Consider the following 82,800-nt stretch of genomic DNA (forward strand, 5'->3'; position numbering starts at 1 on the left):
GTTTCCCCCACGGATGTGGGGGGCCTGTCTCGCCACAGAGGGCCGCTGCCGGTTACACTTCGCAGCAATGAATTGTTGTCCCGAGGAGACTACATGACCGCAACGCCAAACCCCACGCCCCACCGCGGCGAGACCGTGTTCATCGTCGACGACGATGAAGCCATGCGCGACTCGCTGACCTGGCTGCTGGAGGGCAATGGCTACCAGGTGCGCAGCTTCACCAGCGCCGAGCAGTTCCTCGCCGCCTACGATGCCAGCCAGGTGTCGTGCCTGATCCTTGACGTGCGCATGCCCGGCATGAGCGGCCCGGAACTGCAGGAGCGCATGCTGGCCGAGCAGATCGACATTCCCATCGTCTTTATCACCGGCCACGGCGACGTGCCGATGGCGGTATCGACGATGAAGCGCGGCGCCATCGACTTCATCGAAAAGCCCTTCGATGAGTCCGAGCTGCGCGCACTGGTCGAGCGCATGCTGACCAAGGCCCGCACCGACCATTCCGCCGCACGCGAGCAGCGCGCCGCCAAGGACCTGCTGGGCAAGCTGACCACGCGCGAGCAGCAGGTGCTCGAGCGCATCGTTGCCGGCCGCCTGAACAAGCAGATCGCCGACGACCTGGGCATTTCCATCAAGACCGTGGAGGCGCACCGCGCCAACATCATGGAAAAGCTCAACGTCAACACCGTCGCCGACCTGCTGCGCCTGGCGCTGTCACGCAACAGCTGAGCGGCTGGCGCCTGCCTCTGCCTGACCCGGTGCGGCCCGCGGCCGCATCGGCTGCCCTCTCCGCGCGCCGTCCGGCGCCGCCCCTGCCCCCTCAGTCCCGTCAGCGGTCCAGGTATTCCTCGTCCCGGAACGTGACCACCCATTGTGGCCGATAGACCACAAAAATCGCCACCAGCATGCCGGTCAGGAAGGCCTCGCCAAAGGCCAGGATGACGGCTGCCGTCAGGGTATCGGCAATGCTCCATGGCAGGCCCGGCGCTGTCAGGTGGCGCCAGCCGGCCTCGGCCGCGCGGGCGCCCAGCGCGGCCAGCCCGGCCGTGAAATAGCCGTGCCCGAGGATAAAGACGAACGGATGCCGCGGCAGCAGACGCCGCATCATCGCCTGCAACGCTGCGGAGATCAGCGCCGGCAGCAGCGCCAGCCAGACGTAGCGCACCCACAGCGAGGGCCAGTCGAACTGTGCCCAGCCATGCCCGGCCAGGTATTCGAGCCCGAACAGCGACACCACGTCCACCACGAACAGCGACAGCAGCGCCAGCGGCAGCCCGAACAGCGTCACCATCAGCGTGGCGCCGAGCAACTGGATCACCAGCCCGCCGACCAGGGTGGCGCGCAACGTCCACAGCAGCGCCACCAGCACCATCGCACCCAGCCAGGCGTTCTGCAGCGCATTGCGCCGCAACAGCTGCCAGGGCCGGCGCGTCAGCGCCCACAGCAGTGCCGCCAGGGACAGCAACAGCAGCAAGGGATGGGACAGCAGGGATGGAAGCGCGGTGTGCATTCGGCCGATGCTACCAGCGCTGCCCCCGCCCGGCCTTGCACCCGCTCAAGCTCCGTGCGGCAAGCCCCACGCAACCTTTATAATTCCGCCTTTAGCCCAACCCGCGCTCCGGCGCGCGGCGGCACCTCCACCTCCCGGCCACAAACCCGCCCTGCCTCCATGCCTGCCCAACTGATCGACGGCAATGCCCTTGCCAAACAAATCCGCTCCGAAGCCGCCCTGCGCGCCGCCCGCCTGACCGAGCGTGGCCACCGGCCCGGCCTGGCCGTGATCCTGGTCGGCGAGGACCCGGCCAGCCAGGTCTACGTCCGCAACAAGGTCAAGGCCTGCCAGGACAACGGCTTTCATTCCTCGCTCGACCGCTACCCGGCCGACCTGTCGGAGGCGGAACTGCTGGCCCGCATCGAGGCCCTGAACCAGGACCCCAACATCCACGGCATCCTGGTGCAGCTGCCCCTGCCCAAGCATATCGACAGCCACAAGGTGCTTGAAGCCATCGCCCCGGAAAAGGATGTCGACGGCTTCCATGTGGCCAATGCCGGCGCGCTGATGACCGGCGCCCCGCTGTTCCGCCCGTGCACGCCCTACGGCTGCATGAAGATGCTGGAATCGGTCCAGTTCCCGCTGCGCGGCGCCCGCGCCGTGGTGGTGGGCGCCTCCAATATCGTCGGCAAGCCGATGGCGATGCTGCTGCTGCAGGCCGGCGCCACCGTCACCATCTGCAACAGCAAGACGCGCGACATCGGCGCCCATACCCGCGACGCGGATGTGGTGGTGGCCGCGGTCGGCAAACGCAACCTGATCACCGCCGACATGGTCAAACCGGGCGCGGTGGTGATCGACGTGGGCATGAACCGCGACGACAACGGCAAGCTGTGCGGCGACGTCGACTTTGCCGGCGTGCGTGAAGTCGCCGGCTACATCACGCCGGTGCCGGGCGGCGTCGGCCCGATGACCATCACCATGCTGCTGGTCAATACGCTGGAAGCCGCCGAGCGCGCCGCCGGCTGAGGCCGCGCGTACGATACGCCACCCGGGGCCCTGGAAAATCCGGCGCCCCGGCCCCATCTGCGGGATTATTGCCCGATCGAGGCCAGCCAACCGAGAACACGCCATGGACCAAGCCGCCAACGCTACCAATCCTCTGCTGGACTTTTCCGACCTGCCCCGCTTTGCCGAGATCCGGCCCGAGCACATCAGCCCGGCGCTGGACGTGCTGCTGGAACGCGCGCAGCAGGCCGTCGCCCGCGCCGAAGATCCGGCCACGCCCGCCGACTGGAGCAACGCCGTGCAGGCGCTGGAAGCGGCCACCGAGCCGCTGGGCCGCGCCTGGGGCGTGGTCAGCCACCTGAGCGCCGTGGCCGATACGCCCGAACTGCGCAAGGCTCACGCCGAGAACCTGCCGCGCATGACCGAGTTCTGGTCCTCGCTCGGCCAGAGCCTGGCGCTGTATGAGAAGTACAAGGCGCTGGCTGCCAGCCCGGAGTTCGCCGGCATGAGCGCGGCGCGCCACCAGCTGATCGAGAACGAACTGCGCGGCTTCCGCCTGGGCGGTGCCGAACTGCCTGAAGGCAAGAAGCCGCGCTTCGCCGAGATCCAGGAGCAGCAGGCCCAGCTGTCCAAGGCCTTTTCCGACCACGTGCTGGATGCCACCAACGCCTACGCGCTGCATGTCGAGGACGAGGGCCGCCTGTCCGGCCTGCCCGATGACGCCAGGGAAGCCGCCCGCCATGCCGCAGAGAAGGATGGCAAGGCCGGCTGGAAATTCACGCTGCACTTCCCGTCCTACTTCCCGGTGCTGCAGTACGCGGACGACCGCGCGCTGCGCCAGACCCTGTATGTAGCCAATGTAACGCGCGCCTCGGAACTGGGCCCGCAGCATGGTCAGGGCCAGGCCGACTGGGACAATACCGCCAATATGCGCGAGCAGCTGGCCCTGCGCCGCGAGGAGGCGCAGATGCTGGGCTACCAGTGCTACGGCGAAGTCTCGCTGGTGCCGAAGATGGCCGAATCGCCGGCCGAGGTGCTGAAGTTCCTCGACGAGCTCGCCGTCAAGGCGCGCCCCTACGCCGAGAAGGACTGGGCCGAAATGAAGGCCTTTGCCGCCGCAGAGCTGGGGCTGCCTGAGCTGGCGCCATGGGATGTCGCCTATGCCTCGGAGAAGCTGCGCCAGCAGCGCTATGCGTTCTCCGAGCAAGAGGTCAAGCAGTACTTCCCGGAAGCGAAGGTGCTCGAGGGCCTGTTCGGCGTGGTGCAGAAGCTGTTCTCGGTGCGCATCGAGCCCGAGCAGGCGCAGACCTGGCACAAGGACGCGCGCTTCTTCCGCGTCACCACCGCCGACGGCACACTGCTGGCCCAGTTCTACATCGACCTGTACGCGCGCGAAGGCAAGCGCGGCGGCGCCTGGATGGACGACGCGCGCGGCCGCAAGGTGCTGGAGCAAGGCGGCGTGCAGACGCCGGTGGCCTACCTGACCTGCAACTTCTCCGCGCCGGTGGGCGACAAGCCCGCGCTGTTCACGCACGATGAAGTGATCACCCTGTTCCATGAGTTCGGCCACGGCCTGCACCACATGCTGACGCAGGTGGGCGAGCTCGGCGTGTCGGGCATCAACGGCGTGGAATGGGATGCGGTGGAGCTGCCGTCGCAGTTCATGGAGAACTTCTGCTGGGAGTACGAGGTGCTGACCGGCATGACGCAGCACATCGACACCGGCGAGCCGCTGCCACGCGCGCTGTTCGACCGCATGCTGGCCGCCAAGAACTTCCAGAACGGCATGATGACGCTGCGCCAGATCGTGTTCTCGTCGTTCGACATGCACCTGCACACCGACTTCGATCCGGCCGGCGCCACCTCGGTGCTGGACCTGTCGCGCCAGATCAACGACCGCGTGCACGTGGTGCCACAGCATCCGCTGTCGCGCTGGCCGAACACCTTCAGCCATATCTTCGCCGGCGGCTATGCGGCGGGCTACTACAGCTACAAGTGGGCCGAGGTGCTGTCGGCCGACGTGTACGCGGCGTTCGAGGAAGCCGCTCAGCTGTCGGGCAGCGTGCTCGACAGCGAGACTGGCGCGCGCTACCAGCGCGAGATCCTGTCGGTGGGCGGCAGCCGTCCGGCGATGGACTCGTTTGTCGCGTTCCGCGGCCGCGCGCCGCAGATCGACGCGCTGCTGCGCCACGGCGGGATGGCAGCATGAGCGCGGCCGCCCTGCCCGCCAGCGGCCCGCTTCGCATTGCCAGCTGGAACGTCAACTCGCTCAAGGTGCGCCTGCCGCAGGTGCTGCAATGGCTGGCCGAGCAGGACCAGGCCGGCGCGCCGATCGACGCGCTGTGCCTGCAGGAACTGAAGCTGCCGGACGACAAGTACCCGCTGGCCGAACTGGAGAACGCGGGCTTCCACAGCATCTACACCGGGCAGAAGACATACAACGGCGTGGCCATCCTCGCACGCGACGCCAGCATGCCCGGCCCCGCCGACGTGGTGCGCAACATCCCCGGCTTCGAAGACGCGCAGCAGCGCGTGATCGCTGCCACTTATGGCGACCTGCGGCTGGTCTGCGCCTACTTCCCCAACGGGCAGGCGCCGGACTCGGACAAGTTCGTCTACAAGCTCAAGTGGCTGGACGCGATGACGGCGTGGCTGCGCGAAGAAATGAAGCGCTACCCGAAGCTGGCGCTGCTGGGCGACTTCAATATCGCGCCGGAAGACCGCGACGTGCACGACCCCAAGAAATGGGAAGGCCAGAACCTGGTCTCGCCGCAGGAGCGCGCCGCCTTTGCCGCACTGGTGGAGCTCGGCCTGGCGGATGCGTTCCGCCAGTTCGAGCAGCCGGAGAAGGCCTTCTCGTGGTGGGACTACCGCATGATGGCGTTCCGCCGCAATGCGGGCCTGCGCATCGACCACATCCTGCTGTCGCCGGCATTGACCAGCGGCTGCAGCGCCTGCGTGATCGACCGCGTGCCGCGCACGTGGGAGCAGCCGTCGGACCACACGCCGGTGGTCGCCACGCTCAGTTGCAACTGAACGCGCCGCTGGCGCCGCGCGCGGGTTCAGGCAAGTCCGCACAAGCCCCGCTCGCCGCGCGGCGCCGCGCCCGCTACACTGCGGGCATGAGCCACACCCGCCAGGCCATGTTCCGCCACCGCAACCTTCCTCACCTGCTGCTGCAAGCGCGCGAGACATTGCTGGCTGGCTTTCGCCCGATCCTGCGGCAGTTCGGCATCACCGAGCAGCAATGGCGCGTGATGCGCACGCTCAACGAGCGCGAGCCGATGGAGCCGAACCAGCTGGCCGATGCCTGCCTGATCCTGAGCCCCAGCCTGACCCGCATGCTGTGCGGCATGGAAGACGCAGGGCTGGTCGAACGGACCCGCTCCGCCACCGACCAGCGCCGCCAGCTGGTCAGCCTGACGCCGTCGGCGCGCGCCATCATCGTGCAAATGGAGCCGCTGGTCGATGCACGCTACCAGGAGCTGGCGCAGCGGCTCGGCCCGGAGCGCCTGACCGAGGTCTACCGCGCGCTCGACGCCATGCTGGCCGGCCTGGCGCCGCAGCCGAACCTGCCCGAATCCACCCCGCCCGAATCCGTTGCCTCGCCACCGCCTGGGCGCGGCGGCGAGGCCGGCTGAGCCTGCCCCTTCATTGCCGATGCCCGCGTCCCATCCCGGATCACTTCTGCCGCGCCTGTTCCCATGGAGCCAGCGCGTCGACAAGAACACGCTGCGCGCCGACCTGGTGGCCGGCCTGCTCGGCGCCGTGCTGGTGCTGCCGCAGGGCGTGGCCTTCGCCACGCTGGCGGGCCTGCCGCCGCAATATGGCATCTACAGCGCGGTGGTGCCGTGCATCGTGGCGGCGCTGTTCGGTTCGAGCTGGCACGTGATGTCGGGGCCGACCAACGCCAATTCGCTGGCATTGTTCGCGATGCTGAGCCCGCTTGCGTTTGCCGGCAGCCCGGCCTATATCGGGCTGGCGCTGGCGGTCACCATCGTGGTGGGCGTGATGCAGCTCGCCGTGGGCACGTTGCGGCTGGGCACGCTGGCCAATTTTATTTCGCCGTCGGTGCTGCTCGGTTTCACCTGCGGCGCCGCGACGCTGATCGGCCTGTATGCGCTCAAGGACCTGTTCGGGCTGGCGGTGCCGACCGGCACCAGTGCATTCGGCGTGCTGCGCCACCTGTTCGAGAACATCGACGCCATCAACTGGGGCGCGGCCGCCGTAGGCACGGTCACGCTGGTGGTGACGCTGCTGTGCAAGCGGCTGTGGCGGCGGCTGCCGTTCATGCTGCTGGGGCTGCTGGCCGGCTACGGCGTGGCGCTGCTGCTGAACCAGTCCGGCGCGGGCGGCGCCCACCATGTCAACGTGGTCGGGCCGATCCCGTCGGCGCTGCCGCGCTTCCACCTTCCCGATGTGGACTGGCGCAAGCTGCCAGACCTGCTGGGCATCGCCTCGGCGCTGACCATCGTCGCGCTGGGCCAGTCGATCTCGATCGCCAAGGCGGTGGCGCTGCGCTCGGGCCAGCATATCGACGCCAACCGCGAGTTCATCGGCCAGGGCCTGTCCAATATCGCGGGCGGCTTCTTCTCGGGCTATATCTCGTGCGGCTCGCTCAACCGCTCGGTGCCCAATTTCGAAGCCGGCGCGCGCACGCCGCTGGCCAGCGTGTTCTCGGCGCTGTGGCTGGTGGCGCTGGTGGCCGTCAGCGCCCCGCTGCTGGCACAGATCCCGATGGCGGCGATCGCCGCGATGTTGCTGCTGGTGGCGTGGGGCCTGCTCGACACCGCGCGGCTGCGCCGCATCTTCACGCTCAGCCGCACGGAATTTGCCATCGCCATCGGCACCTTCGCCGCCACGCTGGTAATCCGGCTGGAGATGGCGGTGCTGCTCGGCACCGTGCTGTCGCTGGTGGCCTACCTGTACCGCACCTCGCGGCCGGCCGTGCGCAGCCTGGTGCCCGATGCCGACGATCCCGGCCGGCGCTTCACGCCGCTGGACGAGCTGCGCCGCCCGCAGCCGGAATGCCCGCAACTGAAGCTGCTGCGCATGGAAGGCGCGATCTACTTCGGCGCGGTGCAGTACGTGACGGATCGCCTGCACTGGCTGCGCACGGTCAACGCCGGCCAGACGCACCTGCTGGCAATGACCAAGAGCATGAACTTCATCGACCTGGCCGGTGCCGAGATGTGGGAAAACGAGCTCGCCGAACGGCGCGCGCTGGGCGGCGATCTGTACTTCCACCGCCCGCGCACGCAGGTCTTGCAGACCTGGGCGCAGACCGGCTTTACCGACAAGCTCGGAGCCGACCATATCTTCCCGACGAAGCGGCAGGCGCTGCACACGATCGTCGGCCAGCTCTCGCCGGAAATCTGCGCGCAATGCACCGTGCGGATCTTTGAAGAATGCGCATCACGACCAGGCGCCGCGACCCCGGCAGCACAATGAACTGAAGCGCCGGCGCGTCGGCATGAGCGGCGGCCGCGCACCAGCGTTCAGCAACAGTACGGCTGCAGGAAAAACCTGGAAACTGAAACGGGAAAAGCGGGGATCTGCCTGTGCCGGCGTTGCCGGCTTGGCACGCAAGGCCGGACGGCCCTACGTCTGGGAACCTGATAACAGATAGGCGCCCGCGGCATGCCGGGGCCTGGCCGGGGCATCCATCCGCATCAGATCGGCGCCACGTGGGCGCGCTTGACGACGATTGGCTGGGGCGCGCCCTGCTCGATCAGCACCACGGCGGCGCGTTCGATGGTTTCGCGGCCGGCACGGAATGCCTCTTCCAGCGACAGTACCTGGTCGGCACTGAAGCCTTCCCACAGTGCTTCGCGTGTCACCACGCAAGTCACCTTCTCGCCATTGACAAGTGCCTGGAACAACAAGCCTTCATTATTGATGTCGTAGCGCTCTTGCTCTTGGAATTTGATTTCCATCGGTGCAGCCCTCCATATGCAAGTGGAGAAACATCCTAACATGGCTCCGGCAAAATCGTATGGATAGAGCCCATGCGAATGCGCTCATTGCGAAGACCATCACGGCCGCCTTCGAGTTCCATCCGCGCGTATGTGTGGCTCCCGGTCACAATGACGGGGTTGTTCCGGCAAGTGCGTCAAACATTTGACAGCGCCGAAAATCATGCTAGAATCTCGTTCTTCGTTGGGGCGTTAGCTCAGTTGGTAGAGCAGCGGACTCTTAATCCGTAGGTCGAGTGTTCGAGTCACTCACGCCCCACCACCGAATACAGAAAGGCCGGAAGCAGCAATGCTTCCGGCCTTTTGCTTTGTGCGCGTGCCTGATTGGCTAATCCGCCGCGGCGCAGGCACGTGCCCACGCCACAGCGGCCCGTGCATCAGGCGCCCTGGCTGGCGCGCTCGAACAGCGTGCGCGCCAGCGCGCGATGGCGCAGCAGCACGTTGGGCAGGTCGGCCGTCAGCAGTGCACCGTCGCGCACCACTTCCCTGCCGTTGATCACGCTCGCCGCGACATTGGCCGGCGTGCAGAACACCAGCGCCGCCACCGGGTCATGGCCGGCGCCGGCAAAGCCGACCTGCGACATGTCGAAGGCGACAAAATCCGCCGACATGCCCGGCGCCAGCGCACCGATATCGTCGCGGTTGAGCACGCGCGCGCCACCCAGCGTGGCAATCTCCAGCGCCTCGCGCGCGCTCATGGCGGCCGGCCCGTAGCCAACGCGCTGCAGCAGCATGGCCTGGCGCGCCTCGCCCAGCATATGCGCGCCGTCGTTCGACGCGCTGCCGTCCACGCCCAGGCCCACCGGCACGCCGGCATCGCGCATGGCGCGCACCGGTGCAATGCCGGATGCCAGCCGCATGTTCGAGCACGGGCAATGCGCCACGCCGGTCCCGGTGCGGGCAAACAGTGCGATGCCCTCGTCGTCCAGCTTGACGCAGTGCGCATGCCACACATCGTGTCCGACCCAGCCCAGGTCCTCGGCATACTGGGCCGGCGTCAGGCCGAATTTCTCACGCGAGTAGGCAATGTCGTTGTCGTTCTCGGCCAGGTGCGTGTGCAGCGACACGCCATAGTGCCGCGCCATATTGGCCGACTCGCGCATCAGGTCGCGTGACACCGAAAACGGCGAGCACGGCGCCAGCACCACGCGCAGCATCGCGTGGCGCGCACTGTCGTGGTACTGCTCCACCAGCCGCTGGCTGTCGCGCAGGATGGCGGCCTCCTCTTCCACCACCACGTCCGGCGGCAGGCCGCCCTTGCTGCGGCCCACGCTCATCGAGCCGCGCGCGGCGTGGAAGCGCATGCCCATCTCCTGCGCCGCGGCAATCGAGTCATCCAGGCGCGAGCCGTTCGGGAACAAATAGAGGTGGTCGCTGGTGGTGGTGCAGCCCGACAGCATCAGCTCGGCCATCGCGGTCTTGGTCGACACCGCGATCATTTCCGGCGTCAGGTGCGACCACAGCATGTACAGGTTGGTCAGCCACGAGAACAGCTCGGCGTCCTGCGCGGCTGGCACCGCGCGCGTCAGGCTCTGGTACATGTGGTGGTGGGTGTTGACCAGACCGGGCGTGACCACGCGACCGCGCATGTCGAGCACCTGCGCGCTGCCGTCGTCGACCATGCGCCGGTACTGCGGCGGCAGTTCCGAGGTCGGACCGACCCACTGCACGGCGGGGCCTTCGGCAACCAGGGCGCCATCGCGGATCTCGCGGCGCCGCGCATCCATGGTGACCAGCACGTCGGCGCTCAGGGCAATCAGGGTCATGGCGGAATTCCTTCTGCAAAACGAATTGGGGGACTGGATGGCAGCCAGTCTACGGCGGCGAAGTGCAATCCCCCAAGCGCAGAATTCCGATCATCCTGTCCACAAAAAGTGGACACCTGCGACACCCTGTTGCTCAGCGCGCCTGCGCGAACAAGACCGCCAGCGCGTCGCCGATGCGCTCGGCCATCAGCTCGGCAGCGGCGCTGAGCGGGCCGCGAGCGCGCGCCACCAGCGTCAGCGTCTGGCCCTGCAGGTGGCGGTCGCGCAGTGGCACGTAGACCAGCGCCTGGCGGGCGCGCTCTTCCATCACATCGAGCGGGTTCAGCAGCGCGATGCCGGTGCCCAGCATCACCAGTTGCCGGATCAGCGCGGTCGAGGTGGACTCCGCCACCGGCGAGACCTCGATCGCATTGCGGGCAAAGGCCGCATCCAGGATGGCGCGGATCGACAGCGAGGGCGCCGGCAGGATCAGCGGATAGCCGACGCATTCGCTCAGCAGCGCCGATTGCCGGGCCGCCAGCGCATGGCCCGGCGGCACCACCGCGCCGATCTGCCAGTCGCTGGTGGCCAGCGCGCGGAAGGCGGGCAGCTCAGGCAGGTCATAGCCAAGGCCCAGGTCGGCGTCGCCCTGCCCCACCGCCGTGGTGATATCGGCCACCGGCAGGTCGGCGACGCGCACCACGATGCCCGGGTAGCGCTGGCGGAAGTCATGCACCAGCGACGGCATCAGCGAGCCCGCCAGGCCGGCCGTGACCGCCACGGTGACCTCGCCGCGGCGCGCGCCCTTGAAGTCCTCGATGCGCTCGCGCAGCGCGTCGTGCTCGCGCAGCGTCTGGCGCACGTGGGCCAGCACCATCTCGCCCAGCGGCGTCAGCCGCAGCCGCTTGCTGATGCGCTCGAACAGCGGCGCGCCCAGTTCCGCCTCCAGGTCCAGGATCTGGCGGTTGACCGCGGTCGGCGCCACATGCAGGTGCTCGGCCGCCTTGCGGATCGAACCGCGGCGGACGACCTCGTCGAGATAGCGCAGGACTCTGGCGTGCATGGACTGGGCAAGCAGTTGGATAGTAACCACCGCGCGGGACGCGCGCGGTGGCTGGCATTGTAGCGGCCAGTGCAGCCTGGCTCGCAAAAATTGCGCGAAGGCTATTGCGTCTTATCAGATACCTTGCTAAAATCTTTTTCTTCGTTGGGGCGTTAGCTCAGTTGGTAGAGCAGCGGACTCTTAATCCGTAGGTCGAGTGTTCGAGTCACTCACGCCCCACCAGCGAATTCAGGAAAAGCCGGAAGCCTTGCTTCCGGCTTTTTTCATTTCCGCCGCGCTGCTTTGCGCGCGCGGTCGGCATGGCTGCCGGTTTCTTGATACGCGGGTTCTCACCAATTCCCCTGCGCCCGCTTTCCCGGTTGAATCGCATCCGCGCACATTGTGGAACATGGTTCCGTATCGCGGAACTATCGCAAGGTGCCGGCCGTCGCCGCATCCCGGCACGGCCCGGTCATGCCAGCGCGGGGAACCGTGACAGCGCGGGGCGCAGACGAAAGGTCTGGGTCCGAAGAAACGCCTGCAGCCCGCCTGGCGAATCAGTGAAAGAAGAACGGAGGCACTCCTTGAAAGCAGTTATCAGCGCCGGCGCAGCCGCCTGCATCGCGGCCCTTGGCCTGGCCCACGGCCTGGCCCAAGCCCAGTCCTACCCCAACAAGCCGATCCGCCTGATCGTTCCGTTCGCGGCCGGCGGCACCACCGACATCGTTGCGCGCGCGGTCTCCGACGGCCTTGGCCGCGAGCTGGGCCAGCCGGTGGTGGTGGAAAACCGCGGCGGCGGCGGCGGCGCGATCGGCGCCGACGCGCTCGCCAAGTCCGCCCCGGACGGCTACACGCTGGGCATCGCCACCGTCAGCACGATGGCGACCAACCCCGCCACCAACCCCAAGAACCCGTACGACCCGCTCAAGGACTTCGCGCCGATCACCAACCTGGTCAACGTGCCGAACGTGCTGACGGTCAACCCGAAGGTGCCGGCCAAGACCCTTAAGGAGTTCGTCGCGATGCTGCAGGCCAGCCCCGGCAAGTACAGCTACGCCTCGGCCGGCAAGGGCAGCATCTCGCACCTGGACGGCGAGCTGTTCAAGGACATCACCAAGACCGACATGGTCCATATCCCCTACCGCGGATCGGGCCCTGCGCTGAACGACACGCTGGCCGGCCAGGTCAACGCGCAGTTCGACAACCTGCCGTCGTCGATGCCGCATATCCAGGCCGGCAAGCTGCGCGCGCTGGCAGTGGCGGCGCCCAAGCGGGTCGAGGGCCTGCCAGACGTGCCGACCTTTGCCGAAGCCGGCATGAAGGACATGAACAACATGGCCTGGTACGGCCTGGTGGCCCCGGCCGGCACGCCGGCGGCAATCATCACGCGCGTGCATGATGCCGCGGTCAAGGCGCTGCAGGACCCCAACGTCAAGCGCCGCCTGGCCGACAGCGGTGCCTACACCGACGGCAACACCCCGGCGCAGTACGCCGCCCAGATCAAGCGCGAGCTGGACCTGCGCAAGAAGATCGCACGCGATCAGAACATCACACTGGAATAACCGGACGGCGAAACCGTCCCGCGAGGGGTCATGACCGGCTGCCACCTGGCAGCCGGTTTTTTTATGGCTGCCAGTTGAAAATGTGCCATCAGTCACCCACATCTGCCCCAGAATCGTTGCATTTGATCCGGCGCAGTACGCAGGCAACGCCATCGGTATTCAATACTTGTAGAAGAAACTTTCACTTTGCGGACAAGCGCTGACTCGGTACATTAACCGGGTGTTCCGCCACATGTGCCCAGCCGCCACCGGCCAGGCTCGGCCCCAAAACCGGATTCGCGCAGGCGCTGCGCGACCGTCAATCGCGAGGATAAGCAAGATGCTGAAGAAGACCGTTTCGACCCTGATCGTTGCAGCACTGGCCGCGCTGGGCGCGACGCAGGTCTATGCGCAGAAGAACTACACCGAAGGCGGCGATCTCTACGGTGGCAGCCACACCAAGAAGGCCAGCCCGAACCAGAACCCCGCCAAATCCGGCAAGTTCGACCCGTACACCGATGGCGCCAAGCAATCGACCAAGTCGGACCTGACCAACTCGGGCAAGAAGTTCGACCCGAACACGGATGGCGCCAAGGCCGGCAAGTTCGATCCGTACACCGACGGCGCCAAGGCCGGCAAGGCTGATCCGTACACCGACGGCGCCAAGGCGCCTGCCAGCCAGGGCGGCAAGGCGCAGTAAGCCTGCCCCGCCGCCAACCGGCGGCACCAAGGCAAACAGCCCGCTTGCGCGGGCTGTTTTGCTTTCTGGCGGAAGCCGCGCTCAGGCTGCCATCGCCTGGGCCGGCTGCGCGGGCAGCATGGTGCCGCGGTCGCGGAAGCCGACATGCCAGGACAGCGCCTCTTCCAGCAGGTGCGGGGTCTGGCCGCCATGGGTGCTGGCGCGCCGGAAGTAGTCGCCCAGCAGCTCGCGGTATTGCGGGTCGGCACAGTTGTCGATGACCGTGCGCGCGCGTTCGCGCGGCGCCAGGCCGCGCAGGTCGGCCAGGCCGTGCTCGGTGACGATGATGTCGACGTCGTGCTCGGTATGGTCCACGTGCGCCACCATCGGCACGATGCTGGAGGCATCGCCGTCCTTGGCCACCGACTTGGTCACGAATACCGACAGGTGCGCATTGCGCGCAAAATCGCCGGAGCCACCGATGCCGTTCATCATGTGCGTGCCCCCCACATGCGTGGAGTTGACGTTGCCGTAAATGTCGCACTCGAGCGCCGTGTTGATGGTAATCAGCCCGAGCCGGCGCAGGATCTCAGGATGGTTGCTGATCTCCTGCGGACGCAGCAGCAGGCGCGAGCGATAGCGGTCCAGGTTGGACAGGAAGCGCTGGTACACCTCGCGCGTCAGCGTCACCGAAGAGGCCGAGGCAAACGCCAGGCGCCCCGCATCCAGAAGTTCGATGGTGCTGTCCTGCAGCACCTCGGAATACATCTGCAAGTCGCGGAACGGTGAATCGACCATGCCGTGCAACACCGCGTTGGCAATGGTGCCAATGCCCGCCTGCAGCGGCTGCAGCGAGGGCGAGAGCCTGCCGGCGCGGACTTCGCGCAGCAGGAAATCGTTGAGATGGCCGGCGATATTGCGGGTATCGGCATCCGGCGGCAGCGCGTTGGACGGGCTATCGTCCTTGGCGGTGATGACGATGGCCGCGATCTTCTCGGGATCGATGGGGATATACGGCAGGCCAATGCGCTGCTCGGGCGCAATCAGCGGGATCGGCTGGCGGTACGGGCGCCGCACCGGGAAGTAGATGTCGTGCAGCCCTTCCAGCTCCAGCGGCATGTTCAGGTTGATCTCGACGATCACCTTGCGCGCCAGTATGGCGAAGCTGGCCGAGTTGCCGACCGAGGTGCTGGGGATGATGCCGCCCTGCTCGGTGATCGCCACCGCTTCCACCACGGCAACGTCCACCGGTGCGATCTGGCCGGAACGCAGTTGCTCCACGGTCTCGGACAGGTGCTGGTCGATGAACATCACTTCGCCTGCGTTGATCTTGCGGCGCAGCGTCGCGTCGGACTGGAACGGCAGGCGGCGCGCAATCACGTCCGCCTCGGCCAGTACCCGATCGATGTCGTTTCCCAGCGACGCGCCGGTCATCAGGGTGATGCGCAGCGGCTCGGTGGCCGCGCGCCGCGCCAGCGCAAACGGGACTTCCTTGCAGTCGCCCGCGCGCGTGAAACCGCTCATGCCTACCGTCATGCCATCGCGGATCAGCGCGGCGGCTTCGTCGGCCGAGACTACCTTGTCGTGCAGCCTGGCCAGGCGAATGCGTTCCTTGTACATCCTTATCTCCGGTCTGGCGGCCGGGCCCGTGCCCGCGCCGCGCGCCCCCTGCTGGCCTGAAGGCTCGTTGGCGGGGTCTCCGGCAGGCAGTGTAGCCAGCCGCATACATTCTGGCTGTGATTTAAAGTCATGGCTCCCAGTCGCTTTATTCATAGCTCAAGCCATGCCAGGGGTCGTGCGGGATACTATGTCCCTGTGGTGCCACAGGGCATTCCCGACCTGTCACAATTCCGGCAAAAGATTCTGGTAGTGTCTGGCCCATCGGTCGACCGTGCCCCGCCAGAGAGGCTGCGGCGCCCGTGCCGCCCGGGCCGGCCATGCTCCGGCCCCTGGTACCCGCGCGACGGATGCCAGCGCATCGCAGTGGCGGCAAACCAAAACAGGAGACGCCATTCATGCAGCCAAGACCCCTCGAACCCAGCGAGCCGGTTGTCCTTGCCCTGGTTGATGCCGTAACCGCCTGGCAAGGTGCGTTGGAACAGACGCTATGCGCCTCTGGCCTGAACTACTCCCAGTGGCTGCTGCTGCGGGCCATCCGCCAGGATGCCTTCGTGCGCGGCTCGCCATTGACGGGCCCGATGCCGATCGATGTCGAGCGTTCCGAGACGATGCTGGATGAACTGCGGCGCGACGGCTGGATCGAGTACGCTGGCACTCAGGCGCCCCGCATTGCAGAAAGCGCAGCAAACCGGCTGCAGCGCACCGCGCAGGCCCTCAGCGCGCTGCACAGCGTGTCAGTGGCGGCGTTCAGTTCGCAAGAGCGCGCTGCGCTGGGCACCCTGCTGGAGCGGATGAAGACCACGCTGAGCGACCACACCACTCGCCAGGTTCGCGCGGGCACCGAAGCCGCCCGGCAGGAAAAAGCTGTCGCGCCCTCGCATTGCCCCGGCCTGCCGCCGGTCGCACACCGCCCCACCTCTTGCCCCACCCTCGCCGCCACGCGCCTCTGAGCGCCGCGCAAGCCGTCCCGCGGGCAGCAGCGGGAGGCCGCCCACCTTTTCTTCGCGCGCCATCGTCATACCCGCCACTTTTCTTGCGCCGGGCATGCGGATTTTTCCTAAAGTATGAGCATGCCCCGGCACATGCCGCGGGCCGCCCGTCGACACCGCGAGGAGGGATCATGCCGCAGGAGAACGAAGACAAGGTCGCGCACCTGCTGGACGAACTGGCCAGCTTCGCGCGCGAGCGGCTGCCGGCGGCGATGTTCGCCGTGGTCGAGCCCTTCCTGCTGCACTACTACGACCAGGCCGACGCCGAGGACTTGCTCCAGCGCGACGTCGACGATCTCTACGGCGCCGTGATGGCGCACTGGCAGACCGCACAGAAATTCACCCCCGGCAATGCGCGCATCCGCGTCTACAATCCCAACCTGGAAGAGCACGGCTGGCACTCGGACCACACCGTGGTCGAGATCGTCAATGACGACATGCCCTTCCTGGTCGACTCGGTGACGATGGAGATCAACCGGCAGGGACTGGCGCTGCACTCGGCCATCCATCCCGTGTTCCGGGTCTGGCGCGACGCGCGCGGCGGCATCGAGCGGATCGCCCCGGGCGGCGCCGGCGAGGCCGGGGACAGCTCGCGCCTGGAATCCTTTATCCATTTCGAGATCGACCGCAGCGGCGAGGCCGCGCGGCTGGAGGCGCTGCGCAGCGGCATTGCGCAGGTGCTGGTCGACGTGCGCGCGGCGGTGGAAGACTGGTCGAAGATGTGCGGCATCACCCAGGCCACCATCGCCGCCATGGCGCAGGCGCCCGACGCGGCCGCGCCGGAGAGCGTCGAGGCGCGCGCCTTCCTGGACTGGATGATGGATGACCACTTCTCCTTCCTCGGCCAGCGTGACTACCAGCTGGTGTCGCAGGACGGCCGCTACTTCCTGCGCGGCGTGCCGGGCTCGGGCGCGGGCATCCTGCGCGAAAGCCTGCGCGAGCCTGATGCCGAAGACCTCACGCTGCTGCCCGCCGCGGCCACCGCGATCATCGAAGGGGCCTCGCCGATCTTCCTGACCAAGGCCAATTCGCGCGCCACCGTGCACCGGCCGGGCTATCTCGACTATGTCGGCGTCAAGCTGCTCGATGAAAAGGGGCAGCTGTTCGGCGAGCGGCGCTTTGTCGGCCTGTACACCTCGACTGCCTATACGGCGCCGATTGCGGAAATTCCGCTGGTGCGGCTCAAGTGCGCCAATATCCTGGCGCGCGCGGGCTTCCTGGCCAAGGGGCACCTGTACAAGTCGCTGGTGACCATCCTTGAGCAATATCCGCGCGATGAACTGTTCCAGGCCACCGAGGATGAACTGTTCGACATCACCACCGGCATCCTGCGGCTGCAGGAACACCAGCGCACCCGGCTCTTTGTACGGCGCGACCGCTTCGACCGCTTTGTCTCGTGCCTGGTGTTCGTGCCGCGCGACAAGTACAACACCGACCTGCGCCAGAAGATCCAGAGGCTGCTGACCGCGGCCTTCCACGGCACCAGCTGCGAGTTCACGCCGCTGCTGTCCGAGTCGCCGCTGGCGCGCATCCAGCTGACCGTGCGCGGCGAGCCCGGCACCATGCCGCATGTTGATACGCGTGAGCTGGAGGCGCGCATCGTGCACGCCAGCCGCCGCTGGCAGGACGATCTCGCCGAAGCCCTGCATGAAAGCCACGGCGAAGAGCAAGGCAACCGGCTGCTGCAGCGCTACGGCGGCTCGTTCCCCGCCGGCTACCGTGAGGACTACCCGGCCCGCACCGCGGTGCGCGATATCGAGCTGATGGAGCACGCGCTGCGCGGCAACGGCATGGCGATGAACCTGTACCGGCCGATCGAGGCCGCGCCGGGGGTGTTCCGCTTCAAGGTGTACCGTGCCGGCGAGCCGATCGCGCTGTCGCACAGCCTGCCCATGCTGGAACACCTGGGCGTGCGCGTGGATGAAGAGCGCCCCTACCTGATCGAACCCGACAGCGGCGCGCCGGTATGGGTGCACGACTTCGGGCTGGAGATTGCCGACAGCGGCGGCGCGGCGGAATTCGACATCGCGCGCGTCAAGGCCTTGTTCGAGGATGCGTTCGCGCGCGCCTGGCACGGCGAGATCGAGAACGACGACTTCAACCGCCTGGTGCTGCGCGCCGAGCTGGCCGCACGCGACGTCACCATCCTGCGCGCCTATGCCCGCTACCTGCGCCAGGTAGGCTCGACCTTCAGCGACGCCTATATCGAGCGCGCGCTGACCGGCAACGCGGCCATTGCCGCCATGCTGGTCGGCCTGTTCGTGGCGCGCTTCGACACCTTCAGCGAGGTCGCCACCGACACCGCCCGCCAGGCGCGCTGCGACAAGCTGCTGGCCGATATCGGCGCGGCGCTGGACAAGGTGCCCAACCTGGACGAGGACCGCATCCTGCGGCTTTTCCTGGGCGTGATCAACGCCACCGTGCGCACCAACTATTTCCACCGCGGCGAGGAAGGCCAGCCGCGCCCATATGTGTCGTTCAAGTTCAATCCCGCGCTGGTCCCCGGCCTGCCCGAGCCGCGCCCGATGTTCGAGATCTGGGTCTACTCGCCGCGCGTTGAGGGCGTGCACCTGCGCGGCGGGCGCGTGGCCCGCGGCGGACTGCGCTGGTCAGACCGGCGCGAGGACTTCCGCACTGAAGTGCTGGGCCTGATGAAGGCGCAGATGGTCAAAAACACGGTGATCGTGCCGGTGGGCTCCAAGGGCGGCTTCGTGGTCAAGCGCCCGCCCCCGCCCACCGACCGCGATGCGTTCCTGCAGGAGGGCATCGCCTGCTACCAGACCTTCCTGCGCGGGCTGCTGGACCTCACCGACAACCTCGTCGGCGGCCAGCTGGTGCCGCCACCCGAGGTGGTGCGCCACGACGACAACGACCCCTACCTGGTGGTCGCCGCCGACAAGGGCACCGCGACGTTCTCCGACTTCGCCAACGCGATCTCGGCCGAATACGGCTTCTGGCTGGGCGATGCCTTTGCGTCCGGGGGCTCGGTCGGCTATGACCACAAGAAGATGGGCATTACCGCGCGCGGTGCGTGGGAATCGGTCAAGCGGCATTTCCGCGAGATGGGTGTCGATATCCAGACCACGGACTTCACCGTGGCCGGCATCGGCGACATGTCGGGCGATGTGTTCGGCAACGGCATGCTGCTGTCGCCGCATATCCGGCTGGTGGCGGCTTTCGACCACCGGCATATCTTCCTCGATCCCGACCCGGACACGACAAGGAGCCTGCAGGAACGCACGCGGCTGTTCGGCCTGCCCCGCTCAAGCTGGGCCGACTACGACGCCACGCTGATTTCCGCCGGCGGCGGCATCTATCCGCGCAGCGCCAAGACCATCGCGCTGTCGCCGCAGGTGCAGGCGGTGCTGGGGGTCACGGCAGCCACGCTGTCGCCGGCCGAGCTGATCCACGCCATCCTGATGGCGCCGGTCGACCTGCTCTACAACGGCGGCATCGGCACCTACGTCAAGTCCAGCCAGGAAACCCACCTGCAGGCCGGCGACCGCACCAACGACGCGGTGCGTGTCAACGGCAATGACCTGCGCTGCAAGGTGGTCGGCGAAGGCGGCAACCTCGGCTTCACCCAGCTGGGCCGCATCGAGTTCGCGCGCAAGGGCGGGCGCATCAACACCGACGCCATCGACAACTCGGCCGGGGTGGACTGCTCGGACCACGAGGTCAATATCAAGATCCTGCTCGGGCTGGTGGTTGCCGACGGCGAAATGACCGAGAAGCAGCGCAACAAGCTGCTGGCCGAGATGACCGACGAGGTCGGCCTGCTGGTGCTGCAGGACAACTACTACCAGACCCAGGCACTGTCCGTGGCCGGGCGCAGCAGCCCCGCGCTGCTCGACGGCGAGGCGCGCCTGGTGCGCTGGCTGGAGCGCGCCGGACGGCTCAACCGGCCGCTGGAGTTCCTGCCTTCGGAGGAAGAAATCGCCGAGCGCAAGCTGGCCGATGAAGGCCTGGCATCGCCCGAGCGTGCCGTGCTGCTTGCCTACAGCAAGATGTGGCTGTACGACGAACTGCTGGCCTCCGACGTGCCGGAAGACACGCTGGTCGCCGGACTGCTGTCGGACTATTTCCCGGTGCCGCTGCGCCAGCGTTACGCCGACGCGATGCAGCGCCACCCGCTGCGGCGCGAGATCCTGTCGACACACCTGACCAATATGCTGGTCAACCGTATCGGCGCCACCTTCGTGCACCGGATCATGGAAGAGACCGACGCACGCCCGGCCGATATCGTGCGCGCCTGCCTGATCGCACGCGATGTCTTCGGCCTGACCACCCTGTGGCAGGAGATCGATGCGCTGGACAACCGTGTGGCCGATGCCGAGCAGGCGCGCATGTTCGGGGCCGTGGCGCTGCTGCTGGAGCGCGCGTGCCTGTGGTTCATCCGCTATCTGCGCAGCGGCAGCAAGGCCGCCGAGGACCTGGCGCGCTTTGCCCAGGCCGCGCAATGGCTGGCCCCGCAACTGCCGCGGCTGCTGCCGCCGGCCGATGCGACGGCACTGTCAGAGCGCACCCGGGCCTTGACGGATGCAGGGGTCGACGAAGCGCTGGCTGTGCGCGTGGCCGGCAGCGAGATCTCCGCCGCCGCGCTCGATATCGCCGAAGTGGCCACGGCGTGCAAACGCAGCCTGGACCTGGTGGCGGGGGTTTATTTCGCGCTGGACAGCCACCTGAGCTTCAGCTGGCTGCGCGAGCGCGCGCTGGCGCTGCCATCGGACACGCACTGGGACCTGCTGGCACGCACCACCACGCTGGAAGACCTGGGGCGGCTCAAGCGCGCACTGACCGTCAGCGTGCTGTCACAGGAGGATGAACTGGATACGCCCGACGCCATGATCGATGCCTGGCGCTCCAGCCGTCATGGCGCGCTGGAACGCTTTACGCGCATGCTGGCCGACCAGCGCGCCTCGGGGGCTGCGGGGCTGTCGATGCTGTCGGTCGCGGTGCGCGAGATCGGTATGCTGGAACGCGCATAGCGCTGGCCAGCCCGGGCTTATTCGTCTGCTTCCGCGCCCGTGTCGAGGTCCGCATCGTCGCCGATGCCGGCGCCTGCGCCACGCGGGCGCAGTTCCAGCCCGAGCAGGACCAGCAGGTCGAAGGCATCGGAAAGCAGGTGTTTCTGCCTGGGCAGCAGGCTGGCGTACGGCATGTCGTAGATCGACTGGTGCGCGGCACGCTCGCCCTTGAGGCCGCGGTCGCGCGCGATATCCGACAGCAGCGCGGCAAACCCTGAGAGGTCCTGCGCTGCCAGTGCTGAATTCAATACCTTGGCGATCACTTCCGGCGAAGCGTTCGCCCAGCCCATGCGTTCAGCATTGGAGGCAGAGTCTTGAGGAAGGTCGGCAAAGTCCATGATTGTGTATAACGGTCCCGCCTGAGCAAGCTTAAGGCGGCAACCATGTGAATTTGACCCCACATGCGTGGGGTGACATGGCTTGCCGCCCGACGATCCGGGCTAGCGCGGTACCGGCTTCGCCGCCACCTGGCGGTAGACCGTGCTGCCGTCGCGCGCGGTGCGTGCCTGGACGTGATTGCGTGCGCCGCATTGCGGGCAGCGGAACACGGGACCCTGCCCTTCATTGCGGATCTGCACCTCATTCGGCTCCCAGCGCGCACCGCAAGCCTGGTTCCCACAAACAAACATGAAATCTCCTTGAAACAGACGCCCGAGAGCCTGAGCCGGGCGCGATACGGGGCATGGCCGCACTGCCCGGTGGCGGCGCGGCCATGCCTGCTCAGCCGTCATTATCAGGCCAGTCGACCGGGCGCGGGCCCATTCGCCACATATTCGGCGGCTCACCCAATGCCGTGCTCTGGTACATCCAGGCGCCGCAGCCCGTGCAGCGCCAGCGGCTGTCGACCTTGCACCGGTTGCTCATGGCCGCAATGCCAGAGGCAGCCAGGTGCTCGTGTGGCGGCACGCTGGACGGTTCGCCCACCAGCTGATGACACAGGTCACAGGCGTGCATGGCATCTCCTGTCACGGCGATGATTGCGCGGCGGCGCCCTCAGCCATTGTGCTGCACCCATTGCCGCGCCCACGAAATCGCCGCGGCCCGCGCATCTTCGGGCGTGGCGTGCGTGGCCGGCGGCGCGCCGCCCTCCAGCACCACGGCGCCCGACTCCCAGATATCGCACAGGGCCTTGAACCGCCCCATGCCCAGCGCGTGGCAATACACGTGGATCACGAAGCCGCCGTACTCCACCACGTCAGTGGCAGTATCGGTCAGCGCCTGATCCGCGGTGGGATCGGACGGCACCAGCGGCACATCGGGCTGGCGCAGCACCCGCCGCTCCGCGGCCGTGCGCACCAGCATGGCGCAGGCACCGCCCATCGCCGCGCCCAGCACCACGCCCAAACCAAACCAGCAAGCCCTGCTCCCGCACCTCGCCATGGCATCCCCCGCAGCGACCCTGCCGGTCCTGGCACGACCATGCTGTGCGACCGGCATCGCTTTCAGGTTATACCAATCCAGGCCGACACCGCCTGCCACCAACTTCGACGCGGCAATGGCACAGCGCCGCAGGGTGTGGCGGCGCACGAAAATGAGAATCGTCGGGGATGACCGAAGCGCTGGCCAGAGCTATACTGTACATCCATACAGTATCCGGATACTGCCCATGCCCTTGTACCAGTCCGATTCCATCCTGCTCGAGGCCTACTACTTCGGCGACGACTGCGAATCCCTGCGCCTGCCTTGCGGCAGTGTCTGCGTGGACGCCGGCGCCATCCTCGTCGACGGCATCGAGCCACTCCAGTTGCAGGCCCTGCGCTGGACGCCGGATTTCCTGTCCTTCGACGCCCAGGGCACCCGTCACCGCTACCCGGTCAGCCGCCCCGCCCTCGTCGGCCCCGGCCAGGCACGCTTCGCACTGCTTTAAGCTACGGCTTCCGCATCGCCGATGCGCCACGCCGCTTGCCCACATGCCAGACCTCAGCCCGACCGCCAGCCAACTGATCCGCTCGCTCGACCTGCAGCCGCATCCGGAAGGCGGCTACTACCGCGAAACCTATCGCGGCGAAGAGCAGGTCGTCTGCCAGGACGGTCGCACACGCGCAGCCTGCACCGCGATCCACTACATGCTGTGCGGCAACGACTATTCCGCGTGGCATCGCATCCGGTCCGACGAACTCTGGCACTACCACGCAGGCTCCCCCGTGGACGTGCACCGGATCGTGGACGGCACCATCGTCACGCAGCGCCTGGGCGACCCGCTGCGGCATCCCGGCGCGGCCTTCCAGGCAATGGTGCCCGCCGGCCAATGGTTTGCCGCCGAACGCGTGGATATGGCCGATGGCGTGGACTTCGCCCTGGTCGGCTGCACCGTGGCACCAGCCTTCCAGTTCAGCGAATTCGAACTGGCCGACGCAACGGCGCTTGCCGGCCTGGCAAGCGGACATGACGCGCTGTTGCGCAGGCTGACGCGCTAGTCTCCACCCAAGAAACAGCCCGCCGCGGTGGGGTGCGGGCGGGCTGGTGAGTACAGCGGGACCAGTCTAAGCCAGGGTGCCGGCGGGCCATGACGGGAGAACCTGGGTATCTCGCCGCCTTTGCTGGCAACGACCGAGCAGCGCGTATAGCCCAACAGGCACTCAGGATGCGGATTCATATCCTGCAGCACAGATAATCTTGGGCTCACCCATTTATTTGCAGCTACAATTATTCTGCATGGACATCACCTTCGACCCCGTCAAGGATGTCAGCAACCAGTCCAAGCACGGTGTTTCGCTCGCGCTGGCAGCAAGGTTCCACTGGCCGAGCCTGTTGGCAGGGGTAGATGACAGGGCCGACTACAGAGAACTCCGCGAGATCGGCTTCGGCGTCATTGATGAGCGCCTCTATTGCGTGGTGTTCACCCAGGGCGGGAATGCAATGCATATCATCAGCCTGCGCAAGGCCAACAAACGCGAGGCAAGGAACTATGTCGACCAAGCCTAAGATCGTCGTGCCGACCGACGAAGAGGACGCGGCCATCAACCGCGGCATCGCTGCGGATCCGGACACGTACGAGGTCTCGGCGAAAGAGATGCAGGCCATGAAGCCGCTCGGCAAACGCGGCCGCGGTCGACCCAGGCTCGCCAGCACCAAGGAACTGGTGAGCATTCGCTATGACGCGGACATACTGGATGCATTCCGCGCCAGCGGGGAAGGTTGGCAGACGCTGATGAACGCAACGCTGAACGTTGCGCTTCAACAGGCCATGGACATTACCTACGTTGGGGGCCCACTGCATGGAACCACGGTCCGTGACAACCCCAACACCTTGTCATCCGTTCTCACCTATCGCCCGGTAACAGCCTTCGCGAACGACCCTGCGCATCAGGCAACGTATCGTCGAGTAACCCTCGAACGTACCATTGGAAACAACGTCGAACGCCGCGAGTTCTTTGTGAGTGACAGTCTCACCGACAGCGAAGCCGATTCCCTGGTCCAGCGAGAAGACCTTTGGCCTATGTCAGAGCCACACCATGCCTGAGTATTGGATGCGGTCCAATAGGGCAGCTTGGCGGGCTAGCCGGAGTCAGCCAGCACCGGCCGCGTCAACCAAGCTCGCTGATGCAATCGGCGACCTGCCCTTCCCGGGCGTCCGAGTGCTTGCGTGCGTTGCGCATATATGGCGCAAGCTCCACAAGAAAAGTAAGAACGACAGCAGCGATCGCTATCGTTGCAACAGGTTAGGTAGAAAGCGGGCCTGCTTTTCGCAGTAACAGCCAGCGCCGCGCGTGGCGGGCCGAAAGGTCATGCACTTATCCACGCTTGCATTCGACCTTCTCTTCATATTCACCGTCGTCCTTCCATTCGCGCTCGATCAGGCAAGGGCCGTCGCGGTACTTCTGCTTCCGCTCATAGCCACGCGGACCGCCCTTGCATTTGCGCTCTTCCTTGTATTCGCCATCGCGCTTCTGTTCGCGTTCGATTTCACAAGGGCCGCTACGGAATTTCTCTTTGTACTCACCGCCACGATATGCGCTCGGGTAGCCGCGGTCGTCGGCGCGTGCGGCAGCCGCGGCCGTCAGCCAGAGGAGCGCAAGGGTAGCCACACAGAGCTTTCGGAACATAAGTGGGGAATCGGTCGGGAGGATGGCAGAGCATAGCAACGGGCATCGGCGACGGCTGTATCAAAGCGTTACCGCACCGGCCGGCCATTTCCACGCAGAAAATAAAAAACCCGCTTGGCTATTCACCAAGCGGGTTTTGTCTGGTCGGGGCGAGAGGATTTGAACCTCCGACCACCTGCACCCCATGCAGGTACGCTACCAGGCTGCGCTACGCCCCGAAGCAAAAGATTATAACAGAAGCATTCCCCGTATGACTAGCTCCCGACGTCGAAATTATCCGTGCTTCGCGATCTCCCGCAGTTGCGCGAGCAGGTGCTGCACTTCGACCAGTTCATTGCGCAGGCCGCCGATGTCGACCGACAATGCCGCCGCATTTTCTTCACCAACTTCTGCGGCCTCAGGCGCTGCCGCTGCCCCACTGTGATGACGGCCTTCATCGAGGCGATTGCGCGCGCCGTTGATGGTGAAGCCCTGTTCGTAGAGCAGTTCGCGGATGCGGCGGATCAGCAGGACTTCATGGTGCTGGTAGTAGCGGCGATTGCCGCGGCGCTTGACGGGCTTGAGTTGCGTGAACTCCTGTTCCCAATAGCGCAGGACGTGCGGCTTGACGGCGCAAAGCTCGCTCACCTCACCGATGGTGAAGTAGCGCTTGGCCGGAATCGGCGGCAACGCGATGCGATCGCTGGATTTGTCCGACATGTGGTGTGTAGACGAGCGTCAGGCCATGCCGGCCATGCGGTTGGCGCGCACCAGGTGCGCGCCCAGAAGCATACCGATGCCGGCTTCGGGAAGCAATCCGCCGTTCGGGTGACGCGTCAGCCGACGATGCCGGCGCGTTCTTCCACCAGGCCCTTGAGTTTCTGGCTGGCGTGGAACGTGACCACGCGGCGCGCGGTGATTGGAATGACTTCGCCGGTCTTGGGATTGCGGCCGGGCCGCTGCGGCTTGTCGCGCAACTGGAAGTTGCCGAAGCCGGACAGCTTGACGCTGTCGCCCTGCTCCAGCGCTTCGCGGATGACGTCGAAGAAGGCCTCGACCATGTCCTTCGATTCGCGCTTGTTCAGGCCCACCTGGTCGAACAGCATCTCGGCGAGTTCGGCCTTGGTCAGCGTGGGAACTTCGGTCGCGCGCGCATCCGGCATAGCGTCGTCAAGGGAGGAAGCCTGCCGGTCGCTCATCTCACCCAGTGCTGCAGCGGTCATGGAATTCGCGTCTCGATCATTCATGTCGATCGCTCAAGTGTGTGTCTGGCGATCCGCCCGGGGCAAGCCCGGGCGCCCTTGTTTATCGTGTGTCCGTCGCGTACTTGTTGCGTACTGGCGATGGCTTAGCCGCGCAGCCGGGCCTGGAAGGCCTCTGTCAGCGCGTCGACCATGCAGCGCACTGCGCTGTCGACGGTTTCGTCCTGGAGGGTCGACCCAGTATCTTGCAAGGTCACCCGGAACGCAAGGCTTTTCTCGTCCGCGCCAATGGCAGCGGAAGCGCCCTTGGGACGGAACTCGTCGAACACCACCAGGCTCTGGCAGTAGCGGCCGTAGCCCTGCTTTTCCAGTGCCGCGCGCATGGCGTCGAGCAGGTCCTGCACGCGCACCGATTGCTTCACGACCACGGCCAGGTCGCGCACGGCGGCCGGGAACTTGGAGATCTCGGTGTACAACGGCAGGCCGGTGTCGCGCAGCGCGTCAAGCGCCAGTTCGAACACTACCGGGGCATGCGTCAGCTCGTATTCCTGCAGCCAGCGCGGATGCAACTCGCCGACCACGCCCACGGCCTTGCCGTCGAGCAGCACGCGCGCGGCGCGGCCCGGGTGCAGCGCCGGGTGCGACACCGGCTCGAAGCGCGGCACGCGCGGATGGAACAGTGCCTCGACATCGCCCTTGATGTCGAAGAAGTCGACGTTGCGCGCGGGGATGCCCCACTGCTCTTCGAACGCCGGGCCATAGGCAATGCCCGCGGCCATCATCGGCTGATCGTAGCCGGCCACCGTCAGGCCGCCATCCTTCACGCTGGCGTCGCGATGGAACACGCGGCCCACCTCGAACAGGCGCACGCGCGCAGCCTTGCGGTTCAGGTTGTAGCGCACCTTGTCGACCAGGCCGCCGATCAGCGTCGAGCGCATCACCGCCAGCTGGCTGGCGATCGGGTTCAGCAGGCGGATCGGGTTGTCGTTGGCGGCGAAGTCGCGCTCCCACTTCTCTTCGACGAAGGCGAAGTTGATGACTTCCTGGTAATCGCGCGCGGCCACGGCGTGGCGCACCACGTGGCTGGAGCGGCGGGCCTCGTTGGTCGGGCGCATCTCGCTCTCGGCGATCGGCGGACGTGCCGGAATGCGCTCGAAACCATAGATGCGGGCCACTTCCTCGATCAGGTCTTCCTCGATCTCGATATCGAAGCGGTAGCTCGGCGGCGTGACTTCAAACACCTCGCCCTCGGCGCCCTGGGTGCGTGTGAACGGCAGCTGCAGGCGCTGGAATACATCGGCGATGGCTGCAGACGACAGCTCGATGCCCAGCACGCGCTCGGCGCGCGCCACGCGCAGGCTGACCGGCTTGCGCTGCGGCAGGTTGACCACGTGGTCGTCCACCGGGCCGGCCTGGCCGCCGCAGATCTCGAGGATCAGCGCGGTGATGCGCTCGATATGTTCGACCGTGGTGGCGTAGTCCACGCCGCGCTCGAAGCGGTGTCCGGCATCGGTCGAGAAGTTGTAGCGGCGGCCACGGCCCTGGATCGCGGCGGGCCACCAGAATGCGGCCTCGAGATAGATGTCCGTGGTGTCCAGCGTCACGGCGGTGCTGTCGCCGCCCATGATACCGGCCAGGCTTTCGATCTCCTTGTCATCGGCGATCACGCCGACCTGCTCGTCGACCTCGATGGTATTGCCGTTGAGCAGCTTGATCTGCTCGCCCTTGCGGCCCCAGCGCACGTCGAGGCCGCCGTGGATCTTGCTCAGATCGAACACGTGCGACGGACGGCCCAGTTCCAGCATCACGTAGTTCGAGATATCGACCAGCGCGGAAACACTGCGCTGGCCCGAGCGCTCCAGGCGCTGCACCATCCATGCCGGCGTGGCCGCGCGCGCATTCACGCCGCGGATCACGCGACCGGAGAAGCGGCCGCACAGGTCCGGCGCCGATACCTTGACCGGCAGCTTGTCCTGGATCGTCACCGGCACCGGCTTCATCTCCGGCAGGTTCAGCGCGGCACCGGTCAGCGCCGACACTTCGCGCGCCACGCCGTGGATCGACAGGCAGTCGGCCTTGTTCGGCGTCAGCTTGATGACAAAGACCTGGTCGTCCAGGTCGAGGTACTGGCGGATATCCTGGCCGACCGGCGCGTCTTCCGGCAGCACCATCAGGCCACCGTGGTCCTCCGACAGCTTGAGTTCGCGCGCCGAGCACAGCATGCCGTAGCTGTCCACGCCGCGCAGCTTGCCGATCTTGATCTCGAACGGCTTGCCGCCATCCTCGGACGGCGGCAGCACGGCGCCGACCAGTGCGCACGGCACCAGAATGCCGGGCTTGACGTTGGGCGCGCCGCAGACGATCTGCAGGGTCTCGCCGGTGCCGGCATCGACCTGGCACACGTTGAGGCGGTCGGCATTGGGATGGCGCTCGGTCGACAGCACGCGCGCGACCACCACCTTGTCGAACGGCGGCGCGACCGAGCCCACTTCTTCCACTTCCAGGCCGGCCATGGTCAGCGTGTGCGACAGCGCGTCGGTGGAGATCTTTTCAGGGTTGGCGAAGGTGCGAAGCCAGGATTCCGAGAATTGCATGGCGCTTCTGATCCGGTAAGTATTCTGTGTGGTCGTTGACGAGGGGACGGCGGCGCGTCAGGCGAACTGGCGCAGGAAGCGCACGTCGCCCTCGAAGAACAGGCGCAGGTCGTTGATGCCATAGCGCAGCATGGTCAGGCGCTCCAGGCCGGAGCCGAACGCGAAACCGATATAGCGCTCGGGATCGAGGCCCATGTTGCGCAGCACGTTCGGATGCACCTGGCCCGAACCGGAGATCTCCAGCCACTTGCCATTGCCGAAGGCCATGTCGATCTCCGCCGACGGCTCGGTGAACGGGAAGTACGACGGGCGGAAGCGCACCTGGATGTCATCGCGCTCGAAGAACTTGCGCAGGAAGTCTGTGTACACGCCCTTCAGGTCGGCAAAGCTGACGTCCTCGCCGATCCACAGGCCTTCGACCTGGTTGAACATCGGCGAGTGCGTGGCGTCGCTGTCGACACGGTAGGTACGGCCCGGGCAGATCACCTTGATCGGCGGCATCGCCTTGCCGGCGTACTTCTCGACATGCATCTTGGCGTAGCGGACCTGCATCGGACTGGTATGCGTGCGCAGCAGCAACAGCTTGTCTTCGCTGTCGCGGCCATCCACGTAGAACGTGTCCTGCATCGAACGCGCCGGATGGTTGTCCGGATTGTTCAGCGCGGTGAAGTTCATCCAGTCGGTCTCGATCTCGGGGCCGTCGGCCACATCGAAACCGATCGAGCCGAAGATCTGCTCGACGCGCTCCCACGTGCGCATCACCGGGTGCAGGCTGCCGCGGCTGACCGCACGGCCAGGCAGCGTGACGTCGATGGCCTCGGCGGCCAGGCGCGCGTTCATCAGCGCATCGGCCAGCGCCTGGCGGCGTGCCTGCAGTGCGGCTTCAACCTGCTGCTTGATCTGGTTGATGCGGGCGCCTTCCGTCTTGCGGGTTTCCGGGTCGAGCTTGCCGAGGCCCTTGAGCAGTTCGGTCAGCGCGCCGGTCTTGCCCAGGAAGCGGGCCTTTTCGTTTTCCAGCGTGGCGTTGTCGTTGGCAGCAGCGAAGGCGGCCTGGGCATCGGCGACAATTTGATCCAGATCCTGAGACATGGCGGCGGTCGTGGGATTTTTGGCGTCGGGGCCGGTACGCACCGGTCCGACGTGGGTTGGCACTACGTGCGGTGTTCGTTTCGAATGCGGTCTCGGCAACCGGATAGCGGCAACTGAAACGGCATTCGAAATAAAAACGGGGCTCGGTGAGGAGCCCCGTTTCAGCGGACCTTGCAGTCGGCGGTCGACCTTGCGGTCGGTGCTTGCCCGGCAGCGCTTACGCGCTGCCGCAGCCGGCATCAGGCAACGGTGGCTTTCACCTGGTTGACGATGGCGGCAAAGGCAGGCTTGTCGTGAATAGCCATGTCCGACAGCACCTTGCGGTCCAGTTCAATCGAGGCCTTCTTCAGACCGTTCATGAACACGCTGTAGGTCATGCCATGCTCACGCGTCGCGGCATTGATACGCGCAATCCACAGGGCGCGGAACACGCGCTTCTTGTTGCGGCGATCGCGGTATGCGTACTGGCCAGCACGCATGACCGCCTGCTTGGCGATGCGGTAGACATTATTGCGACGGCCGCGGTAACCCTTGGCAGCGTCGATGACTTTCTTGTGACGGGCCCGTGCAGTGACCCCACGCTTTACTCGAGGCATGTAATTCTCCTTTCGTTTTCGTCAGGGGTTATGCGTAAGGCATCATCGCGCGCACCGACTTCAGGTTCGTCTCATGGACGTCCTGAGTACCGCGCAGTTGACGCTTGTTCTTGGTGGTCTTCTTGGTCAGGATGTGACGCTTGAAGGCCTGGCCACGCTTGAACGAACCGTTCGGACGTGCAGTAAAGCGCTTGGAGGCGCTTTTCTTCGTCTTCATCTTCGGCATGAAAAACTCCAGCTCATATGACATGCATGCAGGTGGACGGCTCACGCCGACGCTTGCAAGACCCGCATCCACTTGTTGTTGCACAGCGGCCCTTGCGGACCGCGCGCGACTTCCGCACGAAGCAACGCCGGGATGCCTGGCATCCCGGCCGCTGCACCGCGCAGGAATTACTTCTTCTTCTTGGGGGCGAGCACCATCACCATCTGGCGCCCTTCCATCTTCGGCATCTGCTCGACCTGGCCGATTTCTTCCAGGTCCGCCTTCAGGCGTTCGAGCATGCGCGCGCCGATTTCCTGGTGCGCCATCTCGCGACCACGGAACCGCAGCGTGATCTTGGTCTTGTCGCCGTCTTCCAGGAAGCGCTTCAGGTTGCGCAGCTTGACGTTGTAGTCGCCATCATCCGTACCCGGCCGGAACTTGACTTCCTTGACCTGGATGATTTTCTGCTTCAGCTTCGCCTCGTGGGCGCGCTTGGCTTCCTCGTACTTGAACTTCCCGTAATCCATGATCCGGGCGACGGGCGGAACCGCGTTCGGCGCGATCTCGACCAGGTCCAAGTCCTTATCTTCAGCCAGCCGGAGCGCGTCCATGAACTTGACGATGCCGAGCTGTTCGTTATCAACCCCTACCAGGCGCAGCTCAGGCGCGCTGATTTCCCGGTTGATGCGATGACCTTTGTCCGTAGCGATGTTGCGTTACCTCAAGAAGACAAAAAAACAAGCCGTGCTCACCACCCATCAGGCTTTGCTGGCGACGTCGTTTTTCAGACGCTCAACAAACGCGGAGACGGGCATCACACCCAGATCCACGTTGCCACGGGCACGCACGGCCACTTGACTGGCATCCCGCTCCTTGTCGCCCACTACCAGCAGGTAGGGAACCTTTTGAAGCGAATGCTCGCGGATTTTATACGTAATTTTCTCATTACGCAAATCAGCCTTGGCCCTAAACCCTTGTTTTTGCAGCAATTGCACGACGCTTTCGGCGTATTCCGCCTGCGAATCCGCAATATTCATGACCACCACCTGCTCCGGGGCCAGCCAGGCCGGCAGCGCACCGGCGTGGTTTTCCAGCAGGATGCCCAGGAAACGCTCGAACGAGCCCAGGATGGCCCGGTGCAGCATCACCGGGCGCTTGCGCGAATTGTCCTCGGAGACGTATTCGGCATCCAGGCGCTCCGGCAGCACCAGGTCAAGCTGCAGCGTGCCGCACTGCCACGAGCGGCCGATCGCGTCCTTGATGTGGTACTCGACCTTGGGGCCGTAGAACGCGCCCTCGCCCGGCAGCTCCTCCCAATCCACGCCGCAGGCGCGCAGCGCCAGGCGCAGGCCCTCTTCGGCGTGATCCCAGATCTCGTCGGAGCCGGCACGCTGGTCCGGGCGCAGCGACAGCTTGACCTTCACATCCTTGAAGCCGAAGTCGTCGTAGACCGAGAACGCCAGTTCGTTGAAGGCCTTGGCCTCCGCCACGATCTGCTCTTCCGTGCAGAAGATGTGCGCATCATCCTGCACAAAGCCGCGCACGCGCATCAGCCCGTGCAGCGCGCCCGACGGCTCGTTGCGGTGGCAGGCGCCGAACTCGGCCAGGCGCAGCGGCAGGTCGCGGTACGAACGCAGGCCGTGGTTGAAGATCTGCACATGGCCCGGGCAGTTCATCGGCTTGATCGCGTAGTCGCGCTTCTCCGACTCCGTGACGAACATATTCTCCTTGTAGTTCTGCCAGTGGCCGGACTTTTCCCAAAGCGAACGATCCATCACCTGCGGCGTACGAACCTCATCGTAGCCGGCGTCCGTCAGGCGGCCGCGCATGTACTGCTCGACGGCCTGCCACACCTGCCAGCCCTTCGGGTGCCAGAACACCATGCCGGGCGCCTCTTCCTGCAGGTGGAACAGGTCGAGCGTCTTGCCCAGCTTGCGGTGGTCGCGCTTCTCGGCCTCTTCCAGCATGTGCAGGTAGGCTTCCTGGTCTTCCTTCCTGGCCCAGGCCGTGCCGTAGATGCGCTGGAGCATCTCATTGTTGGCGTCGCCGCGCCAGTAGGCGCCGGCCACCTTCATCAGCTTGAAGACCTTCAGCTTGCCCGTGGACGGCACGTGCGGGCCACGGCACAGGTCGACGAAGCTGCCTTCACGGTACAAGCCGATTTCCTGGTCGGCGGGGATCGAGGCGATGATCTCGGCCTTGTACTTCTCGCCCATCGACTCGAACAGCGCCACCGCTTCGTCGCGGTTCCATACTTCGCGCACGACCTTCTCGTCCTTGCGGGCGAGTTCCGTCATCTTCTTCTCGATGGCGGCCAGGTCTTCGGGCGTGAAGGGACGCTTGTAGGCAAAGTCGTAGTAGAAGCCGTTTTCGATCACCGGGCCGATCGTCACCTGCGCTTCCGGATAGAGCTCCTTGACGGCATAGGCCAGCAAGTGCGCCGTGGAGTGGCGGATCACATCGACGCCATCGGCGTCCTTGTCCGTGACGATGGCCAGCTCGGCATCGCGGTCGATCCTGTAGCTCGTGTCGACCAGTTGGCCGTCCACCTTGCCGGCCAGCGCGGCCTTGGCCAGGCCAGCACCGATGCCCTGCGCCACTTCGGCAACCGTCACCGGGCCGGGAAACTCGCGGCGGGACCCATCCGGCAGCGTGATTGCGATCATTTCGACTCTCCAGGATTCCGCCGGCGGCGTCTTGCGCCTCGCCCGAGCGGATCAAACTGCATCTTGTGGCACCGGCCCTGCATGCCTGCGGGACCGGCGATTTATTCTTTGCTGCCCTGCCCTGCCGCACCGGAAACGCGGCAGCTTATCAGGACGCTGACAGGCGACAGACGAAAAAAAACGCGGCCAAGGCCGCGTTTCTCTTTGTCAAACCCGATCCAACCGGGTCGAAGGCGCACCTCGACTACTGTCGCTTGCCAGCGGTAGTAGTTCGCGGTGTCATAACCATGATGCGCTTCCGTTCCGTATGGGGTTGAATCGGACTTGCCACACTTCTTTTACTGCTTTACTGCAATTCGTTGGTAGGCTCGATTGGACTCGAACCAACGACCCCCACCATGTCAAGGTGGTGCTCTAACCAGCTGAGCTACGAGCCTAGCGAAGCCGCAAGTATAGCATCACTTTCTTTTCGCCTGCAACACCCCCTGGACGTCTTCGATCAACTGCAGCGCGCGCTGCAGCTGCGTAGCCTCGGACACTTCGGCAGTGAACTGCATGCGCGCAACGCCCTTGCTGGAGAGCGTCTTGACGCCGGTGACATTGATCTTCTCGCGCGACAGCACTTCGGAGATATCGCGCAGCAGCCCCTGGCGATCGATCGCCTCGACATGGATATCGACCGGATAGACCGCGGCGTGGCTCTTCTGGCCCCACTCGGTCTGGATCACCCGCTCCGGCGCGCGCCCGGCCAGTTGCTGGAAGGTGTGGCAGCTGCGCCGATGGATCGACACCCCGCGCCCGCGCGTGACAAAGCCGACGATGTCGTCCGGCGGCGCCGGCTTGCAGCAGCGCGACATCTGCGTCATCAGCGAATCCACCCCCACCACCAGCACGCCGCTCTTGGCGCCGCGCGCCACGCTGGTGGCGCGGCTTTTCTTGGTGACAGCGTCTTCCTCGCTCAGCGGCGCCTGGATCTCGCCCTCCGGGTGTCGCAGCGCGTGCTCCACGTGGCGCAGACTGAACTCGTCCTTGGCCACTGCCGCAAACAGGTCCTCCGGCGTCTTGAAGCCCAGCCGCGTGGCCAGGTCTTCCAGCTTGACCGCGGTCTTGCCTTCGCGCTGCAGGGTCTTGTCGATCAGCACGCGGCCCTGGGCGATGGTCTCCTGCGAATCGAGCGCATTGAACCAGGCCCGCACCTTGGCCCGCGCGCGGCTGCTGGCCAGGTAGCCCAGGTCCGCGTTGAGCCAGTCGCGCGACGGTCCGCCCTGCTTGACCGCGATGATCTCCACGGTCTGGCCGTTCTTCAGCGGCGTGTTCAGCGGCACCATGGTGCCGTCCACGCGCGCGCCGCGGCAGCGGTGGCCGAGGTCGCTGTGCAGGTAGTAGGCAAAGTCCACCGCGGTGGCGCCCTGCGGCAGCGCTACCACGCGCGCCTGCGGCGTCAGCACGTAGATGTGGTCGTCGATCGCGGCGTGCTTGATCTGCTCCCACGATTCGTCGTGCGCCACGCTGTGGTCGGCATCGTCCTTCCACGCCAGCAGCTGGCGCAGCCAGGCAATCTTCTCGTCATAGCGTTCGCTGGCGGAGAACTGCCCGGCATAGCCGCGGCTGCCCGCTTCCTTGTAGCGCCAGTGCGCGGCCACGCCGTATTCCGCGAAGTGGTGCATCTCGTGGGTGCGGATCTGCACCTCGAAGGCGCGCCCGTCATCGCCGATCACCACCGTATGCAGCGACTTGTAGCCGTTGGCCTTGGGCCGCGAGATGTAGTCGTCGAACTCGCGCGGGATCGGCTGCCAGATATGGTGGACGATACCGAGCACCGTGTAGCAGTCCTTGATATCGTCGACGATCACGCGGAAGGCGCGCACATCGTACAGGTCGGCAAAATCCAGCTCCTTGCCGCGCATCTTCTTCCAGATGCTGTAGATATGCTTGGGCCGCCCGCTGACCTCGGCACGGATGCCGGCGGTCGCCAGCTCGGACTGCAGCCGTTCGATGGCGCCGCCGATATAGCCTTCGCGCTCGATGCGCTTCTCGTCCAGCAGTTTGGCGATGCGCTTGTAGGTATCGGGCTGCTCGAAGCGGAACGCCAGGTCCTCCAGCTCCCACTTCATCTGCCAGATACCAAGGCGATTGGCCAGCGGCGCGTAGATGTCCAGCGTTTCGCGCGCCACGCCCGGCTGCGGCGCCTGCTTGGTCTCGGCCAGCCAGCGCAGGGTCTGCAGCCGCGAGGCCAGGCGCACCAGCACCACGCGGATGTCCTGCGCAAACGCCAGCAGCATCTTGCGCAGCGCCTCGACCTGTTCGTGGCGCGCCTGCGCTTCGTTCTTGGACGGCGCGGCCGGCTCGGCCTCGGGGCGGCTGCCGGCGATGGCACCGATGCGCAGCAGCTGCCGCACACCGTCGACCAGCCGTGCCACCTCGTCTCCAAAGCGCGGTGCGATCTCGGCCTCGGTACCGGGCACGAAGGCCACCAGCCCGAACAGGCAGGCGGCGGCCCGCGCGGCGTCGTCGACGCGCAGGCCGTCGAGAATGCGCAGCATGCCCTGCGCGTGCGACAGCACGGTCTCGCCGGTGGGCAGCGCTACCTCGGCACCATGCTCGCGCACGTAGGCCAGTGCGCGTTCGACCAGTTCGGCATCCGGAATGCCCGCGACCCGACCGGTCAGGTCGGTGGACGTCACCATGTCACAACGCCTGCATCAGTTGAGCGCAGCGGTCACCACCACTTCGATCAGGTAATCGGGATTGGCCAGACGGGCTTCGACAGTGGCGCGCGGGGGCGTGTTGCCTTGCGGCACCCAGGCGTCCCAGACCTCGTTCATCTCGCCGATCTGGTCGACATTGGTCAGGAAGATCTGGCACGACAGGATGCGGGTCTTGTCGCTGCCGGCCTCGGCCAGCAGCCGGTCGATATGGCCGAGGACCTCGCGCGTCTGGCCGCGGATATCGGCCTTGGGATCGACCTCGGGCACCTGACCGGCGAGATACACCACGCCGTTATAGACCGCGTATTCGGACAACCGCTTGCCCACATGGGCACGCTTCAGTTCAAGGTTACTCATGACAATGCGTTGACTGATAAAAACAGGGCCGGCATGCGATGCCATCAGGCCCCGGTAAAGAACTGCCGGGCGATCGCAATCTGCGCCGGATCGACAAAGGTCGGGGCATGGCCCACGTCGGGCACTTCCACCGAACTCACATGCTTGCCGCGCGCCACCATTTCGGCCACGGTCTCGCGCAGCAGCAGGTCCGACTGCGCGCCGCGCACCACCAGCACCGGGCCTTCGATGGCCTCGAAGCTGCGCCAGAGCGCGGCCTCGCCGGCAGCAATGGCCTCGGGCGTGGATTTGCGGAACGGCACCGCCAGCTGCGGATCGTAATGCAAGCCCCATTCCAGGCCGTCCGTGCCCTGCACCGGTTTCAGGATGGCGGCGTTGAGCTCGCGCCACTGCTCGGGCGTATGGCGGCCGAACGATGCGCTGATGGTTTGCAGGTAGGCCAGGCCTTCCTCGAAGGTCTTGAAGCGCACCGGCAGCCCCAGGTAGGCGCCGATCCGTTCCACCGCCGACGGCGCCAGCTTCGGGCCCACGTCGTTGAGCAGCAGCTTGCGCACCGGCGACTTCGGCAGCCCGGCCAGGCCCATGCCGATCAGCCCGCCCATCGAGGTGCCGAACCAGTCCACCTTCTCCACGTTGAGCCGCGCAATCAGCGTGACCATGTCGGACACATACTGCGGCACCACGTAGCCGTTGGCATCGGCCAGCCATTCCGAGCGGCCGCGCCCGGCCACATCGGGGCAGACCACGCGGTAGTCGCCGCACAGCGCGCTGGCGACGGTGTCGAAGTCGCGGCCGGTGCGCGTCAGCCCATGCGCGCACACCAGCACGCGCGGATTGGCGGGGTCGCCCCACTCGTGGTAGGCCATGCGGTGCAGGCCCGCCGGACTGATGCACTGGACAAAACCGAGACGCGGACTGGCAGACATCTGGACTCCCTGACGAACCGGACCGCGGACCGCAAAAAGACGGCGCTGCCGGAGGTTGAGCAAAGCTGGATTGTACGCCGCAGCGGGTACAATGCCACAGCACAGTGTCAGCGTCCCGCGTGCGCGGCCGCGCACCGCCACGGCGCGCTCCGCCAACCCTGTGGCAACCTTTCTGTGGCATTCCTTTCTCTCGACGGAGGCTTACATGCTCAACGGCAAGACCGCACTGGTGACTGGCTCGACCAGCGGCATCGGGCTCGGCATCGCGAAAGCGCTGGCGGCCCAGGGCGCCAACATCATCGTCAACGGCTTTGGTGACGCGGACGCCGCAAAGGCAGAAATCGCGCAGGCCGGCCAGGGGATCCGGGTCGGCTACCACGGCGCCGACATGAGCAAGGCGGCCGAGATCGAAGACATGATGCGCTACGCGCAGTCCGACTTCGGCGGCGCCGACATCCTGGTCAACAACGCCGGCATCCAGCACGTGGCCGCGATCGAGGATTTCCCGCCCGAGCGCTGGGACGCGATCATCGCCATCAACCTGACCTCGGCCTTCCACACCACGCGCCTGGCGCTGCCCGGCATGAAGCAGAAGGACTGGGGCCGCATCATCAATGTCGCCTCCACCCACGGGCTGGTGGCCTCGGCGCAGAAGTCCGCCTACGTGGCGGCCAAGCACGGCATCGTCGGCTTCACCAAGGTGACCGCGCTGGAAACCGCGCAGACCGGCGTCACCGCCAACGCGATCTGCCCGGGCTGGGTGCTGACGCCACTGGTGCAGAAGCAGGTCGAAGCCCGCGCGCAGAAGGAAGGCATTCCGGTGGAACAGGCCAAGCGCGAGCTGGTGCTGGAGAAACAACCCTCGGGACAGTTCGTCACGCCCGATGAGCTGGGCGCGCTGGCCGTGTTCCTGTCGTCCGAAGCGGCCCGCCAGGTCCGCGGCGCGATCTGGAATATGGACGGCGGCTGGGTGGCGCAGTAAGGAGCAAACGATGCAACGACGCAGTTTCCTGCGCGCGCTGGCGCTGGGCGCGGTCTCGGCCGGGGCGCTGGCACCGGTGGCCGGCGCGCTGGCGCAAGCCGCCAAGCCGCTTGCCATCGACGTCTACAAGAGCCCGCTGTGCGGCTGCTGCGAGGATTGGGTCAAGCACCTGCGCAGCAACGGCTTCACCGTGACGGTGCATGATGTCGAGGACACCGGCGTGTACCGCAAGCGCTTCGGCATGCCGGAACGCTTTGGCTCCTGCCACACCGGGTATATCGGCGGCTACGCCATCGAGGGCCATGTGCCGGCGGCGGATATCCGCAAGCTGCTGGCAGCAAAACCCAAGGCCGTCGGCCTGGCCGTGCCGGGCATGCCGGTCGGCTCGCCCGGCATGGAACAGGGCCCGCGCAAGGACCCGTTCGACGTGCTAATCGTAAAAGCGGATGGCGCCGCTTCGGTGTTCGCCAGCTACAACAAGCAGGCAGGCTGACCTGCGGCTGCCGGGCGGCAGGGTCTGCGCCTTGCCGGAGAGCAGCCAGCTTAGTGCGCAGCGATATTGCCGGGCTATTCGCCGGAAGAGCTAGGGAATGCAGCCGGCTGGCGTAGCCCGGCCGGGCAATTCCAAAGCGAAGCGACCCGACAAAAAAGCCCCTGCGGCGCATCGCACCTCAGGGGCCCTGCCAGGCTTCGGAGCTCAGCCCGCTTACAGCAGCGGAGCGCCAGTCTTGGCCTGGATTTCCTCGCGGCTGACACCCGGAGCCGTTTCCACCAGCTTCAGGCCTTCGTCGGTCACGTCGATCACGCCCAGGTCGGTAATGATGCGGTTGACCACGCCCACGCCGGTCAGCGGCAGGTTGCAGTCCTTCAGGATCTTGATGTCCTCGGTGCCATCCTTCTTCTTGGCGGTGTGTTCCATCAGCACCACCACTCGGCCGACGCCGGCGACCAGGTCCATCGCGCCGCCCATGCCCTTGACCATCTTGCCCGGGATCATCCAGTTGGCCAGGTCGCCCTTTTCGCTGACCTGCATCGCACCCAGGATCGCCAGGTTGATGTGGCCGCCGCGGATCATCGCGAACGAGTCGGCCGACGAGAAGATCGACGAGCCCGGCAGCGTCGTCACGGTTTGCTTGCCGGCGTTGATCATGTCGGCGTCGACTTCGTTCTCGGTCGGGAACGGGCCGATGCCCAGCAGTCCGTTCTCGGACTGCAGCCACACTTCCATGCCTTCGGGCACCCAGTTGGCCACCAGCGTCGGCAGGCCGATGCCCAGGTTGACGTAGAAACCGTCCTGCAGCTCGGTCGCGGCGCGCGCGGCCATTTCGTCACGTGTCCATGCCATGATGCGTCTCCTTAGCTGGCCGCGCGCACGGTGCGCTGCTCGATGCGTTTCTCGGGGGTGGTGTTCAGCACCAGGCGCTTCACGAAGATGCCGGCCAGGTGGATTTCATCCGGGTCCAGCTCGCCGGTCTCGACGATATGCTCGACCTCGGCGATGGTGACCTTGCCCGCCATGGCGCACATCGGGTTGAAGTTGCGCGCGGTGCGGCGGAACACCAGGTTGCCGGCCTTGTCAGCCTTGTATGCCTTGACCAGCGCCACGTCGGCGGTCAGCGAACGCTCCATCACGTACTGCTGGCCGTCGAATTCGCGGATTTCCTTGCCTTCGGCGACGATGGTGCCGACACCGGTCTTGGTGAAGAAGGCCGGGATGCCCGAGCCGCCGGCGCGCAGCTTCTCGGCCAGCGTGCCTTGCGGGGTGAATTCCAGCTCAAGTTCGCCCGCCAGGTACTGGCGCTCGAACTCCTTGTTCTCGCCCACGTAGGACGAGATCATCTTGCTGATCTGGCGCGTGGCCAGCAGCAGGCCCAGGCCGAAGCCATCGACGCCGGCGTTGTTGGAGATACAGGTCAGCTGCTTGGCGCCGCTGTCGCGCAGCGCGGCAATCAGCGCCTCGGGGATGCCGCACAGGCCGAAACCGCCCACGGCGATCGTCTGGCCGTCGCGGACGACGCCTGCAAGCGCTTCTGCGGCGCTGGCGTAGACCTTGTTCATGCTTCGCTCCTTCCTCGGTAGTTCCCTGTCGCTCTTCCCGCCACCGGGTTGTGCGGCGGGCGACGCAGGGAAATTGTAACGGTACAATCGGCAACAGGCGGGCGACAGTCGCCGCAACTCGTCCGACCGACAGCATACGCAAGCGCAGCCGGCTACGCCATTACGTAAAAATACATAAGCAGATGCCCGCAATCGACTACCAGACCGCCTTCCAGCTCGCCCCCGTGGGCCTGGTGCTGTCACGCGAACGCGTGATCGAGGACTGCAACGAGGAGGTCTGCCGCATTTTCGGCACCACGCGCGAAGCGCTGCTGGGCCAGTCCTTCCAGGTGCTCTACCCCACCGCCGACGAATTCGAGCGCACCGGCGCGCGCATCGCGCCGATCATGGGCAAGCGCGGCATGTACTCGGACGAACGCATCATGAAGCGCGCCGGCGGCGAGCTGTTCTGGTGCCATGTCACCGGGCGCGCACTGGACCGCACGCAACCGCTGGGCGCGGGGATCTGGACCTTCGAGGATCTGTCGCAGAAGCGCCAGGTCACTGCGGAGCTGACCGCGCGCGAACGCGAGATCGCGGCGCAGCTGGTGGAGGGAAAGACCAGCAAGCAGATCGGCAAGCTGCTGGCGATCAGCCCGCGCACGGTGGACATCTACCGGGCGCGGCTGATGAAGAAGTACGGGGCCAGCACGTCGGTGGACCTGGTGCAGCGGCTGGTCAACCACTGAGCCCCGTGGCAGGCATCAGCCCTCGATGATCGCGCGGATCTCTGCCGGCACCGGCACCGACTTCTCCTGCGTGTAATCGCACCACACCACCTTGGCCCCGCCCTCGGCCCAGACCACGTCGGGCTGGTCGGTGCGGCGGATTTCCATGCGGGTCTCGAAGCTGGTGCGGCCGAGCTGGCCGGCGTAGACGCGGCACTCGATGTCGCCCGGGTAGCGCAGCTGCTTCAGGAAAGTCATGTGCGCATTGATAATGACCGGCCCCTGCCCGCGTGCATCCTTGCCGCCGCGGCCCAGCGACGCGAACCACTCGATGCGCGCCTGCTCCAGGTACTGGAAGTAGACGGTGTTGTTGACATGGCCCATGGCATCCATGTCGCCCCAGCGGATCGGCATGACCACCGTATAGACGTGCTTCATCACAGCCTCCAAAAGAACAGGCCCGCCGGGTCTGGCGGGCCCTCTGCTTGGCTCAGCGCTTGGCGATCGCGCCTTCGGCCTTGGTCACCAGGTCGGTGCCGATCTGCTTCTTCCACTTGTCGTAGACCTTGGCGGTGGCCTTGCGGAAGGCGTCATGCTCGGCCGGCGTCAGGTGCGTGACCTTGACGCCGTGCGCCTCCATGTCCTTCCAGGCCGGCGCGCCCGGCTCGGCCAGGCCCTTGCGGGCCAGCGCGATTTCCTGCTTGCCGGCGTCGACGGCGGCCTGCTTCACGATCTCGCGGTCGGCCGGGGTCCAGCTTTCCCAGATCTGCTTGTTGACCACGAAGATCAGCGGGTCAGCCACGTAGCCCCAGGTGGTGACGAACTTCTGGCCCACCGTGTACAGCTTGGCGGCGGCGAACACCGACTGCGGGTTCTCCTGCCCGTCAACCGCGCCCGAGGCCATCGCCGGCTGCGCATCGGCCCAGCTCATCTGGGTCGGGTTGGCGCCCAGCGCGTTGAAGGTCTCGATGTACAGCGGCGAACCGACCACGCGCAGCTTCATGCCCTTGAGGTCTTCCGGCTTGCGGATTTCGCGCTTGGAGTTGGACACCTCGCGGAAGCCATTCTCGCCCCAGGCCAGCGGCACCACGCCGGCTTTTTCCAGCGTGGCGAAGATCGACTTGCCGACTTCGCCCTGCGTGAGCGCGTCCAGCGCCTTGTAGTCGGGCATCAGGAACGGCAGCGAGAACAGGTTCAGTTCCCTGACCTGCGGCGACCAGTTGATGGTCGAGCCCACCGCCATGTCGATCACGCCCTGGCGGATCGCCGAGAACTCGCGGGTCTGGTCGCCGGCCACCAGCGAGGTGCCCGGGTACAGCTTGATATTGATGCGGCCGTTGGTGCGCTGCTTGACCAGGTCGGCCCAGATCTCGCCGCCCTTGCCCCACGGGAAGGCCGGGCCGAGCACCAGCGACATCTTGTACTCGGACTTGTAGGTCTGGGCCATTGCGCCGGCGGGGGCGAAGGCGGAAGCGGCAATGGCGGCAGCCGTTGCGAGCATCAGGGCACGACGTTTCATTTCATCTCCTCTCGGGAAAGCGTCAATTCTTGTTTGTGAATGCGGAACATCAGTAGCCGAGGTACTCAGGCAGCCAGGTCGCCAGCGGCGGATAGGCCAGCACCACCAGCATGGCGATAAACATCGCCAGCAACATCCAGATCACCCAGGGCACGGTCTCTTCCATGCGCACCCGGGCAATCCGGCACGACACCATCAGGTTCACGGCCAGCGGCGGCGTGAACTGGCCCAGCGCCACCTTCAGCGTCAGCACCACGCCGAACCACACCGGGTTCCAGTGGAAGGCATTGACAATGGGCAGCAGCAGCGGCACGAAGATCAGGAAGATCGAGATGCCGTCCAGGAACATGCCGACCGTCATCAGCAGCAGCACGATCAGCGCCAGCACGCCGTACTCGCCCAGCCCGGAATTGGCGATGGCGTGCGCCAGCGGGTCGATCACGCCCAGCGTCGACAGCGCATAGGCGAAGATGCCGGCCAGTGCCACCACCAGCAGGATCACTGCCGAGGTCTCGGCCGCCTCCTGGAAGATGGTGAACAGGTCGCGCATGCCGATGCTGCGGTACACCACCATGCCGACGAACAGGCCGTAGACCACTGCCACCACGGCGGCTTCGGTCGGCGTGAACCAGCCGGCGCGCATGCCGCCCAGGATCAGGAACGGCGCCACCAGGCCCCATGCGGCCTCGCGCAGGCTCTTCCAGAACGGCGGGCGCGGCAGCGCGGCTTCGATCGCGCCCATGTTGTGCTTGCGCGCCAGCCACACGGCCGGAACGATCAGCGCCACGCCGGCCAGGATGCCGGGGATCATGCCCGCGGCGAACAAGGCCGGCACCGATGCGCCGGGCACCAGCACGCTGTAGATGATGAGGGCCACCGACGGCGGGATCAGGATGTCGGTCGCGGCTGCCGCGCCGACCACCGCGGCGCTGTACGAGCCCGGATAACCGGCGCGCGACATCGCCGCGATCATCACGCCGCCCACCGCGGCCGCGTTGGCCGGGCCGGAGCCGGAGATGCCGCCGAGGAACATCGCCACCAGGATCGCCACCAGCGGCAGCATGCCCGGGCCGCGACCAACGATGGCGATGGCAAAGGTCACCAGCCGCTGCGCCACGCCGGAGCGGTCGAAGATCGACCCCACCAGCACGAACATCGGGATCGCCAGCAGCGGATACTTGGCCAGCCCCGCATAGAAGTTCTGAGGCACGGCCAGCAGGCCGAACATCTGGGTGTCGAGATTGGACAGGCCGATGGCAACCAGGCCGCCCAGGCCGAGCGACACGCCGATGGGCACGCCCAGCAGCATCAGGCCGATAAAGACCACGAACAGGGTGATGGCGACGAACGTCATTGCGCCTTCTCCGTCGTGGTGGCCTTGCCTTCATGCAGCGCCTTGAGCGCGCGCACGTTGCGTAGCACCAGCCCCAGCGCGCGCAGCGCGATGCCGGCAGACAGCACCGGCAGCCAGATCGAGTACCACCAGCTCGGCACGCCGATGCCCGGCGAGGTCTCGCCGAAGGTGTACTCATCCCAGGTAATGCGTGCGCCCAGCACCGCCAGCGCGATGAACATCACCGCCACCGCCAGCGCCGACAGGATCGCCAGGCGGCGCTGGCGGGCCGCGCTGCCGCGCTCGAAGAAGAATTCGATGCGGATATTGCGATCGCGTGCCACCGCGGCGCTGCCGGCGACCAGCGCCAGCACGATCATCAGGAAGACCGAGAACTCCTCGGTCCAGGCAAATGACTCGTCGGTGAAATAGCGGACCACCACGTTGGCGAAAGTGATGCCGACCAGCAGCACCATCACGATCACGCCAACCCAGTCCTCGATGCGGGGCGATACCCGGAAATCAGCGTCCTGCGCTTCGTCGGCGGCCTGCGGGATCACCGCGGAATCGACGACGTGTTGCGGCACGGCGTTGCGCCGTGCCTCTTCTTGTTGCTCCATCTCCCCGGCCTCCGGTCCGGGCCGCTCGGGCCATGCGGCCACCGCGGCGTTTTTTTACTTGTATGTAAAGACTTAATCTGCAGACATGGCGGATTATGCCAAGACTGGCCCGCCACGCACGAATTTTCTGATGATTGATGTGTGCTGACGACGGCGCACCCAAGGGGACCGGATAAGCCCTGGGCGTGCAGTCCGGGCATCCCGCGGCGCTTTTGGCGCGCAGCCGGGATGCAGGGGGCCTTGCGCCCCCCGGTCAGCGATCAGGCGGTCAGACCATGCCGTCGTCGGCGGTGATGACAGCGCCGTTGATGAACTGCGACTGGTCGGATGCGAGCAGCAGCAACAGGCCGTCGAGATCCTCCGGCTTGCCCAGGCGCTTGCGCGGCAGCATCTGGATCAGCTTCTGGCCGGCGTCCGAATCCCAGTGGTGGTGGTTGATCTCGGTATCGATATAGCCCGGGCAGATCGCGTTGGTATTGATGCCATGGCGCGCCCATTCGAGCGCCATGGCCTTGGTCATGTGCACCACGGCCGCCTTGCTCATGCAATACACGCCGATCTGCGACAGCACCTTCAGCCCCGCCACCGACGCGACATTGACGATCCGCGCCTGCGGCAGCGGGCTGCCGTTGCGCTCGGCGCCCTTGGCGCGCGCGATCATGCGCTTGGCCACTTCCTGGGCGACGAAGAAGGCACCGCGGGTATTGGTGTCGAACACGAAATCGAAGTCGTCGGCGGTCACATCGGTCAGCTTCTGCGTGGTCGACACGCCGGAGTTGTTGACCAGGATGTCGATGGAGCCGGCCTCAGTCTCCGCATGCGCCACCGCGGCGCGGATGCTGTCCGGGTCGGTGACGTCCAGCCGCACCACATGGGCGCTGCCGCCCTCGGCCTCGATCGCCGCGCGCAGTTCCTTGAGCCGCTCGGTGCGGCGCGAGGCCAGCACTACCTTGGCGCCGGCGGCGGCCAGCACCGTCGCGAAACGCGAGCCCAGCCCGCTTGAAGCGCCGGTGACCAGCGCGACCTTGCCTTCCAGATTGATCGACAAACCCATGATTACCTCTTGTGCGGGAGCTCCTCCGGCCTATTCGGGAGCAGAAGGCAGCATATCAAAAAAAAGAACGACCGTTCCAAAAAAATCCTTGCCTGTGGGTGGCGAGTCCCGGACAATGCCGGAGATTCTAAGAACTTGACCAGCAAAGGGAAAGAGGGAAAACGCGCGATCCGGGAGTCTTTGGACCCCAAATCGCTGCCAACTCACCCACCCGCGGTTCCCGTCCGCGCGCTGGCCCGGTTCTCGGCAAAACGATCACCGCATTTCCCACAATTGCAAGCAAGCAGCAAAGAAATAGAGGGTTAGAGACAATGGATCAGCAACAGCTCCTGGAGCAGTTCGGCCCGCGCGAAGCCATGGAATACGATGTGGTCATCGTCGGCGGCGGCCCCGCCGGCCTGGCCACCGCCATCCGCCTGAAGCAACTCGCGCAGGAGAAAGGCGCCGACGTCAACGTGTGCGTGCTGGAAAAGGGCTCCGAGCCCGGCGCCCACATCCTGTCGGGCGCCATCATGGACCCGCGCGCCCTCAATGAACTGATCCCGAACTGGAAGGAACTGGGCGCGCCGCTGAACCAGGCCGTCACCGAAGACAAGTTCCTGTTCCTGAACGAGTCCGGCTCCAAGGGCACGCCTCCGGCCCTGCTGCCAGAGTGCTTCCACAACGAAGGCAACTACATCATCAGCCTGTCGAACTTCGTGCGCTGGCTGGGCCAGCAGGCCGAGGCGCTGGGCATTGAGATCTTCCCGGGCTTCCCCGCCGCCGAAGTGCTCTACAACGAAGACGGCTCGGTCAAGGGCGTGGCCACCGGGAATATGGGCATCAACAAGGAAGGCGAGCCCACCGACAACTTCCAGCTGGGCATGGAACTGCATGCCAAGTACACCATCTTCGCCGAAGGCGCGCGCGGCCACCTGGGCAAGCAACTGATCGAGAAATTCAAGCTCGATGCCGGCAAGGATCCGCAGAGCTACGGCATCGGCCTGAAGGAGCTGTGGGAGATCGACCCGGCCAAGCACAAGCCCGGCCTGGTGGTGCACACCGCCGGCTGGCCGCTCGACCCCGCCACCTACGGTGGCTCGTTCCTGTACCACATGGAAGACAACAAGGTCGCGGTCGGCTTTGTGGTCGGACTGGACTACACCAACCCGTGGCTGTCTCCGTTCGAGGAATTCCAGCGCTTCAAGACGCATCCGGAAATCCGCCAGTACTTCGAGGGCGGCAAGCGCCTCTCCTACGGCGCCCGCGCCATCACCGCCGGTGGCCTGCTGTCGCTGCCCAAGACCGTGTTCCCGGGCGGCGCGCTGGTCGGCTGCGACGCCGGCTACCTGAACGCCTCGCGCATCAAGGGCAGCCACGCCGCCATCAAGACCGGCATGCTGGCCGCCGAGGCCATCTATGACGCGCTGCAGGCCGGCCGCCAGCACGATGAGCTGGCCGCCTACCCGACCGCGTTCGAGCAGAGCTGGCTGCACAAGGAACTGCTGCAGGCCAAGAACTTCAAGCAGTGGTTCAAGAAGGGCCGCACCACCGCCACGCTGATGACCGGCATCGAGCAATGGCTGCTGCCCAAGCTGGGCATCCGCAACCCGCCATGGACCATCCACCGCGTGAAGCCGGACCATGTGTACCTGAAGCCCGCGGCCGAGTGCCAGAAGATCGAGTATCCGAAGCCGGACGGCAAGCTGACCTTCGACCGCCTGAGCTCGGTGTTCATCAGCAACACCAACCACGAAGAGAACCAGCCGGCGCACCTGACGCTCAAGGACGCCAGCGTTCCGGTCAACATCAACTGGGACAAGTACGCCGGCCCCGAGTCGCGCTACTGCCCGGCAGGTGTGTATGAGTTCGTGCAGGACGAGACGTCGGGCAAGGAACGTCTGCAGATCAATGCGCAGAACTGCGTTCACTGCAAGACCTGCGACATCAAGGATCCGACCCAGAACATCGTCTGGGTGACGCCGGAAGGCGGCGGCGGTCCGAACTACGTCGGGATGTAAGCCTGCCGCGCCAGCGGCAGAAAAAACGGCACCGGAAACCCGGTGCCGTTTTTCTTTGGGCGATGCAGCGCGGCTATCGTGCCTGCCGCCGCGCGGCCATCGCCTTGTCGACCACCTCGGCCTGCAGCGCCTCGGCGGGATTGCCGAAGGCCTGGCTGCGCAGCGCATCCAGCTGCTGCCGGCGGTCCTGCTCCGACAACCCCGGGAATGACTCGATCTGCGCGCGGCGCGCGGCGTAGTCGTCGTAGCGCTGCTGCCAGGCCTGCCCGGCTTGCGCCTGCTGCTGGTAGCGCTGCGCCACCTCGGCACCGTAGGCCTGCGCCAACGCCGCACCGATGTCCTGCGCACTGCGGCCGGCGGCCTGCATGCCGGCGATGGTGTCGCTGATCGCCTGCGGACGCGCGCTGGCCTCCCGTGCCGCACGCAGTGGCTCGGGCAGCGTGGCTTCGAGTTCGGCCAGCCGCTGCCGCCGCTGCGCGTCATCCAGGCCGGATTGTGCCGCGATGTCCAGCCGCGCCAGCATGGCATCGTCATACACCTGCTCGTCGCCGAACCAGATTGCCGCCACCTCCGGCAGCAGGTGCTGCCGCGCGCCGTTACGCCCGGCCTGCAGCGCGCGCAACTGCTGCACTTGTGCCGCATCCAACGTGCCGTTCGTATCCGCCCGCGGCTTGCGCGCGGCCAGCGCTTGAATCTCGGCAAGATAAGCCAGGTAGCGCTGCCACAGCTGCCACGCCTGCCCTGCCGCGGGCTGCGGCACGCGGCGGCGGATATCGTCGTACACCAGCCGGTCCAGCGCGTCGGCGCCGCCGGCGTCGTGGCGGGCGCTGAGGAAGTAGTCGAAGTAGGTGCGCAGCGCGCGCGTCAGGCGCAGGTTGCCTTGCGCGTCGAGTTCGGGGCCCGCGGGCACGTGCGTCGTCCGCACGCGTGGTGTCCGCTGTGCTCCATGTTGTCTCCTCGGTGGTGGGTCTTTTTATGTTGGAAGCAGTAAAGACTGGCCGCCCCGACGAGACAATCAAAACATTAGCGGATTCCCTCTAAACGGCCGCTACAGCCGCGGGCTGCAAGGGCATGCGGGTGCTGGAAAGCAGCTGTTCGTAGATGTAGCACTGCAGCAGCGTCAGCTCGCGCTCGGCCAGCACGTCGAAGGCCACGCCGAAGGCCGGAAAGTCGGCATCGTCGCTGGCCGCGCCGGGGGGCGCGAGGCGGATCCAGCCATCGATGGTGACCTCGCTGTCCAGTGACGCCGTGCGCATCTTGAAGCGCAGCCGCACGCGGCTGCCCGGCGCCGGCGCCGGCGCGGTGGTCTGCACCAGCGCGCCACCGGTGCTGAGGTCGGACAGCAGCGCCAGCCGCGCCGTGCCGGTGTCGATGCCGTCGTCATCGCCGGGCTCGGTCAGGTAGGCGGCCAGCCGGGTTGGCACGCGCGCAGCCTTGCGTACCGGCATTGCGTGCTTCTGCACCGGCGCCGACAGCACCAGGTAGCGAAACGGGCTGCGGCACACGGCGGTGATGGTCGAGGTGAAGCTGTGGATGGCGTGTCCGGAGAAGCCGCGCAGCAGCACGGCATCGCCCGCCTGCAGCGGCAGGTCGCGCCCGCCGAGCTGCGGCCAGGTGACAAACAGGCCCTGCTCGATAAAACCGATCAGGCGGCTGGCGGCCGGGCGTGCGGCCTCGCCCTCATGCTTGACATGCAGCAGCGTGCCGACCTGCAGGCCAAGCGGCCCGGTGGCCGGACGCAGTTCGTCATCGGCATCGTCGTGGCCATCTTCGCGACAGACCACGCCATGGCGGAACACCAGCGCCAGGTCGCGTTCATCGGGAATGACACTGCCGCTGCCGAGCACCAGGTTGCCCTCGCCATCGAGCAATGACCAGGGCAGCGGGTATCCGACGGGAAGATCGTTAGGTGTGAGCTGGATCATGGCTGTTCGCAGTAGGCCCCGGCATTGGATGGGGGCATGGCAAGCCTTGGGCGGAGCCGACGCGCAGGATCCGCCACCTGTATCAGACTTCTATCGGCGCCGGAGCGGCGAAATTAAGCCCTCGGCGATTGACCAGAGACGCATGTGTAGCATTCACTCCCTACGGAGACCTTGACGCCTCGCAAAGTTAGGCCGAAAATCAACAAAATCTGTCTGACAGCCTGACATATCAAAACCATGACCATCCTGCCCCGCCCGGCCTCGCTCGCCAGCCGCATCGCCCAGACCCTGCACGACGACATCCTCGCCGGCCGCTACGCCGCGGGCGCGCGCCTGCCGGCCGAGGCCAGCCTGGCCGATAACTTCGGCGTGAGCCGGCCGATCGTGCGCGAGGCCATCGCCCAGCTGAAGGCCGATGGCGTGCTGGTGACGCGCAAGGGCTCGGGCGCTTATGTGTCGGAGACCCCGGGCGGCAAGGCCTGGCGCGTGGCCAGCGCGCCCGACGGCGGCCCGACGCTGGCGCAGCTGTTCGAACTGCGCCGGGTAGTGGAAACCGCCTGCGCCGAAATGGCCGCGCAGCGGCGCACGGATGCCGATATCGATGCCATCCGCGGCGCACTGGCGGCGATGCAGGCACGGGCCGACGGCCAGGGCGACATGGCCAGCGCGGCGGCGGCCGACATGGCCTTCCACCATGCCATTGCCGAAGCCGCGCACAACCCCTGCTTTACCGGTCTGACCGATTTCGTCAGCCAGCAGATGCTGGCCGCGCGCCAGCGCGCCTGGGAGAACACCGCGCGGCTGAGTGTGACGACTGGCGCGCCGCGCGCCGCCGACCAGGAACATGCGGCGCTGGCCGAAGCGATTGCCGCCGGCGATGCCACGGCCGCCCGCAGTGCCGCGCAACAGCACCTTGCGGCCGCCGCCGCCCGCCTCGGCCTGACGGCCTGAGCCTCCGAACACACAGACTTTGAAGCAAGGAACAACCATGGAAACAGTGGATTGCGTCGTCATCGGCGCCGGCGTGGTGGGACTGGCGGTGGCGCGCGCACTCGCGCTGCAGGGTCGCGAAGTGATCATCCTGGAAACCGAGAACGCCTTCGGCACCATCACCAGCGCGCGCAACAGCGAGGTCATCCACGCCGGCATCTACTATCCGGCCGGCTCGCTCAAGGCACAGCTGTGCGTGCGCGGCAAGGCCATGCTGTACGACTACTGCGCTAGCCACCACGTGGCGCACCAGCGCTGCGGCAAGCTGATCGTGGCCACCAGCGAGGCCCAGGTGGCAACGCTCGAAGGCATCCGCGCCAAGGCGGCGGCCAACGGCGTGGACGACCTGCGCCTTGTCAGCCGCGCCGAGGCGCAGGCGCTGGAGCCGCAACTGCAGTGCCATGCCGCGCTGCTGTCGCCGTCGACCGGCATTGTCGACAGCCATGGCCTGATGACCGCGCTGCTGGGCGACGCGGAAAACGCCGGCGCGATGCTGGCGGTGCAGTCGCCGGTGCTGGGCGGCGCGGTGACGGCGGACGGCATCCGGCTGGAGATCGGCAGCGAGGATGGCAGCGCCACCACGCTGCTGGCGCGCACGGTGGTGAACTCGGCCGGGCTGACCGCGCCGGAACTGGCGCGCCGCATCGACGGCATGCCCGAGACCCATATCCCGCCGCAGTTCTACGCCAAGGGCTGCTATTTCACGCTGGCCGGGCGCGCGCCGTTCTCACGGCTGATCTACCCGGTGCCCGAGGCGGCCGGGCTGGGCGTGCACCTGACCATCGACCTGGGCGGCCAGGCGCGCTTCGGCCCCAATGTGCGCTGGATCGACGAGATCGAATACGGCGTGGACCCGGCCGACGCCGACGGTTTCTATGACGAAGTGCGACGCTACTGGCCGGGGCTGGCCGACGGCGCGCTGCAACCCGGCTATGCCGGCATCCGCCCCAAGATCAGCGGGCCGCACGAGGTTGCCGCGGACTTCCGCATCGACGGCCCCGCCGTGCATGGCGTGCCGGGGCTGGTTCACCTGTTCGGCATCGAGTCGCCGGGGCTGACCTCGTCGCTGGCGATCGCCGAGCGGGTCTGCGCGGCGCTGGCCTGAGCGGCGCCATCGCCTTCCGCGCGGAAGCTCATCACCGCACAGAACGCGCCGGCCGCCGCGGCAATGGCGGCCAGCCCGAAGGTATGCTCGGGCGCCAGCGCGTTCCAGGTCCAGCCCATCGCCAGCCCGCCCAGCGTGCCGCCGACGCCGTAGGAAATGCCCGTGTACAGCGCCTGCCCGCGCCCCTGCAGCGGCCCGGCAAACCATGCCTGCAACCGCTTCAGGCTGGCGCTGTGGTGCGCGGCAAAAGTGGCCGCGTGCAGCACCTGCACCAGCGCCATGAGCCAGGCAAACTGGGCAAGGTAGCCGGTCAGGCCGAAGCGCAGCGCCGCCAGCACGAAGGTGCCGGCCAGGATCGTGCGCAGCGCATAGCGCGCGAACAGCAGGCCCTGGTAGTAGAAGAAAACGATCTCGGCGACCACGCCGATGGTCCACATCACGCCAATGGCGAACTTGCTGTAGCCCAGCTGCGCCAGCCACAGCGAATAGAACACATAGAGCGCGGCGTGCGCGAACATCATCAGGAAGGCTGACGCCAGGAACCAGGCCACGTCCGGGCGGCGCAGCAGCGGCAAGGCGCGCGGCGGCGCCGTGCGCGGGCCGTCGTCGGCGGCGTCATGCATGGTCAGCACCACGCCGGCCAGGATCGCCAGCAGCGTGCTGGCCACCCACGGGAAGGCGCGCATGCCGACCGCTTCGAACAGCGCCCCGCCGGCCAGCACCGCGCCGATAAAGCCGACCGAGCCGAACATGCGGATGCGGCCGTAGCTATGGTCGAAGGCGCCGTAGCGGCGCAGCGTGGAGATGGTCAGGGCATCGCCCAGCGGCGACATCGCGCTGGTGAGCAGGCTCAGCGTCAGCATCATCGCCATCATGCCGCCGTAGCTGCCCACACCCGGCAGCATCAGGAAGGCCAGCAACGAGGTGAACGCGCTCACGCGCAGGATGCGCACACGCGTGTGCATCACGTCGGACAGCCAGCCCCACAGGTAGGGCCCGACGATGCGGCTGACCTGGAAGCTCGCCATCAGCACGCCGATCTGCACCGGGTTGAAGCCGCGGTCGGCGAAATACAGGCTGACGTACGGCGAGATCAGGCCGACGTAGCCGTAGTAGCCAAGATAGAAGAGCCCGAAACGGGCGTAGTCGGGGCGGCCGGCGCCGGTGGCACCGCCGCCCGCGAAAGGCGTGGCCAACGCGAGGTCAGGTCAGGGGGTCTGGCCGGCCTGCGCGGGAATGCGCGGCGTATCGACCTTGACGTCGCCGCACTGGGCACGGTGGCGCAGGGCGTGGTCGATCAGCACCAGCGCCAGCATGGCCTCGGCGATCGGCGTGGCGCGGATGCCCACGCACGGGTCGTGGCGGCCGAAGGTCTCGACGGTGGCGGCATTGCCGGCCTTGTCGATCGATTCACGCGGGGTGCGGATGGAAGACGTCGGCTTGATCGCCAGCGACACGGTGACGTCCTGGCCGGTGGAGATGCCACCCAGCACGCCGCCGGAATTGTTGGTGCGGAAGCCCTCGGCGGTCAGCTCGTCGCCATGGACGCTGCCGCGCTGGGCCACGCTGTCGAAGCCGGCGCCGATCTCCACGCCCTTGACCGCGTTGATGCCCATCATGGCGTGGGCGATGTCGGCGTCGAGCCTGTCGAACAGCGGCTCGCCCAGGCCCACCGGCACGTTGCTGGCCACCACCTCGATGCGCGCGCCGACCGAGTCGCCGTCGCGGCGCAGCGCGTCCATATAGGTTTCAAGCTCGGGGATGATGTCGGCGTTGGGCGCGAAGAACGGGTTCTCCGGCACGTGCGACCAGTCCGTGAACGGCACCGCGATCTCGCCCAGCTGCGACATATAGCCCCGGATCTCGGTGCCATACTTTTCGCGCAGCCACTTCTTGGCCACCGCCCCGGCCGCCACCACCGGCGCGGTCAGGCGCGCCGACGAGCGGCCGCCGCCGCGATGGTCGCGGATGCCGTACTTCTGCCAGTAGGTGTAGTCGGCATGGCCCGGGCGGAAGGTCTCGACGATATTGCCGTAGTCCTTGCTGCGCTGGTCGGTATTGCGGATCAGCAGGCAGATCGGGGTGCCGGTGGTCTTGCCCTCGAACACGCCGGACAGGATCTCGACCTGGTCGGGTTCCTGGCGTTGCGTGACGTGGCGCGAGGTGCCGGGCCGGCGGCGGTCCAGGTCGCCCTGGATATCGGCCTCGGTCAGCGCCATGCCCGGCGGGCAGCCGTCCACCACCGCGCCGATGGCGGGCCCGTGCGATTCGCCGAAGGTGGTAACAGTGAAAAGCAGGCCAAGGGTGTTGCCGGACATGATGGAAACCGCACAGGAATTGGGGAAGGTTTCCATTGTAAGGCCAATGGCGGGCCTCGGGCGGCCCGGCAGGCTCAGGCGGCGGCGCTTTCCAGCGCCAGTTCGGGGTAGAACTCGGCGCGCATCCGCTCCATATAGGCCACCAGGTTGGCATGCCCCTCGGCCGCGGTGCGGATCGGAGTGTCGAATACGGGGCACAGCAGGCTGCCGGCAAAGGCAAACAGCGTGGCGTCGGCCCCGCATGGCACGTTGCCCATCAGGTAGGGCTTGTCGCCCAGGATGTCGGCGATCGAGGTCACGCCCTTGCTGGCCAGCGCCACCAGGTCTTCTTCGCTATGCCGGCCCAGGCCCTGCCCCCACAGCGTCTTGCGCACCTTGTAGCGCACCAGCCGCTCGGCCAGGCCGCGCACCGGCGCCGGCACGCCGCGGAAGAACTGGGCCGGCCCCTTGTCGAAGTTGGCCTGGTCCAGCCAGCGCACCCGCGCCACCGCCCAATACAGGTGGTCTTCCATCAGCTTCTCGGCGGCCCAGGCGATACCGCGCTCGGCCGCGCTCAGGCCCGCGTCGAAGTCGATGTGGTAGGTCTTCTCGATATGCCAGCGGATCAAGGTGGAATCCGCCACGATCCGGCCCATGTCGTCCAGGTAGGGCAGCTTGCCCTTGGGCGCGCGCCGCAGGCTGCCGCGGCGCGCCTGGTAAGGCAGGCCGGCCAGCTTGAGCAGCATCTCGGCCTTGGTGACGAAGGGGCTGGCGTCGGGCAGCCCGAAGGCGGGGCCAAAGGTGTAGAGCGTGATCATCGTGGATTCGGGTTCGGCACAAGGCGTTAGCGCCAGTCGCCGCGCAGGGCCTGCACCATCTGCTGCAGCCCTTCCGGGGTGGCGGCCTCGGGCGGCACCGGCTCGCCCACCACCAGTTCCAGCCGGTTCAGGATGCCGCGCCGGAACGGCCGCGACATCGCCGGTGCCCCCTTGCGCGAAAAGAAGCTGCCCCACAGCCCGCGCAGCGCCATCGGCACCACCGGCACCGGCGTGCGCCGGATGATCTGCTGCACGCCCTGCCTGAACGGGTTGATCTCGCCGGTGGCGGTGATCTTGCCTTCGGGGAAGATGCAGACCAGATCCCCCTCGTCCAGCGCCTGCGCCACGCTGTCATAGGCACGCCTGAGCATGTCCGGATTCTCGTGCGCCGGCGCGATCGGGATAGCGCGGGCCTGGCGGAAGAACCACGACAGCAGCGGCACCCTGAAGATGTTGTGGTCCATCAGGAAGCGCACCGGGCGTGGGCTGCAGGCCATCAGCACCACCGCGTCGGCAAAGCTGACGTGGTTGCAGACCAGCACGGCCGGGCCGTCGGCGGGAATGCGCTCGGCATTGACGCGGCGCAGCCGGTAGAGGGTATGGACCAGGATCCACGCGATAAAGCGCAGCAGGAATTCCGGCACCAGCGAGTAGATGTAGACCGCCACCACCGCATTGAGCAGCCCCACCACCAGGAACAGCTGCGGGATGCTGTAGCCCGCCTGCGTCATCGCCACGCCCAGCAGCGACGCGGCAATCATGAAGAAGCTGTTCAGGATGTTGTTGGCGGCGATGATGCGGGCGCGGTGCGTGGGCGCGCTGCGGCTCTGGATCAGCGCGTACAGCGGCACGCTGTAGAAGCCGCCGAACATGGCCAGCAGGAACAGGTCCGCCAGCACGCGCCAGTGGCGCGGCTCGGCCAGGAAGCCGCCGATGCTGCTGAGCGCCACGGGTGCCTGCCCCTGGCTGGCAAAGTACAGGTCGACCGCGAACACCGTCATGCCGATCGAGCCGAACGGCACCAGGCCGATCTCGACATGGCGCCCGGACAAGCGCTCGCACAGCAATGAACCGGTGCCGATGCCCAGCGAGAACACCGCCAGCAGCAGCGTCACCACGTTCTGGTCGCCGCCCAGCACATCCTTGGCATAGCTGAAGAACGAGGTCAGGAAGGTGGCGCCCAGGAACCACAGCCACGAAATGCCGAGCAGGCTCAGGAATACCGTGCGGTTGCCACGCGCCAGCACCAGGTTGCGCCAGGTCTCGGAAAACGGGTTCCAGTTGATGCGCAGGTCCGGCTGCGGCGCCGGCGAAACCGGGATGCGGCCCGACACCAGCCGCCCCGCCACGGCGATCACCACGCACACCGCGCCCACGTACATCGGCCCCACGATGGTTCCGCCCTGCTGCAGCCCGGCCAGTTCGCCGCCGATCAGCGTCCCGATCAGGATCGCGACAAAGGTGCCCATCTCCACCATGCCGTTGCCGCCGACCAGTTCGCTTTCATCCAGGTGCTGCGGCAGGTAGGCAAACTTGACCGGCCCGAACAGCGTGGAATGCAGCCCCATCAGGAAGGTGCCGGCGTACAGCAGCGGCGCGCTGTGCCAGGCAAAGCCGGCCAGGCCCAGCACCATGATGGCGATTTCCAGCGACTTGACCAGCCGGATCAGGCGCGACTTCTCCAGCTTGTCGGCGATCTGCCCGCTGGTGGCGGAGAACAGCACGAACGGCGCGATAAAGATGGCCGAGATCAGGAAGGCCGCGCTGCGCGCGTCCACGCCCTCGAACAGCGCCGTGTGGTAGGTCACCAGCGAGGTGAAGGCGACCTTGAAGACGTTGTCGTTCATCGCCCCCAGGAACTGGGTCCAGAAGAACGGGGCGAAGCGGCGCAGGCCGAGCAGTCGGAACTGGCTGGGTTGGCTCATGGATGGGCCGGTCGGTCAGCGGACCGCCGCGGAAGTGGGAACGCCGGCAAGTTTGCCGGAGCCGGCGTCCGGCCGCCACCCCGCCACGGCCGCGCGGCGCCAACCGAGGGTATTTCCGAAGGAAGCTTCAGTCCGGGCGGCCCGGCGCCATCACTCGGCGCGCTCTTCCGGCCAGTCGCGGATATAGGCCTTGAGCATCTTGTTCTCGAAGCTCTGGTCCTCGACCACGGCCTTGGCGACGTCGTAGAAGGAGATCACGCCCATCAGCGTGCGGTTGTCGAGCACCGGCAGGTAGCGGGTGTGACGCTCCAGCATCATGCGGCGGACCTCGTTGACGTCGGTCTCCATGGTGCAGGTCAGCGGCGCATCGTCCATCACCTTGCGGATGCTGGTGCCACCGACGTTGCCATGATTGCGGGCGAGCGTCTCGATGATCTCGCGGAAGGTCAGCATGCCGACCAGGTCGCCGTATTCCATCACCACCAGCGAGCCGATATCGTGCTCGGCCATGGTGTGGACGGCTACCAGCAAGGAGGTGTCAGGCGTCACGGTATAGAGCGTATTGCCCTTGATCTGGAGGATGTCGCTGACTTTCATGTTGGTCTCCGCTGCCTGCGCTCAAACTGGGGCATCGCTCCGGCGGGGGGCACAGGAGGCGATACCGGTCACATTGTTATCTGTCTACGGGTGTGCGGGCGCGCGCTGCATCACGGCGCCCCGTTGGCCGATCCTAGCCCAAACCCGCCGTCAAAGTAAAGCAGGAGGCCGGTTTGCGGGCGTCGGCGCGCGCACGGTGCTACGATGCTGGCCGGAGACAACTCAAGGCCGACCGACCATGTCCGGAACCCGATTCGACACGCTGGCGCTGCACGCCGGCGCCGCGCCAGACCCCGCCACCGGGGCCCGCGCCACCCCCATCCACCTGACCACGTCCTTCGTGTTCCGCGACAGCGAGCACGCCGCGTCGCTGTTCAACATGGAGCGCGCGGGGCACGTCTATTCCCGTATTTCCAACCCCACCGTGGCCGTGCTGGAAGAGCGCATCGCCGCGCTGGAGAACGGCGCCGGCGCCGTCGCCACGGCCTCGGGCCAGGCCGCGCTGCACCTGGCGGTGGCCACGCTGATGGGCGCGGGCTCGCACGTGGTGGCCTCGTCGGCGCTGTACGGCGGCTCGCACAACCTGCTGCACTACACGCTGCGCCGCTTCGGCATCGAGACCACCTTCGTCAAGGCGCGCGACATCGACGCCTGGCGCGCCGCGATCCGGCCCAATACCCGGCTGCTGTTCGGCGAGACCCTGGGCAACCCGGGGCTGGACGTGCTGGACATCCCGACGCTGGCGCAACTGGGCCAGGATAACGGCATCCCGTTGCTGGTGGATTCCACCTTCACCACGCCCTACCTGCTGCGCCCGTTCGATCACGGCGCCGGCCTGCTCTACCACTCGGCCACCAAGTTCCTGGGCGGCCACGGCACCACCATCGGCGGCGTGCTGGTCGAAGGCGGCACTTTCGACTTCGAGGCCTCCGGGCGCTTCCCGGAGCTGTCCGAGCCGTACGAGGGCTTCCACAACATGGTGTTCACCGAGGAAAGCACGGTGGCGCCCTTCCTGCTGCGCGCGCGCCGCGAGGGCCTGCGCGACTTCGGCGCCTGCATGAACCCGATGGCCGCCTGGCAGCTGCTGCAGGGCGTTGAGACGCTGCCGCTGCGCATGAGCCGCCATGTCGACAACACCCGCAAGGTGGTGCAGTTCCTGGTCTCGCACCCGATGGTGGAGTCGGTGTCCTACCCGGAACTGGAATCGCACCCCGACTACGAACTGGCCAGGCGCCTGCTGCCGCGCGGCTGCGGCGCGGTGTTCAGCTTCAACCTGAAGGGCAACCGCGTGGCCGGCCAGCGCTTCATCGAGAGCATGTCGCTGTTCTCGCACCTGGCCAATGTGGGCGACGCGCGCTCGCTGGTGATCCACCCGGCCTCGACCACGCACTTCCGCATGGACGCGGCGGCGCTGCAGTCGGCAGGCATCACCGAGGGCACGATCCGGCTCTCGATCGGGCTGGAAGACCCGGATGACCTGATCGACGATCTCAAGCGCGGCCTGAAGGCGGCCGAGAAAGCCATGAGTGGCAAGGGAGGGCAAGCCTGATGGAACTGACCATTGCCGGCCAGACGGCCTACGCCTATACCGGCGGCAAACCCTTCGATCCCGCCCTGCCCTGTGCCGTGTTCGTCCACGGCGCGCAGAACGACCATAGCGTGTGGGCCCTGCAGACGCGCTGGTTTGCCAACCACGGCTTCTCGGTGCTGGCGGTGGACCTGCCGGGCCACAACCGCAGCAAGGGCGCGCCGCTGGCCACCGTCGAGGCCATGGCCGACTGGGTCATGGCGCTGGTGGCCGCCGCCGGCGTGAAGGCGCCGGCCTTCGTGTTCGGCCACAGCATGGGCTCGCTGATCGCGCTGGAATGCGCGGCGCGGCATGCGCAGGCGGTGCGCGGCATCGGCCTGCTGGCGACGGCCTACCCGATGAAGGTCTCGGACGCGCTGCTGGACGCCTCGCTCAACCGCGAGGGCGAGGCCATCGCCATGGTCAATACCTGGTCGCATTCGAGCCTGGCCAACAAGCCGTCTTCGCCCGGGCCGGGCGCGTGGATGCACGGCGGCAGCCAGCGGCTGATGGAGCGCGTGTCGCGCAACAACCCGCAGGCCCATGTGTTCCACAATGACTTCTCGGCCTGCAATGCCTACGCCCATGGCGAAGAGGCCGCGGCCGCAGTGGCCTGCCCGGCGCTCTTCATCACCGGCACCAAGGACATGATGACGTCGCCCAAGGCGGCCCAGGCGCTGGCCGGCAAGATGGCCAAGGCAAGCCTGGTCACGGTGCCGTGCGGCCACGCGCTGATGGGCGAACGCCCGGATGAAGTGCTGGACGCGCTGGCGGCCTTTGCGCGCAAGGTGGTCGCTGCCGGCTAAGCCTGGTCGCGGATGGCTGGCCAGCCACGCCGGCGGCCAGCCTCCCGACACCTCGGCGCAGAAGGTCTACACTGCACAAAACAAGACCTGCCGGAGACAGCCATGGCCCACGCCCGCGCGCGCGAGTTCGAGAACTTCGCGGCCTTCTATCCCTACTACCTGAGCGAACACCAGAACCGTACCTGCCGGCGCCTGCATTTTGCCGGGTCGACGGTAGCGTTGCTGTGCCTGGTGGCGCTGGTGGTTACCGGCAATGCATGGTGGCTGCTGGCCGCCGTGCTGGCAGGCTACGCCTTTGCCTGGGTCGGGCACTTTGGTTTCGAGAAGAACCGGCCGGCGACGTTCCGGCATCCGCTCTACAGCCTGATGGGAGACTGGGTGATGTATGCCGATATCTGGCGGGGCAGGATCCCGTTCTGAGCAACTTCACTGTCGCAGGGGGCGGACCTTACACCTGGCCATGCCAGCCCGGCGGCACCACTTCCAGCGTGCGCCGCTGGGGGTGGCTCCCCCCATCCCCTTCAGTCGGCGGCAGATCGGCCGGCTGCTGCCGGAACACCGCCTCCAGCGTCTGATCCAGCTGCGGATTGTCCAGGACCGACTTGAGCGCATCCGCCCCTTGCAGCTGCTGCGCCAGCGCGGTGCGCGGCAGCCGCGGCAGGTTCAGCACCAGCCGGTCATGCAGCGTGCGCAACGTCACCTGTGACGGATTGCACAGCAGTGCCCAATGGGCCTGACCACGCTCCTGCTGCAAGCGCCCGACCAGATGCATGGCCTTGAGCTTGCCCAGCAGGTCCGACAGGTAATCGGCCTCGACCCGCAGCTTGCGGCCCAGGTCCAGTTCGCCAACGCTGCGCGGCACCTCGTCGCGCGCGCGGTAGAGCAGTAGCAGCACGCCCAGCGCATCGAAGAACTCGCTGCCGGCAAAGGTGCGGCGGCGCCAGTAGCCCTGCCGGATCACCGGCAGGTTGGCGGCAATGGTCGCACCCAGCAGCGTCACCAGCCAGCTCAGGTAGATCCACAGCAGGAACAGCGGCAACGCGGCGAAGGTGCCGTAGACCGCGGTATAGGCCGGGATCTCGGTGATGAAATAGCCGAAGCCGCGCTTGGCGAACTCGAACGCGACCGCCGCCACCAGGCCGGCCACGATGGCATCGCGCCATTCGACATAGGCATTGGGCACCGCCGTGTACAGGAAGGCGAAGGCCAGCGCCGACAGCAGCACCGGCGTCGCGCCCACCAGCAGCCCCAGCCCCACCGGCATGGTGCCGACATAGCCCGCCGAGACCGAGATCAGGTAGGAGCTGATCGACAGGCTCGCGCCGATCAGCACCGGCCCGAAGGTCAGCACCGCCCAGAACACCAGCACCCGCTGCGCCAGCGGGCGGCGCTGCTTGACGCGCCAGATCGCGTTGAGCGCGTCTTCCACGGTCAGCATGGTCAGCACCGAGGTGACCATCAACCCGCCCAGGCCCATTGCGGTCAGCCCGCGCGCGCTCTTGGCGAACATGCCGAGGTAGCGCTGGATCGATTCACTGACGTTGCCGGGGATCAGGTTCTGGAACAGGAACGCCTCGATGGCGTTGCGGAAGTCGCGGAACACCGGGAACGCGGCCAGCAGCGCGAACGCCACCGTCAATACCGGCACTACTGCCAGCACGGTGGTGAAGGTCAGGCTGGCCGAGACCTGCGGCAGCCGGTCTTCGCCGGCGCGGCGCAGCGCATAGCGCGCCAGGGCGCGTACCTTCTGCAGGTTCCATTCCCGGCGCAGGCGGGCAACGCGGGGTCCGATCATGCGCAAACAACCTCCTGGATCTGGTTCTGACGGATAAACAGGCGGCCCGCGGCACCGGGGGCGCAAAGCCGATGGGAGATGGCGCGGGGGGCGCATCTATAATACGCGCATTGCTTCCGGCACCTTTCGCGCAACACCACCCCGCCACCGCCGGCCATCCCGCTCCATGACCGACATCCTCGTCCTGTATTACAGCCGCCACGGCAGCACCCGCAAACTAGCCGAACTGATTGCCAACGGTATCGACAGCGTCCCCGGCGCCCAGGCCCGGCTGCGCACGGTGCCGCCGGTTTCCACCGTGTGCGAGGCCACCGCGTCCGATATCCCGGCCGACGGCCCGCCCTATGCCGAGCTGCGCGACCTGGAGGAGTGCGCCGGCCTGGCCCTGGGCAGCCCCACCCGCTTCGGCAACATGGCCGCGCCGATGAAGTACTTCCTGGACGGCACCGTGGCGCAGTGGCTGTCGGGCACGCTGACCGGCAAGCCGGCCTGCGTCTTCACCGCCACCGGCAGCCTGCACGGCGGGCAGGAAACCACGCTGCTGTCGATGATGCTGCCGCTGCTGCACCACGGCATGCTGATCCTGGGCCTGCCATATTCCGAGAAGGGCCTGATGACCACGGCCTCGGGCGGCACACCCTACGGCCCCAGCCACCATGCCCACGGCGACAACCGCGGCCCGGTCACGGAAGACGAATCGGGACTGGCCATCGCCATGGGCCGGCGGCTGGCTCAGACCGCGCTGCGCCTGGCGGGAGGCGCGGCATGAGCCCCATCCCCGAGAGCGACCAGGCGCTGCACAGTCCCTGGCTGTACCGGTTCAGCGTGGGCAGCCTGCTGGCGCTGGTGGTGCTGTGCATCGCCTGGGAATGGTTCCTGGCGCCGCTGCGCCCTGGCGGATCGTGGCTGATCATCAAGTTCCTGCCGCTGCTGCTGCCGCTGCGCGGCGTGCTGACGCGCAACCGCTACACCATGCAGTGGTCGTCGATGCTGATCCTGCTGTTCTTCACCGAGGGCATCGTGCGCGCCACCAGCGACCGCGCGCCCTCGTCCACGCTGGCGTGGGTGGAGGTGGCGCTGACGCTGGTGTTCTTCACCAGCACCATCCTGTACCTGCGCCCCTACAAGCGCCGCGCCCGGGCGGCCGGCAAGCCGGCCGCGCCCAAGTCCTGACCCTCATTCCGCCGTCGCCATGACCTCGCCTCAAGACTCCTTCCTCGCACTGTGCCGCGCCGCGCTGGGTGCGCAGCACGTGCTGACCGATGCAGCCGACAAGGCACCCTACCTGACCGACTGGCGCAAGCGCTATCGCGGCGAAGCGCTGGCGGTGCTGCGCCCCGGCACCACCGAGGAGGTCGCGGAGGTGGTCCATGCCTGCCATGCGCACAAGATCGCGGTGGTGCCGCAAGGCGGCAACACCGGCCTGTGCGGCGGCGCCACGCCGGTGGCCGGGCAGGACCAGGTGGTGGTTTCGCTGCAGCGGCTGCACCGCATCCGCCAGGTCGATCCGCTCAACAACACCATCACGGTCGAGGCCGGCGTGGTGCTGCAGCACCTGCAAGAGGTGGCGCGCGAGCACGGCCGGCTGTTTCCGCTGAGCCTGGCGGCCGAAGGCAGCTGCACCATCGGCGGCAACCTGTCGACCAATGCCGGCGGCACCGCGGTGCTGCGCTACGGCAACACGCGTGAGCTGTGCCTGGGCCTGGAAGTGGTGACGCCGTCGGGCGAGATCTGGCACGGCCTGCGCGGGCTGCGCAAGGACAACACCGGCTACGACCTGCGCGACCTCTTTGTCGGCGCAGAAGGCACGCTCGGCATCATCACCGCGGCGGTGATGAAGCTGTTCCCGCTGCCGCGCGCCTCGGTCACCGCGCTGGCCGCGGTGCAGAGCCCGCGTGCCGCGCTGGCGCTGCTGGCCATCGCGCAGTCGCATGCGGGCGCCATGCTGACCGGGTTCGAGCTGATGTCCGCGCTCAGCATGACGCTGGTGACGCGGCACTTCCCGCAGCTGCGCTATCCGTTCGCAGACATCCACCCGCAGCTGGTGCTGCTGGAACTGTCCGACAGCGAAAGCGAAGCCCATGCGCGCGGCATCTTCGAGACCATGATGTCGGCCGCCTTCGATGCCGGCGTGGTCGCCGACGCGGTGGTGGCGGAATCGGTGCAGCAGTCGCGCGATTTCTGGAACCTGCGCGAGCATATCCCGCTGGCGCAGGTGGAAGACGGCAAGAACATCAAGCACGATATCGCCGTGCCGGTGTCGCGCGTGGCGGACTTCATCGAGACCACCGACGCGCTGCTGCAGAACGCCTTCCCCGGCGCGCGCATGGTGACCTTCGGCCACCTCGGCGACGGCAACCTGCACTACAACGTGTCGCCGCCGGAAGGCGTCGACCATGACGCCTTCTTGGCGCACCAGGACCAGGTCAACCGCATCGTGCACGACAGCGTGCGCTCGCATAACGGATCGATTTCCGCCGAGCACGGACTGGGCCAACTCAAGCGCGAGGAAAACCGGCTCTACAAGAGCGAAGTCGAACTGGCGATGATGCGCGCGATCAAGGGCGCACTCGATCCGCAGGGGCTGATGAATCCCGGCAAGGTGATCTGAGCGCGCCGCGCCATCATCGCGCCAGTGCCTCGCGGATATATGCCGCCACCGCCTCCAGCAACTGGTCGAGATGGCCGCGCAGCACGGCGAAGCCGCGGTGCTGCGCGAACCTTGCCTCGTCCATATAAAGCGCGCGGTTGATTTCGATCTGCAGGCTGTGGCGGCCGTGCGCCGGGTCCGCATAGGCACGGATCAGCTCCGCCCCCTTGTACGGCCAGTTGATGCCCACCCGGTAGCCGAAGCCGCGCAGGCACTGCGCCACCAGCTCGATAAACGCAGGCGAGCAGGTGGCGCCGTCGCCGTTGCTGATCACAAAGTCAGCCCGCTCCACGCCATTGTCCACGTTCATCGCATTGCCGCGCGATTTCATCGAATGGCAGTCGATATGCCACACCGCGCCCGAGCGCGCATGATGCTGCGCCAGCAGGCCGGACAGCGCGGCGTGATAGGGATCGTAGTAGGTCTTCAGCAGGTACTCCGCCATGTCCGGCGACAGCGGCGCGGCGTACACCGGCACGCCCGGCAGCGCCAGCCGGCGCAGCACGCCCATGCCGCGCCCGGACTTGTCGCTGGGCTGCACGGCATAAGGCATGGCGCCGTCGATCAGCGCGGGATCGATGTCATCGCGGGCGCGGTTGACGTCGACCATCCAGCGCGGGAAGCGCGCGCACAGCAGCGTGCCGCCCACTATCGGCGCATGCGCGAACAACTGGTCGACATAAGCGTCCCAGCCCGTCAGCAGGGCTTCGGGGGGCGCCGCCAGCGGCAGGGTCTCGGCATGCACCAGCCCGCTGTGCGGGGAGTCCACCACCAGCGGCAGCGCCGCGCCGGCCGGTTCAGTCAGCGAATAAGGAAGGGCCATTATCAGAATTTGTGCTGGATGCCGATGCCGACCGTGGTCACGGCGTCACCGGGCTTGTGCGAGTTGGGATCCTCGCGATCGAAGAAGACGTAGGGCATGGTGCGTTTGCTCAGGCTGTAGCCATAGCCGGCCTGCACCTTCTTGAGCCTGCCTTGCGGGTCGCGCTGTACTGCGCGCTCCATGTAGTTCACGGTGAGCTTGTGGGCGCCATAGGGCACGGTGAAGCCGACCAGCCAGTAAGGCACGTCGGTGCGGGTGGCGGCAGTGCCGGCGTAGCGGTCGCGCCCGTAGATGCCGTAGATATTGACCACGGTAAAGTTATACGACGCCGCGGCCTGCACCTTGTCGCGGAAATCATTGGCCACCAGCCCGCCGGCCTTGGCATCGCGCGAATAGCCCACGCCCGCGGCAAAGTTGCCGGCAGCGTAGTTAAGGCCAAGGTCGTACTGGCGGAAGTCGTCCTCGGCCCGCACCGGCGACCTGGCGTTGGGAGTGGCCGGATCGGGGCCCGCCAGGTTCACGCGCGCCCGTACTGAAAAGCCGCCGAACTCCGGCGTCGCGTAGCCCAGCGCGTTCGACACGCGGTTGCGCGCGTTCAGCACCTTGGTGCCGATGGCAGTGGCGCCCGCATCATGGATGGCGAAGTCGATGTTCTGCGTCACCTGCGAGTAGATCGGCGAACCCACGATCGTCGCCGAATCCAGCCGCCCCAGCGCGATCGCGCCGAAGCCGCCCTGCAGTCCGACAAAGGCATTGCGGAACTGCGGGTTGGTGGCCGTGCCGCTGTCGGCGGCAAAGCCCTGCTCCAGCCCGAACGCGGCGCGCAAGCCCCCGCCCAGGTCTTCGCTGCCGCGCATGCCCCAGCGCGAGGCGTTGTCGACCATCTGCGTGGCGCGGCCGTCCGGGCCCTTCTGGTATTCGATATCGGTGTCGAGGCGGCCGTACAGCGTCACCGATGCGTCGGCCGCGGCCGACAGCAGCGCCAGCGCGCCGCCGATGCAGGCGCGTGCGAGCGCACTCTTGGTCTGGATACCCTTCATGCTTCTGCTCCCTCTATTGTTGTGTGCCAACGCACAAGTCCCCCTAGGGTGATCCCAACTGCCGCGTTGTCTGTCCGCGCAGCGCGCACGCTCCCCGCCCGCCGCGCGCGCGGCGGGATGGCATCGATGCACAGGGGGGAGCGTGGGCCGGCCGGGCGGCAGCTATCTAGTCATTCAAGTGGCAGGCGGACAGCCGCCCACCGATATCGCGCAGCACCGGTACTTCGGCCGCGCAACGCGCGCTCGCATGCGGGCAGCGCGGATGGAAGGCGCAGCCCGTGGGCGGCGCCAGCGGGCTGGGCAGTTCGCCGCGGATCGGCTGGTGCGCTGGCGGGCTGGCGCCCAGGCGCGGCGCGTCGGCCAGCAGGGCACGGGTATAGGGATGGCTGGGCGCGCCGAACACGTCGCGCGCAGCGCCGCTCTCGACGATGCGGCCCAGGTACATGATCACCACGCGGTCCGACATATGCTCCACCACCGCCAGGTTGTGGCTGATGAAGACATAGGTCAGTTCGTGTTCGCGCCGCAGCTGCATGAACAGGTTGATGATCTGCGCCTGCACCGAGACGTCGAGCGCGGACACGGCCTCGTCGCAGATCAGCAGGCGCGGGCGCAGCGCCAGTGCGCGGGCAATGGCCACGCGCTGGCGCTGGCCGCCGGAGAACTCATGCGGAAAGCGCTCGGCGTAGCTGGGATCAAGCCCCACCTGCTGCAGCAGTTCGCCGGCGAACGACGCCGCGCGCGCACGCTTGACCATGCCGTGATAGACCGCGCCTTCGGTAATGGCCTGGCCGATGCGCAGCCGCGGGTTGAGCGAGGCATAGGGGTTCTGGAACACCATCTGCACGGCGCGGTGATAGCCGGCGGACGCGATATCGGCGCGCCTGCCTTCCCACGCAATCTCGCCGCCCGTCTGCGGCAGCAGCCCCGCCAGCATGCGGCCCAGCGTGGACTTGCCGCAGCCGGACTCGCCGACCACACCCAGCACCTCGCCCTTCTTCACCTGCAGCGAGACATCATTGACGGCATGCACCGCCTGCACTGGCTTGCCGGCCATGCGTCCCAGCAGGCCGGGCCTCATGGAGAAGCGTTTCTGCAGGTTGCGCGCTTCGAGCATGACTGTCATGCCACCTCCAGGGGATAAAAGCAGCGCAGCGTCCGGCCGCGCACGGTGGTTTCGGCGGGCGCCTGGCGGCATGCGTCCTGCGCGCGCTGGCAGCGCGGCGCAAAGGCGCAGCCCGGTGGCAGCGCGGCCAGCGCCGGGGCCGCGCCCGGGATCGCGCGCAGCGTTGCGCCGCGCATGGCCGGCGTGGGCAGGGAATCCAGCAACCCGCGCGTGTACGGATGCAGCGGCCGCTCAATCAGGTCGGCGACCGGGCCCTGCTCCACCACCCTGCCCGCGTACATCACGCAGACGCGGTCGACCAGGTCCTTGACCACGGCCAGGTCATGGCTGATCCAGATCGCGGCGGCACCGGTCTCGCGCACCAGCTGCTTCATCTCGTAGAGGATCTGCGCCTGGATGGTGACGTCCAGTGCGGTGGTGGGCTCATCGGCAATGATCAGGTCCGGGCGGTTGAGCAGCGCATTGGCGATTGCCACGCGCTGGCGCATGCCTCCCGACAGCTCATGCGGATAGGCGCGCATGCGCTGCTCCGGCGCCGGGATGCCCACGCGCGTGAGCGCGTCGACTGCCTGCGCGTGCGCTTGCGCGCGGGTGCGGCGGTGATGCACCAGCACGGTCTCGGCCAGCTGGTCGCCCACGCGCATCACCGGGTTGAGCGACATCATCGGATCCTGGAACACCATCGCGATGCGGTCGCCGCGCAGCGCCTGCCACTGGCGCGGCGAACACGCCAGCAGCTCCCGTCCCTTGAAGCGCACCGAACCGCCAGTGACACGCCCGGGCGGGTCCAGCAGGTTCATCAGCGAAAACGCCGTCACCGACTTGCCCGAGCCTGACTCGCCGACGATGCCGAGGATCTCGCCCGGCTCCAGCGCAAACGACACGCCATCCACCGCCTTCACGGCCCCGCGCGCGAGCGCGAAGCTGGTGCTCAGGCCGGTAACTTCCAGTAGTGCCATGCCGGGCTCCTTACCCTTCCAGCCGCGGATTGAGCACGCGGCGCAGGCGGTCGCCCACCAGGTTGATCGAGCCGATCAGCAGCACCAGGGCCACGCCCGGGAAGATGCTGATCCAGTACTTGTTCGACAGCATGTATTCGAAGCCATTGGCGATCAGCATGCCCAGCGACGGCTGCGTGCGTGGCAGCCCGATGCCGAGGAAGCTCATGGTGGCCTCCAGCGTGATCGCATGCGCGATCTGCAGCGTTCCGGTCACCACCAGCGGCGCCATGCAGTTGGGCAGGATATGGCGGAACATCACGCGCAGCGCCGGCAAGCCCTGGCCAAGCGCGGCCTCGACATATTCCTTGCGCCGCTCCACCTGAGCCGCGCCGCGCACGGTGCGGGCAAAGTAGGCCCACTGCACGATCACCAGCGCCAGAAGGGTCTTGTCCACGCCCTGCCCCAGCACCGCCAGCAGGATCAGCGCCACCAGCACCGCGGGCAGGCTCAGCTGCAGGTCGACCACGCGCATGATGGCGGCATCCGCCACCCCGCCGAAGTACGCCGCGGCCAGGCCCACGGCGCTGCCGACCATCAGCGCCACCACCGCGCTGATCACGCCCACGCCCACGCTGATACGGATGCCATAGAAGATGGCGCTGAGCAGGTCGCGCCCGGCGCCGTCGGTGCCCAGCCAGTAATGCGGCCGGCCTTCGTAGCCGACACTGCCCGGCGGCAGTTCGGAGTCGATCACCGACACCGTGGCGAGGTCATAGGGATTCTGGGGGCTGATCACATGGGCCAGCACGGCAACCAGCAGCAGCGCCACCAGCAGTGCCAGCGCGGCGGCGGAGACGCGGTTGGCGCAGAAGCGCCGCAGCAGCGAGGGCCGTGCCGCAGGCGGCGCGGCGGCAGGCGCCGGTTCCGCCGCGGCCGGCGCAAGCGCGGGCACGGCAGTGTCGGCTTCAGATACAGGCAGGGACATCGGTTCAGTCTCGTTCTTTTGGAGGGAGAAAAGCGGCAGCGGAGGCGGGATCTAGGCCGGCTTGTGCCGCAGGCGCGGGTCCAGCACCACGTAGAGCAGGTCGACCACCAGGTTCAGCACCACGAACAGCACCAGCGTGACCAGCAGGTAGGCCACCACCACCGGACGGTCCAGCGCCAGCACCGAATCGATGATCAGCTTGCCCATGCCAGGCCAGGAGAACACCGACTCGGTCACCACCGAGAACGCGATCAGGTGGCCGAACTCCAGGCCGACCACGGTGACGATCGGGATCAGCACATTGGGAACGACATGGCGCAGCACCAGCCGCGCGCCGCCCACGCCCTTGGCGCGGGCAAACTTGATGTACTCCTGACCGGCCACTTCGCGCGTGCCGGCCTCGGTGAGGCGCGCGACCAGCGAGATCTTGAACAGCGACAGCGTCAGCGCCGGCAGCAGCAGGAAGCGCATGCCTTCCCAACTGGTCACCGACAGCGGCATGCCCAGCACCGTGCTGACCGGCCCGCGCCCGCCCGAAGGCAGCCAGCCCAGGTTCACCGAGAACACCAGGATGCAGATCATGCCGATCCAGAAGGTCGGCATGATCACGCCGCCGAGCGAGCACGCCATCAGCATCCGCGCCAGCCGGCTATGCGGCTTGAGGCCCGCAAACACACCCATCGGGATGCCGATGCCCAGCGACAGCAGCAGCGCCGTCACGGCCAGTTCCAGCGTGGCCGGCACGCGGCTGACGATCAGCTCGATCGCCGGCCGGTTATAGATGAAGGAATCGCCCAGGTCGCCGTGCAGGGCGCCCTGCAGGAAGCGCAGGTATTGCTGCGGCATGGGCAGGTCCAGGCCGAGCGCGTGGCGCGCCTCGGTGATTTCCTGCTCGGTGGCGGTGGGGCTGACCAGCAGGTGCACCGGGTCGCCGATCAGGTTGACCGCGCAGAAGGTCAGCACCGACATGATCCACAGCACCGCAAGGCTCTGCAGCAGCCGTTTGAGAAGGGTTTCGAACATGATGATTAAAGGCGGGATAGTCCGTGGCGCGGGTCAGCGTTGCGGGGCGGCGGGCGGCGCCGGGCGGATATTGCTGGCATAGGTGAAGCCGTCGCTGCGCGGCTGCACCGCGAGCCCGTCGCGATAGGCCCACGCGGCGCGCAGGTGATGCAGCGGCACGATGCCCGCGTCGGCGGCCAGCTTCTCGGCCGCGCGCTGCTGCGCCTGGTCGCGCGGCGCCGGCGCCATGGTATGCATCGATTCCTCGATCAGCGCATCCACTGCCGCGTTGGCATAGCCGCTGCGGTTGTTGGCGCCCAGCCCGGCGGCCTTGTCCTGCGCATGCGCCACCGCCACCAGCGGCTCCAGCGAATCGCCGCTGACCGCGCCGATGCCGAGCAGGAAGACGCTGAATTCCGGCTTGCCGCCGTCGCCGCCCGAGGTGGCGCGGGTGATATAGACCGAATACGGCAGCGTGCGCACCTCGGTGCGGATGCCGGCGCGGGTCAGCATCTGCCCCACCGCCTCGCAGGTCTTGGCGTCGTTCAGATAGCGGTCGTTGGGGCAATGCAGCGTCAGGCGGAAGCCCTCGGGATAGCCAGCCTCGGCCAGCAGGCGGCGCACCCGCGCGGCATCGGCACGCGGCGCCGGCACGTTGGGGGCAAAGCCGAAGAAACCCTGCGGCACCATCTGCCCGGCCGGCACGGAATCGCCCCTGGTCACGCGCGCCGCGATCAGGTCGCGGTCGATGGCCAGGCTGATGGCCTGGCGCACCCGGGCATCGCGCAACGGATTGGCCGCCAGCGGCTGGCCGGCGTTGTCCTGCACATAAGGCGACACCGCGCGCGCCTGGTCCAGCTGCAGGTAGTTCAGCATGTACGAGGTCGCCGATACGGTGCGGATGCGGCCGTTGGTGCGCGCAAAGGCTTCGGCGATGCTGGCCGACGAGGCGTCGATCACATCCACCAGCCCCGACAGCAGCGCCGAGGCCCGCGCCGGCTCCTTCGGGATGAACTGGAACACCACCCGCTGCCACGGCTGCGGTCCGCCCCAGTAGCCCGGATTGCGCGCCAGCGTCAGCTGCTGGCCGTGCTCCCAGGCCACCAGCTTGTATGGGCCGGTGCCGATGCTGGCACTGCCATGGGCAAAGTCGGCCTCGCGCACGGCCTTGCCGAGCGAGCGCGGCAGCATCGCCACCATGCCGATGTTCTGCGGCAGCACCGGATTGGGCGAGCGCGTGCGCACGCGCAGCGTCAGCGGCCCCGTCACCTCTACCGCTGCAACCGACTTCAGGTAAGTGCGGAAGGTGCGCGCCCCCGGCAGCTTCATGGCGCGCTCGATCGAATAGCGTGCATCCTCGGCGGTGAATGGCTCACCGTTGCTGAAACGCACGCCCGGGCGCAGCTGGAATTCCCAGTTGCGGTCGTCCAGCTGGCGCCATGCCGTGGCCAGCTGGGGCACCGGGCGCAGCGCATTGTCCAGGCCGACCAGGGTCTCGTACACGTGGCCCCACAGGTTGCGGCCGGCGGCGTCCAGCACATGGGGATCGGCGGCGCTGATCTCGGCCTTGTAGCCGATGCGCAGGTCGGCGGCATGCGCGGCGTGGCCGGCCGCGAGCAGCGCGAAGGCAGCCAGGGCAGCGGCGATACGTGACGCCAGGTGGACAGCAAGGTGAGACATGGGGATCTGGTTCGTTTCTCGAAACAATGTTTCATTCAGTGATACCGCGTATCGAAGAATAAGACATCGAAGCCGTCGTCGAAAAGCAGGGTTTACCCCTGTGATTCGCGCGGCCAAAGAAAAAGCGGCGCCGAAGCGCCGCTTTTGAGATATCGGGAATTTGCGCGGTCCTGCCGCGCCCAGCCGGGTTCAGCCGCCGGTATGCCCGAGCGCGCGTGACAGCGCGGCGGCCTCCGCCACCACCATCGCCACATGCCGGTCCAGCGCCTCCTGCGTGGTCCGGCTGGCCGGGCTGGCGATGCTCAGCGACGCCACTGCCGCGCCGCTGTGATCGCGCAGCGGCGCGGCGGCAGAGACAGCATCGGCATCGCGCTCGCCAAGCGACACCGCATAGCCCGCGGCGCGGATCGCTGCAAGCTCGTCGCGCAGGGACTGCGGCTCGATGATGGTCTTGGCGGTGAAACGTTCCAGCTGGTGCGCCAGCACGGCGTCCAGCACCTCGGGCGCAGCGTAGGCAAGCAGCAGCTTGCCGGAGGCCCCCACATGCAGCGGCCGGCGGTTGCCGATCTCGGTATGCACGCGCACCGATTGGGTCGACTCATGCCGCGCCACACACACCGACTCCAGCCCGTCGCGCACGCGCACGATCACGTTCTCGCCGCAGGCCGCGCCGATCGCCGCCAGCCGCGGCGCCACCAGCTTGACCAGGTCGAACTGCTCGCGCGCGGCATTGCCCACCAGCAGCGCGTTGTAGCTGAGCTTGTAGACCGCTGCCGGCGACTCGCGCGCGATCAGGCCGCGGTGCTCCAGCGTGGTCAGCAGGCGGAACGCGCGCGCCTTGGTCAGCCCGGCCCGCCGCGCCAGTTCGGTCACGCCCAGCGATGGGTGCTCGGCCACCAGCATCAGCAAGCCCAAGGCTTCGTCCACCGCTTCAACGATGTAGGTCATCGATCCTTCTTCGCCATGTTCGTAAATGTCCCATCGCGGATTGTAGCGGTCGCCGCGAGCATTCGGTATGCACTGCGTCACACAGACAGGCGACGCAGAAGCGCCCCGAAGGAAGATGAATCAGGCAGAGTCTCCGGCGAGGGGGCACCACCTGCGAACCCCACAATCTGGAATTTTCGAATGCAAAGCCCGGCTTATGATCGGCAGTACTCGCAGCACCTCATGCACAGATTAGAGATTGACGCAGACAACCTTGTACCTGACCAGAGCCTTGCACCGCTCGCTGCAGCAACAGCCCGACCAAGTCGTCACCATCTTCCGCGGCCGGCACCGCACTTACGCGGGCCGGGCTTGCCGATGACAACGTCTTCGATGACGAACGGGGTCTTGGCCTCGTAGAGGACAGCAGCCTTCATCCTTGTCTCCTTCGCTGCGCCGGGATGCAGCCGTTACAGCTGCACCCGGCTGCGCTTGAGCTGGAACGCCACCGTCACCCGGTCCGCCGGATAGATCGTGTCGGTGATCTCAAGGATCCTGCCCTGCGCGTCCTTGTAATGGCGGATCAGCCGCAGGCCGGCCGAGCCCGGCTCGGCGCCCAACACCGCTGCCAGCCGCGCATCGATCAGCACGCCGTGAATCACCTGCCGGATCTCGGCAATGGCCACGCCGCAATCGCGCTCGATCAGCGCGCTGACCAATAGCCTGGGGTTGTTGCGGATGGTATCCGCCAGGTGCGCCAGCGAGGCGTCGATGTAGATGTCGGCGCGCGCCACCGGCGTGCTGCCCTTGCGCGCATCGACCCGCGTGCCGGAAAAACGCAGCCATTCGCTGCCAATCGGCGCCTCCAGCAGACGGGCCTCGGCGCGGTCCAGCGTGACGCTGTGCACCGCCTCGATACTGCGGATCTCGGTGGCTGCCACCAGCACCAGGTCTTCGGCGGTGCCGAACGACTGGATGTACGACGCGTCCGGGTTGGCGCTCTCGACGATGGTCCCCACCGCCTTCTTGCGCGAGATATAGCCCCAGTCCTGCAGCAGCTTGAGTGCCGCGCGCACGGTATGGCGGCTGACGCCATGCTGCTCGGCGAGATCATGCTCGGTCGGCAGCAGGCTGCCGACCACGCGGCGGCCCTCGACGATATCCCGGACCAGGGTGCTGGCCAGCTCGGCATAGCGGGTCGAGGCGGTCGCCCCCGGCGCCGCCTGTGCTTCCGCACGCTTGTCGTTCAGTTGGTTGCGCATGGCAATGAGATGTCCCGGGCCGATGCATGAAAAATGGGTCCGCGCATTCTAAGACAAGCGGCAGCGGCACCCGGAGCCGCGCCGCTCAGGCCTCGAAGAAGCGCCGGTCCGCTTCGGCCGGCACCGTCATGCTGGCGCAAGACCTCGTCTCCCGCCGTGACTATGTCCGTACATAGTGGAGGGCGGACCAAGCTATGTCAATGATCGGAATATCCAGGAAATCTTGGCGGAAATTCACCCACCCGATACGGGTGGGTCGGCGCCTTGACTTGCCACCGAACCGCGCTGATCTCTTACTATGTACGTACATAAAGCCGCATGCCGGACGTCGCAGGGATCGACCAAATGAGCGCAACGTGCAAAAACTGACCGACGAACGGCCGGGCGCGTGTGCAATGCGCAGCAGGTAATCGACGCCATCGAGTCTTTCAGCAGGGTGCGCACCAAGGAAGAGATCGCACAGTGCCTCGGCGGCAGGGTGCCGTTCGGCCCGGAAACCCCTGCAATATCCATGCGTAGCACCATTTGACGCACCAGAGGAGAAAAGATGAGCATCAAGGGCAAGGCCTATATCGTCGGGGCCTATGAGCACCCGACCCGCAAGGCACCGGACAAGTCGGTGGCGCAGCTGCACGCTGAAAGCGCCAAGGGCGCGCTGCAGGACGCTGGCCTGACGCTGGCCGACGTGGACGGCTACTTCTGCGCCGGCGACGCGCCGGGGCTGGGCGCGGTCAACATGGTCGACTATCTCGGTCTCAAGGTGCGCCATGTCGACTCCACCGACACCGGCGGCTCCGCCTACCTGGTCCATGTCTCGCATGCGGCGCAGGCCATCGCGGCCGGCAAGTGCAACGTGGCCCTGATCACGCTGGCGGGGCGCCCGCGCTCGGAAGGCTCCAGCGGCACGCAGGCGCGCAACTGGGGCGCCAACCTGCCCGACGCACCGTTCGAGAGCCCCTTCAGCCCGGTCACAGTCAACCTGTACGCGATGGCAGCCATGCGCCATATGCACGAGTACGGTACCACTGCCGAGCAGTTCGCCTGGGTCAAGGTGGCCGCGTCGCACCACGCGCAGCACAACCCCCATGCCATGCTGCGCGACGTGGTCACGGTCGAAGACGTGCTGAACTCGCCGATGATTTCCGATCCGCTGCACAAGCTCGACTGCTGCGTGGTATCGGACGGCGGCGGCGCACTGATCGTGGCGCGCCCGGAAATCGCCGCCACGCTGAAACGGCCCAAGGTGAAGATCCGCGGCGCCGGCGAGTACATCAAGGGCCAGCTCGGTGGCGAAGTCGACCTGAGCTGGTCCGGCGCGCGCTTCTCGGGCGCGACGGCATTTTCCGAGGCGGGCGTCACGCCGGCCGACATCAAGTACGCGTCGATCTACGACAGCTTCACCATCACCGTGCTGATGCAGCTGGAAGACCTGGGCTTCTGCAAGAAAGGCGAAGGCGGCAGGTTCGTCGCCGACGGCAACCTGATCTCGGGCGTCGGCAAGCTGCCCTTCAACACCGACGGCGGCGGCCTGTGCAACAACCACCCGGCCAACCGCGGCGGCATCACCAAGGTCATCGAGGCCGTGCGCCAGCTGCGCGGCGAAGCCCACCCGGCGGTGCAGGTCGCCAACTGCGACCTGGCGCTGGCGCAAGGCACCGGCGGCTACCTGGGCTCGCGCCACGGCAGCGCCACCCTGATCCTTGAACGTGAATAATGCGCGGGAGCAATGACATGACGACCCCACATACCCCCTTTGCCTACAAGGCACCGGACGAGCAGCCCGACAACCTTCCCTTCTGGCAGGCCGCGCGCGAAGGGCAATTGCTGGTCAAGGTCTGCGACGACTGCGGCAAGCCTCACTGGTATCCGCGCGTGCTGTGCCCGTTCTGCATGGGCACCACCTCATGGAAGCCAGCCAGCGGCCGCGGCACCATCTACAGCTTCAGCGTGACGCGCCGCGCCGGCCCCAATCCGTTCTGCATCGCCTACGTGAAGCTGGACGAAGGCGTGACCATGATGACCCATATCGTCGACTGCGACCTCGACACGGTGCGGATCGGACAGAAGGTACAGGTGAAGTTCTCGCCCAGCGATGGCGGCGCACCGGTACCGACGTTCACGCTGGCCTGAGGCCGGCTGCTGGATGGGCGATACCGCGCTCTGACGGCAACTGCAACATGACAGTAAAGACAACCATGACCCACAACTATCTGCCCGATGCAGGCGTCACCGCCGTCCCCGCGGGTCCGCTTGCGGTGGACGCCGCAGTGGCGCTCGGCGACGTGCCGCGCGTCTTCCATATGCCGCACACCACCCTGGCGGAGAACCTTGAGATCTCGGCCCGGCGCTTTCCCGACAAGGTCGCGGTCCAGTTCTACCACGGCGCCACCACCTATGCCGAACTGCTGGCGCAGGTGGAGCGCATGGCCGGCTACCTGCAGCAGGCATGCGGCGTGCGCCGCGGCGACCGCGTGGTGCTGCTCAGCCAGAACAGCCCGCAGTTCATCGTGGCCTACCACGCGATCCTGCGCGCCGATGCCGTGGTGGTGCCGGCCAACGCCATGCTGCTGGAAGACGAGCTGCGCCATATCGTCACCGACAGCGGCGCGGTGGCCGCGTTTGCCGCAAGCGAGCTGGTCGGCCAGGTGGCGCCGCTGGTCGGCACCACGCCGCTGCGCCACGTGATCGTGCATCACTATGGCGATGCCCTGCCCGCGCAGCCCGACGACGGACTCTCGATTCCGGACTGGGTGCAGCAGCGCTCGTCCGGCGCGGCGTTGCCGGCCGGCGCGGTCCACTGGCAGCAGGCCATGGCCGCCGGCTCCACGCCATCGCCGCGCTCCGCAGGCCTGGACGACCTGTGCATGCTGCCCTACACCTCGGGCACCACCGGGGCGCCCAAGGCCTGCATGCACACGCACCGCACGGTGATGGTGTCGGTGGCGGGCTCGCAGCTGTGGCGGCGCTCGCACGCCGAATCGACCTTCCTGGCAGTGGCGCCGATGTTCCACCTGCTCGGGCTGCAGAACGGCATCAACGCGCCGGTCTACATGGGCGGCACCATCGTGCTGCTGCCGCGCTGGGACCGGCGCACCGTGGCGCAGCTGGTGGCGCGCCATCGCGTCACGTTCTGGGCTGCGCCGCCGCCGATGCTGGTGGAGTTCTTCGCGCAGCCAGGTATCGAGTCATTCGACCTGAGCAGCCTGGCCTGCGTGGTCGGGGGCGGCGCGGCGGTGCCCGACAGTACCGCGCGGCTGATGAAGGAGCGCTACGGACTGCAGTTTGTCGAAGGCTACGGCCTGACCGAGACTGCCTCGTTCATCATCGCCAACCCGCTTGCCGCAGCGCGCTCCGGGCACCTGGGCGTGCCGACCTACGGCGTCGATGCGCGCGTCATCGATCCCGCCACGCTGACCGAAGTGCCGCGCGGCGAGGTCGGCGAGATCGTGGTGCACGGCGCGCAGGTGATGCTGGGCTACTGGAACCAGCCCGCGGCCAATGTCGAGAGCTTTATCACGATCGACGGCAAGCGCTTCTTCCGTACCGGCGACCTTGCCAGCGTCGATGCCGACGGCTACTTCGTCATGCGCGACCGCCTCAAGCGCATGGTCAACGCCTCGGGCTACAAGGTGTGGCCGGCCGAGGTGGAAGCGATCCTGCATACCCACCCTGCCATCCTGGAAGCCTGCGTGATCGCCGCGCGCGATCCGCACCGGGGCGAGACCGTGAAGGCGGTGATCGTGCGGCGTGACGGCGCCGGCGTTTCCGAGGAAGAGTTGCTGACGTGGTGCCGCACCAGCATGGCGACCTACAAGGCGCCGCGCATCGTGCAGTTTGTCGAACGCCTGCCGCGCTCCGCCACCGGCAAGATCGCGTGGCGCGAACTGCAGGAGCAGGAGATGCAGGGAGCTCCGTTGCCGAACCACAAGGCCTAGTGTCCTGCTCCGCAGACAAAACGGCGCGCCGAGCTTCGTCGAAGTCGCGGGCGTGGTGCAGCCGGCACCGGCGCCGCGATTCCTCGGCACGCCTTCCGAGATCTCCGGCCCCGCGCCGGCGCGCGGCGAGCATGGCGCCGCCGCGCTGCGCGACTGGGGCTTCGATGCCGATGGCGTGGCACAGCTGCAGGCACAGGGCCTGGGGCTGATGGCAGAGCGCTAAGGCGCACACGCGCGGCAGGCGCCGCGCCGCACAACTCAATGTCCACCTGGCCGGCATCGTCCGGCCGCGTGTTTTTGCTCCGGCGGCCCCGTGCCGGAGCATTCTTTTCATGGCTGCCCCGCTGCGTGGCACCGCCACCTAGGGCAATCCCGCCCAGCCGATATGGGGGGCATGCAAGGTGCCGGGCATCCTATAACTTCCCACATGCAGCCCTTCTTGCTGCGCAGTCTCCTACCCCCCTTCCCGAGGTATCACATCATGCGCATGAAGTCCCTGATCGCGATGGCAGCGATGGCGTGGAGCGCCGCCTGCGGTGCCCAGAGCTACCCGTCGCGTCCCATCACCGTTGTTGTCCCGGGCCCGCCCGGCGGCGCCACCGACACCGTGGCGCGCGCACTGGCCGAGGACATGGGCAAGCGTCTCGGGCAAACCATCATCGTCGACAACAAGCCCGGCGGCGCGGGCGTGATCGCGGTGCAGGCCATCACGCGCAGCGCGCCGGACGGCTACACCATCCTGCTCACCCACTCCTCGCCGCTGATCAACACGCCGCACCTGTACCGCAACGTGCCGTATGACGTGCGCCGGGACCTGGCCTTTGTCACCGAACTCTGCATCGCCAAGATCGTGCTGGCCGTGAACCGGGACGTGCCGGTAAAGAACGTGCAGCAGTTCCTCGACTGGGCCGCGAAGAACAAGGGCAAGGTCAGCTACGGCTCCTATGGCGTCGGCACCTTCCCGCACCTTGTCGGCGCGCACCTGAACCAGGTGCGCGGCCTGGACATGGCGCATGTGGCCTACAAGGGTGAAGCGCCAATGGCGCAGGACATGATCGCCGGCAATATCGCCTGGGCGATCGGCTCGATGAGCACGCTCGGCCCGCATATCAAGAGCGGCCGGCTTACCGCCCTCGCCGTGATGGGCGACAAGCGCATCAAGGAGCTGCCCGACGTACCGACCATGGCCGAGGCCGGGCTGAAGGAGCAGGAACTGCGCTCGCCTGCCTGGCTTGGCCTGTTCGCGCGCTCCGGCACGCCGGCGGCGGTGCTGTCGCGGCTGGAAGCGGAAGCGCGGGCCTCGGTCCAGTCGCCGACCATGCGCGCGCGGCTCGAGGCACTGGCCATGGATCCGGTGGGCAACTCGCCGGCGGAGTTCCGGCGCGAATTCGACGCGACCGAGCCCGTGGTCGCCCAGATGATCAAGGCCAGCGGCGCCACCGCGGAATAAGGCAAGCGCGCAGCCGGGTGGCCAGTGCGGTCAGCCCGGCCGCTGCAACGCGCTGCGCGCCACCAGGATCGCATCGTAGCGGCGCGACACATTGAGCTTGGCGTAGATCTGGCGCAGGTTCCACTTGACGGTGTCGACGCTCAGGTTGAGCACCAGCGCAATGCGCTTGTTCGACATCGACTGCTCAAGCAGCGCGAGGATCTCGCGCTCGCGCCCGCCCCCATCGGCAACCTCGTCCGGATCGGGCGGGGTTGGCTCCAGGAACAGGCCACGCGCGCACCACTGGCCAGCAGATATAAGGCGACGCCTTGTGACCGGGCACCCGGCAAACCCTCCCCCACCTGTTGCTGGTGGCCTGCGGGTGCTGCGCGCGTCTCACCCGGGCCACGCGGACAGCCGGCCAGGCGTGGCTTGGCCGCCGCGCCGCGTCTGCCAGTACAATCGCGACAACGTGCCGCCTTTGCCCGGCATCGCGCTGCCCCACCCGCATTTCCTCCGCATCTCACCTGCACCGTCCTGCCTCGCCCATGCCCCAGACGCCAGCCAATCCGCCAGCCGCCCCCCGCAGCCAGCCCGCCGCGCCAGTCTCGCAGCCGTCCCGGCCGGCGTCGCTGCGCAGCGCGGCGCGCGTGGTCGCGCGCGAGCGCCTGCTGGTGCAGTTGACCGAGGCACGGCGCCGGCGCTGCATCGTGCTGCAGGGCCCGGCCGGCTACGGCAAGACCGCGCTGCTGACCGCGTGGCGGCTGGACCTGCTCGCGCTCGGCTTCGACATGGCCGCGCTGACGCTGGAGCCGGCCGACAACGAGCGCCAGCGCTGGCTCGACCGCCTGCTCGGCTGCCTGTCCGAGGTCAGCCCCGCGCTGACGCGCGAAGCCATGGTCCTGGCCGACCGCGGCACCGACGACGAAGCCGTCGAGCGCGCCATCATCGCGCTGGTGCGCGGCATTGCCGCCCACCCGCGCGACGTGACCCTGGTGCTCGACGACGTGCACCACCTGACGGCGCGCGTGCTGGAGCCGCTGCAGTGGCTGCTCGACTATGCCCCGGCCAATTTCCATGTGGTGCTGGCCTCGCGCGTGGCGCTGCCGCTGTCGCTCGGGCGCCTGCGCGACCAGGGCATGCTGCTGGAGCTGGACCAGCGCGACCTGCGCTTCACGCTGGCTGAATCGCAGCATTTCCTGCGCGCCCAGCTGGGCGACATCAGCCCGCGCGATGCGCGCATGCTGCACGAGCTGACCGACGGCTGGGTGGCCGGCCTGCAGCTCTTTGCCGCGCACTGGAAGCGCAAGAAGGCCAACGCCAGCGGCCTCACCTTTGCCACCGGCTTCGTGCAGGCCAGCGTGCAGGATGCCGGCGCCTTCGCAGAATATTTCGAACGCGAGGTGCTGTCGCGCCTGGCGCCGGACGAAGCCGAGCTGCTGGTGCGCGCCGCCGCGTGCGAACGCTTCACCGCGTCGCTGTGCGAGGCCCTGGGCGAGCAGGCGCTGGGCGAAGGCGAGATCCTGGCGCTGCTGGCGCGGCTGGAACAGGAGAACCTCTTCATCACCCCGGCGCAGGGCCCCGAGCGCGAATCCTGGTACCGGTTGCATCCGCTGCTGCGCGAAACCCTGGCCCAGCGCTTCCGCTCGCGCAGCGAGGCCCAGCAGCGCGCCGTGCACGCGGCGGCCTGGCGCTGGTTCCGCGACCATCGCATGCTGGAAGAGGCCGTGCGCCATGCGGTGCTGGCCGGCGACGCCGACACCGCCGCCGACCTGGTGCAGCGCTATGCCGACACCCTGATCATGCGCGGCGAGGTGCGCAAGGCGCTCGGGCTGCTGCGCGCCATCCCCGCCTACCAGGTGCAGGCGCGCCCCGAACTGCGCCTGCTGGCGCTGCGCACGCAGATGTTCTCGCGCGAGCTGGACGCGTGCGCCGCGGCCGCGGACCGGCTCGAGGCCGACATCCCGCCGGGCGACGCCTCGCTGCGCTACCGGCTCGCGCTGCTGCGCTTTTCCCTGGTGCTGCTGCAAGACGACAGCCAGGGCGCGCTGGCGCTGCTGCCGCAGATCGAGAACGTGCCCGCCGACATGCCGGCGCTGTTTATCGGCTCGCGCAACAACCTGCTGTCGTGGCTCTACATGCACCTGGGCGACTACGAGCGCGCCCGCCGCATCCAGACCGAGGCAGCGCCGCTGGTGATCGACGGCGTGCCGCTGCTGGGCACCGCCAGCGGCATGCTCAACGGGCGCTGCATGATCGGCTTCAGCCATGCGCTGGAAGGCAACATGATCCAGGCCGAGCGCGTCGCCCGCGACGTGCTGCGCGAAGTCGAGCAAGCGGGCCACGGCGGCGCCGAGCCGGAGTACTTTGCCGCGGCCCTGCTGGGCGAGGCGCTGTACGAGCAGAACGACCTGGAGGCTGCACGCCGGCTGCTGGAGGACCGCGTCGACGTGCTCGAGCGGGTCTCGATCCCGGACTCGGTGCTGCGGGTGCACACCGTGCTGGCAGCCGCGCACTGGATCTGTGGCCACCGGCTCGATGCCTTCGTGCAACTGGAGCGGCTGGAAGACTACGGCACCCAACTGCGCCTGGACCGGCTGGTCGCGCAGAGCCTGGCCAACCAGATCCGGCTGCACCTGGCCAGCGGCGACATTGCCGCCGCCGAGGCCGCGCTGGCGCGCCTGGATGCCATTGCCGCACGCCATCGCAACGCGCCGCGCGGCTCGCTGGACGCCATCCACATGGTGACCGAGCGCGCCCACCTGCTGCTCAGCCTGGCGCATGACGACATGCGCGGGGCCGAGGCCCGCACCGCAGCGCTGATCGCGTACTGCGAGGCGCGCGGCTGGCAACGCCACGTGGCGCAGATGCACATGCTGGCGGCCGTGGTGGCATCGCGCCGCGGCGACGCCGAGGCGGCACGCACGCATGTGCTGGAAGGCTTGCGCCGCGGCCACCGGCTCGGGCTGATGCGCAGCGTGATCGATGCCTGCCCCGGCGCGCTCGGCCAGATCGTGCGCGTGGCCGCGGACACCACGCTGGACCCGGTGCTGGCCTTCTATGTCGAACGCCTGCAGGCCACCGTGCCGCCGCGCGCCGCGCAAGCCGGCGCAGCGGGCGGCGCGGCCGCGGCTGCCGCGCCCGCCGGCAACCCGGCCCGGGCCGACGCGCGCCTCGAGGAACTGAGCGACCGCGAAGCCGATGTCGTGCGCCTGCTCGGCCAGGCCCTGCCCAACAAGAAGATTGCGCGCACCCTGGGCCTGTCGCCGGAGACGGTGAAATGGCACTTGCGCAACATCTTCCGCAAGCTGGGCGTGAGCAGCCGCGACGAGGCCGTGGCCCGCGCCCGCGACCGCGAGCTGGACCAGGCGCCGCCTGACGCGCCGCACTGACGGCGCAACCGCCCCCTCTCCCTCCCC

76 protein-coding genes, 4 tRNA genes and 2 pseudogenes are annotated in these 82,800 nt (G+C 67.2%); 34 read left to right on the top strand and 48 right to left on the bottom strand.

Translation table 11 applies throughout. The features are described 5' to 3' along the window. The first annotated feature begins 93 nt into the window (after nucleotides 1–93). Complete coding sequence (locus AC3WRR_RS22980) at nucleotides 94–726, top strand: response regulator transcription factor (protein WP_010813074.1); 633 nt, start codon at nucleotides 94–96, stop codon at nucleotides 724–726. Nucleotides 727–826: 100 nt separating this feature from the next. Here the strand turns inward: AC3WRR_RS22980 and AC3WRR_RS22985 are convergent, their stop codons facing one another. Next, nucleotides 827–1,507, bottom strand: a complete 681-nt coding sequence (locus tag AC3WRR_RS22985; protein WP_492298226.1) for a hypothetical protein — start codon at nucleotides 1,505–1,507, stop codon at nucleotides 827–829. Nucleotides 1,508–1,666: 159 nt separating this feature from the next. Between AC3WRR_RS22985 and folD the strand changes: the two genes are divergently transcribed. From folD to AC3WRR_RS23010, 5 genes are all read left to right on the top strand, one after another. After that, nucleotides 1,667–2,518: a bifunctional methylenetetrahydrofolate dehydrogenase/methenyltetrahydrofolate cyclohydrolase FolD gene (folD, locus tag AC3WRR_RS22990; RefSeq protein WP_010813076.1), complete on the top strand. Its 852-nt coding sequence runs from the start codon at nucleotides 1,667–1,669 to the stop codon at nucleotides 2,516–2,518. A 103-nt stretch (nucleotides 2,519–2,621) separates the two neighbouring features. Then, nucleotides 2,622–4,706, top strand: a complete 2,085-nt coding sequence (locus AC3WRR_RS22995; RefSeq protein WP_011615025.1) for a M3 family metallopeptidase — start codon at nucleotides 2,622–2,624, stop codon at nucleotides 4,704–4,706. Next, entirely contained in the window at nucleotides 4,703–5,533 is an 831-nt protein-coding gene (gene xth / locus AC3WRR_RS23000; RefSeq protein ID WP_010813078.1) for an exodeoxyribonuclease III, read from the top strand. Before AC3WRR_RS22995 ends, xth begins: the two co-directional genes overlap by 4 nt. A gap of 86 nt (nucleotides 5,534–5,619) precedes the next feature. Beyond that, nucleotides 5,620–6,138, top strand: a complete 519-nt coding sequence (gene hpaR / locus AC3WRR_RS23005; protein ID WP_010813079.1) for a homoprotocatechuate degradation operon regulator HpaR — start codon at nucleotides 5,620–5,622, stop codon at nucleotides 6,136–6,138. A 19-nt stretch (nucleotides 6,139–6,157) separates the two neighbouring features. Then, nucleotides 6,158–7,948, top strand: a complete 1,791-nt coding sequence (locus AC3WRR_RS23010) for a SulP family inorganic anion transporter (protein WP_492298227.1) — start codon at nucleotides 6,158–6,160, stop codon at nucleotides 7,946–7,948. A gap of 221 nt (nucleotides 7,949–8,169) precedes the next feature. Here AC3WRR_RS23010 and AC3WRR_RS23015 read toward each other — a convergent pair whose 3' ends face one another. Further along, nucleotides 8,170–8,433 carry a DUF1488 family protein gene (locus AC3WRR_RS23015; RefSeq protein ID WP_010813081.1) on the bottom strand — a complete coding sequence of 88 codons (264 nt, stop codon included), beginning with the start codon at nucleotides 8,431–8,433 and terminating at the stop codon, nucleotides 8,170–8,172. Nucleotides 8,434–8,658: 225 nt separating this feature from the next. Here AC3WRR_RS23015 and AC3WRR_RS23020 point away from each other — a divergent pair. After that, nucleotides 8,659–8,734, top strand: a tRNA-Lys gene (locus AC3WRR_RS23020). Between the two features lie 115 nt (nucleotides 8,735–8,849). Here the strand turns inward: AC3WRR_RS23020 and AC3WRR_RS23025 are convergent. Further along, nucleotides 8,850–10,238 carry an 8-oxoguanine deaminase gene (locus AC3WRR_RS23025; RefSeq protein ID WP_010813082.1) on the bottom strand — a complete coding sequence of 463 codons (1,389 nt, stop codon included), beginning with the start codon at nucleotides 10,236–10,238 and terminating at the stop codon, nucleotides 8,850–8,852. A gap of 133 nt (nucleotides 10,239–10,371) precedes the next feature. Further along, entirely contained in the window at nucleotides 10,372–11,280 is a 909-nt protein-coding gene (locus AC3WRR_RS23030; RefSeq protein ID WP_492298229.1) for a LysR family transcriptional regulator, read from the bottom strand. A gap of 146 nt (nucleotides 11,281–11,426) precedes the next feature. Between AC3WRR_RS23030 and AC3WRR_RS23035 the strand changes: the two genes are divergently transcribed. The 3 genes from AC3WRR_RS23035 to AC3WRR_RS23045 all read left to right on the top strand — a co-directional run bounded on the left by AC3WRR_RS23035 (nucleotide 11,427) and on the right by AC3WRR_RS23045 (nucleotide 13,500). Next, nucleotides 11,427–11,502: transfer RNA gene (locus AC3WRR_RS23035), tRNA-Lys, on the top strand. Between the two features lie 341 nt (nucleotides 11,503–11,843). Next, nucleotides 11,844–12,821, top strand: coding sequence for a tripartite tricarboxylate transporter substrate binding protein BugE (locus tag AC3WRR_RS23040; RefSeq protein ID WP_010813084.1), 978 nt, complete (start codon nucleotides 11,844–11,846; stop codon nucleotides 12,819–12,821). A gap of 319 nt (nucleotides 12,822–13,140) precedes the next feature. Beyond that, entirely contained in the window at nucleotides 13,141–13,500 is a 360-nt protein-coding gene (locus AC3WRR_RS23045; protein ID WP_010813085.1) for a hypothetical protein, read from the top strand. A gap of 81 nt (nucleotides 13,501–13,581) precedes the next feature. Here the strand turns inward: AC3WRR_RS23045 and scpC are convergent, their stop codons facing one another. After that, complete coding sequence (scpC, locus tag AC3WRR_RS23050; protein ID WP_492298231.1) at nucleotides 13,582–15,099, bottom strand: succinyl-CoA:acetate CoA-transferase ScpC; 1,518 nt, start codon at nucleotides 15,097–15,099, stop codon at nucleotides 13,582–13,584. A gap of 395 nt (nucleotides 15,100–15,494) precedes the next feature. On the opposite strand from scpC, the gene AC3WRR_RS23055 reads away from it, so the two are divergent. Together AC3WRR_RS23055 and AC3WRR_RS23060 are read left to right on the top strand one after the other, a co-directional pair. Then, entirely contained in the window at nucleotides 15,495–16,049 is a 555-nt protein-coding gene (locus AC3WRR_RS23055; RefSeq protein ID WP_011615017.1) for a hypothetical protein, read from the top strand. Nucleotides 16,050–16,219: 170 nt separating this feature from the next. Further along, nucleotides 16,220–21,076, top strand: a complete 4,857-nt coding sequence (locus AC3WRR_RS23060; RefSeq protein ID WP_492298233.1) for an NAD-glutamate dehydrogenase — start codon at nucleotides 16,220–16,222, stop codon at nucleotides 21,074–21,076. Between the two features lie 17 nt (nucleotides 21,077–21,093). Here AC3WRR_RS23060 and AC3WRR_RS23065 read toward each other — a convergent pair whose 3' ends face one another. The 4 genes from AC3WRR_RS23065 to AC3WRR_RS23080 form a co-directional block, all read right to left on the bottom strand. Then, nucleotides 21,094–21,453 carry a hypothetical protein gene (locus AC3WRR_RS23065; protein ID WP_010813089.1) on the bottom strand — a complete coding sequence of 120 codons (360 nt, stop codon included), beginning with the start codon at nucleotides 21,451–21,453 and terminating at the stop codon, nucleotides 21,094–21,096. A gap of 102 nt (nucleotides 21,454–21,555) precedes the next feature. Further along, complete coding sequence (locus AC3WRR_RS23070; RefSeq protein ID WP_010813090.1) at nucleotides 21,556–21,744, bottom strand: hypothetical protein; 189 nt, start codon at nucleotides 21,742–21,744, stop codon at nucleotides 21,556–21,558. Nucleotides 21,745–21,835: 91 nt separating this feature from the next. Continuing rightward, on the bottom strand, nucleotides 21,836–22,069 hold the full coding sequence (locus tag AC3WRR_RS23075) for a hypothetical protein (protein ID WP_058696853.1): 234 nt from the start codon (nucleotides 22,067–22,069) through the stop codon (nucleotides 21,836–21,838). A 39-nt stretch (nucleotides 22,070–22,108) separates the two neighbouring features. Then, nucleotides 22,109–22,453, bottom strand: a complete 345-nt coding sequence (locus AC3WRR_RS23080) for a DUF6566 family protein (protein WP_231881416.1) — start codon at nucleotides 22,451–22,453, stop codon at nucleotides 22,109–22,111. Nucleotides 22,454–22,721: 268 nt separating this feature from the next. On the opposite strand from AC3WRR_RS23080, the gene AC3WRR_RS23085 reads away from it, so the two are divergent. From AC3WRR_RS23085 to AC3WRR_RS23100, 4 genes and pseudogenes are all read left to right on the top strand, one after another. Continuing rightward, nucleotides 22,722–22,982, top strand: a complete 261-nt coding sequence (locus tag AC3WRR_RS23085; protein WP_010813093.1) for a hypothetical protein — start codon at nucleotides 22,722–22,724, stop codon at nucleotides 22,980–22,982. Nucleotides 22,983–23,025: 43 nt separating this feature from the next. Next, complete coding sequence (locus tag AC3WRR_RS23090) at nucleotides 23,026–23,532, top strand: cupin domain-containing protein (RefSeq protein ID WP_010813094.1); 507 nt, start codon at nucleotides 23,026–23,028, stop codon at nucleotides 23,530–23,532. A 238-nt stretch (nucleotides 23,533–23,770) separates the two neighbouring features. After that, entirely contained in the window at nucleotides 23,771–24,040 is a 270-nt protein-coding gene (locus AC3WRR_RS23095; protein WP_058696855.1) for a BrnT family toxin, read from the top strand. Beyond that, a pseudogene (locus AC3WRR_RS23100) lies at nucleotides 24,024–24,299 on the top strand (BrnA antitoxin family protein); the annotation flags it as partial. The gene AC3WRR_RS23095 and the pseudogene AC3WRR_RS23100, both read left to right, overlap by 17 nt. 550 nt (nucleotides 24,300–24,849) lie before the next feature. Here the strand turns inward: AC3WRR_RS23100 and AC3WRR_RS23105 are convergent. The 14 genes from AC3WRR_RS23105 to phaZc all read right to left on the bottom strand — a co-directional run bounded on the left by AC3WRR_RS23105 (nucleotide 24,850) and on the right by phaZc (nucleotide 37,483). Continuing rightward, nucleotides 24,850–25,161: a hypothetical protein gene (locus AC3WRR_RS23105; protein ID WP_011615009.1), complete on the bottom strand. Its 312-nt coding sequence runs from the start codon at nucleotides 25,159–25,161 to the stop codon at nucleotides 24,850–24,852. A gap of 141 nt (nucleotides 25,162–25,302) precedes the next feature. Beyond that, nucleotides 25,303–25,379: transfer RNA gene (locus AC3WRR_RS23110), tRNA-Pro, on the bottom strand. 55 nt (nucleotides 25,380–25,434) lie between these two features. Continuing rightward, on the bottom strand, nucleotides 25,435–25,860 hold the full coding sequence (locus AC3WRR_RS23115) for a MerR family transcriptional regulator (RefSeq protein WP_010813098.1): 426 nt from the start codon (nucleotides 25,858–25,860) through the stop codon (nucleotides 25,435–25,437). 116 nt (nucleotides 25,861–25,976) lie between these two features. Next, nucleotides 25,977–26,387 (bottom strand): integration host factor subunit alpha, encoded by a 411-nt coding sequence (locus AC3WRR_RS23120; protein WP_037024300.1) that lies wholly within the window; start codon nucleotides 26,385–26,387, stop codon nucleotides 25,977–25,979. A gap of 101 nt (nucleotides 26,388–26,488) precedes the next feature. Then, on the bottom strand, nucleotides 26,489–28,936 hold the full coding sequence (gene pheT, locus AC3WRR_RS23125; protein WP_492298236.1) for a phenylalanine--tRNA ligase subunit beta: 2,448 nt from the start codon (nucleotides 28,934–28,936) through the stop codon (nucleotides 26,489–26,491). A 57-nt stretch (nucleotides 28,937–28,993) separates the two neighbouring features. Further along, nucleotides 28,994–30,025: a phenylalanine--tRNA ligase subunit alpha gene (gene pheS / locus AC3WRR_RS23130; protein WP_010813101.1), complete on the bottom strand. Its 1,032-nt coding sequence runs from the start codon at nucleotides 30,023–30,025 to the stop codon at nucleotides 28,994–28,996. A 239-nt stretch (nucleotides 30,026–30,264) separates the two neighbouring features. Next, nucleotides 30,265–30,621, bottom strand: coding sequence for a 50S ribosomal protein L20 (gene rplT, locus AC3WRR_RS23135; RefSeq protein ID WP_008650487.1), 357 nt, complete (start codon nucleotides 30,619–30,621; stop codon nucleotides 30,265–30,267). Nucleotides 30,622–30,649: 28 nt separating this feature from the next. Continuing rightward, a complete protein-coding gene (gene rpmI / locus AC3WRR_RS23140; protein WP_006575466.1) occupies nucleotides 30,650–30,847 on the bottom strand; it encodes a 50S ribosomal protein L35 in 198 nt (65 codons plus the stop codon). A gap of 167 nt (nucleotides 30,848–31,014) precedes the next feature. Continuing rightward, the gene (gene infC / locus AC3WRR_RS23145) at nucleotides 31,015–31,536 is read right to left on the bottom strand and encodes a translation initiation factor IF-3 (RefSeq protein ID WP_078195944.1); all 522 of its coding nucleotides are present in this window, start codon (nucleotides 31,534–31,536) and stop codon (nucleotides 31,015–31,017) included. A 48-nt stretch (nucleotides 31,537–31,584) separates the two neighbouring features. After that, entirely contained in the window at nucleotides 31,585–33,492 is a 1,908-nt protein-coding gene (gene thrS, locus AC3WRR_RS23150; RefSeq protein WP_011615007.1) for a threonine--tRNA ligase, read from the bottom strand. A 360-nt stretch (nucleotides 33,493–33,852) separates the two neighbouring features. Then, nucleotides 33,853–33,929 (bottom strand) — tRNA-Val (locus tag AC3WRR_RS23155). 21 nt (nucleotides 33,930–33,950) lie between these two features. Next, on the bottom strand, nucleotides 33,951–36,179 hold the full coding sequence (locus AC3WRR_RS23160; protein WP_010813104.1) for a RelA/SpoT family protein: 2,229 nt from the start codon (nucleotides 36,177–36,179) through the stop codon (nucleotides 33,951–33,953). Nucleotides 36,180–36,194: 15 nt separating this feature from the next. Continuing rightward, a complete protein-coding gene (locus tag AC3WRR_RS23165) occupies nucleotides 36,195–36,557 on the bottom strand; it encodes a RidA family protein (protein WP_010813105.1) in 363 nt (120 codons plus the stop codon). A 44-nt stretch (nucleotides 36,558–36,601) separates the two neighbouring features. Next, a complete protein-coding gene (gene phaZc, locus AC3WRR_RS23170) occupies nucleotides 36,602–37,483 on the bottom strand; it encodes a 3-hydroxybutyrate-oligomer hydrolase PhaZc (RefSeq protein ID WP_492293281.1) in 882 nt (293 codons plus the stop codon). 205 nt (nucleotides 37,484–37,688) lie between these two features. Here phaZc and AC3WRR_RS23175 point away from each other — a divergent pair, with 205 nt between their 5' ends. Both AC3WRR_RS23175 and AC3WRR_RS23180 read left to right on the top strand, forming a co-directional pair. Continuing rightward, entirely contained in the window at nucleotides 37,689–38,465 is a 777-nt protein-coding gene (locus tag AC3WRR_RS23175) for a 3-hydroxybutyrate dehydrogenase (protein ID WP_010813107.1), read from the top strand. Nucleotides 38,466–38,475: 10 nt separating this feature from the next. Then, nucleotides 38,476–38,958, top strand: coding sequence for a DUF411 domain-containing protein (locus AC3WRR_RS23180; RefSeq protein ID WP_010813108.1), 483 nt, complete (start codon nucleotides 38,476–38,478; stop codon nucleotides 38,956–38,958). A 213-nt stretch (nucleotides 38,959–39,171) separates the two neighbouring features. Here the strand turns inward: AC3WRR_RS23180 and AC3WRR_RS23185 are convergent, their stop codons facing one another. Further along, complete coding sequence (locus AC3WRR_RS23185; protein WP_492298238.1) at nucleotides 39,172–39,810, bottom strand: CoA transferase subunit B; 639 nt, start codon at nucleotides 39,808–39,810, stop codon at nucleotides 39,172–39,174. Nucleotides 39,811–39,821: 11 nt separating this feature from the next. Beyond that, nucleotides 39,822–40,523 carry a CoA transferase subunit A gene (locus AC3WRR_RS23190; protein ID WP_011615003.1) on the bottom strand — a complete coding sequence of 234 codons (702 nt, stop codon included), beginning with the start codon at nucleotides 40,521–40,523 and terminating at the stop codon, nucleotides 39,822–39,824. Between the two features lie 182 nt (nucleotides 40,524–40,705). On the opposite strand from AC3WRR_RS23190, the gene AC3WRR_RS23195 reads away from it, so the two are divergent. Next, complete coding sequence (locus tag AC3WRR_RS23195) at nucleotides 40,706–41,251, top strand: PAS and helix-turn-helix domain-containing protein (RefSeq protein ID WP_010813111.1); 546 nt, start codon at nucleotides 40,706–40,708, stop codon at nucleotides 41,249–41,251. Nucleotides 41,252–41,266: 15 nt separating this feature from the next. Here AC3WRR_RS23195 and AC3WRR_RS23200 read toward each other — a convergent pair whose 3' ends face one another. The 5 genes from AC3WRR_RS23200 to AC3WRR_RS23220 all read right to left on the bottom strand — a co-directional run bounded on the left by AC3WRR_RS23200 (nucleotide 41,267) and on the right by AC3WRR_RS23220 (nucleotide 45,756). Continuing rightward, entirely contained in the window at nucleotides 41,267–41,668 is a 402-nt protein-coding gene (locus tag AC3WRR_RS23200; RefSeq protein ID WP_010813112.1) for an acyl-CoA thioesterase, read from the bottom strand. A gap of 52 nt (nucleotides 41,669–41,720) precedes the next feature. After that, nucleotides 41,721–42,749, bottom strand: coding sequence for a DctP family TRAP transporter solute-binding subunit (locus tag AC3WRR_RS23205; protein ID WP_011615002.1), 1,029 nt, complete (start codon nucleotides 42,747–42,749; stop codon nucleotides 41,721–41,723). A 49-nt stretch (nucleotides 42,750–42,798) separates the two neighbouring features. Next, complete coding sequence (locus tag AC3WRR_RS23210; RefSeq protein ID WP_439671567.1) at nucleotides 42,799–44,103, bottom strand: TRAP transporter large permease; 1,305 nt, start codon at nucleotides 44,101–44,103, stop codon at nucleotides 42,799–42,801. Continuing rightward, the gene (locus AC3WRR_RS23215; RefSeq protein ID WP_011615001.1) at nucleotides 44,100–44,702 is read right to left on the bottom strand and encodes a TRAP transporter small permease; all 603 of its coding nucleotides are present in this window, start codon (nucleotides 44,700–44,702) and stop codon (nucleotides 44,100–44,102) included. Before AC3WRR_RS23215 ends, AC3WRR_RS23210 begins: the two co-directional genes overlap by 4 nt. A gap of 268 nt (nucleotides 44,703–44,970) precedes the next feature. Beyond that, entirely contained in the window at nucleotides 44,971–45,756 is a 786-nt protein-coding gene (locus AC3WRR_RS23220) for an SDR family oxidoreductase (protein WP_010813116.1), read from the bottom strand. Between the two features lie 311 nt (nucleotides 45,757–46,067). On the opposite strand from AC3WRR_RS23220, the gene AC3WRR_RS23225 reads away from it, so the two are divergent. Next, nucleotides 46,068–47,756 carry an electron transfer flavoprotein-ubiquinone oxidoreductase gene (locus AC3WRR_RS23225; RefSeq protein ID WP_010813117.1) on the top strand — a complete coding sequence of 563 codons (1,689 nt, stop codon included), beginning with the start codon at nucleotides 46,068–46,070 and terminating at the stop codon, nucleotides 47,754–47,756. A gap of 73 nt (nucleotides 47,757–47,829) precedes the next feature. On the opposite strand, the gene AC3WRR_RS23230 is transcribed toward AC3WRR_RS23225, so the two are convergent. Together AC3WRR_RS23230 and AC3WRR_RS23235 are read right to left on the bottom strand one after the other, a co-directional pair. After that, the gene (locus tag AC3WRR_RS23230) at nucleotides 47,830–48,681 is read right to left on the bottom strand and encodes a lipase secretion chaperone (protein ID WP_492298240.1); all 852 of its coding nucleotides are present in this window, start codon (nucleotides 48,679–48,681) and stop codon (nucleotides 47,830–47,832) included. A gap of 112 nt (nucleotides 48,682–48,793) precedes the next feature. Beyond that, nucleotides 48,794–49,681 (bottom strand): flagellar brake protein, encoded by an 888-nt coding sequence (locus tag AC3WRR_RS23235; protein ID WP_492294430.1) that lies wholly within the window; start codon nucleotides 49,679–49,681, stop codon nucleotides 48,794–48,796. Between the two features lie 237 nt (nucleotides 49,682–49,918). On the opposite strand from AC3WRR_RS23235, the gene AC3WRR_RS23240 reads away from it, so the two are divergent. Beyond that, the gene (locus tag AC3WRR_RS23240; protein WP_439671564.1) at nucleotides 49,919–50,632 is read left to right on the top strand and encodes a FadR/GntR family transcriptional regulator; all 714 of its coding nucleotides are present in this window, start codon (nucleotides 49,919–49,921) and stop codon (nucleotides 50,630–50,632) included. Nucleotides 50,633–50,669: 37 nt separating this feature from the next. After that, on the top strand, nucleotides 50,670–51,776 hold the full coding sequence (locus tag AC3WRR_RS23245; RefSeq protein ID WP_439671563.1) for an NAD(P)/FAD-dependent oxidoreductase: 1,107 nt from the start codon (nucleotides 50,670–50,672) through the stop codon (nucleotides 51,774–51,776). Here the strand turns inward: AC3WRR_RS23245 and AC3WRR_RS23250 are convergent. From AC3WRR_RS23250 to AC3WRR_RS23270, 5 genes are all read right to left on the bottom strand, one after another. Further along, entirely contained in the window at nucleotides 51,698–52,972 is a 1,275-nt protein-coding gene (locus AC3WRR_RS23250; protein WP_011614995.1) for an MFS transporter, read from the bottom strand. The genes AC3WRR_RS23245 and AC3WRR_RS23250 overlap by 79 nt on opposite strands. 12 nt (nucleotides 52,973–52,984) lie before the next feature. Next, nucleotides 52,985–54,094, bottom strand: coding sequence for a chorismate synthase (aroC, locus tag AC3WRR_RS23255; protein WP_010813124.1), 1,110 nt, complete (start codon nucleotides 54,092–54,094; stop codon nucleotides 52,985–52,987). Between the two features lie 74 nt (nucleotides 54,095–54,168). Then, entirely contained in the window at nucleotides 54,169–54,891 is a 723-nt protein-coding gene (locus AC3WRR_RS23260; protein ID WP_010813125.1) for a glutathione S-transferase C-terminal domain-containing protein, read from the bottom strand. Between the two features lie 26 nt (nucleotides 54,892–54,917). Then, nucleotides 54,918–56,816 (bottom strand): MFS transporter, encoded by a 1,899-nt coding sequence (locus tag AC3WRR_RS23265; RefSeq protein ID WP_010813126.1) that lies wholly within the window; start codon nucleotides 56,814–56,816, stop codon nucleotides 54,918–54,920. A gap of 150 nt (nucleotides 56,817–56,966) precedes the next feature. Beyond that, entirely contained in the window at nucleotides 56,967–57,413 is a 447-nt protein-coding gene (locus AC3WRR_RS23270; RefSeq protein WP_010813127.1) for a CBS domain-containing protein, read from the bottom strand. A 238-nt stretch (nucleotides 57,414–57,651) separates the two neighbouring features. Between AC3WRR_RS23270 and AC3WRR_RS23275 the strand changes: the two genes are divergently transcribed. The 3 genes from AC3WRR_RS23275 (at nucleotide 57,652) to AC3WRR_RS23285 (ending at nucleotide 60,206) form a co-directional block, all read left to right on the top strand. Continuing rightward, nucleotides 57,652–58,962, top strand: coding sequence for an O-acetylhomoserine aminocarboxypropyltransferase (locus AC3WRR_RS23275; protein WP_010813128.1), 1,311 nt, complete (start codon nucleotides 57,652–57,654; stop codon nucleotides 58,960–58,962). After that, on the top strand, nucleotides 58,962–59,786 hold the full coding sequence (locus tag AC3WRR_RS23280; protein WP_010813129.1) for an alpha/beta fold hydrolase: 825 nt from the start codon (nucleotides 58,962–58,964) through the stop codon (nucleotides 59,784–59,786). Before AC3WRR_RS23275 ends, AC3WRR_RS23280 begins: the two co-directional genes overlap by 1 nt. Nucleotides 59,787–59,888: 102 nt before the next feature. Continuing rightward, complete coding sequence (locus AC3WRR_RS23285; RefSeq protein ID WP_010813130.1) at nucleotides 59,889–60,206, top strand: Mpo1-like protein; 318 nt, start codon at nucleotides 59,889–59,891, stop codon at nucleotides 60,204–60,206. A gap of 28 nt (nucleotides 60,207–60,234) precedes the next feature. On the opposite strand, the gene AC3WRR_RS23290 is transcribed toward AC3WRR_RS23285, so the two are convergent. Beyond that, nucleotides 60,235–61,581, bottom strand: coding sequence for a YihY family inner membrane protein (locus AC3WRR_RS23290; RefSeq protein ID WP_010813131.1), 1,347 nt, complete (start codon nucleotides 61,579–61,581; stop codon nucleotides 60,235–60,237). A 166-nt stretch (nucleotides 61,582–61,747) separates the two neighbouring features. On the opposite strand from AC3WRR_RS23290, the gene wrbA reads away from it, so the two are divergent. The 3 genes from wrbA to AC3WRR_RS23305 are packed head-to-tail and all read left to right on the top strand — an operon-like array spanning nucleotide 61,748 to nucleotide 64,192. Beyond that, entirely contained in the window at nucleotides 61,748–62,350 is a 603-nt protein-coding gene (gene wrbA, locus AC3WRR_RS23295; RefSeq protein ID WP_010813132.1) for an NAD(P)H:quinone oxidoreductase, read from the top strand. Next, nucleotides 62,347–62,754, top strand: coding sequence for a DUF2069 domain-containing protein (locus tag AC3WRR_RS23300; RefSeq protein ID WP_010813133.1), 408 nt, complete (start codon nucleotides 62,347–62,349; stop codon nucleotides 62,752–62,754). The genes wrbA and AC3WRR_RS23300 overlap by 4 nt, the downstream gene beginning before the upstream one ends. A 19-nt stretch (nucleotides 62,755–62,773) precedes the next feature. After that, nucleotides 62,774–64,192, top strand: a complete 1,419-nt coding sequence (locus AC3WRR_RS23305; RefSeq protein ID WP_010813134.1) for an FAD-binding oxidoreductase — start codon at nucleotides 62,774–62,776, stop codon at nucleotides 64,190–64,192. A gap of 13 nt (nucleotides 64,193–64,205) precedes the next feature. Here the strand turns inward: AC3WRR_RS23305 and AC3WRR_RS23310 are convergent, their stop codons facing one another. The 9 genes from AC3WRR_RS23310 to AC3WRR_RS23350 all read right to left on the bottom strand — a co-directional run bounded on the left by AC3WRR_RS23310 (nucleotide 64,206) and on the right by AC3WRR_RS23350 (nucleotide 74,017). Further along, complete coding sequence (locus AC3WRR_RS23310) at nucleotides 64,206–65,054, bottom strand: N-formylglutamate amidohydrolase (protein ID WP_010813135.1); 849 nt, start codon at nucleotides 65,052–65,054, stop codon at nucleotides 64,206–64,208. 2 nt (nucleotides 65,055–65,056) lie between these two features. After that, nucleotides 65,057–66,094: a porin gene (locus AC3WRR_RS23315; RefSeq protein WP_010813136.1), complete on the bottom strand. Its 1,038-nt coding sequence runs from the start codon at nucleotides 66,092–66,094 to the stop codon at nucleotides 65,057–65,059. Between the two features lie 166 nt (nucleotides 66,095–66,260). Next, nucleotides 66,261–67,220: an ABC transporter ATP-binding protein gene (locus AC3WRR_RS23320; protein ID WP_037024305.1), complete on the bottom strand. Its 960-nt coding sequence runs from the start codon at nucleotides 67,218–67,220 to the stop codon at nucleotides 66,261–66,263. Beyond that, nucleotides 67,217–68,179, bottom strand: coding sequence for an ABC transporter ATP-binding protein (locus AC3WRR_RS23325; RefSeq protein ID WP_010813138.1), 963 nt, complete (start codon nucleotides 68,177–68,179; stop codon nucleotides 67,217–67,219). Before AC3WRR_RS23325 ends, AC3WRR_RS23320 begins: the two co-directional genes overlap by 4 nt. Before the next feature lie 10 nt (nucleotides 68,180–68,189). Then, nucleotides 68,190–69,146, bottom strand: coding sequence for an ABC transporter permease (locus AC3WRR_RS23330; RefSeq protein WP_011614988.1), 957 nt, complete (start codon nucleotides 69,144–69,146; stop codon nucleotides 68,190–68,192). A gap of 51 nt (nucleotides 69,147–69,197) precedes the next feature. Next, nucleotides 69,198–70,169, bottom strand: coding sequence for an ABC transporter permease (locus AC3WRR_RS23335; RefSeq protein WP_010813140.1), 972 nt, complete (start codon nucleotides 70,167–70,169; stop codon nucleotides 69,198–69,200). 33 nt (nucleotides 70,170–70,202) lie between these two features. Further along, nucleotides 70,203–71,828, bottom strand: a complete 1,626-nt coding sequence (locus tag AC3WRR_RS23340; RefSeq protein WP_010813141.1) for an ABC transporter substrate-binding protein — start codon at nucleotides 71,826–71,828, stop codon at nucleotides 70,203–70,205. 189 nt (nucleotides 71,829–72,017) lie between these two features. Further along, complete coding sequence (locus AC3WRR_RS23345) at nucleotides 72,018–72,776, bottom strand: IclR family transcriptional regulator (protein WP_010813142.1); 759 nt, start codon at nucleotides 72,774–72,776, stop codon at nucleotides 72,018–72,020. Between the two features lie 449 nt (nucleotides 72,777–73,225). Further along, complete coding sequence (locus tag AC3WRR_RS23350; RefSeq protein WP_010813144.1) at nucleotides 73,226–74,017, bottom strand: GntR family transcriptional regulator; 792 nt, start codon at nucleotides 74,015–74,017, stop codon at nucleotides 73,226–73,228. Between the two features lie 547 nt (nucleotides 74,018–74,564). Here AC3WRR_RS23350 and AC3WRR_RS23355 point away from each other — a divergent pair. From AC3WRR_RS23355 to AC3WRR_RS23375, 5 genes and pseudogenes are all read left to right on the top strand, one after another. After that, nucleotides 74,565–75,731 carry a thiolase family protein gene (locus tag AC3WRR_RS23355; protein ID WP_010813145.1) on the top strand — a complete coding sequence of 389 codons (1,167 nt, stop codon included), beginning with the start codon at nucleotides 74,565–74,567 and terminating at the stop codon, nucleotides 75,729–75,731. Between the two features lie 17 nt (nucleotides 75,732–75,748). Next, entirely contained in the window at nucleotides 75,749–76,147 is a 399-nt protein-coding gene (locus AC3WRR_RS23360; RefSeq protein WP_010813146.1) for a Zn-ribbon domain-containing OB-fold protein, read from the top strand. Between the two features lie 65 nt (nucleotides 76,148–76,212). Continuing rightward, nucleotides 76,213–77,952 (top strand): long-chain fatty acid--CoA ligase, encoded by a 1,740-nt coding sequence (locus AC3WRR_RS23365; RefSeq protein WP_010813147.1) that lies wholly within the window; start codon nucleotides 76,213–76,215, stop codon nucleotides 77,950–77,952. A gap of 31 nt (nucleotides 77,953–77,983) precedes the next feature. Next, nucleotides 77,984–78,175 (top strand): annotated as a pseudogene (locus AC3WRR_RS23370) (CoA transferase); the annotation flags it as partial. Between the two features lie 258 nt (nucleotides 78,176–78,433). Further along, the gene (locus tag AC3WRR_RS23375; protein WP_010813149.1) at nucleotides 78,434–79,402 is read left to right on the top strand and encodes a Bug family tripartite tricarboxylate transporter substrate binding protein; all 969 of its coding nucleotides are present in this window, start codon (nucleotides 78,434–78,436) and stop codon (nucleotides 79,400–79,402) included. A gap of 30 nt (nucleotides 79,403–79,432) precedes the next feature. Here the strand turns inward: AC3WRR_RS23375 and AC3WRR_RS23380 are convergent, their stop codons facing one another. Beyond that, nucleotides 79,433–79,699 (bottom strand): helix-turn-helix domain-containing protein, encoded by a 267-nt coding sequence (locus AC3WRR_RS23380; protein WP_371258352.1) that lies wholly within the window; start codon nucleotides 79,697–79,699, stop codon nucleotides 79,433–79,435. Nucleotides 79,700–79,929: 230 nt separating this feature from the next. Here AC3WRR_RS23380 and AC3WRR_RS23385 point away from each other — a divergent pair, with 230 nt between their 5' ends. Further along, complete coding sequence (locus AC3WRR_RS23385; protein WP_439668702.1) at nucleotides 79,930–82,773, top strand: winged helix-turn-helix domain-containing protein; 2,844 nt, start codon at nucleotides 79,930–79,932, stop codon at nucleotides 82,771–82,773. The last annotated feature ends 27 nt before the right edge of the window (nucleotides 82,774–82,800 follow it).

The sequence above is a fragment of the Cupriavidus sp. FW305-3-2-15-C-LB2 genome (assembly GCF_058787575.1).

What these genes read in the sequence shown, in the direction of transcription:
- AC3WRR_RS23260 (WP_010813125.1), bottom strand. Translation starts at nt 54,891, where the DNA reads ATGATCACGCTCTACACCTTTGGCCCCGCCTTCGGGCTGCCCGACGCC.
- pheS (WP_010813101.1), bottom strand. Translation starts at nt 30,025, where the DNA reads ATGTCTCAGGATCTGGATCAAATTGTCGCCGATGCCCAGGCCGCCTTC.
- AC3WRR_RS23195 (WP_010813111.1), top strand. Translation starts at nt 40,706, where the DNA reads ATGCCCGCAATCGACTACCAGACCGCCTTCCAGCTCGCCCCCGTGGGC.
- AC3WRR_RS23290 (WP_010813131.1), bottom strand. Translation starts at nt 61,581, where the DNA reads ATGATCGGACCCCGCGTTGCCCGCCTGCGCCGGGAATGGAACCTGCAG.
- hpaR (WP_010813079.1), top strand. Translation starts at nt 5,620, where the DNA reads ATGAGCCACACCCGCCAGGCCATGTTCCGCCACCGCAACCTTCCTCAC.
- AC3WRR_RS23010 (WP_492298227.1), top strand. Translation starts at nt 6,158, where the DNA reads ATGCCCGCGTCCCATCCCGGATCACTTCTGCCGCGCCTGTTCCCATGG.
- AC3WRR_RS23345 (WP_010813142.1), bottom strand. Translation starts at nt 72,776, where the DNA reads ATGACCTACATCGTTGAAGCGGTGGACGAAGCCTTGGGCTTGCTGATG.
- AC3WRR_RS23015 (WP_010813081.1), bottom strand. Translation starts at nt 8,433, where the DNA reads ATGGAAATCAAATTCCAAGAGCAAGAGCGCTACGACATCAATAATGAA.
- AC3WRR_RS23375 (WP_010813149.1), top strand. Translation starts at nt 78,434, where the DNA reads ATGCGCATGAAGTCCCTGATCGCGATGGCAGCGATGGCGTGGAGCGCC.
- AC3WRR_RS23055 (WP_011615017.1), top strand. Translation starts at nt 15,495, where the DNA reads ATGCAGCCAAGACCCCTCGAACCCAGCGAGCCGGTTGTCCTTGCCCTG.
- AC3WRR_RS22985 (WP_492298226.1), bottom strand. Translation starts at nt 1,507, where the DNA reads ATGCACACCGCGCTTCCATCCCTGCTGTCCCATCCCTTGCTGCTGTTG.
- phaZc (WP_492293281.1), bottom strand. Translation starts at nt 37,483, where the DNA reads ATGTCTGCCAGTCCGCGTCTCGGTTTTGTCCAGTGCATCAGTCCGGCG.
- AC3WRR_RS23270 (WP_010813127.1), bottom strand. Translation starts at nt 57,413, where the DNA reads ATGAAAGTCAGCGACATCCTCCAGATCAAGGGCAATACGCTCTATACC.
- AC3WRR_RS23305 (WP_010813134.1), top strand. Translation starts at nt 62,774, where the DNA reads ATGACCTCGCCTCAAGACTCCTTCCTCGCACTGTGCCGCGCCGCGCTG.
- AC3WRR_RS23200 (WP_010813112.1), bottom strand. Translation starts at nt 41,668, where the DNA reads ATGAAGCACGTCTATACGGTGGTCATGCCGATCCGCTGGGGCGACATG.
- AC3WRR_RS23025 (WP_010813082.1), bottom strand. Translation starts at nt 10,238, where the DNA reads ATGACCCTGATTGCCCTGAGCGCCGACGTGCTGGTCACCATGGATGCG.
- AC3WRR_RS22995 (WP_011615025.1), top strand. Translation starts at nt 2,622, where the DNA reads ATGGACCAAGCCGCCAACGCTACCAATCCTCTGCTGGACTTTTCCGAC.
- AC3WRR_RS23355 (WP_010813145.1), top strand. Translation starts at nt 74,565, where the DNA reads ATGAGCATCAAGGGCAAGGCCTATATCGTCGGGGCCTATGAGCACCCG.
- AC3WRR_RS23165 (WP_010813105.1), bottom strand. Translation starts at nt 36,557, where the DNA reads ATGAGTAACCTTGAACTGAAGCGTGCCCATGTGGGCAAGCGGTTGTCC.
- AC3WRR_RS23095 (WP_058696855.1), top strand. Translation starts at nt 23,771, where the DNA reads ATGGACATCACCTTCGACCCCGTCAAGGATGTCAGCAACCAGTCCAAG.
- AC3WRR_RS23285 (WP_010813130.1), top strand. Translation starts at nt 59,889, where the DNA reads ATGGCCCACGCCCGCGCGCGCGAGTTCGAGAACTTCGCGGCCTTCTAT.
- AC3WRR_RS23030 (WP_492298229.1), bottom strand. Translation starts at nt 11,280, where the DNA reads ATGCACGCCAGAGTCCTGCGCTATCTCGACGAGGTCGTCCGCCGCGGT.
- AC3WRR_RS23185 (WP_492298238.1), bottom strand. Translation starts at nt 39,810, where the DNA reads ATGGCATGGACACGTGACGAAATGGCCGCGCGCGCCGCGACCGAGCTG.
- AC3WRR_RS23065 (WP_010813089.1), bottom strand. Translation starts at nt 21,453, where the DNA reads ATGGACTTTGCCGACCTTCCTCAAGACTCTGCCTCCAATGCTGAACGC.
- AC3WRR_RS23210 (WP_439671567.1), bottom strand. Translation starts at nt 44,103, where the DNA reads ATGACGTTCGTCGCCATCACCCTGTTCGTGGTCTTTATCGGCCTGATG.
- thrS (WP_011615007.1), bottom strand. Translation starts at nt 33,492, where the DNA reads ATGATCGCAATCACGCTGCCGGATGGGTCCCGCCGCGAGTTTCCCGGC.
- AC3WRR_RS23075 (WP_058696853.1), bottom strand. Translation starts at nt 22,069, where the DNA reads ATGCACGCCTGTGACCTGTGTCATCAGCTGGTGGGCGAACCGTCCAGC.
- AC3WRR_RS23350 (WP_010813144.1), bottom strand. Translation starts at nt 74,017, where the DNA reads ATGCGCAACCAACTGAACGACAAGCGTGCGGAAGCACAGGCGGCGCCG.
- AC3WRR_RS23335 (WP_010813140.1), bottom strand. Translation starts at nt 70,169, where the DNA reads ATGTTCGAAACCCTTCTCAAACGGCTGCTGCAGAGCCTTGCGGTGCTG.
- AC3WRR_RS23045 (WP_010813085.1), top strand. Translation starts at nt 13,141, where the DNA reads ATGCTGAAGAAGACCGTTTCGACCCTGATCGTTGCAGCACTGGCCGCG.
- AC3WRR_RS22980 (WP_010813074.1), top strand. Translation starts at nt 94, where the DNA reads ATGACCGCAACGCCAAACCCCACGCCCCACCGCGGCGAGACCGTGTTC.
- AC3WRR_RS23220 (WP_010813116.1), bottom strand. Translation starts at nt 45,756, where the DNA reads ATGGGTTTGTCGATCAATCTGGAAGGCAAGGTCGCGCTGGTCACCGGC.
- AC3WRR_RS23070 (WP_010813090.1), bottom strand. Translation starts at nt 21,744, where the DNA reads ATGTTTGTTTGTGGGAACCAGGCTTGCGGTGCGCGCTGGGAGCCGAAT.
- AC3WRR_RS23245 (WP_439671563.1), top strand. Translation starts at nt 50,670, where the DNA reads ATGGAAACAGTGGATTGCGTCGTCATCGGCGCCGGCGTGGTGGGACTG.
- AC3WRR_RS23175 (WP_010813107.1), top strand. Translation starts at nt 37,689, where the DNA reads ATGCTCAACGGCAAGACCGCACTGGTGACTGGCTCGACCAGCGGCATC.
- rplT (WP_008650487.1), bottom strand. Translation starts at nt 30,621, where the DNA reads ATGCCTCGAGTAAAGCGTGGGGTCACTGCACGGGCCCGTCACAAGAAA.
- AC3WRR_RS23275 (WP_010813128.1), top strand. Translation starts at nt 57,652, where the DNA reads ATGTCCGGAACCCGATTCGACACGCTGGCGCTGCACGCCGGCGCCGCG.
- pheT (WP_492298236.1), bottom strand. Translation starts at nt 28,936, where the DNA reads ATGCAATTCTCGGAATCCTGGCTTCGCACCTTCGCCAACCCTGAAAAG.
- AC3WRR_RS23330 (WP_011614988.1), bottom strand. Translation starts at nt 69,146, where the DNA reads ATGTCCCTGCCTGTATCTGAAGCCGACACTGCCGTGCCCGCGCTTGCG.
- AC3WRR_RS23235 (WP_492294430.1), bottom strand. Translation starts at nt 49,681, where the DNA reads ATGATCCAGCTCACACCTAACGATCTTCCCGTCGGATACCCGCTGCCC.
- xth (WP_010813078.1), top strand. Translation starts at nt 4,703, where the DNA reads ATGAGCGCGGCCGCCCTGCCCGCCAGCGGCCCGCTTCGCATTGCCAGC.
- AC3WRR_RS23215 (WP_011615001.1), bottom strand. Translation starts at nt 44,702, where the DNA reads ATGGAGCAACAAGAAGAGGCACGGCGCAACGCCGTGCCGCAACACGTC.
- AC3WRR_RS23225 (WP_010813117.1), top strand. Translation starts at nt 46,068, where the DNA reads ATGGATCAGCAACAGCTCCTGGAGCAGTTCGGCCCGCGCGAAGCCATG.
- AC3WRR_RS23365 (WP_010813147.1), top strand. Translation starts at nt 76,213, where the DNA reads ATGACCCACAACTATCTGCCCGATGCAGGCGTCACCGCCGTCCCCGCG.
- AC3WRR_RS23360 (WP_010813146.1), top strand. Translation starts at nt 75,749, where the DNA reads ATGACGACCCCACATACCCCCTTTGCCTACAAGGCACCGGACGAGCAG.
- AC3WRR_RS23265 (WP_010813126.1), bottom strand. Translation starts at nt 56,816, where the DNA reads ATGAGCCAACCCAGCCAGTTCCGACTGCTCGGCCTGCGCCGCTTCGCC.
- AC3WRR_RS23300 (WP_010813133.1), top strand. Translation starts at nt 62,347, where the DNA reads ATGAGCCCCATCCCCGAGAGCGACCAGGCGCTGCACAGTCCCTGGCTG.
- AC3WRR_RS23105 (WP_011615009.1), bottom strand. Translation starts at nt 25,161, where the DNA reads ATGTTCCGAAAGCTCTGTGTGGCTACCCTTGCGCTCCTCTGGCTGACG.
- AC3WRR_RS23340 (WP_010813141.1), bottom strand. Translation starts at nt 71,828, where the DNA reads ATGTCTCACCTTGCTGTCCACCTGGCGTCACGTATCGCCGCTGCCCTG.
- AC3WRR_RS23280 (WP_010813129.1), top strand. Translation starts at nt 58,962, where the DNA reads ATGGAACTGACCATTGCCGGCCAGACGGCCTACGCCTATACCGGCGGC.
- AC3WRR_RS23090 (WP_010813094.1), top strand. Translation starts at nt 23,026, where the DNA reads ATGCCAGACCTCAGCCCGACCGCCAGCCAACTGATCCGCTCGCTCGAC.
- rpmI (WP_006575466.1), bottom strand. Translation starts at nt 30,847, where the DNA reads ATGCCGAAGATGAAGACGAAGAAAAGCGCCTCCAAGCGCTTTACTGCA.
- AC3WRR_RS23120 (WP_037024300.1), bottom strand. Translation starts at nt 26,387, where the DNA reads ATGAATGATCGAGACGCGAATTCCATGACCGCTGCAGCACTGGGTGAG.
- AC3WRR_RS23115 (WP_010813098.1), bottom strand. Translation starts at nt 25,860, where the DNA reads ATGTCGGACAAATCCAGCGATCGCATCGCGTTGCCGCCGATTCCGGCC.
- AC3WRR_RS23180 (WP_010813108.1), top strand. Translation starts at nt 38,476, where the DNA reads ATGCAACGACGCAGTTTCCTGCGCGCGCTGGCGCTGGGCGCGGTCTCG.
- aroC (WP_010813124.1), bottom strand. Translation starts at nt 54,094, where the DNA reads ATGTCCGGCAACACCCTTGGCCTGCTTTTCACTGTTACCACCTTCGGC.
- AC3WRR_RS23310 (WP_010813135.1), bottom strand. Translation starts at nt 65,054, where the DNA reads ATGGCCCTTCCTTATTCGCTGACTGAACCGGCCGGCGCGGCGCTGCCG.
- AC3WRR_RS23085 (WP_010813093.1), top strand. Translation starts at nt 22,722, where the DNA reads ATGCCCTTGTACCAGTCCGATTCCATCCTGCTCGAGGCCTACTACTTC.
- AC3WRR_RS23385 (WP_439668702.1), top strand. Translation starts at nt 79,930, where the DNA reads ATGCCCCAGACGCCAGCCAATCCGCCAGCCGCCCCCCGCAGCCAGCCC.
- scpC (WP_492298231.1), bottom strand. Translation starts at nt 15,099, where the DNA reads ATGTACAAGGAACGCATTCGCCTGGCCAGGCTGCACGACAAGGTAGTC.
- AC3WRR_RS23325 (WP_010813138.1), bottom strand. Translation starts at nt 68,179, where the DNA reads ATGGCACTACTGGAAGTTACCGGCCTGAGCACCAGCTTCGCGCTCGCG.
- AC3WRR_RS23060 (WP_492298233.1), top strand. Translation starts at nt 16,220, where the DNA reads ATGCCGCAGGAGAACGAAGACAAGGTCGCGCACCTGCTGGACGAACTG.
- folD (WP_010813076.1), top strand. Translation starts at nt 1,667, where the DNA reads ATGCCTGCCCAACTGATCGACGGCAATGCCCTTGCCAAACAAATCCGC.
- AC3WRR_RS23205 (WP_011615002.1), bottom strand. Translation starts at nt 42,749, where the DNA reads ATGAAACGTCGTGCCCTGATGCTCGCAACGGCTGCCGCCATTGCCGCT.
- AC3WRR_RS23320 (WP_037024305.1), bottom strand. Translation starts at nt 67,220, where the DNA reads ATGACAGTCATGCTCGAAGCGCGCAACCTGCAGAAACGCTTCTCCATG.
- AC3WRR_RS23315 (WP_010813136.1), bottom strand. Translation starts at nt 66,094, where the DNA reads ATGAAGGGTATCCAGACCAAGAGTGCGCTCGCACGCGCCTGCATCGGC.
- AC3WRR_RS23240 (WP_439671564.1), top strand. Translation starts at nt 49,919, where the DNA reads ATGACCATCCTGCCCCGCCCGGCCTCGCTCGCCAGCCGCATCGCCCAG.
- wrbA (WP_010813132.1), top strand. Translation starts at nt 61,748, where the DNA reads ATGACCGACATCCTCGTCCTGTATTACAGCCGCCACGGCAGCACCCGC.
- AC3WRR_RS23160 (WP_010813104.1), bottom strand. Translation starts at nt 36,179, where the DNA reads ATGGTGACGTCCACCGACCTGACCGGTCGGGTCGCGGGCATTCCGGAT.
- AC3WRR_RS23190 (WP_011615003.1), bottom strand. Translation starts at nt 40,523, where the DNA reads ATGAACAAGGTCTACGCCAGCGCCGCAGAAGCGCTTGCAGGCGTCGTC.